This window comes from Falsiroseomonas frigidaquae, assembly GCF_012163145.1.
Taxonomy (GTDB): Bacteria; Pseudomonadota; Alphaproteobacteria; order Acetobacterales; family Acetobacteraceae; genus Falsiroseomonas; species Falsiroseomonas frigidaquae.
Genome location: NZ_JAAVTX010000001.1, coordinates 225,165 through 335,048, shown reverse-complemented (window position 1 = coordinate 335,048; position 109,884 = coordinate 225,165). Strand labels below are relative to the sequence as shown.

Below are 109,884 nucleotides of genomic sequence, written 5' to 3'. Positions count from 1 at the left end.
TGCCCCTTCCCCGCCCGCTCAGAATGAGCGCGTAAAATAGGCCTGGAGCGGCGTTACATCAAGGGTTCCACCCTTCAAGGCCGCGATGGCGTGAACGGCGGCCCGTGCGCCGGCGAGCGTCGTGTAGTGCGGGACGCCGTGCGTCAGGGCGCTGCGGCGGATATCGAAGCTGTCACTGACGGACTGCCCGCCGCTGGCCGTGTTGATCACCAGCTGGATCGCATCCGACTTGATGGCATCCACGCAATGTGGCCGCCCTTCGGCAACCTTGTTGATCACCGTGCAGTCCAGCCCGACATCGCGCAGCCTGGCGGCGGTGCCGCGGGTGGCGAGGATCTTGAAACCCATCTCGATCAGCCGCCGCGCCAGGGTGACGGCGCCGGCCTTGTCGCCATCCTTGACCGAGAGAAAAGCCGTACCCGCTTCCGGCAGCTTCACCCCGGCGCCCATCTGGGATTTCAGGAAGGCCTTCTCGAAGGACAGGTCGAGGCCCATCACCTCGCCGGTCGATTTCATCTCCGGGCCGAGGATGACATCCACATTCGGGAAGCGGTTGAACGGGAAGACCGCTTCCTTGACCGCGACGTGGCGGGAGATGGCGGTATCGTCGAGCCCGAAGGTCTTCAGATGCGCGCCGGCCATGACCAAGGCGCCGATCTTGGCGACGGCGATGCCGGTGGCCTTGGCGACGAAGGGCACGGTGCGGCTGGCGCGGGGATTGACCTCGAGCACGAAGATCTCGCCGTCCTTGACCGCGTATTGCACGTTCATCAGGCCCTTGACCTTCAGGGCCTTGGCCATCGCCTCCGTCTCCGCCTTCAGCTCCGTGATGATGGCGGGCGGCAGGGAATAGGGCGGCAGGGAGCAGGCGCTGTCGCCGGAATGGATGCCGGCTTCCTCGATATGCTCCATGACGCCGGCGACATAGACATCGCCCGTCTCATCCGCGATGCAGTCCACATCGACCTCGATCGCATCGGCCAGGTACTGGTCGATCAGGATCGGGTTGTCGCCGGAAACCTTCACGGCCTCCGCGCCGAAGCGGCGGAGCTGTTCCTTGTTGTAGGCAATTTCCATGGCGCGGCCGCCCAGCACGTAGGAGGGGCGCACCACGACCGGGTAGCCGATGCGCTCGGCCTCGACCAAGGCTTCGTCCAGGGTCCGGGAAATGCCGTTCTGCGGCTGCTTCAGGCCGAGCGACTTCAGCAGCAGCTGGAAGCGCTCGCGGTCCTCGGCGATGTCGATGGCCTCCGCGGAGGTGCCGAGGATCGGGATGCCCGCCTTGTGCAGCGCCTGCGACAGCTTCAGGGGCGTCTGCCCGCCATACTGGACGATGCAGCCCAGAAGCTCGCCGGATTCCTGTTCCTTGCGGCAGATCGCCAGTACGTCCTCAGCCGTCAGCGGCTCGAAATACAGGCGGTCGGAAGTGTCGTAGTCCGTGCTGACCGTCTCGGGGTTGCAGTTGACCATGATGGTCTCGTAGCCGGCATCGCGCAGCGCGTAGCAGGCATGGACGCAGCAATAGTCGAACTCGATGCCCTGGCCGATCCGGTTGGGACCGCCGCCGAGGATGATGATCTTTTTCCGATCTGTCGGGCGGGATTCGCAGGACGGCGCGCCGAAGCCGCCCTCATAGGTCGAGTACATATAGGGCGTGTCGGAGGCGAATTCCGCCGCGCAGGTGTCGATGCGCTTGAACACGGCATGCACGCCCAGCGCGTCGCGCGCCGCGAAGACCTGCGCTTCCGTCTTGCCCGTCAGCTTCGCCAGGCGCGTATCGGCGAAGCCGAGCGCCTTCAGCGCGCGAAAACCGTCGGCGGTCTTCGGCAGGCCCTCGGCCTTCACCTTCTGCTCGGCCTGCACGATCTTCTCGATCTCGCGGATGAACCACGGGTCGAAGCGGCAGGCCTCGTGGATCTCCTCCACGGACATGCCGGCGCGCAGCGCCTGCGCCACCACCAGCGCACGGTCCGGCTTAGGCGTGGCCAGCGAGGTGCGGATGGCGGCGTGGCTGCCATCGCCGGGAACCTCGATCTCATCGAGGCCCGTGAAGCCTGTCTCCAGCCCGCGCAGGCCTTTTTGGAGCGCCTCGGCAAAGCTGCGGCCGATGGCCATGGTCTCGCCGACCGACTTCATGCTGGTGGTCAGCGTCGCCGGCGTGCCGGGGAATTTTTCAAAGGTGAAGCGCGGGATCTTCACCACGACATAGTCGATCGTCGGCTCGAAGCTGGCCGGCGTCACCATGGTGATGTCGTTCTTCAGCTCGTCCAGCGTGTAGCCGACCGCCAGCTTCGCGGCGATCTTGGCGATCGGGAAGCCGGTGGCCTTCGACGCCAGCGCGGAGGAACGCGAGACGCGTGGATTCATCTCGATGACCACCATGCGGCCATCGACGGGGTTGATGCCGAACTGCACGTTGGAGCCACCGGTATCGACGCCGATCTCCCGCAGGCACGCGATGCTGGCATCGCGCATCCGCTGGTATTCCTTGTCCGTCAGCGTCAGCGCCGGGGCGATGGTCACAGAGTCGCCGGTATGCACGCCCATCTGGTCCAGGTTCTCGATGGAGCAGATGATGATGCAGTTGTCCGCGCTGTCGCGGACCACCTCCATCTCATACTCCTTCCAGCCCAGCACGCTTTCCTCGACCAGCACCTCGGTGGTCATGGAGGCGGACAGGCCGGCGGCGACGATCTGCTCGAATTCCTCGCGGTTGTAGGCGATGCCGCCACCGGTGCCGCCGAGGGTGAAGCTCGGCCGGATGACGCAGGGCAGGCCGACTTCCTCGAGGCCCTTGCGGGCTTCCTCCATCGAATGGGCGATGGCGGATTTCGGGCTCTCGATGCCGATCTTGGACATGGCATCGCGGAACTTCAGCCGGTCCTCGGCCTTGTCGATGACATCCGCCTTGGCGCCGATCAGCTCGCAGCCGTACTTCTTCAGCACGCCCGCGGCATCCAGCTTCAGCGCGGTGTTCAGCGCGGTCTGGCCGCCCATGGTGGGCAGCAGCGCGTCCGGGCGTTCCTTGGCGATGATCTTCTCGACCATCTCCACCGTGATCGGCTCGATATAGGTGGCATCCGCCAGGCCCGGATCGGTCATGATCGTGGCGGGGTTGGAGTTCACCAGGATCACCCGATAGCCTTCGGATCGCAGTGCCTTGCAGGCCTGGGCGCCGGAATAGTCGAACTCGCAGGCCTGGCCGATGACGATCGGGCCGGCGCCGATGATCAGGATGGATTTGATGTCGGTGCGCTTCGGCATGTCAGGCTCCGGTCGAGTTGGATTGGCGCCGCGCGCTCAGCAGCAGCAGCGGCAGGATCAGCAGGTGGGGGATGCCCCAGAAATACAGGGCGAGGGGTGCTTCCTCCCCCAGCATCAATGTCGTCGCGCCATGCAGCACCACGGACAGCGCGAAGGCGCCGAGCGCCGCCCGCATCGGTGACATCAGCCGCCGCAGCGAGGATGCGACGGTGAAAAGGATCAGGCCCGAATAGGCCAGGGCGAACAGCCCGAAGGCAAAGGGCATCATGTGGCGCGGCTTTCCGTGGCGAGCTTCACCGCCAGCAATGCCAGCGCGCCGCCGAGCACCCAGCGCTGCACCGCCATCCAGGTCGGGTTGGCGCCGAGGAAGCGCGCCGCGCCCGCCGCGCCCCAGACCAGCACCGCGTCCCAGGCCATGCAGATGGCGATCTGCACGAAGCCGAGGATCGCGGCCTGCAGGAACAGATTTCCTCGAGCTGGATCGAGGAAGGGCGGCAGCACGGCCATGTAGAACAGCGCCACCTTCGGGTTCAGCGCCGCGGTGGCGAAGCCGACCCAGAACAGCCGCGCGCGCGGTTCGCGCGGCATCGGCCGGGCGGCAAAGATAGGCTGCCCGCCGGGCCGCACGCTCTGCCAGGCGAGATAGAGCAGGTACGCCGCCCCGCCGAGCCGCAGCACGTCCCAGGCATAGGGCACCGCCAGCAGCGCCGCGGTGATGCCGGCGGCGGCGCAGACCATGATGGTGAAGGAGCCGAACTGGCAGCCGACCAGCGAAACCATGCCCGCCCCGGTGCCCTGCGCGAGCGACCGCGAGATCAGGTACAGCATGTTCGGCCCCGGCGTGACAGCGAGGCCGAGCGAGAGTGCGGCGAAGATCAGCAGGGTGTCGAGGGAGGGCATGCTATTACATTAGTGACTTCACGAGTGTCTCGACTGCTACGATTGCGCGCTCGACGTATACGGCCAGCGCATGAGGCCCCAGTTTCAGAAGTAGCCAAGTCAGCAGACCGCCAGCGCCGATAAAAAGGCGTAATTCGCCGATTCTAATAAAGCCCGTTTTAATGCGGGTTAAGAGGCTACTGATCTCAGCGCTAGAGACCGATGTTTCCTCGGAATTCAGCGGTAGATCATTTGGGCGCGTCTGCAGTTTCTCTAGCACCTCATCGAGGGCATTGGTCGCCTCATCCCGAACAGCCGAATTATCGGTAAGACGAACGACTCTATCGGATGCCGGAATTTGAAGATCTGCCTCAAGCGTATCCGCACCATCTGGCAGCAGAAAAAATTGTTCCCCAGCAAAAAAGCCTTCAGGAGATAAGATGATATCGCCGTCACGATCAAAAGTGACCAGTTTCTTATCATGAAGTTTTCCTATGACTCGATCAATAGTTCGAATTAAGGTTGATGCAAAGGCGGCGGGAATGGGTTTATCGTTTAGCTCTGCTAGTCGTTGTTCATGAATTCTTGCGCGCACAACGAAGAATGCTTCGGGCTGATTGTGGAAATGGGAGAAAATTATCTTGAAAATTCGTTCCTCATCCCGGGCAGCATCCGCCATTTCTCTATACGTAGCCATCGTGGGTGCTCGGCCTATCCTGCGTGTGCCCCGAGCTTAACCGTTACAAGCATGCGCTACCATTGCACTGGTCAACCGCCTTGCTGGTCTCGATCATCCCCACGAAGCGCCGGAACAGATGATGGCTGTCCGTCGGCCCCGGGCTCGCCTCCGGGTGGTACTGCACCGAGAACGCCGGCTTCGTGCTGCTGGCGATGCCCTCGTTGCTGCCGTCGAACAGGCTGCGATGCGTCACCGTCACGCCATCCGGCAGGCTCGCATCATCTACCGCGAAGCCGTGGTTCTGGCTGGTGATCTCCACCTTGCCCGTCGCCAGTTCCTTCACCGGCTGGTTGGCGCCGCGATGGCCGCGATCGAGCTTGTAGGTCTTGGCGCCCAGGGCGAGCGCCAGGAGCTGGTGGCCTAGGCAGATGCCGAAGACGGGCAGGCCGGTGTCCAGCACGCCCTGGATGGCCGGCACCGCATAGGCACCCGTTGCCGCCGGGTCGCCCGGGCCATTGGACAGGAAGACGCCATCCGGCTTGTGGGCCAGGATGTCTTCTGCCGTGGCGGTCGCCGGCACCACCGTCACGGCGCAGCCGGCCGCCGCCAGGCAGCGCAGGATGTTGCGCTTGGCGCCGTAATCCACCGCGACCACCTTGTACTTCGGCGCGGTCTGGGTGGCGTAGCCCTGGCCCCAGGCCCATTCGGCCTCGTCCCAGCTATAGGATTGCCGGGTCGAGACCTCCTTTGCCAGGTCCATCCCCTCCAGCCCCGGCCAGGCCTTCGCCTGCGCCACCAGCGCCGGGATATCGAACTTCCCGTCCGCCGGATGCGCCAGCACGCCATTCGGGGCGCCGCCATCGCGGATGCGGACCGTCAGCGCGCGTGTGTCGATGCCGGCGATGCCCGGCACGCCATGCGACTTCAGCCAATCATCCAGGTGCCGCGTGGCCCGGTAGTTGGATGGCTCGGTCAGGTCCTGCTTGACGATCAGGCCGCGCGCGGCGGGGGTGGTCGCCTCGATATCCTCGGCATTGGCGCCGACATTGCCGATATGCGGGAAGGTGAAGCAGATGGTCTGCCCGGCATAGGAGGGATCGGTCAGCACCTCCTGGTAGCCGGTCATCGAGGTGTTGAAGCAGATCTCCGCCACGGTGGTGGTCTGGGCGCCAAAGCCGCGGCCCCAGAAGACGCTGCCATCGGCCAGCACCAGGGCGGCAGTGGCGCCTGGGGGAGGGGTCTGGGCAGTCTGCGTCTGGCTCACGGGGCGGTTCTCCGGATGCGGGGCGGGGCGGGGGGTGCTATCGCCTTGCGGCAGGTCGGTGAGGCTGAGGCCGGTGGCGGCGAGGATGGCGGACCAGTGCTTGGATGGCACCGCCCGCGACTGGCGCCATTTCCGCACGGCCTCGGTGCCGATGCCGAGGCGCTGCGCCGCGGCCTCCGGCCCGCCCATCAGGGCGATGATCTCTTCGACGGTTCGCATGGCCTCGCTATGTGGGAATTTTCTTCCCAAGCCAAGCATAATCCGCGGCCGGGAAGATTTTTCCCAGGCGCCGCCCCATGCTACAGCATCCGGACAAGGAGAACCCTCATGGCCGATGATCTTCGCACCCGTTTTACCGCTGAACTGAAGACCGCGATGCTGGCCAAGGATGCGGCCCGCACCTCCGGCCTCCGCATGATCACCGCCAAGCTGAAGGACGCTGACATCGCCGCCCGCCCCTCCGGCGTGGAGAAGGTGCCGGACGACCAGATCATCTCCATGCTGCGCGGCATGGTGAAGTCCCGCGCCGAGAGCGCCGCCATGTACCGCCAGGGCAACCGCCCGGAGCTGGCGGAGAAGGAGGAGGCGGAGATCGCCATCATCGAATCCTTCCTGCCGCAGCAGATGGATGAGGCCGCGATGCAGGAAGCGGTGCGGGATGCGGTGGCCGAATCCGGCGCCCAGAACATCAAGGACATGGGCAAGGTGATGGCCGTGCTGCGCGCCAAGCACGCCGCCAGCCTGGACATGGCCAAGGCCGGGCCGCTGGTGAAGGCGGCACTCGGCGGCTGATCCGCCGCGAGGACGCGAAGAAGCAGCGCGGTGCGAAGAAATCGCACCGCGCCCATTCTCCCGACCGGGTCCGGTGCTAATAGGGGCGGCACCCATGGCACTGCCCCCCAACTTCCTCGAGGAGCTGCGTGCGCGGACTCCGCTGGCACCGCTGATCCAGCGGAAGACGCGGCTGACCAAATCCGGGCGGAACTGGAAGGGCTGCTGCCCCTTCCACGGGGAGAAGACCCCCTCCTTCTACGTCTATGACGACCATTTCCACTGCTTCGGCTGCGGCGCGCATGGCGATGCCATCAGCTTCGTCATGCGGGCGGAAGGCCAGGGATTTCCGGAAGCGGTGGAACGCTTGGCGGCCGAGGCCGGCATGCAGGTTCCGCAGGCGACGCCGGAAGCCGCCGCCCGGGAACGCCGCGCACGGGATCTGTACGGCGTGCTGGAAGCTGCCGAGGCCGCCTTCCGCCGCCGCCTGCGCCTGCCGGAGGGCGCGCAGGCGCTCGCCTACCTGAAGCGCCGCGGGCTGAGCGATGACACCATCGCCGGCTTCGGCCTGGGCTGGTCCGGCGGCGGCCGCGGCGTGCTGGCGGCGGAGCTGAAGGCGGAGGGCATCAGCCCGGGCCAGCTCGCCGAGGCCGGCCTGGTGCGGGAAAGGGAGGACGGCGAAGGGTTCTCCGACCTTTACTTCAACCGCGTGATCTTCCCGATCCGCGACCGGCGCGGGCGCGTGATCTCCTTCGGTGGGCGCATCCTGGGGGAGGGCCAGCCGAAATACGTCAACGGGCCGGAGACCAGCCTGTTCTCCAAGCGCCGCAACCTCTACGGCCTGGACCTGGCGCGCGAAGGCGCCTTCCGCGGCGCGCCTGTGGTGGTGGTGGAGGGCTATATGGACGTCATCGCCCTGCACCAGGCCGGCTTCACCGGCGCCGTCGCCCCGCTCGGCACCGCGCTGACGGCGGAGCAGATGGAGGAGCTGTGGCGCCTGACGCCGGAGCCGGTGCTGTGCTTCGACGGCGACGCCGCCGGCGGCCGTGCCGCGGCCAAGGCGGCGGAGGCGGCGCTGCCGCTGCTGACCACGGAACGCAGCCTGAAGCTGGCCACCCTGCCGGCCGGAGAGGACCCGGACACGCTGGTCACCCGCAGCGGCCCGGCCGGCTTCACCGCGGTGCTGGACGGCGCGCGGCCGCTGTCGGAGGCGCTGTACGCCCTGCTGACCGAAGGCCGCCCCGCCACCACGCCGGAACAGCGCGCCGCGCTGCGCAACCGGCTGGCCGCGGTGGCCAACGCCATCCCGGACAAGTCGCTGGCGGCGGAGTATCGGCGCAGCCTGCTGGACCGCTTCTTCGCGTCCACCCGCGCCCAGCCCGGCGGGCGCGGCGCGCAGAATGGCGGGATGGGCCGCAAGCCGATGCCCGCCCCGCGCGCCCGCCCGGCGATCACGCGGGAGCGGACGCGCACGGAACAGGCCTCGACGCTGATGGCCCTCACGCTGCGCCATCCCTGGCTGCTGGGGGAGGTGGAGGAATGCTTCGCCGCGGTCGACCTCGGCGATCCTGTGCTGGGCCGCTGCCGGGACGCGGTGCTGGCCTGGCTGGCGGAGGGGCATGAACTTGACTCAACCCGCCTGATGGACCAACTCGCCGGCAGAGGGATGGCGGAGCTTGCAACCGGCCTGCTGCGAGGCGCCGGGGTGCCGGAAGCCGCCTCCGTCGATGCCCAGCCGAAGGACGCGCTGGACGCTTGGTGGCACTTCTACGGCCTGCTGCGCGGCAGGGCGGAGTTGGAGGAGGATCAGGCCCGGGAGGGGCGTGCCTGGGTCGAGGCGACCGACCCGGTCGCCCAGGCCCGCGCCCAGCAGCGCATCATCCGGCTGACGATGCTGCTGGAAGCGCAGCACCGGGGAGAGATGGCGGAGGATGCGGCCGGCGCGGCCGGCCTTCAGGACGAGCAGGCCATGGGCGGGCATTGAGCGGGCAGGGCCATGGATTGCACTTTGCGGGCAGGTCATGGATTGCACTGGCGGGCGCGCCTTGGATTGCACGGGCGGGCGCGCCTTGGGTTGCACTGGCGGGCGCGCCGTGGGTTGCACTGGGCAAGGTGGGCCATGGGTTGGCGCTGAGCGGGCGTAGTGGCGCAGGAACGGGCGAATTCGCGCGGGCAGGTCGGGGCAAAAGCCCGGTCTTGCCAGGGCGCCGTTGACGGAGCGGAAAAGGCATGGCGAGCAAGGCCGCGAATGGCGCCGACACGGCAGAAGGACGCGACGAGGCGGTGGAAGGCGTGCTGCTCGATACCCTGACGGCTGCGGTCAAGAAGCTGATCGCCCGCGGCAAGGAACGCGGCTACGTCACCTATGATGAACTGAACGCCGCGCTGCCCTCCGAACAGGTGTCCTCCGAGTTGATCGAGGACACGATGGCGACGCTCAATGAGCTCGGCATCAATGTCGTGGAATCCGAGGAGAGCGAAGACGGCGAGGCCAGCGCCGAGAAGCCGGCCGCCAAATCCGACGACGACGAGAAGGATGAGGAGGAAGGCGGCGGCAATGTCGATGAGGCCAATCTCGGCCGCACCGACGACCCGGTCCGCATGTACCTGCGCGAGATGGGCAGCGTCGAGCTGCTGTCCCGCGAGGGCGAGATCGCCATTGCCAAGCGGATCGAGGCCGGGCGGGACATGATGATCGGCGGGCTCTGCGAGAGCCCGCTGACCTTCAAGGCGATCGTCGCCTGGCATGAGGCGGTCAAGGAAGGCCGCATGCTTCTCCGGGACGTCATCGACCTGGAGGCGACCGCTGGCGCCAATACGCCCGAGGGCACGCCGCCGCCCGAGGAAGAATATGAGGAAGGCGACGAGGCGGCCGAGGGCGTTGGCCTTTCGCTCTCCGCACTTGAGGAAAAGCTGAAGCCGGAAGCCCTGGTCGCCTTCGAGCAGATCGAGAGCCTGTTCGGCAAGCTGCAGAAGCTGTCGTCCAAGCGGATGGATGCCTATACCTCGGGCGGCGAGAATTCCCAGCGCTCCGAGAAGACCTATGAGAAGCAGCGCCAGGAGCTGGTGGCGCTGGTGGAGAAGGTGCATCTCCACAACAACCGGATCGAGGAGCTGGTCGACCAGCTCAAGGGCCTGAACCGCCGCCAGACCACGCTTGAAGGCCAGGTTCTCAGGCTCGCCGAGGCCCAGAAGGTCAAGCGCGAGGAATTCCTCGAACAGTGGCGCGGCAGCGAGCTGGATCCGGGCTGGTTCGAGCGCATCAGCAAGCTGCAGACGCGCGGCTGGAAGACCTTCGTCGCGCGGTCCAAGGACGATGCCGAGGCGATCCGCGCCGAGATCGCGCGGGTGGCCGCCGATACCGGCCTGCCGGTGCCGGATTTCCGGCGCGTCTACCAGACCGTCTCGCGCGGCGAGCGGGACATGACGCAGGCGAAGAAGGAGATGATCGAGGCCAACCTCCGCCTCGTCATCTCCATCGCCAAGAAATACACCAATCGCGGCCTGCAATTCCTGGACCTGATCCAGGAGGGCAATATCGGCCTGATGAAGGCGGTCGATAAGTTCGAGTACCGCCGCGGCTACAAGTTCTCCACCTATGCCACCTGGTGGATCCGGCAGGCCATCACGCGCTCCATCGCCGACCAGGCGCGGACCATCCGCATCCCGGTCCATATGATCGAGACGATCAACAAGCTGGTCCGCACGTCCCGCCAGATGCTGCACGAGATCGGCCGCGAACCGACGCCGGAGGAGCTGGCCGAGAAGCTCGGCATGCCGCTGGAGAAGGTCCGCAAGGTCCTGAAGATTGCGAAGGAGCCGATCTCGCTCGAGACGCCGATCGGCGACGAGGAGGACAGCCACCTCGGCGATTTCATCGAGGACAAGAACGCCATCATCCCGCTGGATGCCGCGATCCAGTCCAACCTGCGCGAGGCCACCACGCGCGTGCTGTCCAGCCTGACGCCGCGCGAGGAACGGGTGCTGCGGATGCGCTTCGGCATCGGCATGAATACCGACCACACGCTGGAGGAAGTCGGCCAGCAGTTCAACGTCACCCGCGAGCGCATCCGCCAGATCGAGGCGAAGGCGCTGCGCAAGCTGAAACACCCCAGCCGCAGCCGCAAGCTGCGCAGCTTCCTGGATAATTGACCCATGGCGACGGCGGCGCGCACCGGCATCCGTGAACCGGTGCAGCGGATCGAGGTGGATGTCACCTTCCTCCGCATGGATGCGCCGCCCACCGGCACGCAGCCTGATTTTCCCCCGGGATGCAGCGTGGTGCGGCTGGCGCGCTGTTCCGTGCCCTTCTACCGCTACCTGTATGACACGGTCGGCCGCGACTATGTCTGGTGGCTGCGCCGGACCGTGCCGGATGCGGAGATCGCGGCGCTGCTGGCCCGGCCCGAGATCTCCATCCATGTGCTTTACCAGGGCGGGGAGCCGGCGGGCTTCTATGAACTGGAACGGCGCGGCGCCGAACACGGCACCAACCTGGCCTATTTCGGCCTGATGCCGCATGCCATCGGCCGCGGCGCCGGCCGCGCCCTGCTGCGCCACGCCATCGACAGCGCCTGGGCGGAAAGCCCCCGCCTGCTGACGGTGAACACCTGCACCGCCGACCACCCGCGCGCGCTGCCGAACTATGTCGAGGCCGGCTTCCGCATCATGCGGACGCTGCGGGAATTGTGGCCGGTGCCGCTGCGCCTCGGCCTGCCGATCCCGGAGCGGCTGCGTGCCGGCTGAACGGGCGGCACCGCAGCCGATGCCGGTGACCCCGGCGATGTCCGAGGACGCGCTGCAGACCCTGCAGGCCAAGGCGGAGGAGGCGGCCCGGCTGCTCGGCGCCCTGGCGCATGGTAAGCGGCTGATGGCGCTGTGCCACCTGGTCGAGGGTGAGAAATCCGTCGGCCAGCTTGCCGCGCTGGTCGGGCTGTCCCCCACCGCGCTGTCGCAGCACCTGGCGCGGATGCGCGACCTGCGGCTGGTGGAGACGCGGCGCGAGGGCCAGACCATCCATTACCGGCTGGCGAGCCCGGAGGTGGAGGCGGTGCTGGAGACGCTGTACCGCCTGTACTGCGCGCCGAAAGCCAACTGAACCGCGAAAGGGCCTGCCCGTTGCAGTGGCAGGAGGATCCCCCGATGACGGCTTCGAGAAAGGTGGCGCTGGTGACCGGCGCGGCGCGCGGCATCGGCCTGGCGGTTGCGGCGCGGCTGGCGGCCGATGGCTGGGCGGTGGTCGCCGCCGACCGCGACGGCCCGGCGCCGGACCTGCCCGTTCGCTTCGTGCAGGCGGATGTGTCGGATGAGGCGGCGGTGGCCGCCCTGGTGCAGGGCATCGCGCAGCAGGAGGGCCGGCTGGATGCGCTGGTCTCCAATGCCGGCTTCATGATCCGCAAGCCGGTCGGGCAGCTCAGCCTGGCCGAATGGTCTGCCGTGCTCGCCACCAACCTGACCGCAACCTTCCTGCTGGTGCGCGCGGCGGAGGCGATGCTGCGCGCGGCGCGCGGTTCCTTGGTAACCATGGCCTCCACCCGCGCGCATCAGTCGGAGCCGGATACGGAAAGCTATGCGGCATCCAAGGGCGGGCTGCTGGCGCTGACCCATGCGCTGGCGGTGAGCCTGGGGCCGGATGTGCGGGCCAATACCGTCAGCCCCGGCTGGATCGACACGCGGCCCGACCCTGGGGGCGACCCCCTGCGGCCGGAGGACCATGCCCAGCACCCGGCCGGGCGTGTCGGCCGGGTGGAGGATGTGGCGGCCCTGGTGGCCTGGCTGGTCGGGCCGGAGAGCGGCTTCGTCACCGGCGCCGAATTCGTCACCGATGGCGGGATGACGCGGAAGATGATCTACGCCGAATAGGTCACTCGGCCGCCGGCGCCAGCTTGTCCTGCGTCTTCGTCTCGAAGTCGCTGGCATCGTGGCGTTCATGCAGCTGGCTGGAGGGCACGCCGCTGACGCGGTTGACCATGCGGCCGCGCTGCACCGCCGGGCGGGCGCCGATGCTGTCGTTCCAGCGACGCAGGTTCTTGTACTCCTCCACCTGCAGGAATTCCGCTGCCGCGCCGTAGAGCCAGCCATTCTGCAGCCCGCCATACCAGGGCCAGACGGCGATATCGGCGATGGTATAGTCCGGGCCGGCCAGGAACTCGCTCTCGGCCAGGCGGCGGTCCAGCACATCCAGCTGGCGCTTCACCTCCATGGAGAAGCGGTCGATCGGGTATTCCATCTTGGACGGCGCATAGGCGTAGAAATGCCCGAAGCCGCCGCCGAGATAGGGCGCGCTGCCCATCTGCCAGAACAGCCAGGACAGGCATTCGGCGCGCGGCGCCGGGTCCTTCGGCAGGAAGGCGCCGAACTTCTCGGCCAGGTGCACCAGGATGGCGCCGGATTCGAAGACGCGGATCGGCGCCGGGCCGCTGCGGTCCAGCAGCGCCGGGATCTTGGAGTTCGGGTTGACGCCGACGAAGCCGCTGCCGAACTGGTCACCCTCGCCAATGCGGATCAGCCAGGCATCGTATTCGGCGCCCTTGTGGCCCGCCGCCAGCAGCTCCTCCAGCATCACAGTCACCTTCACGCCGTTCGGCGTGGCCAGCGAGTAGAGCTGCAGCGGGTGCTTGCCGACGGGCAGTTCCTTGTCATGCGTCGGGCCGGCGACGGGGCGGTTGATGTTGGCGAAGCGGCCGCCATTGGCCTTGTTCCAGGTCCAGATCTTCGGGGGCGTGTAGTCCGGGGCATCGCTCATGCGTCAGGCTCCTGCCATTCCAGCAGCGTTAGGTGAGCGCGCGGGTGGCGAAGGGCAAGGCCGCGACGCAACGCCGGCGGTTGCCAGCCGGCGCAGCGGCCGGACGTCGCGCGGCAGCAGGCGGCGTGCCTGCGGGACACGCCGCCGAATGGGCTCAGCCCGGCTGCCGGTATTCCTGCGTCTTCCAGGACAGGTGGCGCACGGCGGCCGGTGCGTCGCTGATCTTCCGGATATTGCCCCAGCTCTGCTTGTAGTTCGGGATGATCAGCTCGTTGGTCGCCTTGCTGACGACATTGCCCTGCACGCCGGTCGGGTAGCCGAACAGCATGAAGGTCTCGTTCCGCCGGACCTGCGTCTCGGGCCAGGCGACGGCCTGGGTGGCGCCGTTGCCGTTGAAGATCTCCACCAGGTCGCCCGGGTTGAGCCCCATCTCCTGCATGTCGGCCGGGTTCATCTCGATATACGGATAGGGGAAGCGGTCGCGCACGAAGTCGTTGTGCTGGTCGAGATAGGCGGACTGCCAGACATGGTTGGCGCGGCCGTTGTTGATCAGGAAGCGGTGGCCGTCCTTCTCCGCCTGCTTGCCCTCGGCCTGCAGCCCGCGCCAGGCGGTGGTGGTGAAGGTCGCGCGGCCATCCGGCCGGTTGAACTTGCCATCCGCATAAAGCCGCTTGGTGCCGAGGATGGCCTGCTCGCCCGCCGGCGGCGGCGCGGCCGCGGCGGAAGGACCGGTGCCCGGCCCCGCCTGCTGGACCGGCTCCCTGCCGCGCGCACCCTCGATCGCCGGGCCCTGGACCACCATGCCCGGCGTCGCGCCGGTGGTGGTGCCGGAGGTCACGGGCCCGGTGCCCGCGAGGCCCACGGCCGGTTCCTGGAAGCCGTTGGTGCCCATGGCGCGCAGCCGGGCATAGGTGACGAATTCACCGCCCTTCTCGTGCCGGCGGTAGCCGTCGTTGAAGGCGTCCTCCTCGGTCTGCCAGTCATAGCCGCGAAAGCGGTCGGCGATCTCCGCCTTGCCCGCATCCCGCCAGGTCCGCTCCAGCGCCTGCGCCAGGCGCGCCGCGATCAGGCAGTCGGGCAGCGCGCGGCCCGGCGGGTCCATGTAGCGCTCGGTCAGGCGCATGCGGCGCTCGCCGTTCATCGAGGTCAGGTTCATCTCGCCGGATGTGGCGGCGGGCAGCACCACATGGGCGCAGGTGCCGATCTGCGTCGGCACGATGTCCACATTCACCGTGAAGAGCCCGCCGGCGCGGATGGCGCGCATGATGGCCTCGACCTGCGCCGGGCGGTCACCGGCGGCGACGCCGTCCATGGCTTCCTTCACCATGTTGGTGCGGCGCTGGTAGCTGCGCTTGAACTCGCTGGCATTCAGCGTGGTCTTGAAGTGGTCGCAGCCCCAGACGTGGTGGATGCCGCCGCGGCCCTGGATCAGCAGCTGGTCGACATAGGCGGCGGGCTTGCCGACATGGGCATCGGAGGGGCGCGAATAGCCTTCCTGGTGGCCGCCGAGCCGCACGCAGCCGCCACCCGGGCGCCCGATATTGCCGGTGGCCAGCGCCATGTTCACCAGCGCCTGGTTGGTCCGGTAGTTGTCGTTGCCCCAGATGATGCCCTTCTCATAGGCGAACATCGTCCGGCGCCGCGCACCGCCCTGCTTCGGCTCCGCGATCCAGGACGCGGCCCTGCGGATATCGGCTTCCGAAAGGCCGGTGACGCGTGCCGCTTCCTCCACGGTGGTGCGATTGCCCGCCACCGCCGCATCGAAGCCGCTGGTGCTCGCCTCGATGAAGGGGCGGTCCAGCCAGCCGCGCGCGGCGATCTCGGTGAACAGCGCATTGAACAGGATGAGGTCGGTGCCGCTGTTGATCTGCAGGTGCAGCACGTTCTCGCGGCCCGCCTCGGCCTCGCAGGCGGCGATGGTGACGGTGCGCCGCGGGTCCACGACGATGATGCGCGCCGGCGCATGCGGCTCGTTCGGCAGTTCCTGCCGCTTCTTGCCGAGGCTGCTGCCGCGCAGGTTCGGCACCCAGTGGTTCAGGAAATAGTTGGTCTGCGTCTCCAGGCTATTGGCGCCGGCGACGAAGATGGTGTCGGCGAGCTCCGCATCCTCGTAGCAGTTGTTCAGCTCACCCACGCCCATGTCGCGGGAGCCATGGACTTCCGAATTGTAGGCGGGGCGGTTGTGGATGCGGATGTTCTTCACCTTCATGCTCTCGAAGTAGAGCTTGCCGGTGGCCCAGGTGTTCTCGTAGCCGCCGCCGGCGCCGCCATGGTCGTAGGCGGAGACGATGAGGCCATCCTCGCCCTGCTCCTCGACCACGCGCCTCGTCACCTCCGCGACCAGCGCCAGGCTGTCCTCCCAGGAGGTCGGCGACATGGTGCCGTAGCGCCAGACGAGGGGATCGGTCAGCCGTGCCTGCTGCGTGCCGGTGACGGTCGAATAGGAAACCTCCGCCATGCGGGCGCCGCGGATGGAGCCGAGGCCGGAGTTCACGACGCATTCATGGTCCGGCTTGATGACGATCTGGACGTCGCGGCCATCCTGCTTGACGATGTTGTACATCGAGGGCGCGACCCAGCCGGTGCTGTCGGCGTATTGCTGGCCGCGCAGATCCACGCCGAAGGCGTTCTCGCCCGGCGCCGGGCCGCCCTGCCGGTTCATAGGCCAAGTGTAGGCCTTGTAGCCGCAGCCCACGATGCAGAAGTGGCAGGTCACGTTGTTCACCCGCGCATCGCGCGGCGGGATCGGCAGGCGGTCGATATTGCGCTTGTAGGCCATGTCCGATCCTCCCTCAGCCGAGCACGTTGGAATGGCGGCCGTAGATCAGCTCATCCACGCCCTCCGCCTGGATGTCGCCGTCGCCGTCGATGCTGAGGCGGAACTGGGCGAGGTTCTGGGTCGCATGGCCCCAGACCTGCAGCCCGCCCTTCTCGCAGTCGAAGCGGCTGTAATGGCCGGGGCAGTTCAGCGTCCGGTCATCGGTCCGGTAGAACATCGGGTAGCCCTTGTGCGGGCAGAGCGTGGAATAGGCGACCACATCGCCATCCGGCCCGATGCCGCCCTCCACCCGCGCGCCCAGCTTGATGAGCACGCCGGGGCTGTCCGCATCCGGATAGGCGATGTTCACCGGCTCGTTGAGCTTCAGGTCGCGCAGATTGGCGAGCCTGGCGCGGGGATAGGTGACCTGGGCCAGCGCCGGCGCCGCCTTGGCGGGGGCCGCGGGCGCCGTCGCCACGGCGGCGGCACCGGCCGCGGCAATCGCGCTTCGTCCGAGGAAAAAGCGGCGGCCCGCCTCGGTTACCTTGTTGCATCCCGACATGACTGCCCTCCCTTGGCTGGGCCAGGCGGTGCATCGGCCGTGCCAGGCCGGGTTGGCATCCGGCCGTGCGGTGCAGCATCCGCGAAGCGCAGCGATTGCAGCGCGCAAGGCCATGCCTCTGCTGCACTGCAGCGATGGCCGCGGTCCAGCAACCGGGATCGCGCCGGCTCAGGCAGTCCCGGAAGCTGGACTCGTGCCGGGTTCGATCGGACGCGCGAGGCCGAGGCGGCGGACCTTCTCGAACAGGGTGGAGCGCCCCACGCCCAGGCGTGACGCGGCCGCCCCGACATCCCAGCCCGTCGCCTCAAGGGCATTCGCGACGGCGCGGCGCTCCGCCGCCACCAGCACCTCGGCGAGCGTCGCGTCCGCTGTCCCGGTCGGGTCCGGCCTGTGGTCCGGGAAAAGGTCGGCGACGCCGATCCAGGGGCCATCCGCCAGCGCCACCGCGCGATCCACCCGGTTCCGCAATTCGCGGGCATTGCCCGGCCAGGCATGCGCCTCCATCGCGCTCACGGCCTGCGCATCGAAGCCGCGCACGGTCCTGGTGGCGCGCCCGGCGGCATTGTCGAGGAAATGGCGGGCGAGATGCACCACATCCTCCGGCCGGACGCGCATCGGCGGGATCTCCACGCGGATGACGTCGAGCCGGTACAGCAGATCCGCGCGGAAGCGGCCGTCGTGCACGCGCGCATCCAGGTCGGCATTGGTGGCGGCCACGGTGCGCGCGCGATAGGGCAGGGTGGCGGTGCCGCCGACGCGGCTGAACTCACGTGCCTCGAGCAGGCGCAGCAGCTTGGCCTGCAGCGGCGGCGGCAGTTCCGCAACCTCGTCCAGGAACAGCGTGCCGCCGGCCGCCCGCTCCGCATACCCCTCCCGCCGCGCGGCGGCGCCGGTGAAGGCGCCGCGCTCATGGCCGAAGACCTCGCTCTCCAGCAGGTCGGCCGGGATCGCGGCGCAGTTGACGGCGATGAAGGGCAGGCGGGCGCGCGGCGACAGGGCGTGCAGCAGCCGGGCGGCCACCTCCTTGCCCGTGCCGGTCTCACCCAGAAGCAGCAGAGGGCTGTCGCTGGTCGCGGCACGGCGCAGCATGGCCTCGACCCGGCGGATCGGGACGGAGGGGCCGAGGACAGCATCCTCCGGCGCGACCAGCCGGCGGGCGAGCAGCGCCTCGACCCGGCCGAGCAGGTCCGCCGTCTCCAGCGGCTTGACCAGGAAATCATCCGCGCCGGCCTTGAGCAGCCGGATCGCCTGGTCGATCCCGGCGTAGGCCGTCATCATCAGCACCGGCGTCCCGGCCAGGCGTTCCCGGTGCGCCAGAAACAGCTCCTCCCCCGAACCATCGGGCAGCCGCAGGTCGGACAGCAGCAGGTCCGGCAGGCGGCGGGCGAGCGCCGCGGCGGCCTCCGCGGCGCCATGCGCCCAGTCCACGCCATAGCCCTTCAGGCGGAGCCGCTGCGCCAGGCTGCCGCCCATGACGGGATCGTCCTCCACCAGCAGGATGCGGCCGCGGTCAGATGGCATGCGCGGCCTCCCTTCGGGCAGACGCGGCGGGCAGTTCGGCGACGAGGCGGGTGCCGGTGTCGGAGGGAATGCGGATGATGCGGCCGCCGAGGCTGCGCGCCAGGCGCACGGCGGTCCAGAGACCGAGACCGCCCCCCTCGGGCGGCGGCCCTTCCGCGGCACCCAGCAGGCTCTCCATGGCGGCGGGCAGGCCGGGGCCGGCATCGGCCACCTCGACCACCGCGCCCCCGCCCTGCAGCTCGCAGGCCCGGAACCGCAGCGTGCCCTGCGGCGGAGAGGCGGCGGCCGCGTTCAGCAGCAGGTTGAGCGCCACCTGGCGCCCCAGGGTGCGGTCCACGGCGACCTCGCCGGGCAGCTCGTTCCGCCATTCCAGCGTCAGCCCGCGCCGCGCCACCTCATGCCGCACCAGCAGCCGCAGGTCGTCGAAATCCTGCGCCGCGAGCGCCGCATCCCCCGGCGCGCCCCGCCACGTGGCAAGGCCCGCCCGCACCACGTTGCGGATATCGCCCAGGCCGCGCCGCAGCAGCCCCAGCGCCTCCGCCCGCACCTCCGGGTCGTCGCCGTGGTCGCTGAGCGTGTCCACGGCCGTGATCAGCCCGCCCAGCGGGTTGTTGACCTCATGCGCCATGGCGGCGGCCAGGCGGCCGACCTGGGCGTGGCGTTCCTCCTTCGCCAGGCGGGCGGCCATCGCCTCGCGCTCGGCGGAGGCCACCGCGGCCCGGTTCCAGGCGGCAAGCAGCGCGGCATGCTCCGGCCCGATGCCCAGGGTTTCATCGACCGGGACCGGACGGCCGCCGCGGGCCGCCTCGGCCAGGCGGCGCCGGACGAGATCCGCCGGGGCGAGCAGGCGCCGGACCAGCAGGAACCCGGCCGCGGCGAAGACCAGGGCAAGGGAGCCATTGGCCAGCAGAAGGGTGCCGACCACCGCGCGCCGCTCCACCAGCAGCGGGCCGATATCAGCCATGGCGACGATGCGCCCCAGGGGCACCGCGCCCTCCGCCAGGTCGCGCGCCAGGACGGCGGTTGCGGCCTCCGCATCGAGCACCGGCATCCCGGCGGCCGCCGCGGCCTCGGCCTGCGTCGCAAGGGCCGCGGGAAGCCGGGACCCGGTCGGGATGCTGCGGGGATCCGCCGAGGCCAGGACCGTGCCATCCGGCAGCAGGACCGCGGCCAGCATGGGGCGCAGCGCGCCGTACCGGGCGCGCGCGCGGTCCAGCGCATCGAAGGCCTCCCAGATATCGGCCCGCGCGGCGGCGGGCTGCACCGCGGTCGCCAAGCCGTCGAGGAAGGCGGAGGCCAGTTCCGACAGGTGCCGCTCCTGGTCCCGCGCCAGGCGGGACAGCACCGCCTGCCCCGTGGCGAGGGCGACGCCCGCGACCAGGGCCGCGACGATCAACGGCACCCTGACCGCCAGCGGCCAGCGCCGCGGATCCAGCGCGCGCAGCGGGATCATCTCGGCATCCCCACCGCCGCCGCCATGCGTGCGATGCCGTCATACAGGGATGGCGCGCCCGGCACGAAGCCGTCGAGCTGGAGCGCCTCGAGCACCCGCCGGCCGGAGGGGTGCCCGGCCATCCCGGTGAAGGCCGCGGCGAGGGCCCGGGCGGTCGGACCCTCCCGTCGCTCGGTCAGGCAGCAGATGGGCGGGAAGCCATGCCATTCAGAGCGTGCGATGACCCGGGTTCCGGCGGTCAGCGCCGGTTCGCGGTCGGCGACGGTTTCCCAGACGTAGCCATCCACCGAGCCGCTTTCCGCCAGGCCCGCGCCCACGGCCCGCAGGACATTCCGGTGCCCATAGGCGAAGAAGGGGCGGTTGAAGAATTCCTCCGGCCGTTCCTGGCGGGCGGCCAGCAGCCAGCGTGTGACCAGGAAGCCGGAATTGCTGTCCGGGTCCGAGAAGGCATGGGACCGGCCGCGGAGGTCCTCGATGGAGGAGGCCTCCAGGCTCGCATCGCTGATCAGGTAGGATTGATACAGCGGGCGGCCGTGGTGCAGCGGTACGGCCAGCAGCGAAAGCCGGTCCGCGTGGCGCACATAGGGAAAGCCACAGATCCAGGCGGCGTCGAGCTGCCCCGCCAGGAGCATGGCGATGACCTCCTGGTAGGTGCGCCGCTTGACCAACTGGACCGGCACGCCCAGCGCCGCCTCGAGATGCCCGCCCAGGTCACGCAGCAGCACGAGGTCCGAATCCAGGAAGACCGGGGTTAGCCCGAAGCGGACCGAGGCGACCGCACGCCCTGGCCGCGGCAGCGCGACCGACGCCGCGGCGAGCAGCGTCCTTCGATGGACCAGCCCGGATGCCTTCATGCGCTCCGCCCTTCCCGGCCGCATCTAAGGCGCCATCGGACCGGGACGCCAGCGCGAAGTCCGGCATCCGCCAGGATGATGGGAGCCATCCGATATCCCCGCTTGAGCCGGAGGCTGACCCGCGTGACCATCCTCGCCAGGAGGGCCGCCATGATGTTCAGCGGGACAATCGCCCGATCGGGAAGCGCAGGAGTCCAGGCGCCATGACCCGGGTCACTCCACGTGCGCACGACTTCTGCGGCCGCTTCGGGCTGGAGCGGCCGATCCTGCTGGCGCCCATGGCCGGCGCCTGCCCGCCGTCGCTGTCCATCGCCGTGGCCAATGCCGGTGGACTGGGCGCCTGCGGGGCGCTGCTGATGCAGCCCGCCGCCATCCAGGCCTGGGCGGAGGAGGTGCGGCGCGGGACCAACGGCGCCTTCCAGATGAACCTCTGGATCCCGGACCCGCCGCCGCGTCGCGATCCGGCGCAGGAGGCCCGGCTTCGCGCCTTCCTGTCCGGCTGGGGGCCGGAGGTCGCGGCCGATGCCGGGGATGCGACGCCGCCTGACTTTGCCGCGCAGTGTGAGGCCCTGATCGCGGCGAGGCCGCCGATCGTCTCCTCCGTCATGGGTCTGTTCCCGGCAGGGTTTGTCGCGCGCCTGAAGGCATCCGGCATCCGGTGGTTCGCCAATGTCTCGACCGTGGCGGAGGCCCGGGCGGCCGAGGCGGCAGGGGCTGATGCCGTGGTTGCGCAGGGGATGGAGGCAGGCGGCCACCGGGGCTGCTTCGACGCGGCAAGCGCGGAGGCAGGCATGGTCGGCCTCCTCTCCCTGGTGCCTGCCGTGGTCGATGCGGTGCGGATTCCCGTTGTCGCAACCGGTGGCATCGCGGATGGGCGCGGCGTGGCGGCGGCGCTGGTTCTTGGCGCCTCCGCTGCACAGATCGGCACCGGCTTCCTGCGCTGTCCCGAGGCCAGGCTCGCGCCGGCCTGGGCGGATGCGCTGGCGCAGACGCCTCCCGAGGGCACCGCCGTCAGCCGCGTGTTCAGCGGCAGGGCAGGGCGGAGTATCGCGACCGGCTATGTGCGCGCCGCGACCGCCCCCGAGGCGCCGGTTCCGGCACCCTATCCCGTCCAGCGAGGCCTGACGGCGGCGATGCGGGACCTGGCAACCAGGTCGGGCGACATCGAGAGGATGCAGGCCTGGGCCGGGCAATCCGCGGCGCTTGCCCGGGCGGAGCCCGCCGCCGACCTTGCCCGGGCGCTGTGGGACGAGGCGTGTGGCCTGCTGGGCTGAAGGCCTGCGGGAAGCGCGATCCGCGTGAAAGGGTGCGGTGACTCCAGCGGACGTTTCCCGCGCTGGTGCCTTCGCACTGAACACGGCGCGCAGAAGCGCTGGTCGGCCGCGCCGAACCCGGGTGCAAATCCAGCAATCGGAAGGGGAGGATGGAGCGGGCGGGGGGAATCGAACCCCCGACATTCAGCTTGGGAATGGGGCGCCGGTCAGCCTATGGTGCGGGCTTCTACCTGTCGATCGCCCTCAAAGCCTTGGCTTTCCGTCTCTTGCGCGCTCTCACGGTCTCGGCTGATCTCAGGTGATATCGTCCGGATTGTGCCCCCGGCATGCCCCCCTGCAATCGGGGGCAAAAATTCGGGGGCACAACCGATAAGAATTGCCGGCCGGAGGCCCTGCGGCGTGAAAGTGAAGATGACCGTCGCCTTGCTGGATGCGCAGCGGCCACCGAATGAAGGCCGTGTGGAGATCCGCGATACCGTGGCGCCGGGCCTGGTGCTGCGCATTACCTCCGGCGGCGTGATGACATGGAGCCTCCGGACCCGCACCGCGGATGGCCGGCAAACGCGGCCGAAGCTCGGGACCTATCCGGCCCTGTCCCTCAGTGATGCCAGGAAGGCCGCCACAGCCATGCTGGGCGCGGTGCAGAAGGGCAGGGACCCGGTGCAGGAGAAGCGGGAGGCGCGGGCCGCGCGCGTGCGCCTGGTGGCGGCGCAGGCCTCCACCGTGGCGGCGCGGCTGGCGGAGTGGCAGGCGGCGCGCCTGGCGGACCCCAGCGAGCCATGGTCGGCGAAATACGCGGCGGAGATCGCCCGTGCCTGCAATCAGGCCATCATCCCCAAGCTGGGCGCGCTGCAGCTCGACCAGACGACGCGGGAGCAATGGACCCGCCTTATTGCCGCCTGGCGCCGGGCGGTGGTCCAGCCGAAGGCGAAGCCGGTGGAGGGCACCAGGCGCCCGGCCGGCGCGCCTGCGCGGGATGGCGCCGGCGCTGCCGCCTTCCTGTACCGCACCGTCTCCGCCTTCCTGAACTTCGCGGAGGCCCATGGCTGGGTGCCGCTGCCGCTGCTGCCGCGGAAGGGCGCCTCCGTCATCGCCCCGCCGCCGGCGGCGCGCGCCCGGGTGCTGAGCGAGGCCGAGCTGGTGGCGATCTGGCGGGCCGCGGACCGGGAGCCGCCGAAGCTGCGCGCCTTCGTCCGGCTGCTGATCCTGACCGGGGCGCGGGAGGCGGAGGTGGCGGAGATCTCCGCGGGGGAGGTGGACCTGGCGGCGGGCCGCTGGACGATTCCGGGCGCACGGACGAAGAACGGCATCGGCTACACCCTGCCGCTGTCTCCTCTGGCGTTGGCCGAGCTGCGCGCCGTGTGGCCGGCCGAGGCGCCGGACCCCGCCGATCGGCTACTCGGGCGCAGCGCAGCCCGCGGCTTTCAGGGGTTCGGGCGCCTGAAGATCCGGATGGATGCCGCAACCAGGGTAACGGGCTGGCGGTGGCACGATATCCGCCGCACGGCGCGTACCGGCATGACGCGCCTCGGCGTGCCGCGGGACCATGCGGAGGCGGCCATCAACCACATCTCTGGCCGCACCCAGCTGGAACGCACCTATGACCGCCACGACTATGCGCCGGAGGTGCTGGCGGCGCTGGCGACCTGGCAGGCGCATGTGGCGGGGCTGGTGGGCAGGGAGCCGGCAGGCGCCTGGTCCGGCTGAACCTTCCCGGGCCGCTATCCTCTGAGCCTCCTGCCCGGCATCATGCTGCTACCCATCGTCAAAGGGGGCGTCGCATGAAGCTGGTGGTCGACAACTCAGAGGCCCTTCTGGCCCAGCGCAGTGCGGCTGAGGATACGAGAACCGCACTGGCCCAGCTGGCCGCGAACCTGCTGCGGGTCGCCCGCGGAGCCGGCCGCCCCGCTCATTTGCCAAACCAGGCGCTTCAGTTCCTGAACGCGGTCATGGCGTGGCAGGAAGCTGGCGGCGCCCCCGGGGCGGAGTGGCCATGGGTGGCTGGCGTGCAGATGGAACTGGATTTCGACTTCATGCAGAAGCTTCAGCAGGATGATCGGATGGAGCTCCGCGCGCAGCAGCATGTGATCCGCGGCGCGCTTCAGATCGCCGCCTCTCGGATGCTGGGCCAATTGACCCATGAACGCGCCGGGGAGCGGGAGCTTCGGGATGGTATCAGGGATCTGTGGGAGCTTCAGGAGGAGCGCCGGAAGGCGCATCAGGCAGCGATACGCGCGTCACGGCCGAAGGTGAAGCGCGCCAAACCGAAAGCGAAGCGGAAGGCCGCGAAGCCCCGCGCTCCGAAGGCGCCGGCCGGCGAGATCTGAAGCATCCATCCCGGTTGCTGGCGCCGTCTTGGCTGGGTGGATCAGCGCCGCCAGTTCTGACCGGTGACGTCATCGTACCACGCCTCGGCGTCATAGCGCGGTCCGGCGATTGATCGGAAGTCGAGTGCTGCTGGGTCCCGTGCAGTCAACCAGGCGTGGAAGCTGCTGAAGCTGGGAGCGTCTGTCGAGGTGCCTGCCGCGCCCTGCTCGGCGAGCCAATCCAGCGCATGGCGTCGAATGCGGATTTCGGCCTCTCGGCGGATCACCGGCTTATCGAGGCTGACTGAGGCGCCACTGGTTGCTCCGGTATGGCAAGGAACTCGCCTTCCCAGGCGCCTCTCCGAAAGCTGATGATCCGCTCGCTTCCCGCGACGCGGCTATCCCATTCGATGCTCAGCACCTTCGGCCCGCGCCAGATGTCTAGCCCCGTGTCGAGCTCCGGCGGCTTGCGCTGCCACGTCGCGGCCTCGTGGTGCGACTTGAACACGGGCGGGCTTGATGGCCAGCGCGAAAACGGAGTGCGCAGAAGAATCTTGAAGGGGCCGAAGTCACCGATGGCCACGAATGAATCCCCGGCTCTGGTCGGGACTCCACCGGCCTGAATCAGGGGTAGGGCGTGATCTTTTAGCGCCCTCGCCAAATCAATCCGCTCCGTCTTCACGTCTGGCTTTCCTTCCGCAGCCGCACGCCCGGGCCCCCGCCGTTCTCTGCGATGAAATCGACGCCGGCGGCTTCAAGGGCTGCGCGGATCGCTGCCAGGGTCCGCGCCTGGAGTGCCTCGCCCTTTTCAAGCCGAACGATGGTGTCTGCGGAAACGCCCGCTGCTGCTGCCAGCTCGCGAACGCCTAGACCAACCGCCGCGCGCGCCATCCTCGATTGAACCGCCATCAACTGCACCACGTTCAGAAAGCCTTGCACTGTGCTGAACCGAAGCATATCCTAACCGCGTTCTGAAAGCTGAACAACGTCAGAACGGCCGGATGGGGAAGGTGGAAGCTCCCCGCACCCGGCCTGACCACCACACGAGCCCCACGGAGGCCCGAACGATGGCTGCTGACCATTCTACACCTGCGGCTTCACGCCGCACATTCCTGGCAACTGGTATCATCGTCGGCCTGACGCCGACCGTCGCAATCTCCACCGCCGATCCAGATGCCGAGCTACTGGCCATGGCGCGGCGGTGGAACGCCGAATTCGCGGCGCTGGAAGCGGTGGTAGACCAGTGCGCGGCGGCCGAGGCCGCCGGCGACGCGGCTGGCGAGGCGGAGGCCAACGCTCGATGTGCGGTCTTGGTCCACGATATCAGTGCGACTGAGGACCGCATTGCCGAGCTTCCTGCCTGGGGTGCTGCCGGACTGGCCGTGAAGGCGGGATTGCTGGCGCGCGTCCATCTTGGCCGGAACGGATCGGAACACCGGCATGACCGGCTGGCCCGCACCCTGGCGGCGGATGCGGGCCGCCTGGTGCCCTGCGCCGCGGGGCTGAAGGCATGAAGCCTGCACCCTCCCGCCGCGGCATCCTGGCCGCTGCCCCGGCCGCGCTGCTGCTGCCCGCTGCGTCCGCTTCCGTGGCGCTGACGGTGCCGCCGGCCGAGCTTGTAGGCGCCGATCGCGAACTGCTGCGCCTTCGTGAGGTGGCCGTTGCGGCATCCGCCGCCGATGCAGAGGCGGCGGAGCGGTTCGGCGCGGCCGAGCTTGCCGCGGACCGAGCGGCGGAGGCCGAGGCGCAAGAGGCGCAATCGGCTGCGTGGGAAGCGTACGCCTCCGCACTCTTCGACATGGCGGAGATCCCGGCGGCAAGCTTCGCCGGCGTGGCCGCCAAGGCGAGCGCGCCAGTCGCCTTCCGCGACGGGTGTGGCGGGATGGCGCGCGCAGAATTCCTTCTCCTCACCAGTGCGGCTGAAGATGGTGCGCGGTTGCTCGCCAACCTGGCGCTGCCGGGCTCGCAGGTTGTGCCTGCCGCCTCGCCCGACACGACGCTGCTGCGTCTGGTGGATCGCTGGGCAAGCCTTACGGCGGAGCTGCAGGGCCTGGGCGAAGCGGAGGATGGCCTGCCGATCGGCGATCCGCGCGGGAAGGCTGTTATCGCCGAGATGAACCGTCTCGGCGTTCGGCGGCGGCTGGTGCTGCGCGCGATCGCTGACACGCCGGCTGCGACCCGGCGCGGCCGCGCGGCGAAGGCAGAGATCCTGCGCGACTACATCGAGGGCCGCGATGATCCGGTGAGCCTGCTTGCGGCCTCACTGGCGCGCGACCTGGTTGGCGGAGCGGTGGCATGAACGCCCCCGGGAACAGCCGCTGCCCCGCGGGCCTGCCGCTGAGGCCGGTCCCGGAGGCCAAGGACGCATCCTTCCTGCCTTCGCTCATCCGTGCGGCCGAAGCGATGCCTGCCGCAGCCATGGCCTGCGACGTGTCCAGCGTGGTGGAGGCGCTCATCCCGCCCGATGATGCCGCCGCCGCCGGGGAGGTTGCGGCGGAGCTGCTGCGCCTCGCGCTGTCCGGCGCCTTTCGCCCCGTGCCGCTGCTGCGGATGGCGGAGGCCGCGGCGCATCTGGCGGCGCAGCGGATGGAGTACGTCGCCTGGCGCGCCGCTGATTTCCCGGCGCCGGATCTCGGCGGCATGCTGGATGGCTCGATAGCCTGGCGCCGGGCGCATGCCGGCATGCTGGCCGCTGGCCATGCGAGGGCTGCATGATGCTGCATCGCCGGGCCCATTCGGCGGTCCGCTCCGGATGCGTGTTGCAGCGGCCCGATGCGGTCGCCATGCTCGAAATCGGCGGGGCTAGGCTGGCCCCCGACAAGTCCGGACCCTCCGCGCCGGATTGCCCCGCCGACTACATGCGCGGGGCGTGCGGAGGCGCGGATGAGCGAGAAGCTTGGTTCGGGTTCGACCGACCCGGCCGACGTGGATTGGGACGGCGACTACAGCCCACTGCTGATCTGGCAGGAGATCGACGGCAAGATCAGACACTGGATGATGATGGCGGCGTCGGACGAGGAGGACGCGAGGGCGCGTCGCCCGCCGCCGCAGCTTTCGCGACGAGCGCTGACCTATCTAGCAGCGGTGGCTGCGGGTTTTCATGCCATGACGGTCCATCGGCTGGACCCGCGCGACTACTTCAAGAACGTTCCCGGCTCCGCAAACCCCGAGCCGCGGCCGTTCTCGCGAGAGGTGCAGGCCTTTCTCGATTCTGCGGTGCCGGGTCTTCAAGGCGTGCCGCTGGCGCTGTGGGACCCGCGCGAACTCCGGAAGCAAGCGCTCGCGGCGTTAAACGCCAAGCCGCCCGAGATATCCGCGTCGGATGCAGCCAAGCTTGCCCCGATGGTCTTGGGATTAACGCGCGAGGATGGGCACAACGCCTTCGACAAATACTGGTCCGTATCCAGAAAGGCCAGGGTCGCTCAAGTACTCGAATGGGCGCGAGACCAAAGGCTCAGCCAGCGCCAGCAAGAAGAAATGCTTACTCTTGTATTCGGCATCTCCGACCTGCGTACTGCCCGGAGGTATTTGGCGGAAGTGAAGGTGTTATTTCCCCCCCTGACGCAAGAGGAGGCGGATGCCGATGCGGAAGCCGAGGCGCTGCTTGCCTCCAGGCTGTCTTCGGAGAAGGATTCTCCGGGGGAGGGGCAAGGCTAGAGGAGCGGTCTGCCCCGGGGGCAACCCGCCCAGGCCTTAGCGCCCGCTCGCGCGCGAATACGCTGAGATATCTCCGGAGCATCAACGCATCCTCCGGAGGTGTCTCGCCGATGTCCTACCAGGCTCCCGATCCGCTGCTGCCGGCGGATCACGCTGCCGTGGAGGCTGGCCTTAGCCTCCCCGCGTTCTGGAAAGCGGTCGCGGCACAGCGACTTCCCCCGCCGCTCTATCCTGCGCCGCGCGCGCCGCGCTGGCGCCGAAGCGAGTTGCTCGCCGCGCTGGAATTGACCCGCGCGCTTCCGTCCCAGGCCAAAGCGGCGCGCCGCGAGGCCAAGCTGGCTCTGGCGGGCTGAGGGCAGCACTCATGGAAACTCGTGCGATGCGCCAGGCGGAACCCGCCTCGGCGCATATACCCCTGACCCCGAAGCCGGCGCTTTCCACGCGTGAGGCGGTTCGCAGCCTGCCGCTCGGCGCCCGCATGCTGCTGCTGCTGCTGGCCGAAGCCGCGGCGCAGCGCTCCAAAACCTGTGATCTGCCTTTCCGCGACGTGCCGCGCCTCGCGCGCCTGGTGGCGGCGCCGGAGGCTGAGGTTGCACAGCACCTTGCCCTGCTGCGCGAAAAGAACCTGGTTGGCTTCCGGCAGGATGGCACGCTCCGCATCCTGGCGCTGCGCTCTGCCGGCGGCCTGCGCCGCCTGGTGCGCGTGTCGTTGAACCCCCATGCGCACGGACCTGCCCTGGTCGGTTCGCGCAGCGAAGGTCGCCGGTGATGCGCGCGGGATTCTTCGGCACCGGGCTGCCGCCGCACATCATGCTGCTGGCACGCTTCAGGGATGCTGGCGGACGTATCCACCTGGTGCTGCCGGGCGGCCGGCCTCCCTTCGACCCGCCGCGCCCCGCCGACCTGCTGATCCTCGGCGACGACTCGTCCGAGCCGGTTGGCTCCTGCGGACCTGACCGCTTCGACGGTACACGGCTGCGGAGCTGGTTGGCGGCAATGAATGCCGGGCGCGGCGCGATCGGCGTCTTCGGCGGATCTCCCAAGGAAGAGGCCTATGGCGTGCTCGCCACGGGCGCGATGGCTCTACCCGCCGGCGCCGTGATTATCGAGTGCGGTGTGGGGGCCTGGCTCGACTGGTCGCGCTTCGTCTTCCTGCATGCACCCCGCGCGATCCGCTTCGACGTCATCCCTGCGTCGGTGGAGGCCGAGGCGCGGCGCTTGATCGTGGCGGAGGGCGGCCAGCCCTTTGGCCTGGCATGAGCAGCGCCGCCGAGATCGCCGCGCTGCTGGGCCTCCGCAAGGCGGCTGGTGGATGGACAGGGCAATGCCCTGCCTGCGGCTACAAGACTGGCCTTCGGCTGAGCGTGAAGGAGGGCAAGCCGCTTTGGTGGTGTGCCTCATGCCAGAACCAGCCGGCCGTGACGGAGGCGGTCCTGGCCCGCCTCGGCGGCGCCGCGCCTGCCTCCCCAGCCGTGGCACCTGCCGTGCCGGTGCGTGGCACGTCGAGTGCGCAGCCGGCGTTGGACCTTTGGGCGCGGGTGGTGCCGTGGCGGGATGGGCCGGTGGCGCGATACCTGGCGCTGCGCGTGCCTGGTATGGCGCTGCCAGACCTGCCGGACATCGGCTTTCGGGCGCAGGCCAAGCATCCCTCCGGCGCGCACTTGCCTTGCATGGTCGCGCTGCTGCGTGACGTGGCTGGGGTACCGACTTCCGTGCACCGCACCTTCCTGGCACCTGGCGGTGCCGGCAAAGCGAGCGTGGACCCTGCAAGGATGACGTTGGGCCACGTGCGCGGCAGTGCCCTAAGGTTGTTTCCGGTGGCGCCGCGGATGGTGGTGGGGGAGGGCATCGAGACCACCCTCGCCGCTGCGCATGTGCTGCGCCTTCCCGCGTGGGCCGCTATTTCGGCTGGTAACCTGGCTGAGGCCCTCGCTCTCCCGCAGGAAGTGCAGGAAGTGGTGGTGGCGGTGGATATGGACCCGCCAGGCCGTGCTGCCGCGGCGAAGGCCGCTGTCAGGTGGAAGGCCGAGGGCCGCAAGGTACAGCTCGCGCAGCCGCACCGAGAGGGCGCCGACTTCGCTGATCTCCTGGCGGAGCGCGCGAAGCGTGGCTGATGAGCCGGAAGACTTCAGCCTCGGCGATGCCAATGGTGCAGCGCCGGCCACGCCTGCGCCGAAGCCGCGACGGCGCGATAAGCTGGCGCTGCTGCTGTCTGATTGGGACCTGGCCCGGACGCCGGATGGTGGGGCGTTGGCCGGCATCAAGCATCGCGGTCACCGGGAGTGGATGCATGTCGCCACGAAGGGTTTCCGCAATAGCCTGACCGTCCGCTTCTACCTCGAGCATGGCGCCGGCCTCTCCGGTACCGCGCTCGCGGAGACTGTGGCGCTCGCTGAGGCGCGGGCGCTGGCCTCCGGCGATGTGCGCCAGCCGTGGCGGCGCTTCGCGTGGCAGGATGGCTGCATCTGGTTGGACCTCGGCGGCGGCGATCCTGCCGGCGAGCGTCGCGCGGTTCGCATCGCCGCCGAGGGATGGCGCATCATCCCGGCTGATGATGTGCCGGTTGCCTTCCTGCGCGCGCCAGATTCGCTTCCCCTGCCGGAGCCCGCTGCAGCGGCGGCGAGCACCGGGGACCTCCGCACCTTCGTCAATGTCGATTCGGACGACGAGCTGGCGCTGGCTTGGGCGTGGCTGGTCTGCGCGGCGCGGCCCTTCGCCGAGGGTGGCGCCTATCCCATCCTGCTGCTGCACGGTGAACAGGGCAGCGGCAAATCGGATGCCGCGCGCTACATGCAGGCGCTGCTTGATCCGAGCACCCTGACAGGCCGCGCGCTGCCACGCGAGGAACGGGATCTGTTCATCTCGGCGGCCAACCGGCATCTGGTGGCCTTCGACAATGTCAGCGGCATCGGCGACACCTTCGCTGACTGCCTCTGCCGCATCGCTACCGGCGGCGGCTACTCCGCCCGCGCGCTGCACACCGATTCGGACGAAAGCATCTTCGTCACGGTGCGGCCCATGTTGGTGAACGGCATTCCCTCCACCATCCTCGGCCGGCCAGATCTCGCCGATCGTGCCATCAGCGTGGAGCTGCGCCCGCTGCGGCGGCGGCGTGAGCAGGCGGAGATGCGGGCCGACTATGCAGCGGCGCGGCCTGGCCTGCTGGGCGTCCTCTGCGATGGCCTCTCCGCCGCGCTGCGCAACCTCGCCACTACCAAGCTGGTGGACCCGCCCCGCATGATGGACGCGGCGACATGGGCAGAGGCAGCGGCGCAAGGCCTCGGCATAGAGTCCGGTCGCATCTCCGCAGCATGGCGCGCTAATCGCGGGAACGCCGATCGTGCCGCGTTGGAGGTGGACGATGTGGCGCAGGCCGTCGTCGCGCTGCTGGCGGAAGAGGAGCGTGAGCGCCAGGCGCCCGAATGGAAGGGCTCCCCGCAGGAGCTCTATCGCAAGCTGACAGATCACGCCGGAGAGCGCGTCTCGCGCAGCAACCTCTGGCCGAAGAACCCGGCGGGCCTTGGAACAAAGCTGCGGCGCATCGCGCCCGGCCTTCGCTCGGTCCACCGCATCGAGATGGCGCACGGCAAGGGCGGCCATGACGGCACGCGATGGCTGAGCCTGCGCCGGTTGTGAGCCTACAGGCATCGGTCTGCGCGCCGCGGCGGCTGGTGACTTCTGCATCTGCGGCATGGAGTGGAAAGAGATGGATATGAACATGGGTGCGCCGATTGCCGGCGCGCTGGCGAAAATGGAGCGCCGCGATGCCGCGAGGATGGAAGGCGCCATACAGCACAGCCTGGTGCTGGCGATGATCGACCCGGTCGTGCAGCGGGCCGGCGGTGAGATCACTGCCTCGGCCGAGCATCTGTTCCAGGCGATCTGTCCCGATGGCGCCAAGGCGCGCGCGGTCGATCCGCTGGTGCCGGCCTCGGCAGCGCATCTGGATCACCTGCTTCGGGAGATTTCTGCGCAGGGCCGCCAGGCGGACAGCCGGCCGCATGTTTCGCCCGCGCCGCATGAGCGCGGGTGGACCATCCGAAGCCCGAAGGAGGCGCTGCGCGCCGCCGCCTAAAACTGAAGCCTGAAGAAGCGGCTGGCGTCTGGCCGGCCGCGCATCATGATGGAGATGACAATGGATATTAAGGCACTGCTGGGCATGCGCCCGAAGGCCGACACCGTGGCCGCGTTGGAGAGTTCGCTGGCCGAGACGCTCGCCGCGGTGAGCGCGAAGAAGGTGATCGTCGCCGAGATGGAGGCGCGAAGCGGAACCGTGCTGCTGGACGCTTCGCCGGATGATGTCGAGCGGCATGAGGAAGCCATCGCGGTCGAACGGCAGCAGATCCGCCGTATGGAGCGCATGGCCGCGGAACTGCCGGCGCGCATTAAGGCCGCAGCCGAGCGTGATGCCCGCGCTGAGCTTGACGCGGAGCGTCGCGCGGCCGAGGCGCTGGCGGAGCGGGGCGCGAAGCTGGTGCTCGAAGTTGAGCAGGCCGGTGCTGGGCTGTTCCGGCTGGTCGAAGATCACGACAAGCTTGTGGCGCAGGTGCAGCGGACCAACCAGAAGCTGCGCGAGGCCGGGCGCGCAGCCGATTGCGTCGCGATGCCGACGCAGCGAGTCTGGCCGAATAATCAGGTTGGCTTCATGGGGGACAGTGGTCGCCCGACGCTGCTGAAGCCCCTTCTGGTGGTGCCCGGCCCGCGCGGCGCTCACAAGGATCTGGACTACTACATGAAGTCGATCGACGCCGCGAAGGTGGCGCCCCCTGTCGATCTGCCCTTGGCCTGATGAGGAGTTACCTGCGGCGCCACCGTGGCGCCGCAGGTATGCCTCCTAGCTCAGCCGCACCATGCCCCGCCGCCTGACTTCGCATCGCACCTGGCCGGCGAGTCCAGCCGGGACGCGCGAAACGCTTGATGTCGTAGCGTGCGAGATCGCTGCCCTGTCGGACCATGAAAGCCAATCCGCGGTGCGCGTTATCCTGACGCGGGAGGCTATGACGCTACTGGCGGGCCTTGCGCGCCAACATGGCGCACCAACCCGCGCAACCGCGTTGGATCGGCTGCGGCGCCTTCAAACCATGGCGGCTGCGCTGGCGGATTTGTGCGACGGGCTTGATCCTATGACGCGGGAAGTTTTGACCGCCGGTCGAGGTACGGCGCCAGACCTTTCGGCGGCCTCTGCGGCGTACGCTCTTGCCCTCGCGGCTGATGAGGCGCGGAAGGGCTTGATCGACGCCACGGCGCCTACACCTGGCCCGGGAAATCTAGCCGATCGGCTATGGGGGGATCCGCGGCTCGCCCTATGCCGCAGCTGCGTCCGCATCGTCGCGTCCTTCGCGGGTCGCGCAGCCTGCAGCAGTTCGCCCGGCGGCCTGGTGCATCGGGCGGCGGCGGCGGTGTGGGATTACGCGACGGGGGAGATCGGTGAGGAAGCCGGCTTGGAGCGGTATCTGGCGCAGGCCATGCGTAGCGGTCATGTCGTCAAAGGTTGTTGTGCTGACCCGGCACCTGCGATTTCTACAATCCCCTTTCCGCTCGGCGAATGTGGTGAAGGTGCCGCTCTCGAATAGGGCGAAGATGCGCGCGTGATTTCTGCGGCGTCGATCTCGTCGCTATAGACCGGAGGCGAGGCATGAGCGGATCGCGCGGGCGTGGCACCTATTCCTTCCGGATCCAGGCCGAGGGGTTCGCGGAGTTCGTGCAGGATCTGCGGCGTGTCGCGGGCGAATCCGCCGAGGCCAATCGCGCCATCGAAACCTTGGTGCGATCCAGCCCGCAGTTGGAGAGCAGCCTGGACAGGGCGGCGCAGGCGACGGAGCGAGCGGCGCGGCGCGCGACCGAGCTGCGCGAGGCGCAGGATCGCCTGGCCAGCAGCGCGCAGTCCAATGCCGGCCGAGTTGCCTCCCTAAGCAACACCTTCGAAGGGCTGGAGCGGACCAGCCAGCGGGCGGCGCAGCGCACGAATGATCTGCGCGGCGCTCTGGAACTGCTCGGCGCGAGCGGTATCGCATCCGCCCTGGGGCCGGTGGCGAGCGGGGCTAATAATTTGGCCGATGCGCTGGCTGTGGCGGGCAGCGCGGCGGGGCGCGCCGGCGGGGCCTTGACCCTGCTGAGCGGAGTGGCTGTGCCGCTGCTGGGAACCTTGGTGGCGCTGGGGGGCGCCGGCTATGCGTTGGCGCAGGCCCATGCCGCCGCAGCGGAACGGACGAACCAGGTTCGCCAAGCGAGTGAGGCCTACAACGACGCCATACGCCGCAGCAACGAAGCCTTGGAATCAGCTGAGCAACGTTCGCTTCGCTTGGCTGAGGCCAAGAAGCAGGAGACCGTCGCAACTCTTCAGAATGCGATTGCGCTGAACCGGGAAGAGCAGGCTCGCGCAAGCGCCGCTCTCGCTCGAACGCAGGCGCTGCGCGAGCAGATGGCGGGATCTGTTGCCAGTGGCCGTGTGCCGCTTGGCTGGGTGCAGGAGGGCCTCAACAGCCTCGACGCCACAATTCTCGCGCAATCGACGCAGGTGGACGGCTTCGGCAGACTTGTCGGTGAAGCTGAGAGTCGGCTGGCAACCGCTCGGGCAACCATTTACAGCACGCCGGCCGGGCCGCCGGCGCCGTCCGCAAGTGGCTCGGGCGGCGGTGGCGGCGGGCGCGTGTTGGCGGAGACGTCCGACCGCGGCTTCGACCAGGCCGAGACGCTGGCGCGCCGCACGGCCGAGCGGGCAATCGACACCGATCGCCGCGCGCAGACGCAGATCACCCGCACGCGGGAGCGCGAGGAAGCGCAGCGGGAACAGGTTGCGGAGCGCGCGACCGACAGCATCACCCGCTATCTGGCCGACGGCTTTGCCAACACCTTCAGCAATGTTGAGGGCGGCTTCGCGGCGACGATGCGGCGCCTGCAGCAAACTGCTGGAAGCACGGTGCTTCGTATTGGCGCCGAGGCGGTCGTCCGCCCCGTGGCCTCCGGTGCCGTGTCCGCGCTGGGAATCGGCAGCGACAGCAGCGGCGGGAGCTTGTCGCAGTTGCTGGGCTACACCGGCGCTGCGAACCAGGTGGGCAGCGCGTTGGGGCTGACCGGCGGTGCTGGTGGCGGCCTGTCGCAGTTGGCCAGCACGCCGCTGTGGGGCGGCAATGTCGCGGGCCCGGCCTTCAACGGCATCGCGGCCAGCGGCGCCCCCACCCTTGGCGCCCTGGCCGGCGGCATCGGCGGTGGCTTTGCCCTGGGATCGATGATCGGCAGCTACACCGCTGGCGACAGCGCGGCGCGGCAGACCAACGCCCAGATCGGCGCGGGTGGCGGTGCCGTGGCGGGCGCGATCATCGGCAGCATCGTGCCGGGCATCGGCACCGTGATCGGCGGCTTGATCGGTGGCGCCATCGGTGGCGGCGGCGGTGGGCTGATTGGTCCAGGCCGGGCGTTCGATGGTGCGGATGCGCTGATCGGCATCGGGCCGGATGGGCGCGCGATCTTCGCCGGCACCGCGGTCAGCCGGGGCTACACCGGGGATGAGGATGCGCTGATCGCCAATGCGCAGGCGCAGATTGCGGACCTGAACGCCCGGCTTGATGCGACGGGGCTGCGCTTTTCGGAAGACGCCCGGTCAGCGCGTTCGATCGGCGGCTTCGGGCAGGAAGTCTATGGCGCCCTTGGCCGGATCGGGGACCGCGAAAGCTCCAGCCCGCGGGATATTTCGGGCGGCCTGCGCGCCTTCGGGCAGGATGCGGCGGACCTGCGCAGCGACAATGCCAATGTCACGCGCGCGTTCGAGGCCTACGGCGTCACCGACCTCGGAGAGGCGCTGAACATCGCGCAGTTCGTCACCACGGTCTTCGAGCCGATGGGGCGCCTGGCGGAGCCGATCACGGAGCTGGAGGCCGGGCTGAATGGCGTGCGCGCCGCCTTCGAGCCGGTGATCGCCCAGGCCAGCCTGCTGGGCCTGTCCCTGGCGGACATCAACGCCCGCCAGGCGGAGGCCGAGACGCTGGTGCGGGCGCGGTCGGAGGCATCGATCCTCGGCGGGCTGACGCAGCGGTCGCGGGTGCTGGGCGGGTTCCTGGAAAGCCGGGCGCGGTCCACCGGGTCCGCGCAGTCGCAGTTCGGCGCGGCGCAGTCGCAATTCGAGGCGGCGCTGGAGGCGGCGCGATCGGCCGGCACGGAATCGGCCGATCTTGGCCGGGTGGTGTCGACCGCCAATGCCTACCTGACCGCCAATTCCAGCTTCAACGGCGCCGGCGCCCAGGCCGGTGCGGTGGAGGCGATGGTGCGCGGCAGCGTGGTGGCCCTCGGCGGACAGCTGGATCTGCCCGGCTTCACCGATGATCTCAGCGGCGCAATCTTCAGGGCGGGGGAGCGGCAGGTGGATGAGCTGAAGCTGCTTCGAGGCGAGGTGGCCGGCCTGCGGGAAGAGATGCAACGCATCCGCCTGCTGACCACCCTCGGATGAGAATGGAAGATGGGAGGCGGACCCATGAGTGACCTCGATCTGGTCATGCAGATAGCAGGCCGGCTGCACGCTGCAGCGCAGACGGCCATCAGTCGCGCCGAGGTGCTGAGGGTCGCGGCCAAGGAATACGATGCGGCCCTGCAGGATGTCGCGCTAGCCCGTCAGGCCTTCGTGGAGTGCACTCGTGCCAACCCCGAAGCACGCGCCGCCTGGGACCGAGCCAGGGCCGGGCTTGGGTTGCAGCCAGCGGACCCGCCGGCCATTCCTCCCCCTTCGGATCACAAGGGTCTGACGCTGGTGCAAGGCGGGAAGGACTGAGCCGCCGATGAGCGCCTCCTTCCCGCACCCTTCCGGTCTGGTCGCACGTTCGCCCGCACGGATGGGGTGGCCCCGGCGATCGGCAGGCCAGCGCCGGGGCGCGGCCGGGAAGGCGGGGCAGCTCGGGAGCTGCCGGGCGAGTGGGTCCCTCTGGCGGCCCGGCTAATACGGTGAGAATGCCCGCGGGACCGTGCAAGTTGGGTTGGTTTTTTTTGGCTTAACACTCGATTCTAAACAGAAAGGTTGGGTCATGGCCGTTAAGAGGGCGGAGGCGGCGCGTATTCTCGGCGTGAACCGTGCCCGGATCACGCAGTACGTTAAGATGGGCATGCCATCTCTTCAGGATGGATCGATCGATGTTGAGGCAGCGCGGCAATGGATTGCGGCGAACATCGATCCGATGAAGCGGCTTGGGTGGGAGACGCTGAAGCGCGATCGTGCCCCGGTGCCCGACCTGGCGAACAGCCCATGGGCGGTGCTCGGGGATCTCGACCAGCCTTCGCAGCGTGGCTTCGCGCTGGCCTCCGCGAATGCGGTCTACCGCGTCGCATTTCACGCTGTTTGGGCTGCGGCGGACGCAGGGGTTGACCGGGAGCGGGCGCGCGAGCTGGCGCAGACTCTGCAGGTGGTGCTTTGGGCTGATCTCGATCATTTCGGCCGGGTGGGGCTCGGCATCCCCGAGGACCAAAGTCCGGATGGCTGGCTCGCGCTTCAGCCTGGCGTTCTGAAGGAGCAGCTCGACCGGGTTCCCTGGGGCGAGCTCTTCGACCCTGCCGGACGCAGCAAGGTGGTCGGGCGGAGCCGCGCCCCCGACTGAGCTCATCCACATCCAGATCGGAACCGCTGACCCGCCTCCGCAAGGGGCGGGTTTTTTCATGCCTGGGTGCTGACCTTGTGCTCCGCGATCAAGCCGCCGGCGCCGGCCAGTGCGCGCGTGGCAGGCGGCGAGGCCCACTGCGGGCGGCATGCGGGCGGCGGCTGGCGGCAGGCTGGCGGCGATGCTGCAGCGCACAACGCCTAGAGTTCCGCCACTTGCGGACGGCAGGGCGGCGCTGGCGGCGCTCTCCTTTAAAAAAGACAGAGTAGAGATAGAGAGGGTGGCAGCCGTCGCCTTGCGAAGCGCTGTCCAGCCAGAGGGAAAACGCTGCCAGCGCCGCCCGGCCGACCGCAACCCGCAGAAAACCGCCATTCTCGGCGGGCGGCTGCGGGCGGCGGCTGGCGGCAATTCAGCCAGAGGCGGCGCCTTCGACAGCTTCGCGCTGTCCCGGGTGTGATCAGGGGAGGCGCCAGCCCGGGCCTCGCGGCGGAATGTGTGCCCCGATGTGCCCCCGGCTGGTTCGTGCCCCCGGCGCCGGCAATGGCGCCACCTAACCTATTGAAATTGGAGCGGGCGGGGGGAATCGAACCCCCGACATTCAGCTTGGGAAGCTGACGTTCTACCTCTGAACTACGCCCGCATTAGAAATCAGCTACTTGCGCCGTCTCTTGCCACTTTTTGCCACGGCGTTTTCCAATCGGTCAAGTGCCGCGCGGGCCATCTTCTCTTGGTCGGCCCCTTCTGTATAGAGGCGGATGGTCCTGGCCGAGTCCCAGCCCTGCGCCGCGCCGATCTCGCCATCGCTGGCGCCGGCCTCCTTGTAGCTCTGCGCCAGCAGCTTTCGCAGACCATGTAGGCCGCGCTTCGTTGGCCAGCCCTCCGCCTGCAGCCGCTTACGGATGGCCATGGACAGTGCGCCGCGGGTCCATTGGCGGCCATCCGGGCGGGTCAGGATGAACTCGGCGGCCGGCGCTTCATCGCGCCATCGGCGCAACTCCCATGCCAGCGCCGAGGAAACCACTAGGCGAAGCGGCCCCTTGCCGGCCGCCTCACGTTTCCGCCGCGTCTTCTCCGGCTGCAGCGTGATGATGCCGGAGGCTGGATCATAGGCGTCCCATCGCAGCATCGTGAGATCGCCGCGCCGTTGGCCTAGGTGGTAGTTCAGGGTCACCGCCCGGCGGATGGGCTCAGGCCACTTCTCCATGGCCTTACGAGCGTCAGCCTGCGTCCAGGCGGGGATGTGCCCGCCCTCCAACGCGCGAAGGCGCGTCAGGGGCGACGCCACCATCTTGCCGCGATCCACTGCCCAGGCGAACAAGCTGGCCACGGCCTGGCCGAACACGGTGGCGGCGCCTGGGCCACGCACTCGGGCGATTCCATCGCGGAGGTCCAGCAGCTCGGCGCGCAACTGGCGAAACCCGTCGGGCGGCAGATCCACCACCTGGCGGGCCTGCCAGGCGGCACCTTCAACTGCGTCCAGGTAGCGGTCTCGGCTTGCCTTGGTGGCGGGTGCGGTCACCGCCCATTCCTGGGATGCGCGCCACTGGGCCAGTAGTGCGCCCATCGTGCCGTCGGCGTGCCTGGCCTGGGGCACATGCCGCGCGGCCGCGACGGCGGCGGCGAAGGCTGGATCATTGATGTCCGGCAAGCGGGCGCCGGTCAGCCGGCAATACCAATAAGTGACGCTGGTTCCGTCAGCGCGCCTTGTCCGCACGGCGCGAACGCCCTTTGGCCGCGAGGCGGGCGAGGGCTTCGGCGTTGGCGTCTCGGGCATTCCAGGTCTCCTCCGGCGGAGGTTTGGCCTCGGCCGTTGCGCCGTCAACGTGATTCTCCCTGGGGGCACGTCGCCCCTCAAGCCATGCATCCAGATCCTCGCGCAACCACGCCACCCGCCCCGCCGTCAGCCGCACGGCCTGCACGGCAGGGACCACGGCCTGCCGGAAGGTGGAGGGCGACAGGCCGACATAGGCCGCGGCCCATTCCTCGCGCAGCGCGCGGGGCCAGCCGGGCAGGGCGGTGCCGTCAGGCATCGGGTTCCTCTGGTGCATTGGCGATCGCCAGCAGCACATCCGCGTGGCAGGCCACGTCCGGCGGACACCAGCAGCACAGGACGCGGCCGCGCAGCTCGGCGCGGGCCTCCGCGGCCAGGGAGGGGTGCTTGGCGAGCCAGGCGCGGAAATGGCCGACGGCCAGGTCGTGGGCATCCTGCCGATCGCGCGCTTGGACGATGCGCCCGCCGGCGTCCGCGCAGCACCAGCCGACGCCGTCCACCACCTCGGCCTTCCAGGGATTGCCCCACTTACTGGGGCGGGAGACGGTGACGGCGCCCTCGAGCAGGCGCCAACCCTTCGTGCGCAGGCGCTGAATGCGGTGCGGGGTGTCAGCCATCGGCGGTGGCCTCCACAAAGCTGGCAAGCCGCTTCATCTCCCCTGAAGCATGGCCCCAGGTCACGCCGCCCGGACGCGGCATCGGGAATCGGTCCGGCAGGGCCAGCAGGAAGGCGGCAACCACCTTCCTCGCCTGAGCGCGATGGCCGGGGCCCGCCTCGCCGCCATGGAGGGCGGCCGCGTGGTGCCAGTCTGCGGGCGTCATTAACGCCTCTGCCGCAGCGTCCAGCGCCGCCTCAACCTCGGGAATCATGCTGGCACCTCGCGATGCTCGCGGCCATCCAGCAGCGCGCCGGCGGCCTTCTTGCCGACGTGGGCGACAGCGGCGTCGCCCTTGCGGAAATGCCCGTCGGGCTCGCGACCGTCGCCCTGTAGATAGCGGACGTGGCCGCGGCGAAGGTCGCCGCCTTCATCGCCCCCCGCCCGAGCCCGGTGAGGTGCCCACTCCCCCCACTGCTTGAAAAAGAACGGCAGGCCGGCGGCGGCGCATTGGTCGCGGAGGCTGCGGTGCCATTCGGGGTGGCTCGGCCGCGCGCCCGGGCCGGACTCGCCGCCGGAGATCACCCAATCAATCGTCTCGACGTGCGATGTGACGGCGGCCGGCGCGCCGTCCTCATCGGCGGGGCCGTGCTCAACAATGGTCTGGACCGCGCGATTCCATGGGCATTGCTCGTCGCGGGGGATGTCGCTGCTCGCGCAGCGGTTCCCGTAGCCATCGCCATCGTCGCAGCCCTGGCAACCGTTATCGCCGGGCAGCCATCCCGACAGATCCACCGGCCCCAGCAGCGGCTCGCAGCTCAGGAATCGCTTCGCCGCCGGCGCCGCCAGCAGGTGCGGGATGCGCCGGTCGGCCTCGGCTTGGTTCTCCGCCGTGGTGCCGAGCCACACGTTGCGCGGCGCGTCTCCGGCCAGCCAGCCGTCGATCCACGCCTTGGCCGACTGCGTATCCCATCGAGTGAGAGTTGGCTTTTCGGCGTCAATGCAGGCCGCGCGGAGGCGAGGGATGATCTGCTGCGGGCGCTTGGTCAGTAGCAGCCAGTCGAGGTTGGGGGTGGTTCGGATCGTCTCCATGAGCACCAACAGCCATGCAGCATCCGCCTGATTGTCGAACACGTCCGCGAGGCTGGCGCAAAACACACGAGCGCGCTGGCCCGTCTTGGCTGCCGCGCGATTCCAGCGATGCGGAAGCTTCCAGGTGCTTTCGGCGGCGAACCGCCGCTCCGCATGCGGCCCCCAGGCCACGCCGAGGCGCTTCGTCGCCAGCGCCTCGGCATAGCAGTGATCGCAGCCCGGGCTGACCTTGGTGCAGCCGAACCAGGGGTTGAAGGTATGCTCGCACCATTCGATCGCGCTGTTCTCCCCCATCAGAAGATCCTCGTTTCTTGCAGCGTCATGGCGCCACCTTCCGCGTGCGGCGTAGGCTCTCGCGCGCCTCCGTGTTCTCGGCCTGGCGCCGCGCCGCCTTGCCCTTCGGCGTCTCCACCCACTCGGCGTACCGTTTGTGGCGCGGGCAGAGGCGGTGGCAGACCGTGGTGCCCTCCTCCTTGCACAGGTTCTCGCCGTTCCAGCCGCAGTTCGGCGCCGGCGGCTCGGCAGGCGGAGCGGGCGCGGCCTTGGCGATCTGCGCGGCCGCGCGTTCCTGAGGCGATCGCGTGGCCTGGTCGGCGGCCGGGCTCTCCCACCAACGGTCGTACTCCTCCCGGCGTGGGCACTCGTGGGTGCAGCTGCGCTTCAGGTCATCCGGGCACTGGCTGCTGCCATCCCAGGGGCAGGCGTGCACCGGGGGCGGGGCGGCGGCGGCCGGTGGCGGCGCCGGTGCTGGCGGTGTGGAGATCTCCGCCGGCGGCGCGGCCGCGGCGGGCGGGGGTGGCGGCTGCATCAGGCCGAGGCGGGCCATCATGGCCTTCCATTCGCCGAGGGCGCAGGGGTCTGCCACCGCGCCGTCGCTGACCTTCCAGCCGCAACGGCAGGCGTCGGCGCCGGCGGCGCGATCGCATTCGGGCTCCGGCTCCAGCTCCGGCCGCGGCGCGTGGAAGCGGGCGTCGGGCAGGCGCAGGTCCGGCACGGCATCGGTCAGGGCCTGGCGCATTCCGGCGACCTTGCCGGGCTTGTGGCCGGCGCCCTCCGCGATCTCGCTCAGCAGGTCGCCGGACATCGCCGCCAGCAGCTCCGCGCGATCCAGGCGGGGCAGGGTGGCGTCCGCCTCCACCAGCTCGCCGATCCACTCCGCGGCGTCTCCGCTGCCGTTCGCCGCCTTCGTGCCGTTGCAGATCAGGATGCGCGCAACGGCTTCCTGCGCCAGGCGGTCCAGCCGAGCCGTGCGACGGTAGGCGTCCGGCTCCGACATCGCGGCGAAGGTGGCGGCCGCGATGTCTCGGAAGCTGGTGCGGCCGTACTTGTTGCCGCGCTCGCCGCTGACCACCACGTTGCTCGCGCTTAGCGCCAGCAGCAGCAGCGCGACGTGGTCGGCGCGGGCGGGCAGCGGGCGATCGCGCAGCGCGGCGCGCAGGCCGTCGGTGCGCAGCTCCGCCAGCAGCTCGCGCCCGGCCTGCGTCAGGCGCTGCTTCGTGGCGGGCGGCGGCGGAGGCGGCAGGTACTCCGCGCCGTCATCCTGATACGCGTCAAAATCATCGGCGCTATTGCCGCCGGCATCGTCCTTAGCGTCGGGTGCGGCGCTGTCGCTGGCGGCGGCGGGCGGATCTGCAGGCGGCGTGGCCTTCGGCTTGGCAGCCGGACGTTCGCTGGCCGGCGGCTTCGCCCCCTCCGACCGGACGTGCCCTGTCTCGTCCACCCAGACGAACCCGACCAGGCCGCGCGGCATCTTGGCGTCGCCGAACTTCCAGCCATAGACGGAGGTCCAGCCCTTCGGCAGCACCGCGGCGTTGTGTCGGAACTTCTCCGCCAGGCGCAGGCGGCCCCGCGAATCCTCCACCCGCTTCAGCAGCGCCGCGCGCTGCGCTTCCAGGAAGCCGAGGGTGTCCGTGGTAGTGAACTGATCGGGAGCGCCAGGCTCGGCGAACATATCCTCATCGAACACCACGCCGGCCAGGTTGGTGTCGAAGATAGCGCGGTCGCGCGGGATCCGCTTCTCGCTGCAGCCCTCCGCGACGCGCCACCAGGCGGGCTCATCCGCGCTCGGCTCACGCTTCATCGCCGCCAGTTGCACCTGCGGCGTCGCGCGGGCGATGGTGACCAAGTGGTCAGTGTGCGGCATGCCATGCGTCTCGATCGCGGCCAGCACGTCGGGGTGCAGCTGGCCCAGCTTGTCAAGGCGGCGCGCCAGGTGATGCGAGATGCCGATCGCCTCCGCCGCGCCGTCCAGCGTCCAGCCGAGATCCTGCATCCGCCGCAGCGCGCGCCACTGATCGACTGGCGCCATGGCGGCGCGCTGGACATTCTCGGCCGTCTCGATCGCGGCCGCGTCCGCATCTGTCAGGTCCGCGCGCTCGGTCGCCGGGATGGTGGGCAGGCCGAGGGCGATCGCCGCGCGCAGGCGACGGCCGCCGGAGACCAGCAGCCACAGCGCGCGATCGGCAGGATGCGCACGCACGATGATGGGCTGCAGCACGCCCAGCGCCTGGATGCTGCCCACCAGGCCCGCATCCTGTTCCGGCGTGGTGGCGACGCGCCGTAGGCCGTCCGGCGGGATGATGATGGATGCAGGCGGCAGGGATAGCGGGATCCCGGTGTTGAGAAGCGCGGTCATGCGGCACCGGCCGCGCTGTCGCCTTCGGCCTCGCTCGTCAGGCTGGCGATGTAGGCTTCGGCGCCTTCGCGCGTGGGGAAGGTTTCGATCTCCGTTCCCTCGATGTCACCCGCGCCGTCGGCGATCGGTACGCGCACCGCATACAGGTCGCTCATGCGGGTCGCGCGGGTGATGTGGATGGGCTCGAGATGCGGCGCGCAGCTTTCCCCGACCGCCTGGGCAAGGGAGTCGAAGCTCTCCTCGGGGTCTTCGGCCAACCAGAACAAGTCCGCCTGGTCGGCCGTGCCATGGTCCAGGGTCGGGCGCCACTCCGCGCGGTCCAGCCGCTCCACCTCCGCCACCAGCAAGGCGAGGGCTGTGATCAGCAGCGCCCGGTCCGGCTTGGCCGGCGCGAAGCCCGGCCAGGGATAGGCCGTCATCGCCATGCCGCGGCGCCAGCGGGCCAGAACCTCGCCATGGATGGCGCCGGGAAGTGCGGCGGCGTGAATGGCGTAGGCGGCGCCGGCCATGGCGATTTCGCCGGTGACGTGGGCGTCGTCATGCGTCGCGTCGTAGCCGCGCGCGACCTGGCGCCGGCGCTCGGCTGCAATCTCCTCCAGGATGCTCATCTCGGGTGCCTCTCGGGTTCGATGGTCAGGCCGGTGCCGGCCAGAAGCTCGCGGGCCGCGCGGATGCAGTCCTGCGCGGTGGCTGTGTGGTCCACCACCACCAGCACGCGGGAGCAGCCGAGGCGGCGCTTGCCGGGTATCGGCAGCGGCGCCAGGCGAAGCGGCGGCTCGGGCGGCCAGGGGTGGCGCTGGCTCACGGGGCGGCTGCCTTGCGCCGCATCTCGCGGGCCTCGAAGGCCCAGTTCGAGACATCGCCGAGCGGCAGGCCTAGGTCATCCGCAACGGTCCGGGGGGATAGACCTGCCATCAGCAGCTCCATGGCATCGGCCTTGTGCGGGTTCTCCGCGGCAGTGTGGCACGGTGGACCTTGCCGTTGTTGCCCGCGGGCTGCGGCGTGGGCGCCCTGGCTGGCGGGGCCGGCGGCAGGGCAAAGCGCGGACGCTTCAGGCCCATGTAGTCGGCATGCGCGAGGCACTGCTCGATGGTCGCGGCTTCGCCGGGCAAGGCGTTGACGGCGGCCGCCATCCGGACGTCATCCCGTTGCGGGAACCAGGTCCGGATCGCCTGCTTCCGCTCCGGCGTCCACTTCACTGGCTTCGTCTTCGCCGCCGGTGGAGGCGTGGGGTCTTCAGACGCTGCCGGCGCGTCGGCCTGCGCCGGCTCGGCGGCGGGCGGGGGAGGCGGTTCCTTCGCCGGCGGGGCTTCCACCCGCTGCGCCCCGGCCGGGGGAGGTTCGGCCGGCTGGCTCTGCCCGGTGCCGCTGCATCCCGAGCCCTCGGGACCGGCGGCGCCCGCCTCGGGCGTCGGGGCCTGTTGTGCGGCTTGGTCCGCCGCGAAGGCGCGCCCCTCGGCGCTGGCGGTTCGGGCGGCGGCCGCCTCCGCGTCGTCCAGCATCAGCGCACCCATCAGCACGGCGCCGGTCAGGAACGGGCGCGTCCGGGGCGGGGCGACGCCCAGCAGCGCCAAAGCGGCTTGCTGGCGGTTTCGCATGCGCTCCAGCGGGCTCATGCGCTGAGCCTCAGCGCCCGCCACATCAGGCCGACGATGCCGGCGACCAGCAGAAGCAGCAGCACGGCCAGGATCACATCCCGCGCGCGGGCGCGCAGGCGGTTCAGGTGGCGGCGGTCCCGGGCGGTCATGCGGAGATCCTCGCCGCCGGCGCCGAAGCGGGGCGCAGCACCGCCAAGGCGTGCGGATCATGCAGCCACGCCACCGGCACATGCCGGTCCACAGCGCCGCCCTGGAACTGGACCTCGCAGTAATCCGGCGCGGTCTGGCCGGGCGGTACCAGCCACGCCAGCACCTGGCCGTGGCCGCGATGCGCGGTGGCGTCGGCCGGCGGTGCGTAGGCGACAGCGCCAAAGCGGTCGCGGATGATGCGCTGCGGGCGGCAGACGAAGGCCGAGGCCGGCTCCGCCACGGGCACGCGCTGCCGCGGCGCGCCGCCCAGGTGCTGCAGGTAGACGATGCTGGTCATGCGGTGCCGACCTCCATCCGGCGGAGTTCGGCCGCGCCCTCGCGCAGCATCTCGGCGTGCTGGTGGGCTAGCGTGCACAGGCGCTCGGCCATGCCGCGTGGCAGTTGTTCGGCGTGGGCGGCGACGTACCCGGCGTGCTCCGCCAGGTAGTCCGCCAGCGCCAGCAGATCGTCGGTGGCCAGCGCCAGGTCGCCGCGGCGGGCCTGCTGCTGGACGCGGGCGAGCAGCGCGGCGAGGCGCGCGGAAAGCCGCTCATCCGCGATCCCGGTGAGGGGCAAGGTGCGCTCGTCCATCATGCGGCGCACCGCGCGGAAACGGGCGCAGCCTCCTCGCTGATGCGGTAGGTTCGGGTGGGGTACTGGCGCATCTGGTCGAGGCAGAACGCACGCACCACGGCCGCGCCGTGCTGGTTGAAGGTGTCGCGCGCCACCTCCTGCCCACGCTCGTCGCGCCAGATGACGATGAAGCGCCTCATGGCGCCGCAGATTGCCAACGCGCTCATCGGACGATGCTCCGCAGGCGCAATTCCTGGCCCAGCGCGGCCATCGCCTCGCGCCACAGCACCACGTCCTGGCCGGGAGCGTGGGTGCGGGGGCTCGGCGCCTCACCCCGCTCGCCATACACGGCCAGCACGCGGGTATGGCCCCGGTCGATGCGCCTGTGGCGGCGCAGGTGGTCCGCGGCCGCGACCACATCCTCCGGCTCGCAGCAGCGTGCGGGCTCCGGGCTTCGGTCCAGCGGCGTGGGGTCACGTCGCGCAAGGAGGCGTCGCATCATCCACATCCACGCCGCTTCCGGCGTGGAGAAGGTGGCGTCGGGGTCCAGTGCGGCCGACGGGCCGAGGGTGGGCGCGCCGGGCGGCGCCTCCATCACGGTGCCCATCATGCCGCGCATTCCCGCGCCGCGTCCGCCAAACCGTGCCGCAGGGCGGAGAGGTAGCTGGCGCCCCGTACGGTGCGGCGGACCAGCACGCTTCGCCGGTCCTGCGGATCCACCGCGGGGCTGGTGAGGCCCATCTGCCCAAGCCGATCCAGCGCGCGGGTGATGGCGGGCTTGCTGACGTTCAGCGTGTCGGCAAGCCCCCGCACGTTCTGCGGTGTGGGGTCCAGGTAGACGGTGAGGAAGACCGCCAACTGCCGGGCGGTCAGGTCCGGCTGGTTGCTGCGCACGCCCTGCACCGTGACGGCGTGCAGCAGCAGCAGATCAGGCGCGGCGGGCTGCGTCAGGCGCTGCGCGAGGCCGGGCGGAAGGGTGGCGGGTGTGGTGGTGGCAAGGGCGTGCACTGGCGCCTCCGTCGGGTGACGGGGCGCAATGTCCGATCAGCGGACAATTACGTCAAGCGAAGATGTCCGTTCAGCGCACAGGAGGCTGCATGTTAACGCCTCTTGGGGTGCAACCGCTCAGCGAGTCCGGCCAGCGTCTGAAGTGTCTCTTCGTCCATGTCGCGGACCGCAGTCATAAGCCGATCAAGGGCCTGCGCCTTGGAGGCATCCCGTGGTGCGCTGGATAGCTCGGCCAGTGTGATGCCGTAGGCCATTGCTATCGCAGCGAACGTATCGTCGTCCACGCCCGTCTCCCCGCTTTCGTAGCGTAGCACGGTAGAGTGTGACGTTCCCAATTCGTTCGCAAGCCATTGGGCAGTCTTTCCTACCGCCTTTCGCCAGGCGTGGAGGTGCGGGCGGATCGGATGCTTCTTCACCATGCGCTGATTTTTGCACGGAGGGCGGATGCCGGGTCTCGCGCTGAGCGGACAATCACGCTTGACGCATTTGTCCGTTGAATGCACATTCAATCTCATGACCCTCGCCGAATACCTCGCCCAGCCCGGCAAAACGGCGGTAGCCATCGCCGCCAGGTGCCGCGTCTCTCATTCCACCGTCCTGCGTTGGGCGGAAAACGGCGTTCCTGCGGAGCGGCTTGAGGCTGTTGCGGCGGCCACCGGCATCGCCGCCGCAGAGCTGCGACCTGATCTGGCGCGCGTATTCGCGCGAGGGGCTGCGCCGGTGGCGCCCGCAAAGGTCGAGGCGGCTTGATGCAGCGCCGCTCCCTCTTCGTCGGGCTGGCCGCGCTGTTCGCAGGCGGCCGCGCGATGACCGCGCACGTCGAGCCTGTTGGTGGGGTGGCATCCACGCTGAGGCCGGATGCTGTCCTCCATCCCCCTGGCAGCCACAGCGGTGCATTGCCGGACCTGTCGGATTGGTCGGCTGAGCGCCTTCGCGTCGGGGCCGCGCAGCAAGTCGAAGCAGCCCGCAAGTCCATAGAAGCAACCCGCATTGCCATAGAGGCCGCTAAAGCTTGCGTTGTGGCCGTGCAGCATCAGCCGCTGGCGTCTCAGTTCACAGTGGGCTTCTCCGGCGGGCCTTCGAGCGAGGCCAGTAGCCTTGCGCATGCTTGCTTCCAATGCGTTGCCCTTTCCGCCGGGTCGCCCGGGGTGGTGGAGGGGGCTGAGCCCGTGCGGAGGTCGGCGATCATTGCGGCGCGCACCTCTGAGGGGGCGCCGAAGGCCAGCGTAACGACGGCCCGATGTAGCACATTCAGCTCGACGCGCAGTTGCTGGGATTCCCGCTGCATGTCCTTCAGCAGCCGCTGCTGCGCCAGGATGGTGTCGGTGAGATGTCCCGTCACTCTCACGAGGGCATCCAGCGCCGCCTTCACCTCTGGTGCTGTTCCGTGCGTCATCGCTTCCTCCGTGGTTGGTCTGGACAACCCCATGGTGGAGGCATCGGGGGCGGGTCCGCAACGACCTGCCCCCGATGCCGGCCTCTGCCCCATTCGCACCCTGCGCCCACTGGCGCAGATGCGTGCTAGCGCCGTGGCCGCCTGAGATGCCCGCCATGCAGCGTCGCTCCCTCCTCGTCGCCCTGCTTTCGCTGCCCTGGACGGCCGGGTCGTTCTCCGTGCCGCCCGCTCGGCCGAAGCTGGATTGGCGGAACGCCCCGCCGCTGGCGCAGGGCTGTTCGCTGCGGGTCTGGCTGCCCAAGCCGAGCGCCTGGGCGATGCACGACCTGCCGCGGGACCAGGCGGCATTCGAGCTGTACTTCACCATGGTGCTGGCGACGAAGGACGCGGCGGGATGACGCCGGTGCTGTCGCAGGCCATGCAGCGCACCAGCATGCCCGCTGCGCTGTTGTTCCAGCCGGTGAGAAGCCAGCGTGCACAGCCGTGGCAGCACCAATCCGGTGCGTCGGGGTCGCCGGGCTTGTTCAGGAACGGCCAGGACACCGGCGTGCGTTCCGGCAGGATCTCCACCATTCCATGCGCTGGATGCTCGATCTCGGCGCGGGTCGCTGGCCGCAGCTTTCGCAGCTTCAGCATCATCAGTTCCTCCCTGGTTGGTCTTGGCAACCCGATGGTGGAGGCGCCGGGGGAGGACTCGCAACGCCCCTTCCGCGTGCGGGCCATCGGGTTGGCCCGCAATGAATACCGCCGTGCGGAAGGTGGGCTGCTGCATGCCGCCATTCTCCCCGCGCGTGCCTCAACCGTCACCCGGAACCTTTCCGCATGAGCCATAGCGCCCCCGCCCGCGCGGACATGGCCTTCAAGGCCCTGGCCCGCACCCTGATCGAAGCCGTGGGTGGCCTGGATGCCGCCGCGGCCGCCACCCGCGTCGGCAAGACGCAGCTCGGCTACTACCAGTCGCCGCACCATGACCAGTTCATGCCGGCGGATGTTGTGGCGCGGCTGGAACTGCTGGCGGGCGATCCGATCCTGACGGCGGAACTCGCGCGCCGCGCCGGCTGTCGCCTGGTACCGGTGGAGCCGATCACGGGCACGCAGCTCGGCGCCCTGCTGGCGCATCTGGGCTCCGAAGTTGGCACCGTGTTCGCTGCCTACGCGGACGCCTGGCGCGACGGCACCATCACGCTGGAAGAAAAGGCCGGCATCCAGCGCAACCTGCAATCGCTCATCCGCGCCGCCACGAACGCGGATGCGCACCTGACGCGCGTGCTGACGGAAGGGGGCGAGGCGTGAGCCGCGTCATGCTGGCGCCCTACACACCGGGCGCATCGCGCCGGCTGCTGGTGCGCCTGGCCGCGGCCTCGGGGCGGGTGGTGACCTATGACGCTCTGCTGCACGCCATCTACGCCGATGCGCCGGAAGGCGGGCCGGAGAATGCGCTGGGCGTCCTGCGCGTGCTGGTCACCAAGTGGCGCCGCAGGCTGCCAGCGGGCGCAATCATCAACCAGCATGGCGTCGGCTACCGGCTGGCGCCGGAGGCCGTGCCCGAATGGGCGCGGCGCGAGGCGGATGACTGCCATGTGATGCTGGCGCGATCGCCCGCCGATGCGCGGCGCTTTGAGGAGATGCGCGCCGGATGATGGCGCGCGAACAGATGCCCCCGGCCGGATGGTCCGCCCAACGGGGGGCAGGGGTGGCAGGTTCCGCATGTGCGGCGCGCTTTGATCTCGGCAGCGATCCCGCCCGCCACCCCGAGATCCGCGCTTCCGCGCCCGTGCCGGACTGCCCGCGGCGCTACACGGCGCTCGCCGTGCTGCGGCAGCTGACCGAAGGCGGCAATGCCTTCCATGCCGAGACATTCCTGATGCACGCGCCGGCGGACCCGTTCCGCCCGGTGCTGGCGCAGCTGCGCGCTGGCGATGAGGCCGGCGTGGTGGAACGAATGAAGGAGATCTTGTCAACATGACAGCCGATGCCCCAGACCCTTTGTTCGGCATCTCCGAACGCCAGCCGCCCGCCAACCTGGCGGCGGAGCAATCCCTGCTCGGCGCCATCATGGCCAACGCGAAGGTCTATGACCGCGTGGCGGAAATCGTGGCGCCGGAGCATTTCGCAGACCCGGTGCATGCGGCGATCTTCGCGGCCATCCAGCGCCGCTGCGAAGCCGGCGGCATCGCGGATGCGGTGACGCTGCGTGCGGAGTTCGAGAATTCCGGCGTGCTGGATCCGGTCGGCGGTGCAGACTATCTCAGGCAGTTGCTGGTCGCGATGGTCGGCATCATCAACGCGCCAGACTATGCGCGCGTCATCCGCGACACCTGGTTGCGCCGCCAGATCATCAATGCCGCGGCGCAGGCAATCGACCGCGCCTACGGCTCCACCGATTCCGACATGAAGGCGGAGGCGGTGCTGGAAGCAGTGGATGGCGACATGCTGCGCCTGGCTTCCTCCGGCAGCGCGGACACGGCCCGCCCCGGCCACATCGTCGGCGATTCGCTGATGCGCCAGGTGGAGGCGGCGGTGGACCGGCGCGGCGCGCTGGCCGGCGTCACCTGGGGCTTTCGCGGCCTGGATCGCATGACGGGCGGCATGCGCCCTGGCCAGTTGATCCTGCTGGGCGCCCGGCCCTCGATGGGCAAGACGTCTCTGGCGCTTCGCATCTCGCTCTCGGCCGCCGGCGCGGGGCACCGCGTGCTGTTCATCTCGGCGGAGATGAAGGCGGAGGCCGTGATGGCACGGGCCGTGGCCGCGGAGGCGCGCGTGCCGCTCTCGGTCCTGACCTCCGGCGGCCTGGTGGATCCGGAGGATGGGCGCTGGCGCGCGCTGGAACGTGGGGCGCCGGAGATCGATGCCGTCGCCATGGCGGGCGCCGGCATCGGCCGCCTGCCGATCGTGTGGGATGATGGCGTGTTCACCGTGCCCGGCATTCGCGCCCGCGCCAGGCGCATGCAGCGGGAACCGGGCGGGCTCGGCCTGATCGTGGTGGACTATCTCGGCCGGCTCCGCGCCAGCACGCTCGCGATGCGGCAGTCGAACGCCGCGATGGCTTCGGTCAGCGAGATCTCCGCCGGCCTGAAGGACCTGGCCATGCAGCTCGGCGTGCCGGTGCTGCTGCTGTCGCAGCTCAACCGCCAGGTGGAGGCGCGGGAAGACAAGACGCCGCAGCTCTCCGACCTGCGCGATTCCGGCGCACTGGAACAGGATGCGGATGTCGTCGCCTTCCTGATCCGCCAGCACTACTACCTGACGCGCAACGAGCCCCGGCGCCGCAGCAATGAGAAGGCGGCGGATTTCGAGGAGCGGGTGCGGCTGTGGGAAGCCGATGTGGCGCGGGAAGACGGCCGCGGCACCATCATCGTCGCCAAGCAACGTCAGGGTCCGATCGGCCCGGTGCGCGTCCGGTTCAACGACGCGACGGCGGAGTTCACGGATGAGAGGCCCGGCGAGGGCGGGGCGGATTGATGGCAGGCATCGGCCACAATGGCGCTCCGGCGGAGCCGACGGAGCTGCTTCGCACCGCGCAGGTCTATGCGCTGCTGCAGGATGCTTGCACCGCCGCCGGCGGCCAGAAGGCCTGGGCGGAGGCCCATGGTCTCTCCGCGCAGCATGTGAATGACGTGCTGGCGACCCGGCGCGAAATCAGCGACCGCGTGCTGGCCGCGATCGGCCTGCGGCGCGTGGTGCGATACGCGCAAGTGAGTATTTCGACGCTTGGGAGTCGTGCGGCGTGAGCGATCGTCGGACGGCCGAGATCATCATACGGACCGCGGACGGTGGAGTGCCGGTTATGGCGATGCTGTCGCGGCCGCACGGGCGCTGGGGCGTCCACAACCTGTACCGCCGAGATGGTCCGGACCCTACCCGCTGGAGTCTCACGATGATCTCTGCGGGGTTCCGTGTGCCAGGCGGGGAAAGCCTTTCGCGCGACCAGCTGCTTGCGGTGGCGGATCGCATGGATGCGGTCGTTGACACGTCTTCGGTCAAGGGGCGCCTGCGAGAAGAAGGCATGACCGACGACATCGCGATGCAGCTTCGCCTGCTCTGGGCGGATGCGCTTTCCGCGGCCGAGACTGAAGCGCCGCGAGCGCCGGCTGCGGTCATCAGCCTCCGCGAGCGGCGCCGAGAAACCCAAGAAACCAAAACCGGAACCGCCTGACATGGCCCGCCGCTGCCTCTGCGCCCGTCTGCTGGCCGCCGTCCAGGAAGACCCGCGCCTCCGCACCCTGCCGCTCGCCGCGCGCATGCTCTTCCTGCTGGTGGCGGAGGCAGCGGTTCGGTCGCCGGTTCCGGGCGTGCTGCCCTTCGACGGAACGCAGCGGGTTTCGCTTCTGGTTTCTGCACCGGAAACCGAAGTGCAAACCCATCTCGAAACCCTCCGCGCCGAAGGGCTGCTGGTTTCGTCAGGCGACGGTAAGCTGGCCGTGCCGCTGCTGGTCGAGGCGGCGTCGCGGTCGGATGTGGCGCGCCGCAACGGCGCGAAAGGCGGCCGCCCGCGGCGCGGGGAAAGCCCGGAGGCGTATCAGCGGCGCCGCCAGACCGAGATGCTGCTGCCCCTGCCGGGCGGCCCCGTCGCCGCCACGCCGGAAACCCAGGAAACCCAACCCGAGAAACCGGCCACGCGCGCCAGTACTACTACTGAGTCTCCTACTCAGATTACTGAAGAAGCTACTAGTCGCGCGTCCGTACAGGCGGATTGGGTTTCGCTCGGGGCGGAGCTGGTCGAGATGGCCCGGCTCAATACCGCCCGCTTCCAATTCAACTACCTGCCGGTGAAGGGCTGGCTGGATGCCGGCAGCACGCCCGAAAGCGTGCGTCTGGCGGTGCGCCGCGCGGTGGAGCGGCCGAGCTACCAGCCCGGAAACATCCGAACTCTCGCCTACTTCGCCCAGGCGGTGGAGCGGGAGCGTGAGCGGGATGCAGGCGCCGCGACCCCGCCCGTCCGGCGCGACACGGCGGAAGAGGCGGCGCGCTTCGCTGCAGCAGAAGCGCGGGTGCGGAAGGTGATGGGCGCATGGGCAGCATGAGGATCGCGGCGATGAGCCGACTTGACGGCGCGGGCGGGAATCGGGCAGGAATGCCGGGCGCGGTTCGTGGGGTAAACCCATCGGACCGCGGGAGCATGCGCGGACCCCGCTGGTATGTGGTGGCTGCGAAATACCGCCTCGGCCAGACAGCGGCGCTGGCAATCGAACAACTTGGCTTCAGGGCGTTCCTGCCTCTCGTCTCCTGCCCTCTGCCGAAGGGCGCGCGCGAGTTGCGGCCAATGTTCGGCTCCTACCTGTTCGTCTATTTCGACGTGGAGCGTGATCCCTGGGGCGCCATCGCGCGGCTGCCATGCCTGCCGGATCGCCCGATCCTATCGAGCCTCGCTTCCGGGCAACCCTCGCCGGTGTCATCGCGCCTGGTGGACCGCATCCACGCGGATATCGGCCGGCGGATCGAAGACATCCACGCGCGGGCGGAAACGAAGCGCGGCGGCGTCGTGGCTGACCCGGTCCGTGTGCTGGTCTCGGTCGGCGCGCAGGTGCGGCTTGATGCTGGGCTAGGGTGGAGTGGCCTCGGCCGGATCGCGCGGCTTAGCAACGCCGCCAAACTGGCACGGGTCGAGTTCGAGGGCTCCGTCCTGCCGGTCTGGGTGCCAGTAGACAAGCTGGAGCTGCTGGAAGGGCCGATCGAAAGTGGCTGACGGCATCACCATCACCCGCAACGACCTGCCGCGTCTCGGCCGCTTCCTCGGCGGCCTGGGCCGGGAACAGGTGCCCTTCGCCGTGGTGTCGTCGCTGACCAAGGCGGCGGTGCAGGTGAAGGCGGCGCAGCTCGCCGGCATGGCCGCCGCCTTCGACCGCCCGACGCGCTGGACCATGAACAGCCTGTATGTCGAGCCGGCGACGAAGCAGAAGCCGGTCGCCAACGTCCACTTCAAGGACTTCGCGCCGAAGGGCGTCCCGGCCGGCCGCTACCTGCGCCCGCAGATCCTCGGCGGGCAGCGGCTGCTGAAGGCGCATGAGCGGCAACTCGGCTTCCGCCCGGGCTACATGGCGGTCCCCGGCAAGTGGGCGAAGCTCGATGCGCACGGCAACATGGATGCCGGCGAGCGCACCAGGTTTCTTGCCGTGCTGAACCTGATGCGCCAGGACCCCTCGGGCAACGTCCTATGGCGGCGCAACACAAAGCAGATGGACCGTCTCCGCAAGGCTGGTCTGAACGAGCCGGAGAAGCGGCCGTACTTCATCGTCCCGGTCGGCCGGACCGAGGCCACGCATCCCGGCCTGGCCCATCTGCCGCCCGGCATCTACCGCGTTGGCAAAGAGTACGGCGGCGCGCCGCTGCTGATCGTGGCGTTCGTGCGCCAGTACCCGAACAGCTACACGCCACGCTTCGACTTCGTCGGCATCGGCTCCCGCACGGTGGAGGAGGTGCTGCCCCGCCTCCTCGCCACCGCCGCGGCCCAGGGCTTCGCCCGCGCCAGCGCCGCCCGTTGACCCGGCCCCGCCGCCCTCACGGGTCCTTCCCGCCGACCCCGCCCCCGCGAGTAATTCGGACCCCGGTCTCGGGCGGGACATATCAATCAGAACAATGGCTTCTGTTTCGTTTTCTGTTTCCGCGAGGACCGACGTCACGATGCCCGACGTGCAATGGCCAGCCGATCAGGTGGAGCGCAGGTCTGTCGCCTCGCTAGTGCCCTACGCAAAGAATGCGCGGACGCACTCGCCGGAGCAGATCCGGCAGCTGGTCGCCTCCATCAAGCAATGGGGCTGGACGGTTCCGGTGCTGGTGGACGAGACCGGCGGCATCATCGCCGGCCACGGTCGCGTCATGGCCGCGAAGGCGATGAACCTCGCCGACGTGCCGGTGATGGTGGCGCGCGGCTGGACCGATGAGCAGCGCCGCGCCTACGTCCTGGCCGACAACCAGATCGCGCTGAATGCGGGCTGGGATGACGATCTGCTGAAGGGCGAGCTGCGCGACCTTGGCAGCCTCGGCTTCGACATGACGGTCTCCGGCTTCAGCGCCGCCGACCTCGCCACGCTGACCGCCGAGCCGGTTGCGGGCAGGACGGATCCCGACGAGGCGCCGCCGGCGCCGCCGGTGCCGGCCAGCCTGCCGGGCGATGTCTGGCTGCTCGGCAAGAGCCGCATTGTCTGCGGCGACTGCACCGACGCGGTCACGGTCACCAAGGCGCTGAATGGCGCTAAGCCGCATCTGATGGTCACGGATCCGCCCTATGGTGTGAAGTATGACCCGGCCTGGCGTAACCGCGCAGAGAGGGCGGACGGGGGGAAGGTTGGCGCCCGAGCCACCGGCGTTGTGCTGAATGACGACAGAGCCGACTGGCGCGAGGCCTGGGCGCTGTTTCCGGGAAATGTCGCCTACATCTGGCATGCGGGCCTGTTCGCAGACGTGGTGGCGGATAGCCTGCGTGCATGTCGGTTCCAGGTTCGGGCGCAGATTGTTTGGGTGAAGTCACGCCATGTGCTTTCGCGCGGGCATTACCACCCGCAGCACGAGCCCTGCCTCTACTCGGTGCGAGTAGGGTGCTGATGAAAGCTGGTCCTTTGTGCCGGAGCATGAGGTTGCAGCTTACGCGGTGCGCGACGGCAAGACCGGGGCTTGGCAGGGTGGCCGCAAGCAATCGACAGTCTGGTTCATCGAGCACCTGAAGTCCGACACCGGGCACGGGACGCAAAAGCCGATCGAGTGCATGCGTCGCCCGATCGAAAACAATTCGCTGCCCGGCGATTCCATCTACGAGCCTTTCAGCGGCTCCGGCACCACGCTGATCGCCGCGACCATGACGGGCCGCGTCTGCCACGCCGTGGAGCTGAACCCGGCCTATGTCGATGTCGCCGTGTTGCGCTGGCAGGCCTTCACCGGCGAGCAGGCCATGCTGGAAGGCGACGGCCGCAGCTTCGCCGAGGTCGCGGCAGCCCGCGCCGCCCTGGCTGCGGCCTGATCCTGGAGGCGGCATTGTCGGATACCGCGCGCACGCCTGCCGAGACCGAGGATCTGCGCAAGCGGGCGCTGGCGCTCGCCGGCTATGGCGTGCCGGTCGCGGCGATCGCCGGCGCGCTCGGCATCGCCGAGGCCGACCTGGTGGCAGAATTTGGCCAGCAGATCCAAGCCGAGCGTGCGAAGACCACCGCGCTGGTCGGGCAAAGCCTGGTGCAGCGCGCGCTGAAGGGCGAGGGGCGCGAGGCGATCGCCGCCGCGCAAGCCTGGCTGCGCGAGACCCGCGTCGCGCCCTCGCTGGCCGGCATCGCGCCCGACGCGGCGTCCGTCGCCGGCGGTGGCGAAGCCGCGCCGGTTCTGGCGTCCCGGCCCATCGTCAACCTCGACCAGATGGCCGAGGTGCTCGGCTGCTCGCTGCCCACCATGCGCAGCATCATCCGCCGCTATGACGACTTTCCCGTCATCTCGCGCGGCACCAACGGCCAAGCCTGGCAGATCGACGCCATGGCCGGCGTCGCCTTCATGAAAAAGAAGCGTGCCGAGGAAGAAGCCGGCAAGGCCCAATTCTCGGAGATGCTCGGCCAGATTGCGTTGCCCTTCGCAGGCGGGGACCAGGATGGCAGCAGCCAAAGCCTGAAGGACATTGAGCGCCTCTACGGCATCGCAGAGGCATCCGATGCGCTCCGCGTGCAGCGCGGCGAGCTGTGCAAGGCGGGCCAGGTGAAAGCGTGCCTGCTGGAGATGGTCGATCTCGCGCGAGCGCGCTTCCCGGCGCTGCCCGCGAAGTGGGAACGGAAGTTCAATCTGCCGGCTCCGGTCATCAGGGAGATGCAGGCCGACATGCGGGAGGTGATGCGCGGCATGCATGCGGCAGCGTCGAGCCGCTTTGCCGCGCTGGCCGACGAATTCGATGCAGACACGCACGAGGCTGCCTAGCACACCGAAGGAAATCCCGTACGCCAACCCGGCACGGCTTGCGCTGGCCTGCCTCGATGGGTGGCTGCCGCGCACGCCGATTTCGGTCGCCGATCACGCGGAGCAGAAGCGGTGGGTCAAAGCTGCGAACGGCGCACACCTGGAGCGTTGGGATCACGGCACCGCGCCCTACACGTGCGGACCGATGGAGGCGCTGACCGAGAACGGCATTGAAACCGTCGCCATCGTGGGGCCGGCGGCTTCCGGCAAGACGGCAGGTCCGGCCGAATCCTGGTTGCTGCAGACCATTGAGGCCGATCCGGCCGACATGCTCTGGTACATGCAGACGGAAGATGCAGTTGCGTCCTACGTCAAAGGCCGAATCGAGCCTTTGCTCGATGCGCATGACAAGCTGATCGGGCCGCTCCGACTGGGACGCGACTCCATCACGATGAAGCGGTTCCGTGGCGGGCGCGTGGAGTTCCTGCCCTTCACGCATTCGGCGCTGGTCAACAAGCACGTCCAGAAGATCATCGCGGATGAATGGGACGCCTACGATCCCAACGTCGGAGACCCGGAGGAGCTGCTCAACTTCCGCCGCCAGGCCGCCGGTGCGGACAGCAAGCTGCTGGCCATCTCGCACCCCGACCTGGCTTTGCCGCTCGGCACGCCGCCGGAACGCCAGCGCGGCATCATGCGGCTCTATGCCAAGAGCGATCGCCGCACCTGGTGGTGGCCCTGTCCGCATTGCGGGGCCCATTCCTCGCCCAATCCGGGCACCACACGCCGCATGGTCATCCACTATGACGACCAGGCGCCGCTGGAGGAGATCGAATCCTCCGCCCGCCTGCTGTGCCCGGTGAATGGCTGCTTGATCGAGGATGGCCATCGCCACGCCATGAACCGCGGCGGCCGCTGGCTGCGCGCTGGGGAGGAGATGGACGAAGACGGCCGCATTGCCGGCCGTCCTGTCGCCTCCCGCATCGCCGGGTTCTGGATTGTCGGCGCGATGTCGGCCTTCGTCATGGGCGGCATTGGCGCGCTGGCCCGCAACCGCGTGGCGGCCGAACGGGCGGTGGCGGCCGGCGGCGATGTGCAGGAGCTGCGCACCATCGTCGTCAAGGGCTGGGGCGAGCCCCTGGACATGGCCAAGGCCGTCGGCAGCGTGGACGCGGCGGCACTGGTCGAGCGGGCAGATGATCGGCTCCGGCTGGGCACGGTGCCGCCCTGGGTGCGCTTTCTGACCGCCTGGGCCGATGCCCAGGGCAATCGGTGGGAGCTGCTCGTGCGTGGCTGGGGCGCGCATGGCGAAAGCACGGTGGTGCAGCACCAGGTCATCCCCGGCGAGCCGGCGTCCAGCGCCGAGGGCTGGGACGGGTTGCTGGCGATGCTGGCCGAGACGGCCTTTCCCATCGCCGATGGCACGAGCCGCGTCATGCGCATCCGGGCGGCCGGCTACGACGCCTTCGGCCAGCCCGGCGTGACGGAACAGGCTTACGCCGCATGGCTGCGGCGCTGGCGCGCGGGCGGCATCCGCCGCCTGGGCGAGGTGGACTCGAAGGTCGCCTTCAGCCTGATCCCGACCAAGGGCGATCCGCGGCGTGGTGCGGCGCGGCTGCTGGTGACCTGGCCGAACAGCCAGCGGAAGGACCGCAAGGCCACCGCGGGCGGGCAGATCCCGCTGCTGCTGTTCAGCGCGAACATGGCGAAGGACGCGCTGGCGGCGCAGTTGGCGGTGCTGCCGCCGGCGCCGAACGCGGTGCATCTGCCGAAGGGCCTGCTGTCCCGTACCGGGCCGCCGCATCCCTTCGTGGAGCAGCTGACGGTCGAGACCCGCAACCCGGTGACGGGCATGTGGACCAGCCCGCCCGGCGCACGAAATGAGGCCACCGACCTGATGGTCGGATGCGAGGTGATTGCCCGCCTGCACGGGCTGCACCGGATCGATTGGACCCGTCCGCCCGCCTGGGCGGCCCCCCTGGAGAGCAACAGCATGGTCACGCTGCCCACGCAGTCGCCGCCCGAGGCCGTGCGCTTGCCTGCCTTGCCCAGCGCCACGGCCCCCCGGCCGGCGCCGCCCGCCACCGCCCTGCCGCCGCCGCCCGTCATGGCCCGCACCGTCGCGCGGCGGCGCGCGGTTCCCTCCAGCTACATGGGTTGAGCATGGCCGAGCCCACCCTCGAAGAGCTGCTGGCCTGGCGGGCGGAGCTGGTGGCGAGCATCGCCAGCGGCGTGCTGCGCAGCACCTACATGGGCCGCACCACGGAGTTCCGTTCCCTGGCGGAGATGGAACGATCGAAGGCGCTGCTGGATGACATGATCGCGCAGGCGGCGACGCCCACGCGGCAGCGCATACGGCGCGTCTACACGCCGGGGGCGAAGCACCTGTGAGCGCGAGCCTGAACCAGATCCCGATCGGCACGCCGGGCCTGGAAGCCGGCGCGCGGGGCAAGCGGCTGCGGCACTTCATGCCGCCGAAGCTGCATCTCAACACGCTGATCGAGGCCAGCGGGCGGGATGTGCTGGCCCGCGCGCGCTTCCTGGTGCGCAACAACGCCTATGCCGCCAATGGCAGGGATTTCTTCACCGCGCAGGCGGTGGGTACCGGCATCACCCCGAGCTGGAAAAACCTGACCGGCCGGACCAACCGCAAGAAGGCGCTGAACACCGCGTGGTTGCGCTGGACCGATGAGGCCGATGCCGAGGGGCTGACGGATTTCTACGGCCTGCAGGCGCGCGTGGCGGATGAGCTGTTCCAGGCCAATGAGTGCTTTGTGCGGCTGCGCGCGCGCCGTCCCGAGGATGGCCTTTCAGTGCCGCTGCAGCTCCAGGTGCTGCCGAGTGAGATGCTGCCGCAATCGGACAGCCGCGTGCTGCCGAACGGCAATGAGGTGCGGCAGGGTATCGAGTTCGACCAGATCGGCCGGCGCGTCGCCTACCACTTCTACGTGCTGCATCCAGACGATGCCGGCGCGACGCGCCGCGGCGTGCGCAGCGACCTGCAGACGCGGGTACCGGCGGACCAGGTGCTGCACGTCATCGATCCGATGGAGGCAGGGCAGATCCGCGGCCTGTCCCGAATGGCGCCTGCCATCGTACCGCTGTGGCTGCTGGACCTGTATGACGATGCGGAGCTGGATCGGAAGCGCACCGCCGCGCTGTTCGCCATCTTCCGCAAGATGAACGGGGCCTTCGACCCCAGCACCGAAGGCGCGGAGGATGAGGGCAACGGCACGGCCTCGCAGGATCTGACGCCGGGCACGCAGCTTTATGGTGAGCCCGGCGAGGAGATCCAGGTGATCGCCCCGGCCGATGTCGGCGGCAGCTACGAGGCCTTTCAGTACCGCAATCTGCTGCGCGCCGCCTCCGGCCTGCGCATCCCCTATGTCGGCCTGACCGGCGACATGGTGAAGGCGAATTACGGCAACATCCGCGCGGCGCTGATCGACTTCCGCCGCCGCATGGAATCGCTGCAGCACCGCGTGCTGGTCTTCCAGCTCTGCCGCCCGGTGATGAATGCGTGGCTGCGCGCCGCCATCCTGGCCGGCGCCGTCCAGGGGCTGACGCCCGCGAATGCGGTGCGGCTGATGCCGCAGCTCAGCCGCGTCACCTGGATCCCGCCGCGCTGGGAGTGGGTGGACCCGTCGAAGGATGTGCGGGCCGCGAAGGAGGAGGTGCAGGCCGGCTTCCGCAGCCGCAGCAGCGTGGTTGAGGCGCGGGGCGACGATCCCGAGGAAGTGGACCGGGAGATCGCGGAGGAGCGCCGGCGGGAGCGCGAGCTGGGCCTGGAAGGGCTGGGCAGCAGCTTCAACGACAAGGCGCCGGTCCAGGCCGCGCCGCCCGTTCCGGATCCGCCGGATGACCAGGAAGACGCGCCCGAGCCGGCGCAACAGGACGACACGCCATGACGGATCTGACGCGGCTGTCCGGCCGGATCTTCAACCAGCCGCACTTCATGGATCCCGTGGTGCTGGACGCCATGATGGTGCCGATGCGGGCGCGGCTTGGCGTCTCCGGCGATGCCGCGGGCATCACGCTGAACCTGGTGCCGCGGGCGATGGACCAGGAGGATGAGGCGGCGGCACGGCAGCGACGAAACCGTCGTCCCTATCATGTCACCGCGCAAGGCGTGGCGGTGATCCCGCTGCTGGGCGTGCTGGTGATGCGCGCCGGCCAGATCACGCCGGACTGCACGGAACTGCGCAGCTATCAGTCGATCGAGGCCGAGATGGCGCAGGCGCTGCGCGATCCGGATGTGCGGTCGCTGCTGCTGGATTTCGACAGCCCCGGCGGCGAGGCGGCCGGCTGCATGGAGCTGGCGACGCGCATCGCCGGGCATCGCGGCGGCAAGCCGATTGTCGCCTATGTCCAGCCCTCGGCCTACTCCGCCGCCTATGCCCTCGCCAGCGCGGCCGATCGCATCGTTCTGCCGGCCACGGGCGGCGTCGGCAGCATCGGTGTGGTCGCGCTGCATGTGGATCGCAGCGCGGAGGATCAGCAGCGCGGCCACCGCTACACCTGGATCGCCGCCGGCGCCCGCAAGCTGGATTCCAATCCCCATGCGCCGCTGACCGATGCCGCCCAGGCGCGCATCCAGGCGGAGGTCGATCGCCTCTACGGCATGTTCGTGCAGACGGTGGCCCGCAACCGCGCCTTCGCCGGGCTGACGGCCGATCTCGTGCGCAAATCCGAAGCGGGCCTGTTCTTCGGCGAGAACGCAGTTGCGGCACGCTTCGCCGACCAGGTCGGCAGCTATGCCGATGCCCTTCGCCTGGCGGCGGAGCTGGCGACGCAACCCGGGCGCGGCCGTGTCTCCGCGCAACGCCACACCCAAGGAGCGAAAATGGAAGACGAGACTGTGCCCGGCGCCAACGCGCAGGGCAGCCAGGGAGGCGGCCAGGGCAGCACGCAGCCGCCCGCACCCGATGCCGCCGCGATCCGGGCGGAGGCGGAGCGCGCCGCGCAGGCCCGTACCGCCGGCATCGCCGCACTTTGCGAGCTGGCCGGCCAGCCGGCGCGCGCCACGACCTTCATCCGCGAGGGCGCGACCGAAGCGCATGTGCGCGAGACGCTGCTGGCGGAGCGCGCCGCGGCCGCGCAGCAGGGCGGGGAGCTGAGCGCCACCCGCCCGGCCGGAGCCGGCACGCTGGGCAGCAAGCCGCAGGGCGGTGGCAGCACCATGCCGGCGGCGGCGGTGGCCGCATCCTGGGATCGCGTGGGCCAGAAGGCCTTCGGCGAGAAGTGGAAGGGGTTCTGATCCATGACCACGCTGACCGAAGGCCGGCGCGCCGGCGAATTCCTGCTGTCCGAGGCCAACCGCACCCGCTCCCGTGACACCGTGACGCTGCTGAGCAGCGGCGCCCTCGCCGTTCTGGCGGCGGGCACGCTGCTGGCACAAATCGATGTGGGCGCCGCCACGGCGGCCGCGAGGTCCGGCGGCAACACCGGCAACGGCACCATCACCATGGACGCCACCACGCCCGTCCTGGCGGGCGCAAAGCCTGGCATCTACACGGTGCGCTGCATCGCCGCCGCCACAAATGGCGGCACCTTCCGCCTGGAAGACCCGGATGGCGATGTCATCGCGGATGCCGCGATCACCGGCGGCGCCGGCGGCACCGTCGCCTTCGCCGAGCAGGTGAAGTTCGTGATCACCGATGCGGGCACCGACTTCGTCGTGGGCGACGGCTTCGACATCACGGTCGCCGCTGGCAGCCTGAAATGGGCGCCGTTCCTCAACGCCGCAAACCGTGAGGCCGGCGCGATCCTCTACGACACCGTCACCGTGCCGGCCAGCGGCGACCTGGCCGCCGTCGCCATCACCCGGGATGCGGAGGTGAAGGCCGACGACCTGGTCTACGATTCCAGCCTCTCCGGCGGTGCCCTGACCGCGGCGAAGGCCGCGGCGGCGGTCTCGCTGGCGGCGGCCGGCATCATCATCCGCTGACGCCACCGTTCACGCCAGGAGAACCCATGCTCGACATCTTCAACGGGGACGCCTTCAACACCGTCTCCCTGACCCGCGCCATCAATGCCGTGCCCTATGTGCCCGGCCTGCTGGGCGCGCTGGGCATCTATGAGCCGGAGCGGATCACCACTCCGGCGGCCGCCATCGAAAGCAAAGGCGAGACGCTGAAGCTGGTGCAGACCAGCGCGCCCGGCGCCCCGCCCGGCACTCGCGGGCGCGACAAGCGCCAGCTCCGTGACCTGCGCACCTTCCGCCTGGCGCTGTCCGACCGGATTTATGCACATGAGGTGGCCGGCATGCGTGCCTTCGGCCAGGAAACGACGCTGGAGACCATGCAGGGCTATGCGATGGGCCGCATGGCGAAGCTGCGCCGCGATGTGGATCTGACCTGGGAGAATTTGCGCCTGGGCGGCATCACCGGCCTGGTGAAGGACGCGGATGGCAGCACGCTGATCGACTATTCGGCCTTCTGGGGCATCTCGGCGCCGGCAGCCATCGACTTCGACCTCGGCGATCCCACGACCGATGTGGATGCGAAGTGCCGGGAGGTGGTGCGCACGCTGGAGCGCAACAGCGCCGGCGCCATGCTGCCGACCAGCATCGTCTACGGCCTCTGCGGCGATGCCTTCTTCGATTCCCTGGTGGCGCATGACAGCGTGCGGGAATGGTACCTGAACCGCCCGGCGGCCGATCAGTTCCTGCTGGGCACCCGCACGCGCAAGGTGGATTTCGGCGGCATCGTCTTCATCAACTATCGCGGCACAGATGACGGCACCACGGTGGTCATCGCCACCGATGACTGCCGCTTCGTCATCCAGGGCGGGCGCGATATCTTCCAGATGGTCACGGCGCCCCGCTACGAATCCTTCGAGTTCATGAACACCCAGGGCCTCGACCTCTACGCCCTGATGGTCATGGACAAGGACCGGTCCGAATGGGTGGATGTGGAGGTCTACAGCTACCCGCTGCCGGTCTGCACCCGCCCGAAGACGCTGCTGCGCGGCACCCGCACCGCCGAAGAGTAGCCGCGGCGATGGCCATCAACCTGGCGCGGCTGAACCTGCGCCCGGCGCAGCGGTTGTATGGCGCCGCGGTGCTGTACCGGGCGCAGGGCGAGGTCAGCACCGCCCTGCGCGCCGTCTTCGACCGCACGACGCAGCTACTGGAATTCCCCGGCGCCGCCGCACAGTCCATCGCTGTGGTGCGGCTGGGCGTGGAGCTGGCGGCCTTCCCGCCGGGCACCACGCCGGGGCAGGGCGACGTCGTGACCGTCGCGCTGCTGGCCAGCCAGCAGATTCCGGCTGACCGCCCGCTGCCGACGGGCGGCGTGCTGGAGACCTTCATCGTGACCGATGTGCAGCAGGATGGGCCGGGCGGCGCAGTGCTGGCCCTGGCGGAATGGAGCGAGGACGCATGACCTCCAGCATCGCCATTCGTGCCACGCTGCGCGAGGCGCTGATCGTCGCGCTGGGCGCCAATGTGCCGCAGGTCGCAGCCCGCATCTTCCCGGCGCGCACCTGGCCGATGCAGGGCGCGGGAAAGGGCCAGGTCGCGGCCTTTCCCGCGCTGCTGATCTACCTGGACGCCTGGGTGCACAACTCGGCCGCCGATGGCTTCGACCTGGCACGCTGCCAGTTCCGCATCCATGCGCGGGTGGAGCCGCAGGCGGATGCCGAGGCGGAGGAGCAGCTCGACGCCATCGCCGCGGGCGTGGAGGCGGCCGTCTTCACCGATCCGGCGCTGCTGGACCTGGTGCTGGATGTCGAGGAACTGGCGTCGGAGCGCAAGCTGGATGCGCAGGGCCAGCGCCCCGCCGGCGAGGATGTTCACACCGTCACCTTCAAGATGGGCGGCTTCCGGTGATCCGCGCGCCCGATTGGTGCCGCCACTGGCAGCTGGCGGCGTTGTGCAATCAGGGGCCCGGCTGGCTGTATGAGGCGGCGCTGGCGCGTGTCTCGGCACGCGGCGTGGCGGTAGATGGCGGCGCGCATATCGGCACCTGGTCCCTGCCGATGGCCGCCGATTTCGCGCAGGTGCTGGCCTTCGAGCCCTGCGCCGAAAACCGGTCCTGCCTGGCGGACAACCTGGCCGGCTGCCCCAATGTCACCATCCATGCGGCCGCGCTGGGCGCGGCGGATGGCCAAGCGCATATGGCGCTCTGCCCCGAGGCCGGCGCCAATTCCGGCCAGCAGATGATCACCGCCGAGGGCCTGCCGGTGCCCATGCGGGCGCTGGATAGCCTCCGCCTGCCCGCGCTCGATCTGCTGAAGCTGGACCTGGAAGGGTACGAGCTGCCGGCGCTGATCGGCGCGCGGGAGACGATCCGCCGCTGCCGCCCCGTCGTGGTGATCGAGGAGGCCGGCTGGGCTGCCAGCCATGGCCTGCCGGACCTCGGCGCCCGCGCCTTCCTGATCGGCCTTGGCTACCGCCTGGCCGAGCGCAGCAACACAGACTCCATCCTCATCCCCACCTGAAAGGCCCGATCCATGTGGATCCGCTTCACGGCGCCCATGTCGCGGCGGGTGCTGCCCGACAGCGCGCGCACCGCGTTCTTCTACTTCCCCGGCGAGGTGCTGGACCTGCCCGAGGCCTGGGCGCACGAGCATCTGGATGCCGGGGAGGCTGAGCTGGCGCCGAACCCCGAGACCATCCGCCCCGACGATCCCTGGCTGCCGCCCAGCCTGGGCGATGCGCCGCTGACCGTCGCCTGCGTCTACCGCACCGGCGGCATCTATGACGGCCACGACTATGTCGGCCGCCTCGCTCGCGCGGTGGCGCGCCACCTGTCGCGGCCGCACCGCTTCGTCTGCCTGACGGATTCCCAGGACGATCTGGGCGAGGGGGTGGAGGTGGTGCCGCTGCTGCATCGCTGGCCCGGCTTCTGGGCCAAGGTGGAGCTGTTCCGGCCCGGCCTGTTTGACGGGCCAGTGCTGTATCTGGACCTCGATACCGTCATCTGCGGCGACCTGTCCGAGCTGGCGAATGCGGCGGACCCGGTGCTGATGGCCTGGGATCTGGCACGAGGCTGGATCAACAGCAGCCTGATGCGCTGGTCCGTGGATCTCTCCTGCATCCATGAGGCGATGCTGGCGGAGCCGGAGGCGATGATGCGCCGGCTGACCGATGGCAAGGGCATGTGGGGCGACCAGGGCCTGGTCCAGGAAGCGCTGCTGGCGCGCAGCATCGTCTGGCGCTGGGCGCAGGATCTGCTGCCGGGCCAGATCGGCTGGCATCCCTACGGCACCCGCGACATGCCCGCGCCGGACGGCGTGCGCGTCTCGATGTTCTACGGCAACCCGAAGCCGCACGAGATCTCCAGCGACTGGCTCTCCGAGCACTGGCGCTGAGACGGCCGGCCGCGCCGCGCGGCCAAACCTCCACCATCCATCACCCTGAAAGGGAAACCTGAACATGCCAACGACCGCCTACAAAGGCCGCGATGGAAAGGTGCTGATCAGCACCAATGGCGGCAGCACCTTCGTCGAGATCCCCGGCGTGCGCACCACGGGGATGAGCGGCGACAACGGCCCCGTCGACATCACCAACGTCTCCTCCGCCGGGTGGCGGGAGCTGCTGACGGATGCCGGCGTCGCCAGCATCGATGTCTCGATCGACGGCATCGTCAGCACCGGCACCGCCTTCGCCGCCCTGGTGGCACACATGACCGGCAAGACCAGCGGATACTTCCGCGTGTCCTTCGGCAATGGCGGCCAGATGACCGGGCTGTTCACGGTGCAGAACTGGACTGTCACCGGCGCCTACAACGACGCGCAGACCTTCCAGGCCTCGTTGCAGAGCATCGGCGCGCCCACCATCGTCGCCGCCACCTGACGCCGCCGGCGCCGGCCCGCCGGCGCTGGCCGCCCCCGCAAGCCATCACTGGAAAGACCACCATGACCGATCCGAACCCCGCCCCGGCGCCGGCCGCCAGCCCGGTGGCGCACCTGAACCCCAGCCGCAAGACCGTGACGTTCACCCTGGCGGGCCGGGACTACCCCGTGCGGGCCTCGCTCGGCCTGATGTGCGAGGTGGAGACTAGGTTCGGCCCGGCCACCGCGCTGTTCGACCGGATGCAGGCGCGGCAGTTCCGCATCACCGAGCTGCGGGCGCTGCTGAAGGTGCTGCTGCCGGAGGATGCGCCGAGCGGGGAGGCGCTGGACGAGGCCCTGGAAGCCGCCGGCCTGGTGGAGGTGATGAACCGGGCGCAGATCCTGCTGGCCTTCGGTCTCGCCTCCGACCAGCCGGAGGATGGAAAGAAGCCGCCGGCGGGAAACTGACGCCCCAGCCGCTGCCCTACCAGCGTCTGCTGGAACAGGGCTGCGGCTGGTTGCGCTGGCCGCCGGCGGCGGTCTGGGACGCCACGCTGGCGGAACTCTGCGCAGCCCTGAACGGCTGGCAGGAATCGAAGACGGGCAAGAACCCGCGCTTGGAAAACGAGCGCATGGCGGCGCTCTACGCCGAGGCGAAGGCGGCGGAGGCGTCAGCCGCTAGGTGAGGGGGGTGCCGGCTGGCTCCACCGTCAGCCGCATGCCCAGCGCGTCCAGTACCTGCATCAGCGTCTCCACGCGGGGATTCCCGGTCTCGCGCAGGGTCTTGTAGAGGCTTTCGCGGCCCAGCCCGGTGGCTTCCGCCACGCTGGCCATGCCGCGAGCCCGCGCAACAGTGCCGAGGGCCTGCATCAGGCCCGGCAGCCCGTCTTCCTCCAGCGCCAGGCGCAGATACCTCGCCTGGGTTTCCTGATCGTCCAGCAGCTCCGCCGGGTCGAATTCCTGGGTCTTGGCCATCTTCATTCCTCCGCTTCCTGCGCCAGCCGCTTGGCCAGCTCGATGTCCCGCTGCTGTGTCGCCTTGTCGCCGCCGCACAGCAGGATGATCACCACGGACCCGCGCTGCACGAAGTAGATGCGGTAGCCGGGGCCGTAGGTGATCCGCAGCTCTGACACGCCCTGACCGACCGGCTTCACATCGCCGGGGTTGCCAGCCTGAAGTCGCTCCAGCCGCCGCGCGATGCGGGCCTTCGCCTCGCGGTCCCGCAGGGACTTGATCCAGGCGGAGAAGGCTTCGGTGCTGCGCAGCGTGATCATGTCCGTATTCTACAGGATACGGTCGCGACCTCAAGCGGAAAGTATCCGAAAGGATACAATTTCCCGGTCCTGTCGGGTAGCGCGAACGCGCGCCCCAGCACCTTTTCCCCCAAAGGAAAGCAATGTCTGGCTCCCGCACCTTCGAGATCGTGATCCGTGGCGATGCCCGCCAGGTTGAGCAGGCCCTCGCCGCAGCTGGTGCAACGGCGGAGCGCACCAGCCGGCGCATTCAGTCGGGGATGGGCAATGCCGGCACCTCGCTCCGCGAGCTCGGCGACAGCGGCGCCACCGCGGAGCGGATGCTGGGAGGCTTGGCATCGCGGCTCGGCCCGGTGGGCGCCGGGCTGTCCGCGATGGGCGCTGTTGGCACAGGCGTGGCTGCGACGCTGGCAGCTGTGGCCCTCGGCGCCGCCGCTGTCGCGCGCGCGGGCGAGGAGATGGTGGTCTCGCTCAACCGCCTGAAGAGCGCCACCGGATCGGTTGAAGCAGCGCGCGATGTCTATGAGCGGCTGTACCGCGTCAGCCTACAGACGGGCGTCTCCGTCTCGGAATCGGTCGATGCATTCAGCCGCTTCGCCATTGCCGGCCGCGCCATCGGCGCCACCAATGAACAGGTGGTGGAGCTGGTCGCGACGATCCAGAGCGCGGGAAAGCTCGCGGGCGCCAGCGCGCAAGAGGTTGGCGCGGCTTCCATGCAGCTTGCCCAGGCGCTGGCATCCGGCGTGCTGCAGGGCGACGAGCTGCGCAGCCTGCTGGAGCAAATGCCACAACTGGCGGAGCGTCTTGCGGGAGAGCTGGGCGTTTCCATCGGTGAGCTGCGCCGCATGGGGTCCGAAGGCCGGCTGACGGCGGACCGGGTGTTCCCGGCGCTGCTGCGGGCCGGGGAAGACCTTCGCAAAGAGCTCGGCCAGATGGCCCCGACGATGGCGGACGGCTTCGCCACGTTGCGGACTGCGACGCAACGCTTTCTGGGCGACCTTGATGAGGCCTTGGGGCTGTCGCGCCGTATTGGCGCGGCGCTACAGGGCGCCGGCGAGGCGCTGGATGGTGCGCGCCGTCGCTTCGTGCCTACGGCGACGGAGCAGCTTGAGCAGATCGAAGCGGAGGCAAGGGCCCGCATCGCCACGCTGCAGGCGCAGCTTACGCAGCTTGACCAGCGCGCGCCCTCGGCCCGTCGCGGATCGATCCAGCCGGCTCTGCAGGCGACGGCGCGTGAAGCGTCGGGCGGCGCAGCGGTCCGAGAGGCGGAGCTGCGCGCCGAGGTCGCGCGCCAGCTGGCCATCATCGAGGATGCACAAATCCAGCGCATCGCCATCGAGAGCGAAGGCGACCTGCGCAGCTTCAACGAACAGATGCAGGGTCAGGCGCGCGCCCAGGCCGCCCGCCGCGCGGATCTGACGACCCGCGTCGAAGCCTTGCGGCAGCAGCTCGACCAGGTTGCCAAGGCGGAGGCGGACCATGCCAAGCGCATGGAGACCCTGCGCGGCGCGCTTGCCGGCGGTGCGATCGACCAAGCCCGGTACAACCGGCTGGTGGCGCAATCGGAAGAAGCCTTGGCCAAGGCGCGCGAGGGCGCGGCCAGGGCCGCGGCCGATCCGGCCGCCGAACGCGCCGCCGAGAAGCGGCGGGATGTGCTGGCCACGGTGGAGCGCGAGCTCGATGCAGCCGAGCGGGAGCGCGATGCCGCCCTGCTGAGCGCCCAGGCGCGGCGCGAGCTGGCCGTGCAGATGGACATCGAGCGGCGCATCCGCGAAGCCGGTATTCCCGCCGTCGAGCGCCGGACGGAGGCGGAGCGGGAGGCGGCCGAGACAATCGAGCGCCAGGTGCGCGCGACGCAGAGCATGCGCGAGGAAACCGCGCGCGCCACTGAGGCCCGGCAGCAGGCCACGCAGGCAGCCGAGCGCGCGACGCAAGAAGCCTCCGGCCGCGCCGAAGAAAGTGTGCGGGAGATGGCCCGCACCTCGGAGCGGATCGCGGAGGATGCCTCGGAGGCGATCTTCGACAGCCTGACGGATCGCGGCCGCGCGCAATCCGTGATGGACTGGTTCCGCACGCTGTTCAAGCGCATCGCGGTCCAGGCGCTTTCGGCCAATGTGCTGCTGCCCATCACGACCCAGGTCGTGGGCTTGGCGCCCAGCGTCTTCGGCGCTTCCGGCGCGGCCGCAGGCGCAGGCACCGCTGGCGGAGGGATGAGCGGGCTTGGCAGCTTGTCGAACCTCTACTCGCTCGGCAGCAATGCCTACAGCATGTACACGGGGGCGGGCGCCACCGGCATGGCTGCGGGCATCAACAGCCTGGGCGTCAGCAGCGGCCTGTTCGGCAACGGCGTGACCTTCTCGGCGGGCTCCGGCGCGGCGTCCTATGGCGGCTTCGGCGTGGCCGGCGAGGGCGCTGTCTCGGGCGTGTTCGGCTCCGGCACCGCCTCCGCAGCGCTCGGCGGCATTGGCCTGGGCTTTGCCGGCGGCAGCATGCTGGGCGGCTACCTGGCGGGGGACAGCGAGGCGCGCCAGACCAACGCGCAGATCGGCGCCGGCGCCGGATCCCTGGCAGGCTTCGCCATCGGGACCATGCTCGGCGGCCCGGTTCTCGGCGCGATCCTCGGCGGCCTGATGGGCGGCGGCGCCGGCGGCCTGATCGGCCCCGGCCCCAAGACCAACGCCTACGGCTTCGGCGTGGGCGCGGAGGATGGCCGCTTCACCCTGGACGGGTACCTGAGCCGGACGGGCAACGGCAATGGCGGGGCCGAAGCCTACGCTGCCGCATCGCAGACCTTCGCTGCGGTCAATGCGCTGATCGCCGCGGCCGGCGTCTCCGTCTCCGGCGCCAGCACCATCGCCGCCGGCGGAGACGTCGATCCATCGCATCGTGGCTCGGCCGGCGCGGCGCTTCAGGACTTCCGGTTCACCGCGGCCAACGACAGCCGCCTGGATGCCGTGTTGCAGGGCCGCACCTTCGACAGTGTCGAGGCGCTGGCCGGCATCATCCAGGAAGTGCAGCAGCTCGGCGCTGTGGTGGACGCGATCAACGACCCGGTCTCGGCCTTCCAGCAGCAGGTCGACACGCTGCATGCCAGCTTCGACGCTTCCATCCAGTCGGCCCAGCGGCTGGGCTTCGGCGAGGCGGAGCTGACCGCGGAGCGGGACCGCCAAGTGGCTGCGCTGATCGCGCAGCGGGATACCCAGGTGGCCGTCTCGCGCGCCGAAATCGCGGAGAACCTGCTACGCGCCCAGGGCCGCTCGGCACAGGCCGATGCGGCCCAGGCGCAGCGGGAGGCAAATGTCGCCATCGAGGCGTATCGCGACAACCTGAAGGCGCTGGGCCTGACCGTGGCCGAGGCCGCGCCGCATGTCGCTGCCCTGACCGAGCAGCTGGTAGCGCAGCAGCGGGCGACGGCGGCCGCGACACAAGAGGCGCAGCGGCGCGCGATCGCCGATCTGGATACCGGCAGCCGCCGCGCCATCGCCGCCGCCTCCGGCCATGTGGCCGATGGGCGGGCGGCGGACCTGTTCGCCTTCGACGAAAGCACCCGCCGCCGCCTCGCGGAGGCCGAGGCGGAGTTGAAGAGCCTCGGCTTCACTGCGGAGGCGATCGCGCCCCGGCTGGCCCAGCTGCAAGATCAATTGCGGCTGGAGCGCGAGGCGTTGGAAGCCAGCTACCGGGCGCGGGAGGATGCGGCGCGCCAGGCGCTGGATGACCGGGTCTTCGCGGCGACCAGCGACAATTCGACCCTGGCCGGCGCCCTGGCCGCGCTGGAGCGCCAGCAGGCGCGTGAGAGGCTGGAAGCGGCCCGCACGGGCCTGGTCAGCCTGACCGAATTGCAGGTGGTCCACGCGGTCGAGACGGCCAAGGTGATGCAGGACTTCGCCGCGCAGGCGCAGGCGGCCGCGACGCAGACGCGGGACGCCATGCGCGGCCTCGGCGGCGGCATCCGGGAATATCTGGACCGGCTGGCCGGCACGCCCGCCGGTGGACTGTCGCCGGCCGCGCAGTTGCAGGCGGCACAGGCAGCCTTTCAGCGCGACCTGACGCTGGCGCAAGGCGGGGACCAGGCGGCGCTGGGCCGCATCACCAATTCTGCCGATGCCCTGCTCGCGGCGCAGCAGGCATGGAGCGGCAGCGGCGGCCAAACCGCGGCGATGCGGGAGTGGGTAACCTCCCAGCTCGGCATGCTGCCGGCGGTGCGGGACTATGACGCGGAGATGCTGGCGGCCCTGCAGGCGCTGCCGGGCAACATCTCCGCCACGCTCGACCTCAAGGGGCGGATCCTGGAGCTGTACGAGCCGGCGATCCTGCAGCGCGTCGACCCCGCGATCCGCCAGATCATCGAATCCCTGCGCCCGCTGTCGGAGGCGGAGCTGCGGCAGATGGTCTCGGCCGGTACCATCCGCCAGGCGGTGGAACAGGTGCTTGGCCGCCCGCTGACGGCGGCGGAGCTGGCGCGGCTGAAGGGCGCCGGCACGCTGCGCCAGATGGTGGAACAGCTCCTCGGCCGCGCCCTGACGCCGGCGGAGGTCGCGCGGCTGGAGAATGCCGGCACGCTGCGCCAGGTGGTGGAGCAGATGCTGGGGCGCACCCTGACTCCGGCGGAGGCCGCGCGGCTGGAGGCGCCGGGCAGCGTCCGCCAAGTGGTGGAGCAGATCCTCGGCCGCGGCCTGACGGCGGTGGAACTGGCGCGGCTGGAGACGGGCGGCACGCTGCGCCAGGTGGTGGAGCAGCTCCTCGGCCGCACCCTGACGGCGGCGGAGGCCGCGCGGCTGGAAGCCCCTGGTACCGTGCGCCAGGCGGTGGAGCAGATCATGGGCCGCGCCCTGACGGCCGCGGAGCTGGCGCAGCTGGAGGGCCCGGGCCCGGTGCGCCAGACCGTGGAGCAGCTGCTGGGCCGCGCCCTGACAGCCGCCGAGCTGGCGAAGCTGGAAGATGCCGGCACGCTGCGCCAGGTGGTGGAACAGATCCTGGGCCGCACCCTGACGGAAGCCGAGGCCGGCCGCCTGCGCGGCTCGGGCAATGTGCGGCAGACGGTGGAGCAGTTCCTGGGCCGGCTGCTAACCGCGGATGAATTCGCGAAGCTGTCGAAGCCGCGGAACATCAACCAGATCGTGCAGCAGTTCCTCGGCCGGCCGCTGACGGCGGCCGAGATGGCGAAGCTGGAGGATGCCGGCAGCATCCGCCAGACGGTGGAGCAGATCCTGGGCCGCACGCTGACGGCGGCCGAAACCGCGCGGCTGGAGGATGCGGGGGCGCTGCGGCAGACCGTGGAGCAGATCCTCGGCCGCACCCTGACGGAGGCGGAGGCGGCAAAGCTGCGCGCCTCGGGCAATGTGCGGCAGACAGTGGAGCAGTTCCTTGGCCGGGTTCTGACGGAAGCCGAATTCGCGCAGCTGTCGAAGCCCCGGAACATCAACCAGATCGTGCAGCAGTTCCTCGGCCGCCCGCTGACCGCGGCGGAGGTCGCGCGGCTGGAGGGGGCCGCGACGCTGCGCCAGGTGGTGGAGCAGATGCTCGGCCGCACCCTGACGGCGGCGGAGCTGGCGAAGCTGGAGGATGCCGGCACGCTGCGCCAGGTGGTCGAGCAGATCCTTGGCCGCGCGCTGACCGCGGCCGATCTGGCCCGGCTGCAGCAGCCTGGCACGGTGCAGCAGTTGGTGGAGCAGATGCTCGGCCGCGCGCTGACCCCCGCCGAGAAGGCGGCGCTGGTCTCTGCCGGCGCCGTGCCGCGCACCATCACGCAGCAGATCCTGGGCCCCACCGGGGCGGAGCTGCTGACGGCGGCGAACATCGCGCGGACGATCCAGCTCGGCTTCGACTATGCCGTGACGAACCAGTTCTCGTACCTGCACAACCTGGCCGATATCCGCACCTTCCTGTTCCATCTGCGGGAAGCCGCGCGCGGGGCAGGGGGCGGCCTGCGCGTCACCACCCTGCAGGCCAGCGGCACGCTGAACGGCGCCTTTGCGGATGGGGGCGGGGTGCTGGCGAACAGCCCCGGCTGGGGCGGCAACTACGGTGGGCTGGTGGCGAACGCCATGGGCAACGCCATGGCCCGCGCCCGCGTCATCCCCTTCGCGCGCGGCGGCCTGCCGGAGATGGTCAGCGCGCCGACCTTCGCGCCCATGGCCATGTTCGGCGAGGCGGGGCCGGAGGCGATCATGCCGCTGCGCCGCGGGCGTGACGGCCGCCTGGGCGTGGCCATGCAGGGCGGCGACGGCGCGCGCAGCCTGGCGCAGCTACAGCACATGACGGCGGTACTGCAGGCCGGGTTCAAGACGCTGTTGCAGGGCTTCGGCGGGCTGCAGCAGGAAATGGCCGATCTGCGCCGCCGCCTCGACCCGGACCGCGCCGCATGACGATGCAGGTCTACCTGGTGGAGGTGGGGTGCTGGCTCGGCGGCACCTCCGGCAGCGCCGTGGCGGTCGGCACCGGCCTGCGCAGCTTCGCCCTGGCCGGCGGCGCGCCGGTCCCGGTGCCGGGCATGACGCTGCGCGTGGAGCGCGCCGCGGCCGCCGGCACCTACATGACCGGCATCGTGGTGGCGGCCAGCGAAGCCGGCTTCACGATGCAGGTGCAGGCCACGGGCGGCAGCGGCACGCATTCGGATTGGGTGTGCACCGCCGGGACCCTCCGCTTTTCCAGCGGCCGAGGCATGACCACCTCCGGCGCCGATACCCCGCCACATGTCCGCTTCGACCCGCGCCTGCGCCAGGCGCTGGAGATCCGCCGCGACATGTTCGACCGCGGCACCACGGGCGGCCGCAGCCGGATCGAATACGGGGAGCTGGTGCTGGCCAACCCCGATGGCGCCTATGACCGCCTGCTGGATTATGGCTTCGACGCCCGCCGCGTCACCGTCCGCGTCGGCCAGGAAGGCGCTCCATTCCCCGCGGCCTTCCCCGTGGTGCTGGTCTGCACGGCCGAGCGCATCATCGGGGAGGGCGCGACCCTGACCCTGCGGCTGCGCACCCGCCAGGCGGAGCTGGACCGCCCCATCCAGCGCAACCGCTACGGCGGCACGAACAGCCTGCCGGATGGCCTGGATGGCACGCCGGATGACCTGCAGGGCCGCGCGCGCCCGCTGGTCTTCGGCCAGGTGGCCAACATCACGCCCCTGCAGGTCAACACCGCCCGGCTGATCTGGCAGGTGAATGATGGCTCCGTGCAGGACATCCCCGCCGTCTATGACGGAGGCTTCGCGCTTACGCGCGGGGCGGATTACGCGGACCAGGCGGATATGGAGGCCAACCCGCCGGCCAGCGGCACCTATCGCGCCTGGCTCGGCGGCGGCTACTTCGCCCTGGGCGATTCCCCGGCCGGTGAGGTGACGGCGGATGCGGTGCAGGGCGCCTCGGCCGCGGATCGCAGCATCGCCCGCATCGTCGCCGCGATCGTCACCGGGCCCGGCGAGATCGACCCCGGCGATGTGGTCACCGCAGACATCGACGCGATGCACGCCGCCTTCTCGGCGGAGGTCTGCTGCTACGTGGCGGAGGATCGCAGCATCGCCGATGTACTGGATGACCTCTGCGCCTCCGGCGGCATGTGATGGGGTTTCGATCGGCTCGGGCGGTTCCGCATGGGGCGCCTGGTGGCGCCGGCCGGCGACCCGGCGGTGACCTTCCGGCGTTTCGGCGGCGGCGTGGTGGCCGAGGCGGCGAATGATGCGGACATTATCTCCTCCGAGCTGCTGGCGCCGCAGGATCCGGGCGCTGGCTTGCCCGTGCGCAGAGTCGTGGTGCGCTATGCCCGCAACTGGACACCGCAGACCACCGGCATCAATGGCGGCGTCTCCGATGCGCGCCGCGCCTGGCTGGCGGAGCCTTATCGCGCCACGGCGCCGGCCGAGGATGCCGCCGTGGCCGCCAAGCACCCGCTGGCGGAGGATCTGGTGATCGACACGCTGCTGGTGCATGCGGCCGATGCGGCGGCGGAGCGCGACCGGCAGCTGGCCCTGCGCAGCGTCCGCCGCGACCGGCTGCGCATCCGATCCCGGCTGGATGCCGACCTGCTTGCGGCGGTGGATGTCGGCGCCGTGGTGCGCGTGGTGCAGCCGCGCTGGCGCTGCGATGCCGGCCGCCTCTTCGTTGTCATCGGTCCGGCCATCGATGCGCGCATTTCGGGTCTCGACGTGGTGGTGTGGGGCTGAGGCATGGCGAATCCTATCCTGGCATTCCCGAACCGGGCGGATGCCGCAACGATCACCGGCGGTGGCTGGCGGGCGGAGCTGCCGCTGGCCAACCTGCAGGATCGCCGGCTGTCGCATGTCGCGCGGTCCAGCAGCGCCAGCGTTAACGACACGAAGTTCGACGTGGATCTTGGTGCGCCGCGGGGCATCCGCATCTTCGCGCTCATCGGCATCAACATCACCGACGTGGCCACTTATCGCCTGCGCGGTTCGCGCAATGCCGGCTTCACCGATGTCGTCTTCGACTCCGGCGCGGCGGGCACCAATGTGTGGCCCGTCGTCTACTCCTCCGACTCCCTCGACTGGGAGGACGACAACTGGTGGACGGGGCGGTACGCGGCGGAGGAAATCGCCGGCTACACCTGGACCCTGCTGCATGTCCTGCCGGTCACCACGGTGGCGCGCTACTGGCGGCTGGAGGTGTTCGATCCGACCAATGCCGCCGGCTATGTCCAGGCGGGCCGGCTGTTCCTGGCCGGCCAGTGGCAGCCGGATCGCGGCATGGCCTTCGGCGCGCAGCTCGCGCTGGAGGATCGGACGCAGATCGAGCAGGCCGAAGGCGGCGCCGAGTATTTCGACGTGCGGCCCATCTCCCGGATCTTCCGCTTCCGCCTGCAGGCGCTGCGGCGCGACGACGCGCATTCGCGCGCCTTCGAGATCATGCGGCAGGCCGGCACGCATCGGGACGTGTTCCTGGTGATCGATCCCGACGACACGACACAGCGCATCCGCCGGTCCTTCCTGGGCCGCCTGCGCGAATTGTCGCCGCTGGAATACGAGCTGCCGCAGCACGACAGCTTGGGCTTTGAGGTCAAGGAGGTGATCGGATGACGCGGGTTGTCGTCAATGGAAACGCATACAGCGATGATGGCTCGGCGGTCCGGGACATGCGCCAGGGTGGGCACCGCGAATGGCTACTGCTGATGCTCGGCGACGTGATCGCCGAGATCAACAGCACCTCCGCCGTGGCCAAGGCTGGCGAGGCCGCCATCAGCGCATCGGTCGCCCTGCAGGCCAAGGCGTTGGCGGAGGCGGTGGCTGCCAGCATCACGGTGGGCAGCACGGCGAGCCTCGCCTATCCGGAGGTCGTGAAGAACCTGGCGACGGCGAGCGATGTGGTGGACGTCTTCGTCTACGACACGCGGCTGGACAGCGATGGCGGGGCCTGGACCGATCGATGCCACGGCGCGAGCTGGTTCAGCGAGACGCTGAACACGCCGACGCGCGGCGCGAAGCGGGCCTTCCCGAAGAAGGGGATCATCGTCCTGCGAAGCGGTACCACGAACCCGCTGGCGCTCTATGACGCGCTGGACCTCGATCCGGCGACGGGCGCACCGCGCCTGTGGCGCATCTTCCCGCGCAGCTCCGGCGGCATCCTCGATGGAACGCCCGCCGCCTGCTTCGCCATGAACGGTCGCGTCTGGGTTGCGACCAGCGCTGGCCTCTACACCCTGGACTTTCCCGCCGATCGCGCGAGCAGGCGCGATGCCACAGATCGCAGGCACTGGAATGCTGGTATCGCGAATGCGAGCGTCTACGGCGGCGCAGCCACGTCGGGCGCCATCGTCTCCGCCTCCTGCAACCACGTCCATGCTCGGGTGTTGCCGGGCGGTCCGCTGGACCCGGTAGGCGGCCTGCCGATCCCGACCGTGGCGGTGGCGACCCCGGCCGGCGTGAGCGTGATCCACCCCACCGGCGCGGTGGCGAACGTCACCCACGCGACCGGCTACAGCCAAGCGGAGATCGTCAGCGATGCCCAGCTGATGCTCTGCGAGGCGGCGGCCCGCAATATCGACGTGGGACCGATGCCCTATGCCGCCACCGTGGCGCGGGGAAGCTGGCGCACTCATGGCGTCACGCCGAGCTCGGCCCCCGCCTTGCTCGCCAGCAGCACCGGCACCCGCTACCGGCTCTGCGGCAACCGAGCGGCGTTCTCGACTGCCGAAGGCCTCACCTTTCTCGCGCCGGATGACGCCAACAATCTGAACGGCATGGTGGCCTACACGACCAAGGACTACGCCACCGGCTGGCAGCCTGGCGCCGCGCTGATGGCGGCGCTGTGCGAGGGCGCGGTTGGCGTGGTTGTGGCGAGCGGCAACCTCATCACCAACGGCAGCTTCACCTCGGACGTGTCGGGGTGGAATGGCCCTGGCGTGTGGAGCGCGGACGGGGCTGTGATCACCGCTCCAGGTGGCGCCGCGGACAATCGCTTCTTCCAGACCATCACCTGCGAGGTCGGCGCCGCCTACACGATCGACGTCACGACCGAGGCGGGTGGGAATTCCCGTAACCTGTTCGTCGCCGCCGGCCTGAACAATACCAGCCCTGGAAGCGCGCTGGCGTCGTTCACGACAAGCGGTGTCCTGATGCGCGTCGATTTCATCGCGACATCCACCAACATGACGGTTGTTCTGCGGACGGATTCCACGACCGCTGGCCAGACCTTCACCGTCAAAAGCGTGTCGGCGAAGAAGAGTGCCGCGGACCGCAGCTATCGGGGTGGCGGCCTGGTCATCGAGGGGGCGCTCACGCGGGCCGCAGTTTCGGCCGGGGCGGACCTCGCTGCCTGGTCCGGGTGGTCGAACAGCAACTATCTCCGGCAGCCCTACAACCCCGACCTCGATTTCGGCACGGGTGATTTTTCCATTGCGCTCTGGACGACCAACCCGAACGCGAACTCCCGGAGTCTGTTGAGCCGTTCATCCGCGACTGGCTTGCTTGGCATTTCCACGGTCTCGGGGCAGTGGAGACTCTTCACAGGTGACGGGGGCGGTTCGACCATCCTGTCGGGGACCACAACGCCGCCCGCCACAGGCTACAACCACATCATCGGGATCCGTCGTGCGGGGGTGCTGGAGTTGTGGGTCAATGGAACGCTGGAGGCTTCTGCTGCTTCCACGCGCAACCTCACCGACACCAGCGCGGTCCTGACGATCGGGAACAACTTCGGCCTGACCTCGGCCTGGGAAGGCGCTTTGGCCCTCCTGCGCATCTCTGCCTATGCCCCGACGCCGGCGCAGATCGCCAGGATGTACGCGGACGAGCGCCCCCTGTTCGATGTGGGCGCCAAGGCCTTCCTCGGCGGGACCAGTAGCGCCGTCGCCGACGCAACCTATTCCGAGGCCTCCGGGTGGCTCGCCGCGGCAACAGCCGATGGCGTGTCGATCTTCGCTGGTCTGCGGCGTGCGGAGTACCTGGACGGCGCCAGCATCCCGCTGGCGATCGCCAACGACACGATGCGCGCGGTGGGCATGGAGGGAGGCGTCGTGGCCTTCGGCAGCTCCGCCAATGCCGGCATGCGGCGCGATGCGATCATCGGCCTTGACCGGATGCCAGCCACGCCCGTGCGCGCCGGCACCTTACGGCGCATGCGTGCCGCCGGCGTCACACCGGATGCCTCGCCGCTGTCCCTCGTGCCGCGCATCCACATCGGGGAGCGTGAGACGGTGCTGGTGGAGGCGACCATCGTGGGACGGGTCAATGGCGCCAGCGACAGCGAGCGCCTGAGCTATGTCCGCCGCGGGGTCTACTACCGCCAGGCAGGCGGCAACGTGACCTTGCAGGGCAGCGTGCAGACCATCGGCACGGATACCGAGACCACCTCGGGCGCGGATGCAACGCTGGCCATCGACACCGCCGCGCAGACCGTCACGCCGCAGGTTACGGGCGTGGCCGCCACCCGCATCGTCTGGGCGGCGGATATCCGCATCACCCGCGCGAGCGAGGGCTCGCTCTATGAGGAAGCCGCTTGATGGTCGCCTCCGACATGCTCCCGGCGGTCTACGCCGATGGTCGCTACCTGCGGCGCTGGTCGCTGATCGGCGGCCATCCCCGCTGCATCCTGCCGCCTCTGGTGCTGGCGGAGGCCACGCCGGCTGAGGTGGCGGCGGCCGAGGCGACCAATGCGCGCATCCATGGCTTGGCCGCCGCGGCCGAGGCGCTGGAGGCGCAAGCCGCCCTGGCGGCCCAGCCCCCGCCCGATCTGCCTGGCCACGAAGCGGACGCTTGGCAGGCGGCGCGGCAGGCGGTGGAGGTCGCCTCGCCGAAACTGCTGGCGCTGATCGAGCTGCGGCAGGGCGAGCCGCCCGGCCCGCCCGTCTCGCTCGCCCTCATCGATGCCGGCGGCACCGTGGTCAACGTGCTGGCCGTCGATCCCGGGTGGGAGCCGGACCCCTCTCTGGCCGCGGTTCCGCTGGGCCCGGACGCCCGGGTCGGTGCCACCTACGCCGAGGGCGTCTTCACGCCGCCGCCGGTGCCGGCCCCGGTGCCGGCCGAGGTCACGCTGCGGCAGCTGCTGTTCGCTCTCGTGGGCGCCGGCTGGATCACGGAGGCGGAGGCCCTGGCCGCGGCCCGGACCGGGGAGGTGCCGGCCAGCCTGGCCGACATACTCCCCGACCTGTCCGAGGCCGAGCAATCCAACCTGCGTCTGACATGGGCAGCGATGTACTCGGCCGAGCGCAGCAGCTCGGTGTGGGACCTCTTCATCAGTGCAGGCGTGGCCACCGCCGAGCAGGTAGATGACCTGTTCCGCGCAGCCGGGCAGGTGGCGTGATGACGGCGGTGGAAGCCACCCGCGGGCTGCCCGACTGGGCCAAGCTGTTCCTGCCCATGCTGCTGACCCTGCTCCTGGGCGGCACGGCCTGGCTGGTGCAGTGGGGCGAGATGCGCCAGGCGCGCCAGCAGGACCAGGCGGCGATCTCGGCGCTGCAACAGCAGATATCGGCCCTGGCCAACAAGGTGGACGGGTATGCCGGCGCGACCCTCACCATGGCGGAGCAGCAGCGAAGCGACGATCGCCGCCTCTCGGCCGTGGAAACCGAGATCGGCACCGCCCGCGGCGTCTCCTCGCTGATTGCCTCGCAGATCGGCGAGATGCGCGCCGTCCTGCAGGGCCTTCGCGACGAACAGCAGATGCTGCGCCGGGCGCTGGAGAACCGCCAGCGCAGCGCGCTGTCGCACAACCCGGCCTGAGCCGGTTGCTGCCGGCGTCGCCGGCGGCCTGAACCCGCGCCGCCCGGGCTGGGCGGCAGATCATCATCATGGAGATCATCATGGACTGGACCAACGTCATCCTGACGTTGCTGACGGCTGTCCTGCTGCCGCTCGCCGGCGTGTGGGTGCAGCGATACGTGGCGGATGCCCGCCTGGCGCAGTGGGCGCAGGGCGCGATCGCCGCCGCCGGCCGCGTCGCCATTGCGGTGAAGGCGGCCCGGCAGCGCAGCCCCGCCACGCCGATCGATGCCCTGCTGCGGGTGGAGGCCTCGGCCGAGGCGCAGCGCTTCTTTGCCTCCTACTCCGCTACTGCCCGCAGCCTGGGGGCGACGGTGGACGACGCCACCAGCAGGATCCAGGGCGAGGCGGGGCGGATGCTGCTGCTGTCGGGGCCGCCGCCTGTCTTCGCCGAGCTGGGCGAGATGCAGCAGGATGACGGCTTCGCGGCCGCCGTGGCGGATCGGGTGGCCGAGCGGCTGCGCCCGGCGGCGGAGCCCGTGCGATGAACCCGGTCCTTCGCCTCTTCACCTGGTGGGCTTCGCGGCGGAAGGCTGCCGCGCCAGCCGTCCGCACCGCCGCGCCGATCGCCAGCGCTCCCGCCCCGGCACCGCCGGCGGCGGCTCCCCCGAGGGCCGTCGAGGATCATCCCGGCGGCACGCTCGGCTACCTGGCGGAGGCGCTGAACGCGCCTGCGCCTGCCGCGCCGCGCGGCAAGTCACTCGGGCCGGATGACCTGGCGCGCGCGGCCGCGGCGCTGGGCGACAGCGTGGCCGCCGTCCAGGCGGTGCTGACGGTGGAGACCGGCGGCGCCGGCGGGTTTTTGACTGATGGCCGCCCGCGCATCCTGTTCGAGGCGCATCTGTTCAGCCGCGCCACCGGCCGGCACTGGGACGCCAGCCACCCGAAGATCTCTGCCCAGCCCTGGGACCGGCGTCTATATGCCGGCGGGGCGGGGGAGTGGCCCCGTCTGAAGGCGGCCGCTGCGCTGAATCGCCCGGCCGCCCTTTCCAGCGCCTCCTGGGGCCTGGCGCAGATCCTCGGCAGCAACCACAGGGCCGCCGGTCATGCAACGGTGGAGGGCTACGCCGCGGCAATGCAGGAGAGCGAGGGGCGTCAGCTGGATGCCCTCGTGTCCTTCCTGCGAGCCGAGGGTCTGGACCGCCTGCTGCGCGCCCGGGATTGGACCGGATTCGCCCGGCGCTACAACGGCCCCGGCTATGTGGCGAACGCCTATGACCAGAAGCTGGCGGCCGCCTATGCCGACGCGGCCGGGCTGGCACCGCTGGCGCGGCCAATCTCCTCGATGCTTCGCATCGGTCATCGAGGAGGCGTCGTGCTGCGGGTGCAGCAGGCGCTCAACCAGGTGGGCGCCAGCCTGCAGGCGGACGGCGTGTTCGGCCGCGTGACGGAGATCGCGGTGCAGCAGTTCCAGGATGCGCGGGGGCTGGCGCCGGATGGCGTGGTGGGACCGGCGACAGCCCGCGCGCTCGGGCTGTAGCAGAAACTGGCCTCTGGCGTAGAGGTTGCCTGCCAGGGCTAAAGATGCGACGGTCAAAACGTGGAAACGATCAGGAAGCCGCTTAGCGATTCCGATTTGAACGCTCTTCGAGCGAGGGTAGATGCGGCCGCACGCGAGCTTAATCGCGCCATGGCCGCGGCAGCCGAACTGGACTTTCGAGTGCGGCTGACGAGCCATCGCCAGGAGCTGAATGACCAGGTCGAGGCGAGAGTGCATTGGACTCCTGCGGTCCGAGTCAGCATTGATCGACGCAAATAGCCATCGGCACTGTCGCTGACACCGCTGCGGCGTTGTACCCAGCAGCTTCACTTGCCTTCAGCGCATCAACAGCCGCCATCAGCGGCATGGTCCTACCGGTGCTGTTGATCAACCCCGTTTGCAGGACGCGCGGCCTGCAGCGTGGCTGTGACGGGCGGGGGAGGGCGTATGACCCACCTATCGCAGCGGAGCGACATCGCTCCACCTGTCCGCCCGTTCATCCTCGTGTGCCTGCGCCCGGGCGCTGGCGTCGGCAGCGTGCATCTCCGGCCAGCTTCGCAGGCTGGTGCAGATAGTGGTGCCGTAAACCTGCCGTGCTGTGGCTGCAGTTGTGTCTGCCATGTCGGTGGCGCCGTTGATTCGCGACAGGAACGCTGTGCGTTCCGAGCCCTTGTTGAACACGGGCGCGCTGTCATATTCCTTGATGACGGTGGTCATGGGGGAGATTGCTGCCCGCTCCGCCCACTGCGGAGACCTGCTGCGGCAGACCTTGGCGGCGAGCGTACTAATGAAACGATCCGGCAGGGCGTGAACCACGCCATCCGGCGGCGCGAGCGGCGCTTCACGGCCTCTGCCGAACGCAGCGATGTAGTCGTAGCTGCCGACCACTTGCCGCGCTTCCGCGCATACAGGCTGAGGCATCCTCTGGTGCAGCAGCACGCCTATCCGATGTGCGGCGTGAATGGCGCCTGACGCTCGGGAAATCGCGGCGGCGTCAGGATAGCGAACGCCCATCGCCATTCTGATCGGAATACCCCAAGCCCTAGGGCGGTCGCGTGCCAAACCGAGCAGGCCGGCCATTAGCTCGCTACCCCACTCCGCGGTTCGCACTCCGCAGGCGGGCGCTGTGGCAGCCAGATAGGCGGGCCATGCATTGGAGGTGATTGTGTTGCCGTCCGCGCCCTGCTGTGCCGCGGCCGGTTCTGCCAAGGCAACGCTGAGCACAATTAGGGTCCACCGCATGGCCCGCTACCTCCTCGACCTGAGCGACATCGTGCACGCTGGCGCGGGAGCGGGTGCAATGCAACGCGCCATGGGTTCTGTCACGGGAAGGACGTCGATGGATGACAGAAGGCGAAGTGGGCCCCACGCAATCGCGGAAACGTCTTCAGCGATGGGGCGTCTTCTTCTGGGGCGGGTCGTAATGCTACCTGTCATGGTGCATGCCTGACGAGACAATCATGAATTCCAAGCTGATGCCGCGCCTGCGTCTCTTCGTCCCGATGCTCGCAGGGGGTAGTTTGCGAGACCGCATTTTCGGTTGTGTCGGAGCGAGCCTCGGCATCGCAGTGACGGCCCTTTTCTGCGGGTATCTGGTAACCTGGGACCGGGACCTTCCGCTTATCGTTGCACCCATCGGTGCGTCAGCTGTGCTGCTTTTTGCCGTCCCTGCCAGCCCGCTGGCGCAGCCCTGGCCCATCTTCGGCGGCAACGTGATATCGTCGATCATCGGCGTCGCGGTGGCCCACGTCATTCCAGATCAAGCATTCGCGGCGAGCGTCGCAGTTGGTTCGGCAATTGTCGCTATGTCACTGCTCCGGTGCCTGCACCCTCCCGGTGGTGCGGCGGCACTAACCGCCGTCATCGGCGGGCCCAAGATCTTGGCGTTGGGTTATGAGTTCGCACTGTTTCCAATCGCCATCAACTCAGCGGTTTTGCTTGGGATGGGGTGGCTGTTCCACCGATTCTCGGGCCACTCCTATCCACATCGTACGGCTACTGCGGCTTTGCCGATGCCGGTTCCCAATCGCCGCCCCGCGTTTCACCCGGACGCCATCGACAAGGCGCTGGCAGATGTTGGTGAAACCTTCGACATCACTCGCGAGGACCTAAACTTGCTCCTGCAGCGCGCTGAGTTTCACGAGCAGCGCCGCACGAAGAATGGGTTGGCCCTCCCGCCGCTGCTCGCTCACGCCGTCGATCTGCCGGGCGGGCCTCCGGACGAAGCGGTCAGGGACGAGGGTCGTAGGGGATAGTGAACAGCCTCTCGATTTCTTTGGCGGGCACCACTGAAGCAGAGCCGGACGCGATCAGGACTAGTGCCAGAAGGGCGTGCCAGAGCGGGAGCCGCATGGCATGCCTGAAGAGGTGGTGAGGCCGGCTGCATCCAGCACAAATTCTGGTCTCGTCTACCTCCGGTGCGTTTGACGTCCAATTCCGCCGTGCTGCTTCGGCCGAGCGATGGCGTGCTCTCGCGCCCCACTAAGCGGTTGGCGACACCGGCTCGCATGCGGCGCACGGTTTCGCCGTTATGGAAATGGATCATACGGGATCGTGGACCAGCTTGCCATATTCCGATCTCGCATCATCCATGCTGAGGCACAGGCCAGCAGGATGACGAGCACGAGAACATACGAGAGCAAATTTCGCATACCTGACCTGTTTGCGCGGGGGGGCGAGGCCTCTATCCCAGATAGTTTACCTCTGTCTGTATGGGGCTGGTCGATGCGGCCTCGGCGCGCTGATCTGTCGGCTGTCTCGGACCGCCAACGCTCGCGGATCTGTCCTGACCTTCCGCGCCGACAAGCTGGTGCACGATGGCCTGTTCGGCCGGGTGAGAGAGATCGCGGTGCAGAAGTTCCAGGCGCAGATGGGGCTGGCGCCGGATGGCGTGGTGGGGTCGGCGACGGCACGGGCGCTGGGGCTGGGGCTGTAGCTATCGGGCGTCCTCGCAAGTACTGTCCACCATGGAAACCCCGCCTGGTCGTGTGTCGGGCGGGGCTTTCTGCGTTTCGGGGCTGGTGGTAGCGCGCCGGTGAGGCCTCCCAGGAACCTCGTATCGCGATCCCGCCCTTGCGGGCGGCCCTACGGCAGGGAGAGTTGCACCGTATCGCGGCGCGCCGTGGAGGCTTGGCGTGATCGGGATGCGCCACCAGGGACGTCTTGCTGCCGAGCCAATGACACGCCCCAGCCGCGGCGAGGTCCGCAAGGGGTGCTGCAATTTCTGCAGCGCAGGAGGCGGAACCATCAATATGTATTGACGTTGTCCGCACGCCACGTGTATGCACGCCGTGCGCACAACGCCAAAGGCGACGCGCCATGACAGACCCACAGGAGACACCTATGACCGCATTGCGCAGGGAGCGGGACGACGACAATGAAGGCTCCCAGGAGGTGAAAATCAACCTCCGCGCGCGCAAGGAAGACTCTGAACTGATTGATCGGGCCGCCAAAATGCAGGGCAAAACGCGTACAGCGTTCATGCTGGAGAGTGCCCGAAAGGCAGCTGTAGACACACTACTTGATCAGCGGCAGTTCTTTGTCGTTGAAGAGCGATGGAAGGCTTTTACGGCGGCGCTGGACGCTCCGCCGGAGGACAACCCGGCGCTGAAGCGTCTTCTGCAAAAGAGGGCCCCTTGGGAAAAATAGTTCCCCTAACGGTGGCGTCCGCGCGCCTGCGGTCGCCCCACCCGCTTCAAGGCGACCACAAGCTGTGCAACTTCGATTGCGGCGAAGCGGTGCTGGATGACTGGCTTCGGCGATGGGCGTTGGCGAACCAGGTCAGTCGCGCAAGCAGGACCTTCGTGCTGACCCATGAGGGCGAGACCGACGTGGTGGCCTTCTTTACGCTGGCCGCTGGCTCGGTTGCCCACTCCGATTGCATCCGAGACGTGAGACGCCAGATGCCCGATCCAGCACCCATTACGATCTTGGCACGTCTGGCGGTTCACAGGGCTTACCATGGTGGTGGCATCGGTGCTGCCATGCTTCGTGAGGCAATGCGAAGAAGCCTTGCGGCCTCAGAAGAGATAGGCAGCGCGGCACTCTTGGTGCATGCCATCAATCCGAAAGCTGAAGCGTTCTACATGAAGTACGGCTTCAAGCCGTCGCCACTAACGCCATCCACGCTGATGATTCCAATGAAGACGATCTTAAAGAACATGGCCGCTTGAGTCTGCCACTGCAGCTCGTGGTGTCCTGAAAGATCGCTGGTGCCGCTTAGCCCATGGGCACATGAGAGTGGGGGAATGGTCGGATTTGCCTAACCGCGAACACCGTCTGCCCCGACCCTGAGCCACGTCGCAATGGCGTGGGTGAAGGTACCCCGCGAGGATCACGAGAACCCTCGCGGGGGGCGGTTGTCGTCCGCCGACCAGGAACGCGGGCGACAGTAGTCGCCCGAGTCGCAGCCGGCAACCGTCTTCTGTTCTCGCAGTCAAGGAGGTGCTGACGTGGCGAAAGCTCGGCAGCAGCTCCTCCCGGGTTTCGGCCTGATCTTCAGGGCCACTCGGACCACCAGTAGCGGTCTTGTGCTGAAAGCGCGGGACTACGGCTACCAGGGTTGGCCGATGGTCATTTGGGTCGGGCTCGAGCCCACCGGGTAGGGGCTCCCGCCGGTCCTACAGGGCCGGCGGGCACCCTCATCTCGCCGCCAACAATACTAAATAGGAGACAGGCCCATGGCCAAGAGAACTGAAGTTACCTCACCCCGCGTGGCGTCCACTGCGTCGGAGTTGCTGTCTTCACCGAAGAGTTCGCCTGCCGTGAAGTCGGTCGCTGCCTCCGCACTCACACAGGCAACAAGCCGTCCGGTGACCAAGAAAAAGTAACTGCGGCGCGCAGGTCACTCATCGCTCTGCCGCAAGTACCGTGCGTTAGCAGATGAGGCAGGAGCGGGATGGAGGCTCGCCCCCATCGGCCGAGTGCAGCGCAACCCCGGCCGCCAGGCCTGGGGCGCCGTAACCCATCCGCGCCGCGAGCGACCGAAGGGTAAGGCTTCCGTTTGCCACGGATCGGCGGCGAGACATCGGTGCAAGATGTCTGCCATGAACGGGGCAAGAACATGCGCCGGTCAAATCCCTGGCAACCACCGGAACGCTTAGCGGATTTTTGCCAGGCGGGGCCGCAGAAAACTGCGGATGCGTTCTTCTATCTCTGAACTACGCCCGCAGCCCTGCCTCTATATCCGCCTCCGCCCCAACCCTGCAAGCTGCCCCACAGCTGTCACACGCTGCTTGACCGCCGCCCGCCCCGCTCGTAAGCCATGCCCAGGCGCTCATGCGCCCCTCGCGATTTGTCCGGCCTGATTGCGGCGAGGTCCCGGTGTACCGGGCGGAGGATCTGGTTCCTCCGAAAACAAGCGCGCTAAAGGGTCGCGGGGTCCGTCATATGCGGTCCTGTTGCCCCGGAAGGGGGCCGGACGTCCTGTGGTCGCAGCCGCCGTGCTGCAGCTTTTAGGTGTCCCTTATGGCCAGAACCCTGCCCGACCGTCCGCTCCGCCCCGCCACGCTGCTGGTGCGCGGTGGGCAGATGCGCTCCAACCACGACGAGACGTCGGAGGCGCTCTACCTCACCTCCGGCTTCGTCTATGAAAGCGCCGGCCAGGCGGAGGATACCTTCCTCGGCACCACCCAGCACTACCAGTATTCCCGCTTCGGCAACCCCACCGTCACCATGCTGGAAGACCGGCTGGCGGCGCTGGAAGGCGCGGAGGCCTGCCGCCTGACCGCCACCGGCATGGCCGCGGTGCATGCGGCCCTGCTGTCGCACCTGAAGGCCGGGGACCGGGTGGTGGCGTCCCGTGCGCTGTTCGGGTCCTGCCACTGGATCGTCTCCACCCTGCTGCCGCGCTACGGCATCTCCACCACCTTCGTCGATGGCGGCAACCTCGAGGAATGGAAGGCGGCGTTCGAGACGCCGGCCACCCTGGTCCTGCTGGAGACGCCCTCCAACCCGATGCTGGACCTGGTGGACCTCGCCGCGGTCTGCGACCTGGCGCATGCGGCCGGCGCGCTGGTGGTGGTGGACAATGTCTTCGCCACGCCGCTGCTGCAGAAGCCGATGGATTTCGGCGCCGATGTCGTCGTCTATTCGCTGACCAAGCACATGGACGGCCAGGGCCGCGTGCTCGGCGGCGCCGTGATGGGGAAGAAGAAGTGGGTCGATGAGGTGCTGCAGCCCTTCATCCGCAACACCGGCCCCTCGATCAGCCCGTTCAACGCCTGGGTCATCCTGAAGGGGCTGGAGACGCTGCACCTGCGGCTGCCCGCCATGTGCCGCGCCGCCGCCGCCATCGCCGATTTCCTGGCGGAGCGGGTGGAGATCGCGCGCGTGCTGTACCCCTTCCGCATCGACCATCCGCAGCAGGCCCTCGCCAAGGCGCAGATGGCCGCCGGCGGCAGCCTGGTGACCTTCGACGTGAAGGGCGGCAAGCCGGAGGCCTTCCGCTTCCTGGACGCGCTGAAGCTGATCGACGTCTCGAACAACCTGGGCGATGCGAAGTCCCTGGTGACGCATCCCGCAACCACCACGCATATGCGCGTCGGCGCGGAGGAACGCACCAAGCTCGGCATCACCGACGGCACCATCCGCCTGTCGGTGGGGCTGGAGGATGTGGCCGACCTGATCGCCGACCTGTCGGAGGCGCTGGATGCCATCGCCCCGGCGCCGAAGCCCACCAAGCGCGCCAAGGTGGTGATCGAGACACCCGCCGCCGCACCCGCCGCGGCGGAAGCGGAGCCGCCGCCGCCGCCGCCGCGCCCCGCGAAGAAGCCCGCCAAGCCGAAGCCGCAGGCCGATGCGACGCTGTTCGAGATGGTGGGCGACCTGCCGGAAGCGCCGAGCCGAAAGAAGTAACCGGAGGAAGCAGGCTGCGATGGACCTCGACATCTGGCTGGCCTTCTGCGCAGCGGCCACGGTCATGCTGCTGATCCCGGGGCCGACCATCCTGCTGGTGATCGGCCAGAGCCTCGGCGGCGGCGCGCGCAACGCGCTGCCGCTGGTGGCCGGCGTGGCGCTGGGCGACCTGACGGCGATGACCCTGTCGCTGGCTGGCCTCGGCGCCATCCTCGCCACTTCCGCCGCGCTGTTCACCGCGCTGAAATGGGTCGGCGCGGCGTATCTGGTGTGGCTGGGGGTGAAGATGTGGCGCGCGCCGGTGCAGGCAGGCGCGGTGCCGCCACTGGCCGGCGGGCAGGCGCTGCGCCAGGCTTGGCTGGTCACGGCGCTGAACCCGAAGGGCATCGTGTTCTTCGTGGCCTTCGTGCCGCAATTCATCGACCCGGCGCGGCCGTTCCTGGCGCAGGCCGTGGTGCTGGTCGCCACCTTCGTGACGCTGGGCGCGGCCAATGCGGCGATCTATGCGGCGCTCGCCGGGCGGTTGTCCGGCGCCGTGCGGCGGCCTTCCGTGCGCCGGGTGCTGAACCGGGTGGGCGGCGGCGTGCTGATGGGGGCCGGGCTGGCGGTGGCGCTGCGGCGCGGCTGAGTTTTCTGCTGCGCTGCAACAGATCCGGTTTACACGCTGCGGAACCCGTTCCTACACTCGCCGGCAACCCGATCCGAGGTGCCGCGATGCCACCCAAGCTCCGCCGCTGGCTCCGCCTTCTGCCGATCCTGGCAGTGCCCCTGCTGCCGGTGGCGGCGCCCCAGGCCCAGAGCCAGACTCTGACGGCGGTGCTGGAAGCCGAGATCGTCACGCTCGATCCGCATTTCACCCCCGCCTATATCACCCGCACCTTCGGCTACATGGTCTTCGACACGCTGTTCGCCGCGGACAGCCAGGGCCGCATCCAGCCGCAGATGGTGCAGGACTGGACCCGGTCCGAGGACGGCCTCACCTGGTCCTTCACGCTGCGCGATGGCCTGGCCTTTCACGATGGCGCGCCGGTCACGGCGGCGGATGTGGTGGCCTCGCTGCGGCGCTGGGGCAGCCGTTCCGCGCTTGGCGGCCGGTTGATGGCGGCCACCGCCTCGCTGCAGGCGAATGACGCGAAGCGCTTCACCCTGGTGCTGAGCCAGCCCTTCGGCCTGGTGCTGGATGCGCTTGGCACCACCTCCTCCCCGGTTCCCTTCATCCTGCCGGAGCGGCTGGCCCGCACGCCGGGGACGGAGCGGATCACGGAGATCATCGGCTCCGGCCCCTTCACCTATGCCCAGGCGGACCACCGCACCGGCGACCGCATGCTGCTGCGCCGCAATGCGCGCTACGTGCCGCGCGCGGAACCCGCGGACCATCTGGCCGGCGGCAAGCAGGTGCGGATCGCGGCGCTGGATATCCGCGTGATCCCGGATGGCCAGACCGCCACCGCCGCCATGCGCGCCGGCGAGGTCGATTTCATCCAATACGCACCCTTCGACATGCTGGCCCTGCTGGAGCGCGATGGGGGCATCCGGGTGCAGAGTTTTACGGGGCTCGACCAGTTCACCGGCCATTATCGCACCAACGCCGCCTCCGGCCCCTTCGCCGACCCGGCGGTGCGCCGCGTGCTGCTGCATCTGGTGGACCAAAGCGAGGTGATGGCGGGCTTCGGCCTGTCGGACCGCTACGCCCGCACCTGCAACGCCTTCTTCATCTGCGGATCGCCCTACGAATCCGACATCGGCACGGAGCCGATGCGCAGCCCCTCCATCGAGGCCGCGCGCGCTGCCCTGGCGCAGACGCGCTATGCCGGGGAGCCCGTCGTCGTCCTCGTCGCCAACGACCTGGAAGCCGCGAAGATTTCCTCGGAAATCCTGGCGGACCGGCTGCGCCGCGCCGGCTTCACCGTGGACATGCAGGTGATGGACTGGGCTTCCGTCCTTGCCCGACGCACGCGGCGTGAGGGATGGAGCGTCTTCGGCGTGCATGCGCTGGGCGTCGATCTGCACAACCCGCTGACCAATTCCGTGATCGGCTTCAACTGTACCAATGCGACCACCGGCGGCTTCCATTGCGAGGAGCGCCTGACGCCGCTGTTCGCCGCCTTCGCCGCGGCGCCGACGCTGGAAGCCCGGCAGGCGATCGCGGCGCAGATGCAGGCGATCATCTACGAACAGGGCATCGCCGTGCCCTGGGGCCAGTTCGCGCAGCCCGCAGCCTCCCGCGTGCAGTTGGAGAACCTGATCCCCTCGGCGATCCCGCTGTTCTGGAATGTGGGGAAGCGATAGCCGCATGCATGACGTCATCGTGGTCGGTGCCGGGTCTGCCGGCGCCCCGCTCGCCGCGCGGCTTTCCGAAGACGGGCACCGCAAGGTTCTGCTGCTGGAGGCGGGGCGGGACTGGCGCGCGGCGGAGGCACCGGCGGCGCTCCGCAGCGCCAACATCATCCCCTTCATGCACGACCCGGCGCATCAGGCGGAATGGCAGTGGCCGGGGCTGATGACGCGCCGCACCCGCGCGCAGGAACCGCGCTTCTACTGGCGCGGCAAGGCGATGGGTGGGTCCTCCACCGTCAACGCGCAGATCGCCATCCGCGGCGTGCCGGCCGCCTTCGACGCCTGGGCGGAAGCGGGATGCGAGGGCTGGTCGGCGGCCGATGTGCTGCCGATCTTCGATGCGATCGAGGATGATGCGGACACAGGTGTTGCGCCGGGCATCCGCCAGGGTGGCCCGCTGCCGGTGTTCCGCATGCCACCGGAGAACTGGGGCGCGGTGGACCTTGGCCTGCGCGATGCGGCGCTGACCGCCGGTTACCGCTGGAAGCCCGACCTCAACGCGCCGGAGGGGGAGGGCATTTCCTGCAACCCGATCAACCTGCGCGGCGGCCAGCGCGTCACCACCAATGATGGCTACCTGGAGCCGGCCCGCGGCCGCCCCAACCTGACCATCCGCGGCGGCGCGATGGTGGACCGGGTGTTGGTGCGGGATGGCCGCGCCTGCGGCGTCCGCGTGCGCTTTGATGGCGGGGAATGGCAGGAGATCCTGGCGCGGGAGGTGGTGCTGTGCGCGGGGGCCATCCACAGCCCGGCCATCCTGATGAGGTCCGGCATCGGCCCGGCGGCGGATCTCGCGCGGCTCGGGATCGATATGGTGCAGGACCTGCCCTGGGTCGGCCGGAACCTGATGGACCACCCCATCCTGCGCGCCAGCCTGGCGCTCAGGCCCGAGTACCGCGCCCAGGGTGCCGATGCCCGCCACACCAATTGCTGCCTGACCTACAGCAGCGGCATGGGCGGCGAGCGGGACATGATCATGATCGCCTACAACCATCGCGGCCTGACCGGGGATGGCGGCCCGGCGGAGGCCGGCGCGATCGGCATCGCGCTGTACGATGCCTTCTCCCGCGGCACGCTGGCGCTGACCTCTGCGGATCCGGAGGCGCAGCCGGTGGTGGAGGAGAACATGCTGGACGATCCGCGCGACCGCGCCCGGATGCGCGACGGCGTGCGCCGCCTGGCCCTGCTGACGGCGCTGGCCCCGCTTTCCGGCCTGGCGCGGGAGATCACCTTCGGCGAAACCGGACTTTCCATGCCGGCCGCCGCCGCCCTGCCGGATGCGGAGCTGGACGCCATCATGCTGGCCGAGGCCGGCGACATCCAGCACGCCGCCGGCACCTGCCGCATGACGGCGCATGAGGAACCGCGCGGCGTGGTGGACCCGGACCTCCGGGTGCGCGGGGTGGCGGGGCTGCGCGTGGCGGATGCCTCCATCATGCCGAGCGACTGCCGCGCCAATCTCCACTTCACCTGCGTGATGATCGGGGAGGCGCTGGCGCGGCGCATGCGCGCCGAGGCGTCGCGCGGTTGACGCAGGCCGCATCCGGCCGAGAATGAGCGGCCGGGGAGATCCGCGATGGCCAGGGCCAATGAGTTCAGTGAAACCACCCGCGGCATCCGTGTGACGGTCCGCAGCTTCTATCTGGAGGACCAGTCGGAGCCGGAGCGCGGCCACTTCGTCTGGGCCTACCGCATCGCGATCCAGAACGAGGGCACGGAGACGGTGCAGCTTCTGAAGCGGAGCTGGCACATCACGGATGCGCTGGGCCGCAGCCAGCAGGTGCATGGGGAGGGGGTGGTCGGCGAACAGCCGGTGCTCGCGCCGGGGGAGCGCTTCGAATACACCTCCGGCACCCCGCTCCACACCCCCTCCGGCTTCATGGCCGGCACCTACCACATGGTGGTGACGGAAACGCGGGAGGCCTTCGACGTGACGGTGCCCGCCTTCAGCCTGGACAGCCCGCACCAGCCGGCCAGCCGGCTGCATTGATGGAATCGCCCGAGGGCCTGCTCGCCCGCCTCGCCGCGCTGGGGATCGAGGCGCCCACCGTCACCCACCCGCCGGTCTTTACCGTGGCCGAGAGCAAGGCGCTGCGCCCAAGCCTGCCGGGCGGGCATGTGCGGAACCTGTTCCTCAAGCCGGAAAAGGCCGCCGGCCCCTTCCTGCTGGCGGTGATCGAGGAGGACCGGCCGGTGAAGGTCAACGCGCTGGTCCGCGCGCTCGGCCTGCCGCGCAGCGGCTTCGCGGATGCGGATGCGCTGAGGGCGCAACTCGGCGTGGAGCCCGGCTCCGTCACCCCCTTCGGCCTGGTCAACGCGGCGCCGGGGGCGGTGCGGGCGGTGTTCGACCGCGGGCTGATGCAGGGCTTCGCGTGGATCCATGTCCACCCGCTGACCAACACCATGACCACCGCCATCCGCCCGGACGACCTGCTGCGCTTCCTGCGTGACCTCGGCCATGCGCCGGAGCTGGTCGAGATGCCCAATCCGGCGTGATCGGCCGTCAAGCGCTTGCTTCGCGCCGTGCATCACGCATCTATGCGCCCAAGCGAGAGGAATTGCCTGCCATGGACCTGATCTTCGACCCGACCCGCCAACCGGCGCCTGGTGGCGCCATGCCGAATGGTACGCCGGACCCGGTGAAGGATGGCGACCAGCGCACCTTCATGGCCGACGTCATCGAGGCCAGCCGCGAGACGCCCGTGCTGGTCGATTTCTGGGCCACCTGGTGCGGCCCCTGCAAGACGCTGACCCCGACGCTGGAGAAGGTGGTGCGGGCCGCCGGCGGCCGGGTGAAGCTGGTCAAGATCGACATCGACAAGAACAAGCAGCTGGTCGCCCAGCTCGCGCAGATGGGCCTGCCGCTGCAATCCGTGCCCACCGTGGTGGGCTTCGCCCAGGGCCAGATCGCCGACCTGTTCCAGGGCGCGCTGCCGGAAGGCGAGGTGAAGAAGTTCATCGAGAACCTGCTGAAGGTCTCCGGCGGCCAGCTTCCCGGCGCCGACCTGCTGGCGGAGGCGAAGGCGCTGGTGGAGGCCGGCGAACATGCCGCGGCGGCCGAGCTGTTCGGCCAGCTGGCCGAGGCCGAGCCGGAAAACCCCGAGGCGATGGCCGGCCTCGCCCGCTGCCTGATGGCCCTGGGCGAGGAAGAACAGGCGCAGGAGGTGCTGGACCAGGTGCCGGAGAAGATCGCCGGCCATGCCGAGATCGCCTCCGTCCGCTCCCAGCTCCAGCTCGCCCGGGAAGGGCGCGAGGCGCGGGAGAAGCTGGGCGAGTTCGAGCGCCGGCTGGAAGCCGACCCGGATGACCACGCCGCCCGCATCGACCTGGCCGTGGCGCTGAACGCCATGGACAAGCGGGGCGAGGCGGTGGACGCGCTGATGGTCGCCATCAAGCGCGACCGCGCCTGGAACGACGAAGCCGCCCGCAAGCAATTGCTGAAGTTCTTCGAGGCCTGGGGATTCGACGACCCCGCCACCCTTGCGGGACGCCGGAAGCTCTCCACCCTTCTGTTTCGCTAAGGCGACCCGGCCGGAGACACGCGCCGCGCGGGGGAAACAGGGACCACCGCGCGGCCGGACCGCGCGGTGGCTGAAACGGAGCATATGTCCGCCTTCCATCCCGCCTTCGACGCCTTGCCGTCGGAGATCCCCATCTTCCCGCTCGCCGGGGCGCTGATGCTGCCCGGCGGGCGACTGCCGCTGAACATCTTCGAGCCGCGCTACCTGGCGATGACGGAGGATGCGCTGGCGGGGGGACGGTTCCTCGGCATGGTGCAGCCGGACCCCGGCCTGCCGCGCACCGAGATCGGCAGCCAGATCTACCAGGTCGGCTGCCTCGGCCGCCTGACCTCCTTCGCCGAGACGGATGATGGGCGCTTCCTGATCACGCTGACCGGCATCATCCGCTACCGCATCATCGAGGAGGTGGGGCTGCGCCGCGGCTACCGGCGCGCCCGGGTGGAATATGGCGACTACGCGCCGGACCTGATGCTGGACGGCCCGGCGCCGCAGATCGACCGCGGCGCGCTGCTGGCGGCGCTGCGCGTCTATTTCAAGGCGCGCGGCATCGAGGCGAATTGGGAGGCGGTGGAGGGCACCGGCGATGCCATGCTGGTCACCACGCTCTGCATGCTGTGCCCCTTCGAGGTGGCGGAGAAGCAGGCGCTGCTGGAATCCCGCTCCACCGAGACGCGGGCGGAGATGCTGGTGGCGCTGATGCAGATGGGCAGCCACGGCATGGCGCCCGAGGGCCGGCCGAGTTAAATCAACGGCCCCTGTTTCTGGAGTTGATGCGATGACGGCCTCCGAGCCGAGCGCAGGCGCGGTGGACCCGCGACTGCTGGAAATCCTGGTCTGCCCCGTGACCAAGGGGCCGCTGCGTTATGACCGCGAGGCCGGGGAACTGGTGAGCGAGAAGGCGGGGCTTGCCTATCCGGTCCGTGACGGCATCCCCATCATGCTGCCGGACGAGGCCCGCAAGCTGCCGGTCTGATGGCGAACGGTCTGATGGCGAACGGTCTGATGGCGAACGGCCTGATGCCGAAGCTGACCGAGATCCGCCTGAACCGGGCGGAACAGGTCCTGCACCTGGCCTGGGATGACGGCGTGCGCTTCGCCCTGCCGGCGGAATACCTGCGCGTCGAAAGCCCCTCCGCCGAGGTGCAGGGGCATGGGCCGGGCCAGCGCGTGACGGTGGCCGGCCGGCGGCATGTCGGCATCATGAAGATCGAGCCGGTGGGGCATTACGCCGTGCGGCTGATCTTCGACGACCTGCACGACAGCGGCATCTACAGCTGGGATTTCTTCCGCGCGCTGGGTGAGCAGCAGGCCGAGCGCTGGGCGGCCTATGAGGCGGCGCTGGCCGCAAAGGGGCTGAGCCGGGACCCGCCGAAGCGGGCCTGAAGCGCAGCCGGGCGGTGCCGCTCGGCGTGCGCCACGCCATTTGGTATTGCAAATCATTCGCATCCGCGGCACCTATCCTCCTCGACTTCCATGGACGAGGGCGATGAGCGGTCTCGCGGTTTCGGCAGAGCCCTGGGCGACGCGCTGGCGCGGCATTCGCCGGCTGCGGGTGCTGCGCACGGTGCAGGTCACGCCCGGCATGCGGCGGATCACCCTCGGCGGGCGGGAGATCGCCGGCCTCAGCGGCGGGCCGAATGTGAAGCTGCTGCTGCCCCCGGCGCCCCGTATCGGGCTGGAACTGCCGCTGCAGGATGCGGCGGGCAAGCCGGTCTGGCCGGCCGAGGATCGCCGCCCGGTGCTGCGCAGCTACACGGTGCGGCGGCTGGATGCGACGGCGGGGGAACTCGACATCGACTTCGTCCTGCATGGCCACGCCGGCATTGCCTCCGCCTGGGCGGCCCGGGCCAAGGCGGGGGATGAGGTGGGCATCGCCGGCCTCGGCGGCCGCGGCGTGAACCCGGCCGCGCGCTACATCCTGGCGGGCGACCACTGCGCCCTGCCGGCCCTGGTGAACATCCTGGAAGGGCTGCCGGAAACGGCCCGTGGCCATGCCTTCATCGAGGTGCCGGGGCCGGAGGAGCAGCAGAAGCTGCGGCACCCACCCGGCCTTGCCGTCACCTGGCTGCACCATGGCCCGCATGGTGCCGGGCGGACCTCGTTGCTGGCGCGCGCCGTGGCAGGGCTGGCGGTGGCGCCTGGGGAGGATGTCTTCGCCTGGGTGGCCGCCGAATCCGCGGCCGCCACCGCCATGGGCGAGCATCTGCGGGGGGTCTGCGGCCTCGATCGCCGCGACATGCTGGTGCTGGGCTACTGGAATTTCGGCGTCAGCGTGGATGACTACGGGCGCAGCGCGGCGGCCCAAGGCCGGGACCAGGGGCGGGATCAGGGGCGGGGCGAGGGGCCGGCCCGGGCGGCGCAGATGCAGGTGGCGGCGTGATCTGACGCGCCCGCCGTTGTCGTGGCGCGGATTTCAGTTAATAACGCGTCTCATTCTCAACTTTATGCCCTGGACCGGAGCAGCGCCGAAGGCCCTGCTCGCTGAACCTCGGATGGGGACCTCTTCATGCACATCCGCCCGCGGGACCGGCATCGCACCGTCACCACGCTGCTGGCCGCCGCCATCGTCGCGCAGCTTCCCTGGCCCGCTTCCGCCCAGACCACCCTTCCGGCCACCGGCTCCACCGAGGCATCGCCCCTGCTGCTGCCGGAAACCAGCGTGGTCGGCGCCGCGGAACGCGCGTTGGACCCGATCCGCGGCTTCGTCGCCAGCCAGCAGATCTCCGGCACCAAGACCGACACGGCGCTGATCGAGAACCCGCAATCCATCACCGTCATCCCGCGCGACCAGATCGATGCGCGCCAGGCGCAGACGCTGGGCGAGGCGCTGCGCTACACCGCCGGCGTCCGGGGCGAGAACTACGGCACCGACAGCCGCACCGACTGGTTCCAGCTGCGCGGTTTCAACGCGCAGGACAACGGCATCTTCCTGAACGGCCTGCGCTACAATGCGGGCTACGCCGGCAGCGCCTTCGAGACCTACGGGCTGGAGCGCTACGAGGTGCTGCGCGGCCCGACCTCCGTGCTGTACGGCCAGATCGCCCCGGGCGGCCTGGTGAACATGATGCAGCGCCGCCCGACCGACAGCGCGCGCGGCGAGGTGCGGCTCTCGGCCGGCAGCGAGGGTCGCCTGCAGGGCCAGGGCCATGCCTCCGGCCCGCTCGATCGCGATGGCATCTGGTCCTACAGCCTGACCGGCCTGGTGCGGGACAGCGACACGGCGGTGGACTTCGTGCGGGACGACCGCGTGTTTCTCGCGCCCTCGCTGACCTGGCAGCCGACGGCCGACACCTCGCTCACCATGATGAGCTTCTACCAGCGCGACCGGACCTCGGGTAACCAGTTCCTGCCCTACGAAGGCACCGTCACCTCGACACCGTTCGGCCGCATCAGCCGCAGCCGCTTCACCGGCGAACCCGATTTCGACGCCTTCAACCGGGAACAGTATGGCGTCGGCTACGAGTTCAACCACCGCTTCAACGACGTCTGGTCCTTCCAGCAGAATTTCCGCTACGCCGAGACGGAAATCCGCTGGGACCAGGTCTATGGCGGAGGTCTGCAGGCGGACCAGCGCACGCTGAACCGCTACGCGTATCGCGCCAACATCAATGTCAACACGCTGCAGCTGGACAACCACGCGAAGGCGGAATTCGCCACCGGCACCGTGCGGCACACCGTGCTGGCGGGCTTCGATGCGAGCCAGGTGAACTACCGCAACGCGCAGCAATTCGCCTTCGCCAGCGGCCTCGACGTATTCGCGCCGAGCTATGGCACGCCGGTCGGCACGCTGCCCGCGCCCTATGACAGCGTGCGCCAGGTCAACACGCAGTATGGCGTCTATCTGCAGGACCAGATGCGCATCGACCGCCTGGTGCTGGTCGCCGGCATCCGGCAGGACTGGGCCCATTCGGACGTCGACAACCGGGTGACCAACACCACCCGCAGCCAGAACGACAGCGCCTTCACCTGGCGCCTCGGTGCCGTCTACCTTTCCGACACCGGCCTCGCGCCCTATGCCAGCTATGCCCGTTCCTTCCAGCCGCAGATCGGCACCGATGCGGCCGGCAACAGCTGGGACCCGCTGGAGGGCGAGCAGTACGAGGTCGGCGTGAAGTTCCAGCCGCCCGGCATGCGCAGCTTCGTACAGCTCGCGGCCTTCCAGCTCACGCAGCAGAACTCGCTGACCGCCGACATCAACTTCCAGCAGAAATCGGTCGGCGAGATCCGCGTGCGCGGCCTGGAACTCGAAGGCGTCGCCGAGCTCGGCCGGGGCTGGAGCCTGCTCGGCTCCGTCAGCCTGCTCGACCCCGAGATCACCAGCAGCTCGACGGCCGGCGAGGAAGGCAATCGCCCGGCCGGCGTGGCCGCGACCAACGCCAATCTCTACGCCGAATACACCTTCGTCGATGCCGGGCGCGTGCTCTCGGGCCTGACGGTGGGCGCTGGCGTGCGCTACCTCGGCAATACCTCCGCGGTGAATACCGGCGGCAGCGTAGTGCCCTCGACCACCTTGTTCGATGCGGGCATGCGCTACGACCTGTCGAAGCTGTCCGAGGAGATGCGCGGGCTGGAGTTCGGCGTGAATGCCAGCAACCTGGCCGATACGCGCTATGTCGCCCGTTGCTCCGGCACCTCCGGCTGCTTCTACGGCAACCGGCTGAACGTGCTCGCCAGCCTGACCTATAAGTGGTGAGGCAGGGAAAGTGACGACGCAGGGCAGGGCGGCGGACAGCCCCGCCGCCCTGCTCACCATCCTGTATCTCGGCGTCGCGGCCGGCGTGCAGATGACCGATCGCGGCCTGCTCGCCCTGCTGTCGCCCGCCATCCAGGCGAGCTTCGGCGTGGGCGATGCGGTGATCGGCGCGCTGCACGGCATTGCCGGCATCCTGGTCGCGAGCCTGCTGGCGATTCCGCTGGCACGCCTGGCCGACCAGTATTCGCGCAAGGCCGTGCTGCTGTTCTTCATCGCCGCCTGGGTGGCGCTGACGGCGCTTGGCGCCCTGGCGCCCTGGTTTCCGCTGTTCTTCGCCGGGCGGGCCGCGGCGGGCGTGACCGAATTCGCGCTGATCCCGGTGATCTACTCGATGCTGCCCGATCTGGTGCGGCCGGGACGGCGCGTGGCGGCCAATCTCAGCTTCGCGGCGCTGATGTCGGTCGGTGCCGCGTCTGGCTATGCGCTCGGCGGCTGGCTGGTGGACCAGGCGGCGCAGCTCGGCGCGGCCTTCCCCGGGACGCTGGGTGGCTTCGAGACCTGGCGCCTGGCGATGGTCATGATCGCCGGGCTTGGGCTGCCCTTGCTGCTACTGGGCTTCGCCACCGTCGATCCGCCACGGCGGGCCATTGCGGCCGAAGCCGCCACCGGGTCGCTGCCGGCCTTCCTGCGCGCGCAAGGCCGCACCATCGGCCTGCTGGTGCTGGCGGCCGGTGGCGTCGCCATCGCCGTGCAGGGGCTGATGCCGCTGCTGGCCCTGGCGCTGACCCGGCGCTTCAGCTTCGACCTCGGCATGCTGGGGGAATGGCTGGGGGTGATCGTGCTGGCCACCAACCTCGCAAGCCTTGGCATGGCCGGGCTGATGGACCGCCTGTTGCCGGCGGGGCGGCAGGAGGCAGGGCGGCCGCTGGTGATGGCGCTCGGCGCCCTGCTGGCGCTGCCCTGCGTACTGCTGCTGCCCTGGCTGGGTTCCGTGCAGGCGGTGCTGGTTCTGGTCACCGGCTTCCTGCTGGCGACCTGCCTGGCCAATGCCTTCATCCCGACCATGGTGCAGGACCTGGTGCCGCCCCCGCTGCGGGCGCGCGCCTTCGCGTCCTACAGCGTGATCATCGCGGCCTTCTGCGCCATCGGGCCGGTGCTGATGGGCGCGGTGTCGGACCAGGTGATGGGGCGGGACCTGCTGGGGGCGATCACCTGGGTCGCCGTGCCGAGCCTCGCCGTCGCGGCGCTGGCCGCATCCTTCGCCGGGTGGCGCATCCTGTCCGTCAGGTAGGCGGCGTCATCAGCCCCTGGCCGCCGAGCAGCCCGCTCGCCCCCGCCATGCCCATCGCCCGCTGCGCGAAGGCGCGCTTCAGCCGCGGCATGCGGTCCACCGCCGCGATGCCCAGGCGCCGCGCCAGGCGCACGGGTCCGAAGTCGTTGCCGAACAGCTTCTCCAGCACATGGGTCGCGCCGAGCATGATCGCGGCATCCGGCCGGGCGCGGCGTTCGTAGCGGCGCAGCACGGCGGTGCTGCCCGGATCCTCCCCGGCCGCCACCGCCTCGATCACCGCCTCCGCCAGCGCGGCGACATCGCGGAAGCCGAGGTTCAGGCCCTGGCCGGCGATCGGGTGGATGCCATGCGCGGCGTCGCCGACCAGCGCCAGCCGCGTATCCGTCTGCCGCTGCGCCCACAGCGCCGTCAGCGGGTAGGACCAGCGCCGGCCGATGGGCCTGATGGCGCCCAGGTGGTCGCCCATGCGGCGCGTCAGCTCCCGCCCGAAGGCGGCGTCGTCCATCGCCAGGAAGCGCGCAGCCAGGTCACGCCGGTCGGACCAGACGAAGGCGGAGGCGTGCGGAAATTGCGCCGTGCCGAAGCCGCCGGGGCCGGCCAGCGGCAATTGCGCGAAGGGGCCGTTCGGCAGGAACATCTCCAGCGCCGTGCCATTGTGCGGGCGTTCATGTGCGAAGGCGCCGACCATGCCGGTCTGGCCGTAATCATGACGCTGCACGCGGATGCCGGCCTGCTGGCGCAGCGCGCTGTCCCGCCCCTCGGCGGCCACCACCAGGCGCGCGACCAGCGTGGTCCCGGCATCCGGGCCGGCGGTGATGCGGATGCGGGCACCTTCCGGCTGGCGTTCGACGCTGGCCTCGGCCGGGGCGAAGACGCGCAGATTGGGCAGATGCGGCAGGCGGGCATTCAGCGCGACGCGCAGTGCCCGCGCCTCCACCATCCAGCCGAAGGGGTCGGGGCCCACCTCCTCGCTCCGAAAGTCCAGCTTGAGCGGGGAGGGCGCATGGCCCGGCCGGCCATCGGCCACGCGGATGTGGTGAATCGGCTGCGGAGGCTCCGGTAGCCGGTCCCAGATGCCCGACGCCGCCAGCAGCCGCTGGCTGGTGAGCGCGATGGCATAGGCGCGGCCATCGAAATCCGGCAGCTCCATCGGCGGCAACGGTGCGCGGTCCAGCACCGCGGTGGGAATGCCGGCGGCGGCCAGGGTCGCGGCCAGTGTGGCGCCGACCGGGCCGGCGCCGACGATGCAGATGGTGGTCTCGATCTCGCTCATGGCGGGGAAAGTCGCGCTGCGGGGGCGTTTCGGCAAGGGCGAGGCAATTGCCCAAGAAATAGGCACGTTTCTCGCAGTGCAGCAGCGCAACTTTGCGCGGGCGCGCGGAACTCCACGTAAAACGGTCTACGAAGCGCGTGGCACGGTCCTTGGATTGCAGTCCTCCGATATCGCCTTGGGAAGGGGAACTGCGGCGCGATGAAGCTGGTCATGGCCATCATCAAGCCTTTCAAGCTGGACGAGGTGCGCGATGCGCTCACTCCGCTCGGCGTGCAGGGGCTTACGGTTACCGAGGTCAAGGGTTTCGGTCGGCAGAAGGGCCAGACCGAGATCTATCGCGGAGCCGAATATCACGTGAGCTTCCTGCCGAAGCTCAAGATCGAAGTCGCCGTCGCCGCCGACATGGTGGATGCGGTGGTGGAGGCGATCGCCGGCGCCGCGCGCACCGGCAAGATCGGCGATGGCAAGATCTTCGTCCTGGACGTGGAACGCGCACTGCGCATCCGCACCGGCGAAGCCGATGACCAGGCGCTGTAGCGGCATGTCGGGCGACAACACACCCAGGTTCAGGACCGGGGGCATGATGAGGAATGGGGGAATGACGAGGATTGCGCGCGCCGCTGCCATGGCGCTGCCGGCGCTGGTCCTGTCCGGCGCGGCATTCGCGCAGGATGCGGCCGTGGCGGCACCTACGCCGACCATTGATACCGGCGACACCGCCTGGATGCTGACCAGCACGGCCATCGTGCTGATGATGACGGTGCCCGGCCTGGCGCTGTTCTATGCGGGCATGGTCCGCAAGAAGAACGTGCTGGCGACCATGATGCAGTCCTTCGCGGTCTGCGGCCTGGTCGGCGTGCTGTGGATGCTGCTGGGCTACAGCCTGGCCTTCGGCGAGGGCAATGCCTATATCGGCGACCTGTCCAAGGTGCTGCTGTCCGGCATGGGTGAGGGCTGGGATGCCCCCTTCGTGCTGGGCTCGGGTGACGGCGCGGTGGCGACCACCATTCCGGAAAGCGTCTTCGTCACCTTCCAGATGACCTTCGCCATCATCACCGCCGCGCTGATCACCGGCGCGGTGGCGGACCGCATGAAGTTCTCCGCGCTGATGCTGTTCGTCACGCTGTGGACGCTGCTGGTCTATTCGCCCGTGGCACATTGGGTCTGGCACCCGAATGGCTGGATCTTCGCGCTCGGCGCGCTGGATTTCGCCGGTGGCACCGTCGTGCACATCAATGCCGGCGTGGCGGGCCTGGTGGCGGCGGTCGTGCTCGGCAAGCGGGTCGGCTACGGCACCGAGAACATGTCCCCCTACAACCTGGCCTTCGCCGTGATCGGCGCGAGCATGCTGTGGGTGGGCTGGTTCGGCTTCAACGCCGGCTCCGCCGTCGGTGCCGGTGCGCGCGCCGGCATGGCGATGCTGGTGACGCAGGTGGCCGCGGCCGGTGCGGTGCTGGCCTGGCTGGCGGCCGAATGGGCGACCAAGGGCAAGCCTTCCGTGCTCGGCGCGATCTCCGGCGCAGTGGCGGGGCTGGTTGCCATCACCCCGGCGGCGGGCTTCGTGCTGCCGGGTTCCGCGCTGGTCATCGGCCTGGTGGCTGGCCTCGCCGGCTTCTGGGGCGCGACCGCGCTGAAGCACTGGTGCGGCTATGACGACAGCCTGGACGCCTTCGGCGTGCACGGCATCTGCGGCATCGCCGGTGCGCTGCTGACGGGCGTCTTCGCCTATGGCCCGCTGTCGGGCACCCCGGCATCGCCGGCCGGCATCAGCGGATCCTTCGAGCAGTTCCTGCTGCAGGTCTATGCGGTGGCGGCGGTCTTCGTCTTCACGGCGATCGCCACCTTCATCCTGCTCAAGATCGTGGACGCCATCGTCGGCCTCCGCGTGACGGAGGAGGAGGAGCGCGAGGGCCTGGACGTGACGCTGCACGGCGAACGCCTCGGCTGAGCCAGCGGGCTGGACCTGAACGGGCGCCGGGGAGCAATCCCCGGCGCCCTTTTCATTTGCGCGCCGTGATGGGACGCGCCATGAGGCGCGGCATGGCCCGCATCCCGCACATCCCGGACGACGCGCTGGAGGAACGCTTCGTGCGTTCGTCCGGCCCCGGCGGCCAGAACGTTAACAAGGTGGAGACGGCGGTGGAGCTGCGGCTCAACCTCAACCGGCTCGACATGGGCGAATACATGGCGCGCCGGCTGGCGACGCTGGCCGGCCGGCGGATCACCCAGGATGGCGTGCTGGTGATCCAGGCGCAGCGCTTCCGGACCCAGGACCGCAACCGGACCGATGCGCGGGAAAGGCTGGACGAACTGCTGGCCAAGGCCGCCGAGCCGCCGCCGCCGACCCGCCGCGCCACCAAGCCCAGCTACGGCGCGCAGATGCGCCGGCTGGAGGGCAAGAAGCTGCGCTCCGGCGTCAAGAAGCTGCGCGGCAACAAACCTCCCGCGGATTGATCGGCACCCCGCGACAGCGGCGGCGGCGGGGACACACCCGGCGCCCGGCGGTGCGGCGCGCCTTGCAACACCGTTCAATCCGAGAGGCTTCCGGTGTAGAGTTCCCGCAAAGCTTCAGGAACCACCCCAGATGGCCCGCACCGCCAGCACCCCGGCCGTGGGCGACCGGCTCGCCGCCGCCGGGCGCCGCTTCGCCTCCCCCGCCCTCAAGGCCGCGCTGCAGCGCCGCCTGGCGGAGCTTGTGGCGCTGGTGCTGGTGGTGTTCGGGCTGGTGCTGGGCGTGGCGCTGGCCAGCTACGACCCGGCCGACCCGTCCTTCTCCACCGCCACTTCCCAGCTGACCGGCAACCTGGCCGGGCCGATCGGCGCCCATGCGGCGGACCTGCTGCTGCAGGCCTTCGGCTACGCCGCCTTCCTGCTGGTGGCCTGCCTGATGACCTGGGCCTGGCGGCTGGCGACGCATCGCGGCCTGGCGCCCTTCGCGCTGCGCCTGGCCTGCCTGCTGGCGGCGCTGCCGCTGCTGGCCGCCACGCTGATCCTGTTGCCGCTGCCGACCGATGTGCCGGCCGCCGCCGGGCCGGGCGGTGCGGCAGGGCCGGTGGTGGCGCAGGCGCTGATGGGGCTGATGCGCGACCTGCTCGGCCCGGTCGGTGCCGGCATCGCGCATCTGGTGCTGGCGACGCTGACGGCGCTGCTGGTCTTCGTGGCGCTCGGGCTGACGCTGGGCGAATGGCGCCGCGCCGGCGCCGTGGCCGGCTCCGCCGCCGGCAGCGCAGGTAGTGCCGCCAGCGCCACCGTCCGCCTCACCGCCGCCCGCGCACGCCAGATGGGGGAACATGTGGGGGAACAGGTGCCGCCCGGCTTCTTCGCCCGTGCCGCCGCCTGGCCCTTCAAGGCGGTCGGCCGCGCCGTCGGCGGCGCGGTGCGGCGGCGGCGGGAGCGGGAGACGCCGCTGGCCGAGATGCTGCGGAATGCCGATGCGCTGGTCGAGGATGCCGCGCCGCCGCGGCGCCGCGAGCCGTCCTTCGCCGAGCAGACCGCCACCGAAGCCGCGCCGCGGGAGGAAGCCCCGCCGCGCCCGGCGGCCGCAGCCGCGGCCCGCGCCAAGCTCGCTTCACCACGTGTGGCGGACCGCGCCGCGCCGCCCAAGCCCGTGGCCAATGCCCGCCAGATCAGCCTGGACCTGCCGGATGGCACCTGGCGCTACCCGCCGCTGTCGCTGCTCACGCCGCCGCCCGCCCGCCGCGCCGCCGGCCCTTCGGAGGAAGCGCTGCAGGGCAATGCGCGGATGCTGGAGACGGTGCTGGAGGATTACGGCGTGCGCGGCCGCATCGCCGAGATCCGCCCCGGCCCGGTGGTCACGCTGTATGAGCTGGAACCGGCCCCCGGCACCAAGTCGGCCCGCGTCATCGGCCTGGCGGATGATATCGCGCGGTCCATGTCCGTCACCGCCGTGCGTATCGCCACGGTGCCGGGCCGCAACGTGATCGGCATCGAGCTGCCGAACAGCAAGCGGGAGATGGTGTATTTCTCCGAGATGATGATGGCGGAGGACTGGCACCGCCACCAGGCCAAGCTGCCGCTGGCACTCGGCAAGGATATCGGCGGCGCGCCGGTCATCGCCGACCTCGCCCGGATGCCGCATCTGCTGATCGCGGGCACCACCGGCTCGGGCAAGTCGGTCGGCATCAACACCATGATCCTGTCGCTGCTCTACCGGTTCACCCCGGATGAGTGCCGCTTCATCATGATCGACCCGAAGATGCTGGAACTGTCGGTCTATGACCGCATCCCGCATCTGCTCGCCCCGGTCGTGACCGAGCCGGCCAAGGCGATCGGTGCGCTGAAGTGGACGGTGCGGGAGATGGAGAAGCGCTATCGCGCCATGTCCCAGCTCGGCGTCCGCAATATCGGCGGCTACAACGAGAAGGCGGAAGCCGCCCGCGCCCGGGGCGAGGTGCTGACCCGCCGCGTGCAGGTCGGCTTCGATCCGGAGACCAACAAGCCGCTGTTCGAGGACCAGCCCTTGGCGCTGGAGCCGCTGCCGATGATCGTCGTGGTCATCGACGAGATGGCGGACCTGATGATCGTCGCCGGCAAGGATATCGAGGCCGCGGTGCAGCGCCTGGCGCAGATGGCGCGCGCAGCCGGCATCCATGTGATCATGGCGACGCAGCGGCCTTCGGTGGACGTCATCACCGGCACCATCAAGGCGAACTTCCCGACCCGCATCAGCTTCCAGGTCACGTCCAAGATCGACAGCCGCACCATCCTCGGCGAGATGGGCGCGGAGCAGCTGCTGGGCCAGGGCGACATGCTGCACATGGCCGGCGGTGGCCGCATCAGCCGCGTGCACGGGCCCTTCGTCTCGGATGAGGAAGTCGAGGCGGTGGTCGCCTTCCTGCGCGAACAGGCCGAGCCCTCCTACATCGAGGAGGTGACGGAGGTGGATGAGGATGCGGCCGGGCCGGATGCCTCCGGCATGATGGGCGGCAACACCGATGGCGAGGCCTCGCTCTACGACCAGGCGGTGGATCTGGTGACGCGGGAGGGCAAGGCCAGCACCAGCTTCGTGCAGCGCCACCTCAACATCGGCTACAACCGCGCGGCGAAGCTGATCGAGCAGATGGAGAAGAACGGCGTGGTCGGCGCGGCCAACCATGTCGGCAAGCGGGAGGTGCTGGCGCCCGGGCCACGCGATTAGGCCGGGCGCCATTTGGGGGCCAGTCGGGAGGCGTAGGAGGCGGGCAGATGACCCGGGCGGTGGACCGGCTTGGACGGGCTGAAGCGCTGGCGCTTCTCGAATCGGGAGCGTGGCAGACCGATCTCCAGATCCAGGACGACATCTGGGAACGTGCCGGCCGCCGCAGGGCTGCGCTCGGAAGCTGGGCGGAGCAGGGGCTGCGGCAAGCCCTGGCGAGCAGCGGCGGCACGGGCAGGGGCGATCAATTCGGATCCTCCCTGCAGGATATGCGGCGCGCCACGGATGCGCTTCTGGCCGAGCGCGTCGAGTCCCGGCTGCTCGAACCGCCGGTGTATGGCCCGATGGCGCAGCTCCGGGTCGACGCCCATGTCGTCTACAAGGTGCGCGCCACTGCGGAAGCCGGGTTGCGGGATGCGCTGGCGCTCATCCTCGTGCTCCTCACCACTTCCGGGTACCCGCGCCTGCTGGCCGCCTGGGCCGGGCTGAGCCTGGTCGCGCTGGTGCGGATCCTGGTCAATGGCCTGGAGCGGATCACCGATCCTGCCGAACGCCTGGTTCTCGAAGCCGTGCATGAGGCTTCGGCCGAGCTGTGCGTCCGCAACCATGACGCCCTCGCGACGGAGGATTTCGAGGCGGCCTTTGGCCGTGTGGCGCCGTCGGAGGCGCGGCTGGTCGCCCTTCTGGAAGGCCGCCTGCCGCCGGAGGAATGCCGCCGTGCGCTGCAGGCGCTGGCGGGGCGGGGTGTGCTGGTGGAACGGCAGGGCGGCTGGCGCATCGCCTTCTGAAGCCGCGCCCCGCCGGTCAGCCGCCGTGCTGCGTGGCGGCGTGGCCGGCGGCCTGCGCCGCCAGCCGCTTCGGCGCGATCAGGGAATAGCTGCGCCGTATCAGCGCCTCCGCCTCATCCCAATCCACCGCGCCGCCGAGCCGCAACGCCACCCATCCCTTGTGGCCGAGATAGGGAGGCCGGAAGAAGCGGTCCGGCGCCGCCTCGGTCAGCACTTCCTGGCTGCCCGGCGGCGCCTTGAACCAGACGGCCAGGCCGTGCTCGCCCTGGTGCAGCATGGCGAAGATGCGGCCGCGCACGCGGAAGGTGGGCTGTTCCCAGGTCTCCACCTCCGCCGCTTCGGGCAAGGTGAGGCAGAGGCGGCGTAGCCGTGCGGTGGGGGAGGCAACCATGCGGCGATCCTGGCACGGGATCGCCGCGGATTGCAGCCGTCAGGCGGCGCGGATGCCGGAGAGGAAGGCGTCCACCTGGGTCCGCAGCCGCTGGGAACGCTGGGTCAGCTCGCCCGAGGAATGGCCGACCTGCGTCGCCGCCTCCCCGGTCGCCACCGCGCCCTGCGAGAGTTCACCCGTGAAGCGGGACACTTCCTGCGTGCCGGTTGCGGCCTCCGCCACCGCGCGGACGATTTCCTGCGTCGCGCTGGCCTGTTCCTCGGCCGCCGCGGCGACCTGGACGGTGATCTGGTCCACCTGGTCGATGGTCGCCGCGATGCCGCGGATGGCGTCCACCGCGCCGCGGGTTTCCGCCTGCATGGTGGCGATCTGTGCGCCGATCTGTTCCGTCGCGCTGGCGGTCTGCGCGGCGAGCGCCTTCACCTCGCTGGCGACCACGGCGAAGCCCTTGCCGTGCTCGCCGGCGCGCGCCGCCTCGATGGTGGCATTCAGGGCGAGCAGGTTGGTCTGGCCGGCGATGTCGGCGATCAGCCGCACCACGTCGCCGATGCGCTGTGCCGATTCGGACAGGCCGG

120 protein-coding genes, 1 tRNA gene and 1 pseudogene (1 of these 122 cut by a window edge) are annotated in these 109,884 nt (G+C 69.7%); 84 read left to right on the top strand and 38 right to left on the bottom strand.

Annotated features, from left to right (window positions below):
- Positions 1-18: 18 nt before the first annotated feature.
- From carB to carA, 5 genes are all read right to left on the bottom strand, one after another.
- Positions 19-3,264, bottom strand: a complete 3,246-nt coding sequence (gene carB, locus HB662_RS01630; RefSeq protein WP_168046470.1) for a carbamoyl-phosphate synthase large subunit — start codon at positions 3,262-3,264, stop codon at positions 19-21.
- Between the two features lies 1 nt (position 3,265).
- Positions 3,266-3,532 (bottom strand): hypothetical protein, encoded by a 267-nt coding sequence (locus tag HB662_RS01625; protein WP_168046468.1) that lies wholly within the window; start codon positions 3,530-3,532, stop codon positions 3,266-3,268.
- The gene (locus HB662_RS01620) at positions 3,529-4,164 is read right to left on the bottom strand and encodes a LysE family translocator (protein WP_168046466.1); all 636 of its coding nucleotides are present in this window, start codon (positions 4,162-4,164) and stop codon (positions 3,529-3,531) included. The genes HB662_RS01625 and HB662_RS01620 overlap by 4 nt, the downstream gene beginning before the upstream one ends.
- A gap of 4 nt (positions 4,165-4,168) precedes the next feature.
- Complete coding sequence (locus HB662_RS01615) at positions 4,169-4,822, bottom strand: hypothetical protein (RefSeq protein WP_168046464.1); 654 nt, start codon at positions 4,820-4,822, stop codon at positions 4,169-4,171.
- Positions 4,823-4,883: 61 nt separating this feature from the next.
- Positions 4,884-6,305 carry a glutamine-hydrolyzing carbamoyl-phosphate synthase small subunit gene (carA, locus tag HB662_RS01610; RefSeq protein ID WP_168046462.1) on the bottom strand — a complete coding sequence of 474 codons (1,422 nt, stop codon included), beginning with the start codon at positions 6,303-6,305 and terminating at the stop codon, positions 4,884-4,886.
- 108 nt (positions 6,306-6,413) lie between these two features.
- Between carA and HB662_RS01605 the strand changes: the two genes are divergently transcribed.
- The 6 genes from HB662_RS01605 (at position 6,414) to HB662_RS01580 (ending at position 12,719) form a co-directional block, all read left to right on the top strand.
- The gene (locus tag HB662_RS01605; protein ID WP_168046460.1) at positions 6,414-6,878 is read left to right on the top strand and encodes a GatB/YqeY domain-containing protein; all 465 of its coding nucleotides are present in this window, start codon (positions 6,414-6,416) and stop codon (positions 6,876-6,878) included.
- 94 nt (positions 6,879-6,972) lie between these two features.
- Positions 6,973-8,841 carry a DNA primase gene (gene dnaG / locus HB662_RS01600; protein WP_168046458.1) on the top strand — a complete coding sequence of 623 codons (1,869 nt, stop codon included), beginning with the start codon at positions 6,973-6,975 and terminating at the stop codon, positions 8,839-8,841.
- 245 nt (positions 8,842-9,086) lie between these two features.
- On the top strand, positions 9,087-11,009 hold the full coding sequence (gene rpoD / locus HB662_RS01595; protein WP_168046456.1) for an RNA polymerase sigma factor RpoD: 1,923 nt from the start codon (positions 9,087-9,089) through the stop codon (positions 11,007-11,009).
- 3 nt (positions 11,010-11,012) lie between these two features.
- Positions 11,013-11,603 carry a GNAT family N-acetyltransferase gene (locus tag HB662_RS01590; RefSeq protein WP_168046454.1) on the top strand — a complete coding sequence of 197 codons (591 nt, stop codon included), beginning with the start codon at positions 11,013-11,015 and terminating at the stop codon, positions 11,601-11,603.
- Positions 11,593-11,955, top strand: coding sequence for an ArsR/SmtB family transcription factor (locus HB662_RS01585; RefSeq protein WP_342449420.1), 363 nt, complete (start codon positions 11,593-11,595; stop codon positions 11,953-11,955). Before HB662_RS01590 ends, HB662_RS01585 begins: the two co-directional genes overlap by 11 nt.
- A gap of 44 nt (positions 11,956-11,999) precedes the next feature.
- Positions 12,000-12,719 (top strand): SDR family oxidoreductase, encoded by a 720-nt coding sequence (locus HB662_RS01580; RefSeq protein ID WP_168046452.1) that lies wholly within the window; start codon positions 12,000-12,002, stop codon positions 12,717-12,719.
- A gap of 1 nt (position 12,720) precedes the next feature.
- On the opposite strand, the gene yghU is transcribed toward HB662_RS01580, so the two are convergent.
- The 6 genes from yghU to HB662_RS01550 all read right to left on the bottom strand — a co-directional run bounded on the left by yghU (position 12,721) and on the right by HB662_RS01550 (position 20,750).
- Entirely contained in the window at positions 12,721-13,602 is an 882-nt protein-coding gene (yghU, locus tag HB662_RS01575; protein WP_168046450.1) for a glutathione-dependent disulfide-bond oxidoreductase, read from the bottom strand.
- A 154-nt stretch (positions 13,603-13,756) separates the two neighbouring features.
- On the bottom strand, positions 13,757-16,381 hold the full coding sequence (locus HB662_RS01570; protein WP_168046448.1) for an arsenate reductase (azurin) large subunit: 2,625 nt from the start codon (positions 16,379-16,381) through the stop codon (positions 13,757-13,759).
- A gap of 13 nt (positions 16,382-16,394) precedes the next feature.
- Positions 16,395-16,922, bottom strand: a complete 528-nt coding sequence (locus tag HB662_RS01565; protein ID WP_168046447.1) for an arsenate reductase (azurin) small subunit — start codon at positions 16,920-16,922, stop codon at positions 16,395-16,397.
- Between the two features lie 168 nt (positions 16,923-17,090).
- On the bottom strand, positions 17,091-18,443 hold the full coding sequence (locus HB662_RS01560; RefSeq protein WP_168046445.1) for a sigma-54-dependent transcriptional regulator: 1,353 nt from the start codon (positions 18,441-18,443) through the stop codon (positions 17,091-17,093).
- A complete protein-coding gene (locus HB662_RS01555) occupies positions 18,433-19,896 on the bottom strand; it encodes a HAMP domain-containing histidine kinase (protein ID WP_168046443.1) in 1,464 nt (487 codons plus the stop codon). Before HB662_RS01555 ends, HB662_RS01560 begins: the two co-directional genes overlap by 11 nt.
- The gene (locus HB662_RS01550; RefSeq protein WP_168046441.1) at positions 19,893-20,750 is read right to left on the bottom strand and encodes a substrate-binding domain-containing protein; all 858 of its coding nucleotides are present in this window, start codon (positions 20,748-20,750) and stop codon (positions 19,893-19,895) included. The genes HB662_RS01555 and HB662_RS01550 overlap by 4 nt, the downstream gene beginning before the upstream one ends.
- 203 nt (positions 20,751-20,953) lie before the next feature.
- On the opposite strand from HB662_RS01550, the gene HB662_RS01545 reads away from it, so the two are divergent.
- The 3 genes from HB662_RS01545 (at position 20,954) to HB662_RS01535 (ending at position 24,351) form a co-directional block, all read left to right on the top strand.
- Positions 20,954-22,024 (top strand): NAD(P)H-dependent flavin oxidoreductase, encoded by a 1,071-nt coding sequence (locus HB662_RS01545; protein ID WP_168046439.1) that lies wholly within the window; start codon positions 20,954-20,956, stop codon positions 22,022-22,024.
- Between the two features lie 399 nt (positions 22,025-22,423).
- Entirely contained in the window at positions 22,424-23,731 is a 1,308-nt protein-coding gene (locus tag HB662_RS01540; RefSeq protein WP_168046437.1) for an integrase arm-type DNA-binding domain-containing protein, read from the top strand.
- 74 nt (positions 23,732-23,805) lie between these two features.
- Positions 23,806-24,351, top strand: a complete 546-nt coding sequence (locus tag HB662_RS01535; RefSeq protein WP_168046435.1) for a hypothetical protein — start codon at positions 23,806-23,808, stop codon at positions 24,349-24,351.
- Between the two features lie 41 nt (positions 24,352-24,392).
- On the opposite strand, the gene HB662_RS01530 is transcribed toward HB662_RS01535, so the two are convergent.
- The 3 genes from HB662_RS01530 to HB662_RS01520 form a co-directional block, all read right to left on the bottom strand.
- Positions 24,393-24,617, bottom strand: a complete 225-nt coding sequence (locus HB662_RS01530) for a hypothetical protein (protein ID WP_168046433.1) — start codon at positions 24,615-24,617, stop codon at positions 24,393-24,395.
- On the bottom strand, positions 24,614-24,913 hold the full coding sequence (locus HB662_RS01525) for a hypothetical protein (protein WP_168046431.1): 300 nt from the start codon (positions 24,911-24,913) through the stop codon (positions 24,614-24,616). The genes HB662_RS01530 and HB662_RS01525 overlap by 4 nt, the downstream gene beginning before the upstream one ends.
- Before the next feature lie 95 nt (positions 24,914-25,008).
- The gene (locus HB662_RS01520; protein WP_168047563.1) at positions 25,009-25,221 is read right to left on the bottom strand and encodes a helix-turn-helix domain-containing protein; all 213 of its coding nucleotides are present in this window, start codon (positions 25,219-25,221) and stop codon (positions 25,009-25,011) included.
- A 176-nt stretch (positions 25,222-25,397) separates the two neighbouring features.
- On the opposite strand from HB662_RS01520, the gene HB662_RS01515 reads away from it, so the two are divergent.
- From HB662_RS01515 to HB662_RS01445, 15 genes are all read left to right on the top strand, one after another.
- Positions 25,398-25,844: a hypothetical protein gene (locus HB662_RS01515; RefSeq protein WP_168046429.1), complete on the top strand. Its 447-nt coding sequence runs from the start codon at positions 25,398-25,400 to the stop codon at positions 25,842-25,844.
- 74 nt (positions 25,845-25,918) lie between these two features.
- Entirely contained in the window at positions 25,919-26,629 is a 711-nt protein-coding gene (locus HB662_RS01510; RefSeq protein ID WP_168046427.1) for a hypothetical protein, read from the top strand.
- The gene (locus HB662_RS01505; RefSeq protein WP_168046425.1) at positions 26,626-27,045 is read left to right on the top strand and encodes a hypothetical protein; all 420 of its coding nucleotides are present in this window, start codon (positions 26,626-26,628) and stop codon (positions 27,043-27,045) included. The genes HB662_RS01510 and HB662_RS01505 overlap by 4 nt, the downstream gene beginning before the upstream one ends.
- Before the next feature lie 168 nt (positions 27,046-27,213).
- Positions 27,214-27,987: a hypothetical protein gene (locus HB662_RS01500; RefSeq protein WP_168046423.1), complete on the top strand. Its 774-nt coding sequence runs from the start codon at positions 27,214-27,216 to the stop codon at positions 27,985-27,987.
- Positions 27,988-28,097: 110 nt separating this feature from the next.
- Positions 28,098-28,340, top strand: a complete 243-nt coding sequence (locus tag HB662_RS01495; RefSeq protein ID WP_168046421.1) for a helix-turn-helix transcriptional regulator — start codon at positions 28,098-28,100, stop codon at positions 28,338-28,340.
- A gap of 125 nt (positions 28,341-28,465) precedes the next feature.
- Positions 28,466-28,756: a hypothetical protein gene (locus tag HB662_RS01490; protein WP_168046419.1), complete on the top strand. Its 291-nt coding sequence runs from the start codon at positions 28,466-28,468 to the stop codon at positions 28,754-28,756.
- Positions 28,756-29,247, top strand: a complete 492-nt coding sequence (locus HB662_RS01485; RefSeq protein ID WP_168046417.1) for a hypothetical protein — start codon at positions 28,756-28,758, stop codon at positions 29,245-29,247. Before HB662_RS01490 ends, HB662_RS01485 begins: the two co-directional genes overlap by 1 nt.
- Entirely contained in the window at positions 29,244-30,101 is an 858-nt protein-coding gene (locus tag HB662_RS01480) for a DUF7146 domain-containing protein (RefSeq protein ID WP_168046415.1), read from the top strand. The genes HB662_RS01485 and HB662_RS01480 overlap by 4 nt, the downstream gene beginning before the upstream one ends.
- On the top strand, positions 30,094-31,623 hold the full coding sequence (locus tag HB662_RS01475) for a hypothetical protein (protein ID WP_168046413.1): 1,530 nt from the start codon (positions 30,094-30,096) through the stop codon (positions 31,621-31,623). Before HB662_RS01480 ends, HB662_RS01475 begins: the two co-directional genes overlap by 8 nt.
- Before the next feature lie 70 nt (positions 31,624-31,693).
- The gene (locus HB662_RS01470) at positions 31,694-32,062 is read left to right on the top strand and encodes a hypothetical protein (RefSeq protein ID WP_168046411.1); all 369 of its coding nucleotides are present in this window, start codon (positions 31,694-31,696) and stop codon (positions 32,060-32,062) included.
- Between the two features lie 45 nt (positions 32,063-32,107).
- A complete protein-coding gene (locus HB662_RS01465; protein WP_168046409.1) occupies positions 32,108-32,776 on the top strand; it encodes a hypothetical protein in 669 nt (222 codons plus the stop codon).
- Between the two features lie 846 nt (positions 32,777-33,622).
- On the top strand, positions 33,623-36,430 hold the full coding sequence (locus HB662_RS01460; RefSeq protein ID WP_168046407.1) for a coiled-coil domain-containing protein: 2,808 nt from the start codon (positions 33,623-33,625) through the stop codon (positions 36,428-36,430).
- Between the two features lie 24 nt (positions 36,431-36,454).
- A complete protein-coding gene (locus tag HB662_RS01455; RefSeq protein WP_168046405.1) occupies positions 36,455-36,748 on the top strand; it encodes a hypothetical protein in 294 nt (97 codons plus the stop codon).
- Between the two features lie 250 nt (positions 36,749-36,998).
- Positions 36,999-37,565: a hypothetical protein gene (locus tag HB662_RS01450; protein WP_168046403.1), complete on the top strand. Its 567-nt coding sequence runs from the start codon at positions 36,999-37,001 to the stop codon at positions 37,563-37,565.
- A gap of 181 nt (positions 37,566-37,746) precedes the next feature.
- On the top strand, positions 37,747-38,022 hold the full coding sequence (locus HB662_RS01445) for a hypothetical protein (protein ID WP_168046401.1): 276 nt from the start codon (positions 37,747-37,749) through the stop codon (positions 38,020-38,022).
- A gap of 108 nt (positions 38,023-38,130) precedes the next feature.
- On the opposite strand, the gene HB662_RS01440 is transcribed toward HB662_RS01445, so the two are convergent.
- The 17 genes from HB662_RS01440 to HB662_RS29565 form a co-directional block, all read right to left on the bottom strand.
- Positions 38,131-38,205 (bottom strand) — tRNA-Gly (locus HB662_RS01440).
- Between the two features lie 12 nt (positions 38,206-38,217).
- On the bottom strand, positions 38,218-39,213 hold the full coding sequence (locus HB662_RS01435) for a site-specific integrase (protein WP_168046399.1): 996 nt from the start codon (positions 39,211-39,213) through the stop codon (positions 38,218-38,220).
- A gap of 46 nt (positions 39,214-39,259) precedes the next feature.
- Complete coding sequence (locus HB662_RS01430) at positions 39,260-39,595, bottom strand: helix-turn-helix transcriptional regulator (RefSeq protein ID WP_168046397.1); 336 nt, start codon at positions 39,593-39,595, stop codon at positions 39,260-39,262.
- Positions 39,588-39,953, bottom strand: coding sequence for a DUF4326 domain-containing protein (locus HB662_RS01425; protein WP_168046395.1), 366 nt, complete (start codon positions 39,951-39,953; stop codon positions 39,588-39,590). The genes HB662_RS01430 and HB662_RS01425 overlap by 8 nt, the downstream gene beginning before the upstream one ends.
- A complete protein-coding gene (locus tag HB662_RS01420) occupies positions 39,946-40,206 on the bottom strand; it encodes a hypothetical protein (RefSeq protein ID WP_168046393.1) in 261 nt (86 codons plus the stop codon). Before HB662_RS01420 ends, HB662_RS01425 begins: the two co-directional genes overlap by 8 nt.
- Positions 40,203-41,318, bottom strand: a complete 1,116-nt coding sequence (locus HB662_RS01415; protein ID WP_168046391.1) for a DUF5131 family protein — start codon at positions 41,316-41,318, stop codon at positions 40,203-40,205. Before HB662_RS01415 ends, HB662_RS01420 begins: the two co-directional genes overlap by 4 nt.
- A gap of 25 nt (positions 41,319-41,343) precedes the next feature.
- Entirely contained in the window at positions 41,344-43,659 is a 2,316-nt protein-coding gene (locus tag HB662_RS01410) for a ParB/RepB/Spo0J family partition protein (RefSeq protein WP_168046389.1), read from the bottom strand.
- On the bottom strand, positions 43,656-44,267 hold the full coding sequence (locus HB662_RS01405) for a hypothetical protein (protein ID WP_168046387.1): 612 nt from the start codon (positions 44,265-44,267) through the stop codon (positions 43,656-43,658). The genes HB662_RS01410 and HB662_RS01405 overlap by 4 nt, the downstream gene beginning before the upstream one ends.
- On the bottom strand, positions 44,264-44,464 hold the full coding sequence (locus HB662_RS01400) for a hypothetical protein (protein ID WP_168046385.1): 201 nt from the start codon (positions 44,462-44,464) through the stop codon (positions 44,264-44,266). Before HB662_RS01400 ends, HB662_RS01405 begins: the two co-directional genes overlap by 4 nt.
- Before the next feature lie 109 nt (positions 44,465-44,573).
- Positions 44,574-45,275 (bottom strand): hypothetical protein, encoded by a 702-nt coding sequence (locus HB662_RS01395; protein WP_168046383.1) that lies wholly within the window; start codon positions 45,273-45,275, stop codon positions 44,574-44,576.
- Positions 45,272-45,406: a hypothetical protein gene (locus tag HB662_RS29570; protein WP_280863881.1), complete on the bottom strand. Its 135-nt coding sequence runs from the start codon at positions 45,404-45,406 to the stop codon at positions 45,272-45,274. Before HB662_RS29570 ends, HB662_RS01395 begins: the two co-directional genes overlap by 4 nt.
- Positions 45,403-45,744, bottom strand: a complete 342-nt coding sequence (locus tag HB662_RS01390) for a hypothetical protein (protein WP_168046381.1) — start codon at positions 45,742-45,744, stop codon at positions 45,403-45,405. Before HB662_RS01390 ends, HB662_RS29570 begins: the two co-directional genes overlap by 4 nt.
- Entirely contained in the window at positions 45,741-46,040 is a 300-nt protein-coding gene (locus HB662_RS01385) for a hypothetical protein (RefSeq protein WP_168046379.1), read from the bottom strand. Before HB662_RS01385 ends, HB662_RS01390 begins: the two co-directional genes overlap by 4 nt.
- Positions 46,037-46,246 carry a hypothetical protein gene (locus HB662_RS01380; protein ID WP_168046377.1) on the bottom strand — a complete coding sequence of 70 codons (210 nt, stop codon included), beginning with the start codon at positions 46,244-46,246 and terminating at the stop codon, positions 46,037-46,039. The genes HB662_RS01385 and HB662_RS01380 overlap by 4 nt, the downstream gene beginning before the upstream one ends.
- On the bottom strand, positions 46,243-46,629 hold the full coding sequence (locus HB662_RS01375; RefSeq protein WP_168046375.1) for a hypothetical protein: 387 nt from the start codon (positions 46,627-46,629) through the stop codon (positions 46,243-46,245). The genes HB662_RS01380 and HB662_RS01375 overlap by 4 nt, the downstream gene beginning before the upstream one ends.
- A complete protein-coding gene (locus HB662_RS01370) occupies positions 46,626-47,027 on the bottom strand; it encodes a MarR family transcriptional regulator (protein WP_168046373.1) in 402 nt (133 codons plus the stop codon). Before HB662_RS01370 ends, HB662_RS01375 begins: the two co-directional genes overlap by 4 nt.
- Positions 47,028-47,119: 92 nt before the next feature.
- Positions 47,120-47,446 carry a helix-turn-helix domain-containing protein gene (locus HB662_RS29565; protein WP_168046371.1) on the bottom strand — a complete coding sequence of 109 codons (327 nt, stop codon included), beginning with the start codon at positions 47,444-47,446 and terminating at the stop codon, positions 47,120-47,122.
- Positions 47,447-47,504: 58 nt separating this feature from the next.
- Between HB662_RS29565 and HB662_RS01360 the strand changes: the two genes are divergently transcribed.
- Positions 47,505-47,777: a YdaS family helix-turn-helix protein gene (locus HB662_RS01360; RefSeq protein ID WP_168046369.1), complete on the top strand. Its 273-nt coding sequence runs from the start codon at positions 47,505-47,507 to the stop codon at positions 47,775-47,777.
- A gap of 298 nt (positions 47,778-48,075) precedes the next feature.
- Here the strand turns inward: HB662_RS01360 and HB662_RS01355 are convergent, their stop codons facing one another.
- Positions 48,076-48,423 (bottom strand): hypothetical protein, encoded by a 348-nt coding sequence (locus HB662_RS01355; protein WP_168046367.1) that lies wholly within the window; start codon positions 48,421-48,423, stop codon positions 48,076-48,078.
- Positions 48,424-48,578: 155 nt separating this feature from the next.
- Here HB662_RS01355 and HB662_RS01350 point away from each other — a divergent pair, with 155 nt between their 5' ends.
- The 27 genes from HB662_RS01350 to HB662_RS01225 all read left to right on the top strand — a co-directional run bounded on the left by HB662_RS01350 (position 48,579) and on the right by HB662_RS01225 (position 67,751).
- Positions 48,579-48,821, top strand: a complete 243-nt coding sequence (locus tag HB662_RS01350) for a hypothetical protein (RefSeq protein ID WP_168046365.1) — start codon at positions 48,579-48,581, stop codon at positions 48,819-48,821.
- Entirely contained in the window at positions 48,818-49,249 is a 432-nt protein-coding gene (locus HB662_RS01345) for a hypothetical protein (protein ID WP_168046363.1), read from the top strand. The genes HB662_RS01350 and HB662_RS01345 overlap by 4 nt, the downstream gene beginning before the upstream one ends.
- Positions 49,246-49,716 (top strand): phage regulatory CII family protein, encoded by a 471-nt coding sequence (locus tag HB662_RS01340; RefSeq protein ID WP_168046361.1) that lies wholly within the window; start codon positions 49,246-49,248, stop codon positions 49,714-49,716. Before HB662_RS01345 ends, HB662_RS01340 begins: the two co-directional genes overlap by 4 nt.
- Positions 49,713-50,063 carry a winged helix-turn-helix domain-containing protein gene (locus tag HB662_RS01335; RefSeq protein ID WP_168046359.1) on the top strand — a complete coding sequence of 117 codons (351 nt, stop codon included), beginning with the start codon at positions 49,713-49,715 and terminating at the stop codon, positions 50,061-50,063. The genes HB662_RS01340 and HB662_RS01335 overlap by 4 nt, the downstream gene beginning before the upstream one ends.
- 53 nt (positions 50,064-50,116) lie before the next feature.
- Positions 50,117-50,389, top strand: a complete 273-nt coding sequence (locus HB662_RS01330; protein WP_168046357.1) for a hypothetical protein — start codon at positions 50,117-50,119, stop codon at positions 50,387-50,389.
- Positions 50,386-51,885: a replicative DNA helicase gene (locus tag HB662_RS01325; RefSeq protein ID WP_168046355.1), complete on the top strand. Its 1,500-nt coding sequence runs from the start codon at positions 50,386-50,388 to the stop codon at positions 51,883-51,885. Before HB662_RS01330 ends, HB662_RS01325 begins: the two co-directional genes overlap by 4 nt.
- A complete protein-coding gene (locus HB662_RS01320) occupies positions 51,885-52,154 on the top strand; it encodes a helix-turn-helix domain-containing protein (RefSeq protein ID WP_209443059.1) in 270 nt (89 codons plus the stop codon). The genes HB662_RS01325 and HB662_RS01320 overlap by 1 nt, the downstream gene beginning before the upstream one ends.
- Complete coding sequence (locus tag HB662_RS01315) at positions 52,151-52,579, top strand: hypothetical protein (RefSeq protein ID WP_168046353.1); 429 nt, start codon at positions 52,151-52,153, stop codon at positions 52,577-52,579. Before HB662_RS01320 ends, HB662_RS01315 begins: the two co-directional genes overlap by 4 nt.
- A 1-nt stretch (position 52,580) precedes the next feature.
- The gene (locus HB662_RS01310) at positions 52,581-53,447 is read left to right on the top strand and encodes a hypothetical protein (RefSeq protein WP_168046351.1); all 867 of its coding nucleotides are present in this window, start codon (positions 52,581-52,583) and stop codon (positions 53,445-53,447) included.
- A 95-nt stretch (positions 53,448-53,542) separates the two neighbouring features.
- The gene (locus HB662_RS01305) at positions 53,543-54,109 is read left to right on the top strand and encodes a transcription termination/antitermination NusG family protein (RefSeq protein WP_168046349.1); all 567 of its coding nucleotides are present in this window, start codon (positions 53,543-53,545) and stop codon (positions 54,107-54,109) included.
- Entirely contained in the window at positions 54,102-54,905 is an 804-nt protein-coding gene (locus tag HB662_RS01300; RefSeq protein ID WP_168046347.1) for a hypothetical protein, read from the top strand. Before HB662_RS01305 ends, HB662_RS01300 begins: the two co-directional genes overlap by 8 nt.
- 139 nt (positions 54,906-55,044) lie before the next feature.
- Positions 55,045-55,965, top strand: a complete 921-nt coding sequence (locus tag HB662_RS01295) for a ParB N-terminal domain-containing protein (RefSeq protein WP_245185370.1) — start codon at positions 55,045-55,047, stop codon at positions 55,963-55,965.
- A gap of 16 nt (positions 55,966-55,981) precedes the next feature.
- Entirely contained in the window at positions 55,982-56,377 is a 396-nt protein-coding gene (locus HB662_RS28950; protein WP_342449419.1) for a DNA methyltransferase, read from the top strand.
- Positions 56,378-56,391: 14 nt separating this feature from the next.
- Positions 56,392-57,309 (top strand): terminase small subunit, encoded by a 918-nt coding sequence (locus HB662_RS01290; protein ID WP_168046345.1) that lies wholly within the window; start codon positions 56,392-56,394, stop codon positions 57,307-57,309.
- On the top strand, positions 57,239-59,449 hold the full coding sequence (locus tag HB662_RS01285) for a terminase gpA endonuclease subunit (protein WP_342449418.1): 2,211 nt from the start codon (positions 57,239-57,241) through the stop codon (positions 59,447-59,449). The genes HB662_RS01290 and HB662_RS01285 overlap by 71 nt, the downstream gene beginning before the upstream one ends.
- Positions 59,450-59,451: 2 nt before the next feature.
- A complete protein-coding gene (locus HB662_RS01280) occupies positions 59,452-59,679 on the top strand; it encodes a phage head-tail joining protein (protein ID WP_168046341.1) in 228 nt (75 codons plus the stop codon).
- Positions 59,676-61,196, top strand: a complete 1,521-nt coding sequence (locus HB662_RS01275; RefSeq protein ID WP_342449417.1) for a phage portal protein — start codon at positions 59,676-59,678, stop codon at positions 61,194-61,196. The genes HB662_RS01280 and HB662_RS01275 overlap by 4 nt, the downstream gene beginning before the upstream one ends.
- On the top strand, positions 61,193-62,545 hold the full coding sequence (locus HB662_RS01270; RefSeq protein WP_168046339.1) for a S49 family peptidase: 1,353 nt from the start codon (positions 61,193-61,195) through the stop codon (positions 62,543-62,545). Before HB662_RS01275 ends, HB662_RS01270 begins: the two co-directional genes overlap by 4 nt.
- A gap of 3 nt (positions 62,546-62,548) precedes the next feature.
- The gene (locus HB662_RS01265) at positions 62,549-63,235 is read left to right on the top strand and encodes a head decoration protein (protein WP_168046337.1); all 687 of its coding nucleotides are present in this window, start codon (positions 62,549-62,551) and stop codon (positions 63,233-63,235) included.
- A gap of 26 nt (positions 63,236-63,261) precedes the next feature.
- Complete coding sequence (locus HB662_RS01260) at positions 63,262-64,281, top strand: major capsid protein (protein WP_168046335.1); 1,020 nt, start codon at positions 63,262-63,264, stop codon at positions 64,279-64,281.
- An 8-nt stretch (positions 64,282-64,289) separates the two neighbouring features.
- Positions 64,290-64,673, top strand: a complete 384-nt coding sequence (locus HB662_RS01255; protein WP_168046333.1) for a head-tail joining protein — start codon at positions 64,290-64,292, stop codon at positions 64,671-64,673.
- Entirely contained in the window at positions 64,670-65,119 is a 450-nt protein-coding gene (locus HB662_RS01250; RefSeq protein WP_168046331.1) for a hypothetical protein, read from the top strand. The genes HB662_RS01255 and HB662_RS01250 overlap by 4 nt, the downstream gene beginning before the upstream one ends.
- Positions 65,116-65,730 (top strand): FkbM family methyltransferase, encoded by a 615-nt coding sequence (locus tag HB662_RS01245; protein WP_168046329.1) that lies wholly within the window; start codon positions 65,116-65,118, stop codon positions 65,728-65,730. The genes HB662_RS01250 and HB662_RS01245 overlap by 4 nt, the downstream gene beginning before the upstream one ends.
- A gap of 12 nt (positions 65,731-65,742) precedes the next feature.
- Complete coding sequence (locus HB662_RS01240; protein WP_168046327.1) at positions 65,743-66,603, top strand: hypothetical protein; 861 nt, start codon at positions 65,743-65,745, stop codon at positions 66,601-66,603.
- Between the two features lie 64 nt (positions 66,604-66,667).
- Positions 66,668-67,087, top strand: coding sequence for a phage tail tube protein (locus HB662_RS01235; RefSeq protein WP_168046325.1), 420 nt, complete (start codon positions 66,668-66,670; stop codon positions 67,085-67,087).
- A 62-nt stretch (positions 67,088-67,149) separates the two neighbouring features.
- Positions 67,150-67,533, top strand: a complete 384-nt coding sequence (locus tag HB662_RS01230; RefSeq protein ID WP_168046323.1) for a GTA-gp10 family protein — start codon at positions 67,150-67,152, stop codon at positions 67,531-67,533.
- Positions 67,530-67,751, top strand: a complete 222-nt coding sequence (locus HB662_RS01225) for a phage tail assembly chaperone (protein ID WP_342449439.1) — start codon at positions 67,530-67,532, stop codon at positions 67,749-67,751. The genes HB662_RS01230 and HB662_RS01225 overlap by 4 nt, the downstream gene beginning before the upstream one ends.
- Here the strand turns inward: HB662_RS01225 and HB662_RS01220 are convergent.
- Together HB662_RS01220 and HB662_RS01215 are read right to left on the bottom strand one after the other, a co-directional pair.
- Positions 67,744-68,040, bottom strand: coding sequence for an addiction module antidote protein (locus HB662_RS01220; protein ID WP_245185368.1), 297 nt, complete (start codon positions 68,038-68,040; stop codon positions 67,744-67,746). The genes HB662_RS01225 and HB662_RS01220 overlap by 8 nt on opposite strands.
- Before the next feature lie 2 nt (positions 68,041-68,042).
- On the bottom strand, positions 68,043-68,339 hold the full coding sequence (locus HB662_RS01215; protein ID WP_168046319.1) for a type II toxin-antitoxin system RelE/ParE family toxin: 297 nt from the start codon (positions 68,337-68,339) through the stop codon (positions 68,043-68,045).
- 122 nt (positions 68,340-68,461) lie between these two features.
- On the opposite strand from HB662_RS01215, the gene HB662_RS01210 reads away from it, so the two are divergent.
- The 9 genes from HB662_RS01210 (at position 68,462) to HB662_RS01170 (ending at position 83,005) form a co-directional block, all read left to right on the top strand.
- Positions 68,462-74,683, top strand: coding sequence for a tape measure protein (locus HB662_RS01210; RefSeq protein ID WP_168046318.1), 6,222 nt, complete (start codon positions 68,462-68,464; stop codon positions 74,681-74,683).
- Positions 74,680-75,876, top strand: a complete 1,197-nt coding sequence (locus HB662_RS01205; protein WP_168046317.1) for a hypothetical protein — start codon at positions 74,680-74,682, stop codon at positions 75,874-75,876. Before HB662_RS01210 ends, HB662_RS01205 begins: the two co-directional genes overlap by 4 nt.
- A gap of 30 nt (positions 75,877-75,906) precedes the next feature.
- Positions 75,907-76,476, top strand: coding sequence for a hypothetical protein (locus tag HB662_RS01200; RefSeq protein WP_168046316.1), 570 nt, complete (start codon positions 75,907-75,909; stop codon positions 76,474-76,476).
- Between the two features lie 3 nt (positions 76,477-76,479).
- Entirely contained in the window at positions 76,480-77,346 is an 867-nt protein-coding gene (locus tag HB662_RS01195; protein ID WP_168046315.1) for a hypothetical protein, read from the top strand.
- Complete coding sequence (locus HB662_RS01190; protein ID WP_168046314.1) at positions 77,343-80,267, top strand: LamG domain-containing protein; 2,925 nt, start codon at positions 77,343-77,345, stop codon at positions 80,265-80,267. The genes HB662_RS01195 and HB662_RS01190 overlap by 4 nt, the downstream gene beginning before the upstream one ends.
- Positions 80,267-81,067: a hypothetical protein gene (locus HB662_RS01185; protein WP_168046313.1), complete on the top strand. Its 801-nt coding sequence runs from the start codon at positions 80,267-80,269 to the stop codon at positions 81,065-81,067. The genes HB662_RS01190 and HB662_RS01185 overlap by 1 nt, the downstream gene beginning before the upstream one ends.
- Positions 81,067-81,486, top strand: coding sequence for a hypothetical protein (locus HB662_RS01180; protein ID WP_168046312.1), 420 nt, complete (start codon positions 81,067-81,069; stop codon positions 81,484-81,486). The genes HB662_RS01185 and HB662_RS01180 overlap by 1 nt, the downstream gene beginning before the upstream one ends.
- Positions 81,487-81,554: 68 nt before the next feature.
- Positions 81,555-82,013 (top strand): hypothetical protein, encoded by a 459-nt coding sequence (locus HB662_RS01175; protein WP_168046311.1) that lies wholly within the window; start codon positions 81,555-81,557, stop codon positions 82,011-82,013.
- The gene (locus HB662_RS01170; RefSeq protein WP_168046308.1) at positions 82,010-83,005 is read left to right on the top strand and encodes an N-acetylmuramidase domain-containing protein; all 996 of its coding nucleotides are present in this window, start codon (positions 82,010-82,012) and stop codon (positions 83,003-83,005) included. The genes HB662_RS01175 and HB662_RS01170 overlap by 4 nt, the downstream gene beginning before the upstream one ends.
- Before the next feature lie 456 nt (positions 83,006-83,461).
- Here HB662_RS01170 and HB662_RS01165 read toward each other — a convergent pair whose 3' ends face one another.
- Positions 83,462-84,085 carry a hypothetical protein gene (locus HB662_RS01165; protein WP_168046306.1) on the bottom strand — a complete coding sequence of 208 codons (624 nt, stop codon included), beginning with the start codon at positions 84,083-84,085 and terminating at the stop codon, positions 83,462-83,464.
- Positions 84,086-84,465: 380 nt separating this feature from the next.
- On the opposite strand from HB662_RS01165, the gene HB662_RS01160 reads away from it, so the two are divergent.
- The 17 genes and pseudogenes from HB662_RS01160 (at position 84,466) to HB662_RS01080 (ending at position 101,702) form a co-directional block, all read left to right on the top strand.
- A complete protein-coding gene (locus tag HB662_RS01160) occupies positions 84,466-85,260 on the top strand; it encodes an HPP family protein (protein ID WP_209443058.1) in 795 nt (264 codons plus the stop codon).
- Between the two features lie 554 nt (positions 85,261-85,814).
- On the top strand, positions 85,815-85,940 hold the full coding sequence (locus HB662_RS29890; RefSeq protein WP_245185367.1) for a peptidoglycan-binding domain-containing protein: 126 nt from the start codon (positions 85,815-85,817) through the stop codon (positions 85,938-85,940).
- 407 nt (positions 85,941-86,347) lie between these two features.
- Positions 86,348-86,653, top strand: a complete 306-nt coding sequence (locus tag HB662_RS01150; RefSeq protein WP_168046302.1) for a type II toxin-antitoxin system TacA family antitoxin — start codon at positions 86,348-86,350, stop codon at positions 86,651-86,653.
- The gene (locus HB662_RS29555) at positions 86,560-87,177 is read left to right on the top strand and encodes a GNAT family N-acetyltransferase (RefSeq protein ID WP_168046300.1); all 618 of its coding nucleotides are present in this window, start codon (positions 86,560-86,562) and stop codon (positions 87,175-87,177) included. The genes HB662_RS01150 and HB662_RS29555 overlap by 94 nt, the downstream gene beginning before the upstream one ends.
- A 1,294-nt stretch (positions 87,178-88,471) precedes the next feature.
- A pseudogene (metZ, locus tag HB662_RS01140) lies at positions 88,472-89,662 on the top strand (O-succinylhomoserine sulfhydrylase); the annotation flags it as partial.
- Positions 89,663-89,879: 217 nt separating this feature from the next.
- Complete coding sequence (locus HB662_RS01135) at positions 89,880-90,488, top strand: LysE family translocator (RefSeq protein ID WP_168046297.1); 609 nt, start codon at positions 89,880-89,882, stop codon at positions 90,486-90,488.
- A gap of 86 nt (positions 90,489-90,574) precedes the next feature.
- Positions 90,575-92,149, top strand: a complete 1,575-nt coding sequence (locus HB662_RS01130) for an ABC transporter substrate-binding protein (protein WP_168046296.1) — start codon at positions 90,575-90,577, stop codon at positions 92,147-92,149.
- A gap of 4 nt (positions 92,150-92,153) precedes the next feature.
- The gene (locus HB662_RS01125; protein WP_168046295.1) at positions 92,154-93,728 is read left to right on the top strand and encodes a GMC family oxidoreductase; all 1,575 of its coding nucleotides are present in this window, start codon (positions 92,154-92,156) and stop codon (positions 93,726-93,728) included.
- 45 nt (positions 93,729-93,773) lie between these two features.
- Positions 93,774-94,187 carry a Co2+/Mg2+ efflux protein ApaG gene (apaG, locus tag HB662_RS01120; RefSeq protein WP_168046294.1) on the top strand — a complete coding sequence of 138 codons (414 nt, stop codon included), beginning with the start codon at positions 93,774-93,776 and terminating at the stop codon, positions 94,185-94,187.
- The gene (locus tag HB662_RS01115) at positions 94,187-94,693 is read left to right on the top strand and encodes a prolyl-tRNA synthetase associated domain-containing protein (protein WP_168046293.1); all 507 of its coding nucleotides are present in this window, start codon (positions 94,187-94,189) and stop codon (positions 94,691-94,693) included. Before apaG ends, HB662_RS01115 begins: the two co-directional genes overlap by 1 nt.
- Before the next feature lie 71 nt (positions 94,694-94,764).
- Positions 94,765-95,718: a thioredoxin family protein gene (locus tag HB662_RS01110; protein ID WP_168046292.1), complete on the top strand. Its 954-nt coding sequence runs from the start codon at positions 94,765-94,767 to the stop codon at positions 95,716-95,718.
- 84 nt (positions 95,719-95,802) lie between these two features.
- The gene (locus HB662_RS01105) at positions 95,803-96,462 is read left to right on the top strand and encodes an LON peptidase substrate-binding domain-containing protein (protein ID WP_168046291.1); all 660 of its coding nucleotides are present in this window, start codon (positions 95,803-95,805) and stop codon (positions 96,460-96,462) included.
- 31 nt (positions 96,463-96,493) lie between these two features.
- Positions 96,494-96,691 (top strand): Trm112 family protein, encoded by a 198-nt coding sequence (locus HB662_RS01100; protein ID WP_168046290.1) that lies wholly within the window; start codon positions 96,494-96,496, stop codon positions 96,689-96,691.
- A 14-nt stretch (positions 96,692-96,705) separates the two neighbouring features.
- Complete coding sequence (locus HB662_RS01095; RefSeq protein WP_245185366.1) at positions 96,706-97,101, top strand: gamma-butyrobetaine hydroxylase-like domain-containing protein; 396 nt, start codon at positions 96,706-96,708, stop codon at positions 97,099-97,101.
- A 103-nt stretch (positions 97,102-97,204) separates the two neighbouring features.
- Positions 97,205-98,098: a siderophore-interacting protein gene (locus tag HB662_RS01090; RefSeq protein ID WP_168046289.1), complete on the top strand. Its 894-nt coding sequence runs from the start codon at positions 97,205-97,207 to the stop codon at positions 98,096-98,098.
- 126 nt (positions 98,099-98,224) lie between these two features.
- Positions 98,225-100,411, top strand: a complete 2,187-nt coding sequence (locus HB662_RS01085) for a TonB-dependent siderophore receptor (protein WP_168046288.1) — start codon at positions 98,225-98,227, stop codon at positions 100,409-100,411.
- Positions 100,412-100,421: 10 nt separating this feature from the next.
- On the top strand, positions 100,422-101,702 hold the full coding sequence (locus HB662_RS01080; RefSeq protein ID WP_209443056.1) for an MFS transporter: 1,281 nt from the start codon (positions 100,422-100,424) through the stop codon (positions 101,700-101,702).
- On the opposite strand, the gene HB662_RS01075 is transcribed toward HB662_RS01080, so the two are convergent.
- Positions 101,695-102,975: a UbiH/UbiF/VisC/COQ6 family ubiquinone biosynthesis hydroxylase gene (locus HB662_RS01075; protein WP_168046287.1), complete on the bottom strand. Its 1,281-nt coding sequence runs from the start codon at positions 102,973-102,975 to the stop codon at positions 101,695-101,697. The two genes, HB662_RS01080 and HB662_RS01075, sit on opposite strands and share 8 nt — an antisense overlap.
- Here HB662_RS01075 and HB662_RS01070 point away from each other — a divergent pair.
- From HB662_RS01070 to HB662_RS01045, 6 genes are all read left to right on the top strand, one after another.
- Positions 102,947-103,177, top strand: a complete 231-nt coding sequence (locus tag HB662_RS01070) for a hypothetical protein (RefSeq protein ID WP_168046286.1) — start codon at positions 102,947-102,949, stop codon at positions 103,175-103,177. The genes HB662_RS01075 and HB662_RS01070 overlap by 29 nt on opposite strands.
- The gene (locus HB662_RS01065) at positions 103,174-103,512 is read left to right on the top strand and encodes a P-II family nitrogen regulator (RefSeq protein ID WP_168033934.1); all 339 of its coding nucleotides are present in this window, start codon (positions 103,174-103,176) and stop codon (positions 103,510-103,512) included. Before HB662_RS01070 ends, HB662_RS01065 begins: the two co-directional genes overlap by 4 nt.
- A 61-nt stretch (positions 103,513-103,573) precedes the next feature.
- The gene (locus tag HB662_RS01060; protein ID WP_168046285.1) at positions 103,574-104,923 is read left to right on the top strand and encodes an ammonium transporter; all 1,350 of its coding nucleotides are present in this window, start codon (positions 103,574-103,576) and stop codon (positions 104,921-104,923) included.
- Between the two features lie 92 nt (positions 104,924-105,015).
- Positions 105,016-105,429 (top strand): alternative ribosome rescue aminoacyl-tRNA hydrolase ArfB, encoded by a 414-nt coding sequence (arfB, locus tag HB662_RS01055; protein WP_209443055.1) that lies wholly within the window; start codon positions 105,016-105,018, stop codon positions 105,427-105,429.
- Between the two features lie 130 nt (positions 105,430-105,559).
- A complete protein-coding gene (locus tag HB662_RS01050; protein ID WP_168046283.1) occupies positions 105,560-108,133 on the top strand; it encodes an FtsK/SpoIIIE family DNA translocase in 2,574 nt (857 codons plus the stop codon).
- 47 nt (positions 108,134-108,180) lie between these two features.
- Complete coding sequence (locus HB662_RS01045) at positions 108,181-108,918, top strand: hypothetical protein (protein WP_168046282.1); 738 nt, start codon at positions 108,181-108,183, stop codon at positions 108,916-108,918.
- Positions 108,919-108,934: 16 nt separating this feature from the next.
- Here HB662_RS01045 and HB662_RS01040 read toward each other — a convergent pair whose 3' ends face one another.
- Together HB662_RS01040 and HB662_RS01035 are read right to left on the bottom strand one after the other, a co-directional pair.
- Complete coding sequence (locus tag HB662_RS01040; protein WP_168046281.1) at positions 108,935-109,309, bottom strand: MmcQ/YjbR family DNA-binding protein; 375 nt, start codon at positions 109,307-109,309, stop codon at positions 108,935-108,937.
- Between the two features lie 39 nt (positions 109,310-109,348).
- Positions 109,349-109,884, bottom strand: the 3' portion of a protein-coding gene (locus HB662_RS01035; protein WP_168046279.1) for a methyl-accepting chemotaxis protein. It continues 1,147 nt past the right edge of the window; the window shows 536 of its 1,683 coding nt (coding positions 1,148-1,683); its start codon lies beyond the right edge, outside the window; the stop codon is at positions 109,349-109,351.

What these genes read in the sequence shown, in the direction of transcription:
- carB (WP_168046470.1), bottom strand. Translation starts at nt 3,264, where the DNA reads ATGCCGAAGCGCACCGACATCAAATCCATCCTGATCATCGGCGCCGGC.
- HB662_RS01625 (WP_168046468.1), bottom strand. Translation starts at nt 3,532, where the DNA reads ATGATGCCCTTTGCCTTCGGGCTGTTCGCCCTGGCCTATTCGGGCCTG.
- HB662_RS01620 (WP_168046466.1), bottom strand. Translation starts at nt 4,164, where the DNA reads ATGCCCTCCCTCGACACCCTGCTGATCTTCGCCGCACTCTCGCTCGGC.
- HB662_RS01615 (WP_168046464.1), bottom strand. Translation starts at nt 4,822, where the DNA reads ATGGCGGATGCTGCCCGGGATGAGGAACGAATTTTCAAGATAATTTTC.
- carA (WP_168046462.1), bottom strand. Translation starts at nt 6,305, where the DNA reads ATGCGAACCGTCGAAGAGATCATCGCCCTGATGGGCGGGCCGGAGGCC.
- HB662_RS01605 (WP_168046460.1), top strand. Translation starts at nt 6,414, where the DNA reads ATGGCCGATGATCTTCGCACCCGTTTTACCGCTGAACTGAAGACCGCG.
- dnaG (WP_168046458.1), top strand. Translation starts at nt 6,973, where the DNA reads ATGGCACTGCCCCCCAACTTCCTCGAGGAGCTGCGTGCGCGGACTCCG.
- rpoD (WP_168046456.1), top strand. Translation starts at nt 9,087, where the DNA reads ATGGCGAGCAAGGCCGCGAATGGCGCCGACACGGCAGAAGGACGCGAC.
- HB662_RS01590 (WP_168046454.1), top strand. Translation starts at nt 11,013, where the DNA reads ATGGCGACGGCGGCGCGCACCGGCATCCGTGAACCGGTGCAGCGGATC.
- HB662_RS01580 (WP_168046452.1), top strand. Translation starts at nt 12,000, where the DNA reads ATGACGGCTTCGAGAAAGGTGGCGCTGGTGACCGGCGCGGCGCGCGGC.
- yghU (WP_168046450.1), bottom strand. Translation starts at nt 13,602, where the DNA reads ATGAGCGATGCCCCGGACTACACGCCCCCGAAGATCTGGACCTGGAAC.
- HB662_RS01570 (WP_168046448.1), bottom strand. Translation starts at nt 16,381, where the DNA reads ATGGCCTACAAGCGCAATATCGACCGCCTGCCGATCCCGCCGCGCGAT.
- HB662_RS01565 (WP_168046447.1), bottom strand. Translation starts at nt 16,922, where the DNA reads ATGTCGGGATGCAACAAGGTAACCGAGGCGGGCCGCCGCTTTTTCCTC.
- HB662_RS01560 (WP_168046445.1), bottom strand. Translation starts at nt 18,443, where the DNA reads ATGCCATCTGACCGCGGCCGCATCCTGCTGGTGGAGGACGATCCCGTC.
- HB662_RS01555 (WP_168046443.1), bottom strand. Translation starts at nt 19,896, where the DNA reads ATGATCCCGCTGCGCGCGCTGGATCCGCGGCGCTGGCCGCTGGCGGTC.
- HB662_RS01550 (WP_168046441.1), bottom strand. Translation starts at nt 20,750, where the DNA reads ATGAAGGCATCCGGGCTGGTCCATCGAAGGACGCTGCTCGCCGCGGCG.
- HB662_RS01545 (WP_168046439.1), top strand. Translation starts at nt 20,954, where the DNA reads ATGACCCGGGTCACTCCACGTGCGCACGACTTCTGCGGCCGCTTCGGG.
- HB662_RS01535 (WP_168046435.1), top strand. Translation starts at nt 23,806, where the DNA reads ATGAAGCTGGTGGTCGACAACTCAGAGGCCCTTCTGGCCCAGCGCAGT.
- HB662_RS01520 (WP_168047563.1), bottom strand. Translation starts at nt 25,221, where the DNA reads ATGGCGCGCGCGGCGGTTGGTCTAGGCGTTCGCGAGCTGGCAGCAGCA.
- HB662_RS01515 (WP_168046429.1), top strand. Translation starts at nt 25,398, where the DNA reads ATGGCTGCTGACCATTCTACACCTGCGGCTTCACGCCGCACATTCCTG.
- HB662_RS01505 (WP_168046425.1), top strand. Translation starts at nt 26,626, where the DNA reads ATGAACGCCCCCGGGAACAGCCGCTGCCCCGCGGGCCTGCCGCTGAGG.
- HB662_RS01500 (WP_168046423.1), top strand. Translation starts at nt 27,214, where the DNA reads ATGAGCGAGAAGCTTGGTTCGGGTTCGACCGACCCGGCCGACGTGGAT.
- HB662_RS01495 (WP_168046421.1), top strand. Translation starts at nt 28,098, where the DNA reads ATGTCCTACCAGGCTCCCGATCCGCTGCTGCCGGCGGATCACGCTGCC.
- HB662_RS01490 (WP_168046419.1), top strand. Translation starts at nt 28,466, where the DNA reads ATGCTGCTGCTGCTGCTGGCCGAAGCCGCGGCGCAGCGCTCCAAAACC.
- HB662_RS01485 (WP_168046417.1), top strand. Translation starts at nt 28,756, where the DNA reads ATGCGCGCGGGATTCTTCGGCACCGGGCTGCCGCCGCACATCATGCTG.
- HB662_RS01480 (WP_168046415.1), top strand. Translation starts at nt 29,244, where the DNA reads ATGAGCAGCGCCGCCGAGATCGCCGCGCTGCTGGGCCTCCGCAAGGCG.
- HB662_RS01470 (WP_168046411.1), top strand. Translation starts at nt 31,694, where the DNA reads ATGGATATGAACATGGGTGCGCCGATTGCCGGCGCGCTGGCGAAAATG.
- HB662_RS01465 (WP_168046409.1), top strand. Translation starts at nt 32,108, where the DNA reads ATGATGGAGATGACAATGGATATTAAGGCACTGCTGGGCATGCGCCCG.
- HB662_RS01460 (WP_168046407.1), top strand. Translation starts at nt 33,623, where the DNA reads ATGAGCGGATCGCGCGGGCGTGGCACCTATTCCTTCCGGATCCAGGCC.
- HB662_RS01455 (WP_168046405.1), top strand. Translation starts at nt 36,455, where the DNA reads ATGAGTGACCTCGATCTGGTCATGCAGATAGCAGGCCGGCTGCACGCT.
- HB662_RS01450 (WP_168046403.1), top strand. Translation starts at nt 36,999, where the DNA reads ATGGCCGTTAAGAGGGCGGAGGCGGCGCGTATTCTCGGCGTGAACCGT.
- HB662_RS01445 (WP_168046401.1), top strand. Translation starts at nt 37,747, where the DNA reads ATGCTGCAGCGCACAACGCCTAGAGTTCCGCCACTTGCGGACGGCAGG.
- HB662_RS01430 (WP_168046397.1), bottom strand. Translation starts at nt 39,595, where the DNA reads ATGCCTGACGGCACCGCCCTGCCCGGCTGGCCCCGCGCGCTGCGCGAG.
- HB662_RS01425 (WP_168046395.1), bottom strand. Translation starts at nt 39,953, where the DNA reads ATGGCTGACACCCCGCACCGCATTCAGCGCCTGCGCACGAAGGGTTGG.
- HB662_RS01420 (WP_168046393.1), bottom strand. Translation starts at nt 40,206, where the DNA reads ATGATTCCCGAGGTTGAGGCGGCGCTGGACGCTGCGGCAGAGGCGTTA.
- HB662_RS01415 (WP_168046391.1), bottom strand. Translation starts at nt 41,318, where the DNA reads ATGGGGGAGAACAGCGCGATCGAATGGTGCGAGCATACCTTCAACCCC.
- HB662_RS01410 (WP_168046389.1), bottom strand. Translation starts at nt 43,659, where the DNA reads ATGACCGCGCTTCTCAACACCGGGATCCCGCTATCCCTGCCGCCTGCA.
- HB662_RS01405 (WP_168046387.1), bottom strand. Translation starts at nt 44,267, where the DNA reads ATGAGCATCCTGGAGGAGATTGCAGCCGAGCGCCGGCGCCAGGTCGCG.
- HB662_RS01395 (WP_168046383.1), bottom strand. Translation starts at nt 45,275, where the DNA reads ATGAGCCCGCTGGAGCGCATGCGAAACCGCCAGCAAGCCGCTTTGGCG.
- HB662_RS29570 (WP_280863881.1), bottom strand. Translation starts at nt 45,406, where the DNA reads ATGACCGCCCGGGACCGCCGCCACCTGAACCGCCTGCGCGCCCGCGCG.
- HB662_RS01390 (WP_168046381.1), bottom strand. Translation starts at nt 45,744, where the DNA reads ATGACCAGCATCGTCTACCTGCAGCACCTGGGCGGCGCGCCGCGGCAG.
- HB662_RS01385 (WP_168046379.1), bottom strand. Translation starts at nt 46,040, where the DNA reads ATGATGGACGAGCGCACCTTGCCCCTCACCGGGATCGCGGATGAGCGG.
- HB662_RS01380 (WP_168046377.1), bottom strand. Translation starts at nt 46,246, where the DNA reads ATGAGCGCGTTGGCAATCTGCGGCGCCATGAGGCGCTTCATCGTCATC.
- HB662_RS01375 (WP_168046375.1), bottom strand. Translation starts at nt 46,629, where the DNA reads ATGATGGGCACCGTGATGGAGGCGCCGCCCGGCGCGCCCACCCTCGGC.
- HB662_RS29565 (WP_168046371.1), bottom strand. Translation starts at nt 47,446, where the DNA reads ATGGTGAAGAAGCATCCGATCCGCCCGCACCTCCACGCCTGGCGAAAG.
- HB662_RS01355 (WP_168046367.1), bottom strand. Translation starts at nt 48,423, where the DNA reads ATGACGCACGGAACAGCACCAGAGGTGAAGGCGGCGCTGGATGCCCTC.
- HB662_RS01350 (WP_168046365.1), top strand. Translation starts at nt 48,579, where the DNA reads ATGCAGCGTCGCTCCCTCCTCGTCGCCCTGCTTTCGCTGCCCTGGACG.
- HB662_RS01345 (WP_168046363.1), top strand. Translation starts at nt 48,818, where the DNA reads ATGACGCCGGTGCTGTCGCAGGCCATGCAGCGCACCAGCATGCCCGCT.
- HB662_RS01340 (WP_168046361.1), top strand. Translation starts at nt 49,246, where the DNA reads ATGAGCCATAGCGCCCCCGCCCGCGCGGACATGGCCTTCAAGGCCCTG.
- HB662_RS01325 (WP_168046355.1), top strand. Translation starts at nt 50,386, where the DNA reads ATGACAGCCGATGCCCCAGACCCTTTGTTCGGCATCTCCGAACGCCAG.
- HB662_RS01320 (WP_209443059.1), top strand. Translation starts at nt 51,885, where the DNA reads ATGGCAGGCATCGGCCACAATGGCGCTCCGGCGGAGCCGACGGAGCTG.
- HB662_RS01310 (WP_168046351.1), top strand. Translation starts at nt 52,581, where the DNA reads ATGGCCCGCCGCTGCCTCTGCGCCCGTCTGCTGGCCGCCGTCCAGGAA.
- HB662_RS01305 (WP_168046349.1), top strand. Translation starts at nt 53,543, where the DNA reads ATGCGCGGACCCCGCTGGTATGTGGTGGCTGCGAAATACCGCCTCGGC.
- HB662_RS01295 (WP_245185370.1), top strand. Translation starts at nt 55,045, where the DNA reads ATGCCCGACGTGCAATGGCCAGCCGATCAGGTGGAGCGCAGGTCTGTC.
- HB662_RS01285 (WP_342449418.1), top strand. Translation starts at nt 57,239, where the DNA reads ATGCGGCAGCGTCGAGCCGCTTTGCCGCGCTGGCCGACGAATTCGATG.
- HB662_RS01280 (WP_168046341.1), top strand. Translation starts at nt 59,452, where the DNA reads ATGGCCGAGCCCACCCTCGAAGAGCTGCTGGCCTGGCGGGCGGAGCTG.
- HB662_RS01270 (WP_168046339.1), top strand. Translation starts at nt 61,193, where the DNA reads ATGACGGATCTGACGCGGCTGTCCGGCCGGATCTTCAACCAGCCGCAC.
- HB662_RS01265 (WP_168046337.1), top strand. Translation starts at nt 62,549, where the DNA reads ATGACCACGCTGACCGAAGGCCGGCGCGCCGGCGAATTCCTGCTGTCC.
- HB662_RS01260 (WP_168046335.1), top strand. Translation starts at nt 63,262, where the DNA reads ATGCTCGACATCTTCAACGGGGACGCCTTCAACACCGTCTCCCTGACC.
- HB662_RS01255 (WP_168046333.1), top strand. Translation starts at nt 64,290, where the DNA reads ATGGCCATCAACCTGGCGCGGCTGAACCTGCGCCCGGCGCAGCGGTTG.
- HB662_RS01250 (WP_168046331.1), top strand. Translation starts at nt 64,670, where the DNA reads ATGACCTCCAGCATCGCCATTCGTGCCACGCTGCGCGAGGCGCTGATC.
- HB662_RS01240 (WP_168046327.1), top strand. Translation starts at nt 65,743, where the DNA reads ATGTGGATCCGCTTCACGGCGCCCATGTCGCGGCGGGTGCTGCCCGAC.
- HB662_RS01235 (WP_168046325.1), top strand. Translation starts at nt 66,668, where the DNA reads ATGCCAACGACCGCCTACAAAGGCCGCGATGGAAAGGTGCTGATCAGC.
- HB662_RS01230 (WP_168046323.1), top strand. Translation starts at nt 67,150, where the DNA reads ATGACCGATCCGAACCCCGCCCCGGCGCCGGCCGCCAGCCCGGTGGCG.
- HB662_RS01220 (WP_245185368.1), bottom strand. Translation starts at nt 68,040, where the DNA reads ATGGCCAAGACCCAGGAATTCGACCCGGCGGAGCTGCTGGACGATCAG.
- HB662_RS01215 (WP_168046319.1), bottom strand. Translation starts at nt 68,339, where the DNA reads ATGATCACGCTGCGCAGCACCGAAGCCTTCTCCGCCTGGATCAAGTCC.
- HB662_RS01210 (WP_168046318.1), top strand. Translation starts at nt 68,462, where the DNA reads ATGTCTGGCTCCCGCACCTTCGAGATCGTGATCCGTGGCGATGCCCGC.
- HB662_RS01205 (WP_168046317.1), top strand. Translation starts at nt 74,680, where the DNA reads ATGACGATGCAGGTCTACCTGGTGGAGGTGGGGTGCTGGCTCGGCGGC.
- HB662_RS01200 (WP_168046316.1), top strand. Translation starts at nt 75,907, where the DNA reads ATGGGGCGCCTGGTGGCGCCGGCCGGCGACCCGGCGGTGACCTTCCGG.
- HB662_RS01195 (WP_168046315.1), top strand. Translation starts at nt 76,480, where the DNA reads ATGGCGAATCCTATCCTGGCATTCCCGAACCGGGCGGATGCCGCAACG.
- HB662_RS01190 (WP_168046314.1), top strand. Translation starts at nt 77,343, where the DNA reads ATGACGCGGGTTGTCGTCAATGGAAACGCATACAGCGATGATGGCTCG.
- HB662_RS01185 (WP_168046313.1), top strand. Translation starts at nt 80,267, where the DNA reads ATGGTCGCCTCCGACATGCTCCCGGCGGTCTACGCCGATGGTCGCTAC.
- HB662_RS01180 (WP_168046312.1), top strand. Translation starts at nt 81,067, where the DNA reads ATGACGGCGGTGGAAGCCACCCGCGGGCTGCCCGACTGGGCCAAGCTG.
- HB662_RS01175 (WP_168046311.1), top strand. Translation starts at nt 81,555, where the DNA reads ATGGAGATCATCATGGACTGGACCAACGTCATCCTGACGTTGCTGACG.
- HB662_RS01170 (WP_168046308.1), top strand. Translation starts at nt 82,010, where the DNA reads ATGAACCCGGTCCTTCGCCTCTTCACCTGGTGGGCTTCGCGGCGGAAG.
- HB662_RS01165 (WP_168046306.1), bottom strand. Translation starts at nt 84,085, where the DNA reads ATGGCCGGCCTGCTCGGTTTGGCACGCGACCGCCCTAGGGCTTGGGGT.
- HB662_RS01160 (WP_209443058.1), top strand. Translation starts at nt 84,466, where the DNA reads ATGAATTCCAAGCTGATGCCGCGCCTGCGTCTCTTCGTCCCGATGCTC.
- HB662_RS01150 (WP_168046302.1), top strand. Translation starts at nt 86,348, where the DNA reads ATGACCGCATTGCGCAGGGAGCGGGACGACGACAATGAAGGCTCCCAG.
- HB662_RS29555 (WP_168046300.1), top strand. Translation starts at nt 86,560, where the DNA reads ATGGAAGGCTTTTACGGCGGCGCTGGACGCTCCGCCGGAGGACAACCC.
- HB662_RS01135 (WP_168046297.1), top strand. Translation starts at nt 89,880, where the DNA reads ATGGACCTCGACATCTGGCTGGCCTTCTGCGCAGCGGCCACGGTCATG.
- HB662_RS01130 (WP_168046296.1), top strand. Translation starts at nt 90,575, where the DNA reads ATGCCACCCAAGCTCCGCCGCTGGCTCCGCCTTCTGCCGATCCTGGCA.
- HB662_RS01125 (WP_168046295.1), top strand. Translation starts at nt 92,154, where the DNA reads ATGCATGACGTCATCGTGGTCGGTGCCGGGTCTGCCGGCGCCCCGCTC.
- apaG (WP_168046294.1), top strand. Translation starts at nt 93,774, where the DNA reads ATGGCCAGGGCCAATGAGTTCAGTGAAACCACCCGCGGCATCCGTGTG.
- HB662_RS01115 (WP_168046293.1), top strand. Translation starts at nt 94,187, where the DNA reads ATGGAATCGCCCGAGGGCCTGCTCGCCCGCCTCGCCGCGCTGGGGATC.
- HB662_RS01110 (WP_168046292.1), top strand. Translation starts at nt 94,765, where the DNA reads ATGGACCTGATCTTCGACCCGACCCGCCAACCGGCGCCTGGTGGCGCC.
- HB662_RS01105 (WP_168046291.1), top strand. Translation starts at nt 95,803, where the DNA reads ATGTCCGCCTTCCATCCCGCCTTCGACGCCTTGCCGTCGGAGATCCCC.
- HB662_RS01100 (WP_168046290.1), top strand. Translation starts at nt 96,494, where the DNA reads ATGACGGCCTCCGAGCCGAGCGCAGGCGCGGTGGACCCGCGACTGCTG.
- HB662_RS01095 (WP_245185366.1), top strand. Translation starts at nt 96,706, where the DNA reads ATGGCGAACGGTCTGATGGCGAACGGCCTGATGCCGAAGCTGACCGAG.
- HB662_RS01090 (WP_168046289.1), top strand. Translation starts at nt 97,205, where the DNA reads ATGAGCGGTCTCGCGGTTTCGGCAGAGCCCTGGGCGACGCGCTGGCGC.
- HB662_RS01085 (WP_168046288.1), top strand. Translation starts at nt 98,225, where the DNA reads ATGCACATCCGCCCGCGGGACCGGCATCGCACCGTCACCACGCTGCTG.
- HB662_RS01070 (WP_168046286.1), top strand. Translation starts at nt 102,947, where the DNA reads ATGCAGATGGTGGTCTCGATCTCGCTCATGGCGGGGAAAGTCGCGCTG.
- HB662_RS01075 (WP_168046287.1), bottom strand. Translation starts at nt 102,975, where the DNA reads ATGAGCGAGATCGAGACCACCATCTGCATCGTCGGCGCCGGCCCGGTC.
- HB662_RS01065 (WP_168033934.1), top strand. Translation starts at nt 103,174, where the DNA reads ATGAAGCTGGTCATGGCCATCATCAAGCCTTTCAAGCTGGACGAGGTG.
- HB662_RS01060 (WP_168046285.1), top strand. Translation starts at nt 103,574, where the DNA reads ATGACGAGGATTGCGCGCGCCGCTGCCATGGCGCTGCCGGCGCTGGTC.
- arfB (WP_209443055.1), top strand. Translation starts at nt 105,016, where the DNA reads ATGGCCCGCATCCCGCACATCCCGGACGACGCGCTGGAGGAACGCTTC.
- HB662_RS01050 (WP_168046283.1), top strand. Translation starts at nt 105,560, where the DNA reads ATGGCCCGCACCGCCAGCACCCCGGCCGTGGGCGACCGGCTCGCCGCC.
- HB662_RS01045 (WP_168046282.1), top strand. Translation starts at nt 108,181, where the DNA reads ATGACCCGGGCGGTGGACCGGCTTGGACGGGCTGAAGCGCTGGCGCTT.
- HB662_RS01040 (WP_168046281.1), bottom strand. Translation starts at nt 109,309, where the DNA reads ATGGTTGCCTCCCCCACCGCACGGCTACGCCGCCTCTGCCTCACCTTG.